This window comes from Flavobacterium sp. ASW18X, assembly GCF_005144745.1.
GTDB lineage: Bacteria > Bacteroidota > Bacteroidia > Flavobacteriales > Flavobacteriaceae > Croceivirga.
On the sequence record NZ_SWKK01000003.1, the window covers coordinates 57,672 to 173,014 of the forward strand.

General features: G+C 36.5%; 109 protein-coding genes and 3 tRNA genes (2 of these 112 cut by a window edge). 81 read left to right on the forward strand and 31 right to left on the reverse strand.

Going from position 1 to position 115,343, the window contains the following annotated elements; all coding sequences use genetic code 11:
* The 3 genes in view from FBT53_RS01240 to FBT53_RS01250 are tightly spaced (at most 1 nt apart) and all read left to right on the forward strand, a layout consistent with a single transcriptional unit that may run on beyond the window.
* On the forward strand, positions 1–386 hold the final stretch of the coding sequence (locus FBT53_RS01240; RefSeq protein WP_136949357.1) for a M4 family metallopeptidase. 3,592 nt of this gene lie to the left of the window's left edge; 386 of the gene's 3,978 nt are visible here — the last part of the coding sequence; its start codon lies off the left edge, out of view; it ends in the stop codon at positions 384–386.
* Positions 383–1,096: an Ig-like domain-containing protein gene (locus FBT53_RS01245; protein WP_136949358.1), complete on the forward strand. Its 714-nt coding sequence runs from the start codon at positions 383–385 to the stop codon at positions 1,094–1,096. The genes FBT53_RS01240 and FBT53_RS01245 overlap by 4 nt, the downstream gene beginning before the upstream one ends.
* A gap of 1 nt (position 1,097) precedes the next feature.
* Complete coding sequence (locus FBT53_RS01250; protein WP_136949359.1) at positions 1,098–2,381, forward strand: PQQ-like beta-propeller repeat protein; 1,284 nt, start codon at positions 1,098–1,100, stop codon at positions 2,379–2,381.
* A gap of 70 nt (positions 2,382–2,451) precedes the next feature.
* Here FBT53_RS01250 and FBT53_RS01255 read toward each other — a convergent pair whose 3' ends face one another.
* From FBT53_RS01255 to FBT53_RS01270, 4 genes are read right to left on the reverse strand one after another with little or no spacing between them, the layout of a single operon-like run.
* Positions 2,452–3,630, reverse strand: a complete 1,179-nt coding sequence (locus FBT53_RS01255) for an acyl-CoA dehydrogenase family protein (protein ID WP_136949360.1) — start codon at positions 3,628–3,630, stop codon at positions 2,452–2,454.
* A gap of 49 nt (positions 3,631–3,679) precedes the next feature.
* Positions 3,680–4,396: a tRNA1(Val) (adenine(37)-N6)-methyltransferase gene (locus FBT53_RS01260; RefSeq protein ID WP_136949361.1), complete on the reverse strand. Its 717-nt coding sequence runs from the start codon at positions 4,394–4,396 to the stop codon at positions 3,680–3,682.
* On the reverse strand, positions 4,396–4,926 hold the full coding sequence (rimM, locus tag FBT53_RS01265; protein ID WP_136949362.1) for a ribosome maturation factor RimM: 531 nt from the start codon (positions 4,924–4,926) through the stop codon (positions 4,396–4,398). The genes FBT53_RS01260 and rimM overlap by 1 nt, the downstream gene beginning before the upstream one ends.
* Positions 4,927–4,936: 10 nt before the next feature.
* Positions 4,937–5,521, reverse strand: coding sequence for a 30S ribosomal protein S16 (locus tag FBT53_RS01270; RefSeq protein WP_136949363.1), 585 nt, complete (start codon positions 5,519–5,521; stop codon positions 4,937–4,939).
* A 267-nt stretch (positions 5,522–5,788) separates the two neighbouring features.
* Here FBT53_RS01270 and FBT53_RS01275 point away from each other — a divergent pair, with 267 nt between their 5' ends.
* From FBT53_RS01275 to FBT53_RS01395, 25 genes are all read left to right on the forward strand, one after another.
* Positions 5,789–6,244 (forward strand): PA2169 family four-helix-bundle protein, encoded by a 456-nt coding sequence (locus FBT53_RS01275; RefSeq protein WP_136949364.1) that lies wholly within the window; start codon positions 5,789–5,791, stop codon positions 6,242–6,244.
* 140 nt (positions 6,245–6,384) lie between these two features.
* A complete protein-coding gene (gene dnaE, locus FBT53_RS01280) occupies positions 6,385–10,773 on the forward strand; it encodes a DNA polymerase III subunit alpha (RefSeq protein ID WP_136949365.1) in 4,389 nt (1,462 codons plus the stop codon).
* Positions 10,774–10,873: 100 nt separating this feature from the next.
* A complete protein-coding gene (gene trxA, locus FBT53_RS01285; protein ID WP_136949366.1) occupies positions 10,874–11,191 on the forward strand; it encodes a thioredoxin in 318 nt (105 codons plus the stop codon).
* 68 nt (positions 11,192–11,259) lie between these two features.
* Positions 11,260–12,189, forward strand: coding sequence for a DUF58 domain-containing protein (locus FBT53_RS01290; RefSeq protein ID WP_136949367.1), 930 nt, complete (start codon positions 11,260–11,262; stop codon positions 12,187–12,189).
* A gap of 123 nt (positions 12,190–12,312) precedes the next feature.
* Positions 12,313–12,386, forward strand: a tRNA-Asp gene (locus FBT53_RS01295).
* Between the two features lie 104 nt (positions 12,387–12,490).
* A complete protein-coding gene (locus FBT53_RS01300) occupies positions 12,491–13,216 on the forward strand; it encodes a hypothetical protein (RefSeq protein ID WP_136949368.1) in 726 nt (241 codons plus the stop codon).
* Positions 13,217–13,337: 121 nt separating this feature from the next.
* Positions 13,338–13,658, forward strand: a complete 321-nt coding sequence (locus FBT53_RS01305) for an AlpA family transcriptional regulator (RefSeq protein ID WP_136949369.1) — start codon at positions 13,338–13,340, stop codon at positions 13,656–13,658.
* A gap of 20 nt (positions 13,659–13,678) precedes the next feature.
* Positions 13,679–14,881 carry a primase-helicase family protein gene (locus FBT53_RS01310; RefSeq protein WP_136949370.1) on the forward strand — a complete coding sequence of 401 codons (1,203 nt, stop codon included), beginning with the start codon at positions 13,679–13,681 and terminating at the stop codon, positions 14,879–14,881.
* 208 nt (positions 14,882–15,089) lie between these two features.
* Entirely contained in the window at positions 15,090–15,947 is an 858-nt protein-coding gene (locus FBT53_RS01315; protein ID WP_169630299.1) for a toprim domain-containing protein, read from the forward strand.
* Complete coding sequence (gene mbpA, locus FBT53_RS01320) at positions 15,925–16,614, forward strand: mobilization protein MbpA (RefSeq protein ID WP_240729739.1); 690 nt, start codon at positions 15,925–15,927, stop codon at positions 16,612–16,614. Before FBT53_RS01315 ends, mbpA begins: the two co-directional genes overlap by 23 nt.
* The gene (locus tag FBT53_RS01325) at positions 16,611–17,471 is read left to right on the forward strand and encodes a relaxase/mobilization nuclease domain-containing protein (RefSeq protein WP_136949372.1); all 861 of its coding nucleotides are present in this window, start codon (positions 16,611–16,613) and stop codon (positions 17,469–17,471) included. Before mbpA ends, FBT53_RS01325 begins: the two co-directional genes overlap by 4 nt.
* 11 nt (positions 17,472–17,482) lie before the next feature.
* Positions 17,483–17,926, forward strand: a complete 444-nt coding sequence (locus FBT53_RS01330) for a DUF6730 family protein (protein WP_136949373.1) — start codon at positions 17,483–17,485, stop codon at positions 17,924–17,926.
* 137 nt (positions 17,927–18,063) lie between these two features.
* Complete coding sequence (locus tag FBT53_RS01335) at positions 18,064–18,861, forward strand: phospholipase D family protein (RefSeq protein ID WP_136949374.1); 798 nt, start codon at positions 18,064–18,066, stop codon at positions 18,859–18,861.
* A 277-nt stretch (positions 18,862–19,138) separates the two neighbouring features.
* On the forward strand, positions 19,139–20,617 hold the full coding sequence (locus FBT53_RS01340; RefSeq protein WP_136949375.1) for a class I SAM-dependent DNA methyltransferase: 1,479 nt from the start codon (positions 19,139–19,141) through the stop codon (positions 20,615–20,617).
* Positions 20,617–22,428, forward strand: a complete 1,812-nt coding sequence (locus tag FBT53_RS01345) for a DUF262 domain-containing protein (protein ID WP_136949376.1) — start codon at positions 20,617–20,619, stop codon at positions 22,426–22,428. Before FBT53_RS01340 ends, FBT53_RS01345 begins: the two co-directional genes overlap by 1 nt.
* Position 22,429: 1 nt before the next feature.
* Complete coding sequence (locus FBT53_RS01350; protein ID WP_136949377.1) at positions 22,430–23,890, forward strand: class I SAM-dependent DNA methyltransferase; 1,461 nt, start codon at positions 22,430–22,432, stop codon at positions 23,888–23,890.
* 1 nt (position 23,891) lies between these two features.
* Positions 23,892–25,094, forward strand: coding sequence for a restriction endonuclease subunit S (locus FBT53_RS01355; RefSeq protein WP_136949378.1), 1,203 nt, complete (start codon positions 23,892–23,894; stop codon positions 25,092–25,094).
* A gap of 3 nt (positions 25,095–25,097) precedes the next feature.
* Positions 25,098–26,822 (forward strand): hypothetical protein, encoded by a 1,725-nt coding sequence (locus FBT53_RS01360; protein WP_136949379.1) that lies wholly within the window; start codon positions 25,098–25,100, stop codon positions 26,820–26,822.
* A complete protein-coding gene (locus tag FBT53_RS01365) occupies positions 26,815–28,773 on the forward strand; it encodes a hypothetical protein (RefSeq protein ID WP_136949380.1) in 1,959 nt (652 codons plus the stop codon). Before FBT53_RS01360 ends, FBT53_RS01365 begins: the two co-directional genes overlap by 8 nt.
* 10 nt (positions 28,774–28,783) lie before the next feature.
* On the forward strand, positions 28,784–29,542 hold the full coding sequence (locus FBT53_RS01370; protein WP_136949381.1) for a GIY-YIG nuclease family protein: 759 nt from the start codon (positions 28,784–28,786) through the stop codon (positions 29,540–29,542).
* A 70-nt stretch (positions 29,543–29,612) separates the two neighbouring features.
* A complete protein-coding gene (locus FBT53_RS01375; protein WP_136949382.1) occupies positions 29,613–29,978 on the forward strand; it encodes a hypothetical protein in 366 nt (121 codons plus the stop codon).
* A gap of 32 nt (positions 29,979–30,010) precedes the next feature.
* Positions 30,011–30,964: a hypothetical protein gene (locus FBT53_RS01380; protein ID WP_136949383.1), complete on the forward strand. Its 954-nt coding sequence runs from the start codon at positions 30,011–30,013 to the stop codon at positions 30,962–30,964.
* A gap of 92 nt (positions 30,965–31,056) precedes the next feature.
* Positions 31,057–31,584, forward strand: coding sequence for a hypothetical protein (locus tag FBT53_RS01385; RefSeq protein WP_240729740.1), 528 nt, complete (start codon positions 31,057–31,059; stop codon positions 31,582–31,584).
* Positions 31,574–32,257, forward strand: a complete 684-nt coding sequence (locus FBT53_RS01390; protein ID WP_136949384.1) for a nucleotidyl transferase AbiEii/AbiGii toxin family protein — start codon at positions 31,574–31,576, stop codon at positions 32,255–32,257. Before FBT53_RS01385 ends, FBT53_RS01390 begins: the two co-directional genes overlap by 11 nt.
* A 2-nt stretch (positions 32,258–32,259) precedes the next feature.
* Positions 32,260–35,223, forward strand: coding sequence for a type I restriction endonuclease subunit R (locus FBT53_RS01395; RefSeq protein ID WP_136949385.1), 2,964 nt, complete (start codon positions 32,260–32,262; stop codon positions 35,221–35,223).
* A gap of 84 nt (positions 35,224–35,307) precedes the next feature.
* On the opposite strand, the gene FBT53_RS01400 is transcribed toward FBT53_RS01395, so the two are convergent.
* Both FBT53_RS01400 and FBT53_RS01405 read right to left on the reverse strand, forming a co-directional pair.
* Positions 35,308–36,516, reverse strand: coding sequence for a site-specific integrase (locus FBT53_RS01400; protein ID WP_136949386.1), 1,209 nt, complete (start codon positions 36,514–36,516; stop codon positions 35,308–35,310).
* Between the two features lie 247 nt (positions 36,517–36,763).
* Positions 36,764–37,759 carry an App1 family protein gene (locus tag FBT53_RS01405; protein ID WP_136949387.1) on the reverse strand — a complete coding sequence of 332 codons (996 nt, stop codon included), beginning with the start codon at positions 37,757–37,759 and terminating at the stop codon, positions 36,764–36,766.
* Positions 37,760–37,972: 213 nt separating this feature from the next.
* Here FBT53_RS01405 and FBT53_RS01410 point away from each other — a divergent pair, with 213 nt between their 5' ends.
* The 3 genes from FBT53_RS01410 to FBT53_RS01420 all read left to right on the forward strand — a co-directional run bounded on the left by FBT53_RS01410 (position 37,973) and on the right by FBT53_RS01420 (position 42,483).
* Positions 37,973–40,156, forward strand: a complete 2,184-nt coding sequence (locus FBT53_RS01410; RefSeq protein WP_136949388.1) for a PAS domain-containing sensor histidine kinase — start codon at positions 37,973–37,975, stop codon at positions 40,154–40,156.
* Positions 40,157–40,634: 478 nt separating this feature from the next.
* Positions 40,635–41,648 carry an ROK family protein gene (locus tag FBT53_RS01415; protein ID WP_240729741.1) on the forward strand — a complete coding sequence of 338 codons (1,014 nt, stop codon included), beginning with the start codon at positions 40,635–40,637 and terminating at the stop codon, positions 41,646–41,648.
* A gap of 277 nt (positions 41,649–41,925) precedes the next feature.
* Positions 41,926–42,483 carry a nitroreductase gene (locus FBT53_RS01420; protein ID WP_136949389.1) on the forward strand — a complete coding sequence of 186 codons (558 nt, stop codon included), beginning with the start codon at positions 41,926–41,928 and terminating at the stop codon, positions 42,481–42,483.
* On the opposite strand, the gene FBT53_RS01425 is transcribed toward FBT53_RS01420, so the two are convergent.
* On the reverse strand, positions 42,480–42,995 hold the full coding sequence (locus tag FBT53_RS01425; protein WP_136949390.1) for a DUF456 domain-containing protein: 516 nt from the start codon (positions 42,993–42,995) through the stop codon (positions 42,480–42,482). The genes FBT53_RS01420 and FBT53_RS01425 overlap by 4 nt on opposite strands.
* Positions 42,996–43,095: 100 nt before the next feature.
* Here FBT53_RS01425 and FBT53_RS01430 point away from each other — a divergent pair, with 100 nt between their 5' ends.
* From FBT53_RS01430 to FBT53_RS01530, 22 genes are all read left to right on the forward strand, one after another.
* A complete protein-coding gene (locus FBT53_RS01430; RefSeq protein ID WP_136949391.1) occupies positions 43,096–43,542 on the forward strand; it encodes a hypothetical protein in 447 nt (148 codons plus the stop codon).
* A gap of 100 nt (positions 43,543–43,642) precedes the next feature.
* Complete coding sequence (locus FBT53_RS01435) at positions 43,643–45,868, forward strand: TonB-dependent receptor plug domain-containing protein (RefSeq protein ID WP_136949392.1); 2,226 nt, start codon at positions 43,643–43,645, stop codon at positions 45,866–45,868.
* 191 nt (positions 45,869–46,059) lie between these two features.
* On the forward strand, positions 46,060–46,419 hold the full coding sequence (locus FBT53_RS01440) for a BlaI/MecI/CopY family transcriptional regulator (RefSeq protein WP_010518648.1): 360 nt from the start codon (positions 46,060–46,062) through the stop codon (positions 46,417–46,419).
* Between the two features lie 39 nt (positions 46,420–46,458).
* Positions 46,459–46,941: a hypothetical protein gene (locus FBT53_RS16240; protein WP_240729742.1), complete on the forward strand. Its 483-nt coding sequence runs from the start codon at positions 46,459–46,461 to the stop codon at positions 46,939–46,941.
* Between the two features lie 6 nt (positions 46,942–46,947).
* On the forward strand, positions 46,948–48,138 hold the full coding sequence (locus FBT53_RS01445) for a M56 family metallopeptidase (protein ID WP_240729743.1): 1,191 nt from the start codon (positions 46,948–46,950) through the stop codon (positions 48,136–48,138).
* Positions 48,139–48,293: 155 nt separating this feature from the next.
* A complete protein-coding gene (locus FBT53_RS01450; RefSeq protein WP_136949393.1) occupies positions 48,294–48,515 on the forward strand; it encodes a hypothetical protein in 222 nt (73 codons plus the stop codon).
* A 42-nt stretch (positions 48,516–48,557) separates the two neighbouring features.
* The gene (locus tag FBT53_RS01455; protein WP_136949394.1) at positions 48,558–49,037 is read left to right on the forward strand and encodes a hypothetical protein; all 480 of its coding nucleotides are present in this window, start codon (positions 48,558–48,560) and stop codon (positions 49,035–49,037) included.
* Entirely contained in the window at positions 49,038–49,601 is a 564-nt protein-coding gene (ruvC, locus tag FBT53_RS01460) for a crossover junction endodeoxyribonuclease RuvC (RefSeq protein WP_136949395.1), read from the forward strand.
* A 1-nt stretch (position 49,602) separates the two neighbouring features.
* On the forward strand, positions 49,603–50,733 hold the full coding sequence (hemW, locus tag FBT53_RS01465; protein ID WP_136949396.1) for a radical SAM family heme chaperone HemW: 1,131 nt from the start codon (positions 49,603–49,605) through the stop codon (positions 50,731–50,733).
* 2 nt (positions 50,734–50,735) lie between these two features.
* Positions 50,736–51,485 carry a cyclase family protein gene (locus FBT53_RS01470; protein ID WP_136949397.1) on the forward strand — a complete coding sequence of 250 codons (750 nt, stop codon included), beginning with the start codon at positions 50,736–50,738 and terminating at the stop codon, positions 51,483–51,485.
* 17 nt (positions 51,486–51,502) lie between these two features.
* Positions 51,503–52,126, forward strand: a complete 624-nt coding sequence (locus FBT53_RS01475) for a DUF4230 domain-containing protein (RefSeq protein WP_136949398.1) — start codon at positions 51,503–51,505, stop codon at positions 52,124–52,126.
* 12 nt (positions 52,127–52,138) lie between these two features.
* The gene (locus FBT53_RS01480; RefSeq protein ID WP_136949399.1) at positions 52,139–52,537 is read left to right on the forward strand and encodes a Dabb family protein; all 399 of its coding nucleotides are present in this window, start codon (positions 52,139–52,141) and stop codon (positions 52,535–52,537) included.
* Positions 52,537–52,896, forward strand: a complete 360-nt coding sequence (locus FBT53_RS01485; protein ID WP_136949400.1) for an MmcQ/YjbR family DNA-binding protein — start codon at positions 52,537–52,539, stop codon at positions 52,894–52,896. The genes FBT53_RS01480 and FBT53_RS01485 overlap by 1 nt, the downstream gene beginning before the upstream one ends.
* A 147-nt stretch (positions 52,897–53,043) precedes the next feature.
* Positions 53,044–53,442 carry a response regulator gene (locus FBT53_RS01490; RefSeq protein WP_136949401.1) on the forward strand — a complete coding sequence of 133 codons (399 nt, stop codon included), beginning with the start codon at positions 53,044–53,046 and terminating at the stop codon, positions 53,440–53,442.
* Between the two features lie 78 nt (positions 53,443–53,520).
* Positions 53,521–54,063: a heme NO-binding domain-containing protein gene (locus tag FBT53_RS01495; RefSeq protein ID WP_136949402.1), complete on the forward strand. Its 543-nt coding sequence runs from the start codon at positions 53,521–53,523 to the stop codon at positions 54,061–54,063.
* Positions 54,056–56,398: a PAS domain-containing sensor histidine kinase gene (locus tag FBT53_RS01500; protein WP_136949403.1), complete on the forward strand. Its 2,343-nt coding sequence runs from the start codon at positions 54,056–54,058 to the stop codon at positions 56,396–56,398. The genes FBT53_RS01495 and FBT53_RS01500 overlap by 8 nt, the downstream gene beginning before the upstream one ends.
* A gap of 1 nt (position 56,399) precedes the next feature.
* Entirely contained in the window at positions 56,400–57,527 is a 1,128-nt protein-coding gene (locus FBT53_RS01505) for an FIST signal transduction protein (RefSeq protein WP_136949404.1), read from the forward strand.
* 1 nt (position 57,528) lies between these two features.
* Complete coding sequence (locus FBT53_RS01510) at positions 57,529–58,572, forward strand: ATP-binding protein (RefSeq protein WP_136949405.1); 1,044 nt, start codon at positions 57,529–57,531, stop codon at positions 58,570–58,572.
* 8 nt (positions 58,573–58,580) lie between these two features.
* Complete coding sequence (locus FBT53_RS01515; RefSeq protein WP_136949406.1) at positions 58,581–58,907, forward strand: Hpt domain-containing protein; 327 nt, start codon at positions 58,581–58,583, stop codon at positions 58,905–58,907.
* A 1-nt stretch (position 58,908) separates the two neighbouring features.
* Positions 58,909–59,631, forward strand: a complete 723-nt coding sequence (locus FBT53_RS01520) for a LytTR family DNA-binding domain-containing protein (RefSeq protein ID WP_136949407.1) — start codon at positions 58,909–58,911, stop codon at positions 59,629–59,631.
* A 61-nt stretch (positions 59,632–59,692) separates the two neighbouring features.
* Positions 59,693–59,995: an STAS domain-containing protein gene (locus FBT53_RS01525; RefSeq protein ID WP_136949408.1), complete on the forward strand. Its 303-nt coding sequence runs from the start codon at positions 59,693–59,695 to the stop codon at positions 59,993–59,995.
* Between the two features lie 30 nt (positions 59,996–60,025).
* The gene (locus FBT53_RS01530) at positions 60,026–60,343 is read left to right on the forward strand and encodes an Hpt domain-containing protein (protein WP_136949409.1); all 318 of its coding nucleotides are present in this window, start codon (positions 60,026–60,028) and stop codon (positions 60,341–60,343) included.
* A 55-nt stretch (positions 60,344–60,398) separates the two neighbouring features.
* Here FBT53_RS01530 and FBT53_RS01535 read toward each other — a convergent pair whose 3' ends face one another.
* Positions 60,399–62,489, reverse strand: coding sequence for a tetratricopeptide repeat protein (locus FBT53_RS01535; protein ID WP_136949410.1), 2,091 nt, complete (start codon positions 62,487–62,489; stop codon positions 60,399–60,401).
* 396 nt (positions 62,490–62,885) lie between these two features.
* On the opposite strand from FBT53_RS01535, the gene FBT53_RS01540 reads away from it, so the two are divergent.
* From FBT53_RS01540 to rfbD, 5 genes are all read left to right on the forward strand, one after another.
* On the forward strand, positions 62,886–63,158 hold the full coding sequence (locus FBT53_RS01540) for a hypothetical protein (protein WP_136949411.1): 273 nt from the start codon (positions 62,886–62,888) through the stop codon (positions 63,156–63,158).
* Between the two features lie 3 nt (positions 63,159–63,161).
* Entirely contained in the window at positions 63,162–64,415 is a 1,254-nt protein-coding gene (locus tag FBT53_RS01545) for a sugar isomerase (protein WP_136949412.1), read from the forward strand.
* Between the two features lies 1 nt (position 64,416).
* Positions 64,417–65,649 (forward strand): glycosyltransferase, encoded by a 1,233-nt coding sequence (locus FBT53_RS01550; RefSeq protein WP_136949413.1) that lies wholly within the window; start codon positions 64,417–64,419, stop codon positions 65,647–65,649.
* A gap of 49 nt (positions 65,650–65,698) precedes the next feature.
* Positions 65,699–66,916 carry a response regulator gene (locus FBT53_RS01555; RefSeq protein ID WP_136949414.1) on the forward strand — a complete coding sequence of 406 codons (1,218 nt, stop codon included), beginning with the start codon at positions 65,699–65,701 and terminating at the stop codon, positions 66,914–66,916.
* A gap of 76 nt (positions 66,917–66,992) precedes the next feature.
* A complete protein-coding gene (gene rfbD, locus FBT53_RS01560) occupies positions 66,993–67,856 on the forward strand; it encodes a dTDP-4-dehydrorhamnose reductase (RefSeq protein WP_136949415.1) in 864 nt (287 codons plus the stop codon).
* On the opposite strand, the gene FBT53_RS01565 is transcribed toward rfbD, so the two are convergent.
* Complete coding sequence (locus tag FBT53_RS01565) at positions 67,853–68,953, reverse strand: DUF4407 domain-containing protein (protein ID WP_136949416.1); 1,101 nt, start codon at positions 68,951–68,953, stop codon at positions 67,853–67,855. The genes rfbD and FBT53_RS01565 overlap by 4 nt on opposite strands.
* 270 nt (positions 68,954–69,223) lie before the next feature.
* On the opposite strand from FBT53_RS01565, the gene FBT53_RS16030 reads away from it, so the two are divergent.
* Positions 69,224–69,373, forward strand: a complete 150-nt coding sequence (locus FBT53_RS16030) for a hypothetical protein (protein WP_169630300.1) — start codon at positions 69,224–69,226, stop codon at positions 69,371–69,373.
* Between the two features lie 170 nt (positions 69,374–69,543).
* Here the strand turns inward: FBT53_RS16030 and FBT53_RS01570 are convergent, their stop codons facing one another.
* Positions 69,544–70,935, reverse strand: a complete 1,392-nt coding sequence (locus FBT53_RS01570) for a dipeptidase (RefSeq protein ID WP_136949417.1) — start codon at positions 70,933–70,935, stop codon at positions 69,544–69,546.
* 100 nt (positions 70,936–71,035) lie between these two features.
* On the opposite strand from FBT53_RS01570, the gene FBT53_RS01575 reads away from it, so the two are divergent.
* Positions 71,036–71,117: transfer RNA gene (locus tag FBT53_RS01575), tRNA-Leu, on the forward strand.
* Between the two features lie 45 nt (positions 71,118–71,162).
* Here the strand turns inward: FBT53_RS01575 and FBT53_RS01580 are convergent.
* Together FBT53_RS01580 and FBT53_RS01585 are read right to left on the reverse strand one after the other, a co-directional pair.
* Positions 71,163–71,657, reverse strand: a complete 495-nt coding sequence (locus tag FBT53_RS01580; RefSeq protein ID WP_136949418.1) for a GyrI-like domain-containing protein — start codon at positions 71,655–71,657, stop codon at positions 71,163–71,165.
* A gap of 135 nt (positions 71,658–71,792) precedes the next feature.
* Positions 71,793–72,305: a VOC family protein gene (locus FBT53_RS01585; RefSeq protein ID WP_136949419.1), complete on the reverse strand. Its 513-nt coding sequence runs from the start codon at positions 72,303–72,305 to the stop codon at positions 71,793–71,795.
* Positions 72,306–72,458: 153 nt separating this feature from the next.
* Between FBT53_RS01585 and FBT53_RS01590 the strand changes: the two genes are divergently transcribed.
* Together FBT53_RS01590 and FBT53_RS16035 are read left to right on the forward strand one after the other, a co-directional pair.
* Positions 72,459–72,734, forward strand: a complete 276-nt coding sequence (locus FBT53_RS01590) for a helix-turn-helix domain-containing protein (RefSeq protein WP_136949420.1) — start codon at positions 72,459–72,461, stop codon at positions 72,732–72,734.
* A gap of 104 nt (positions 72,735–72,838) precedes the next feature.
* A complete protein-coding gene (locus FBT53_RS16035; RefSeq protein ID WP_169630301.1) occupies positions 72,839–72,985 on the forward strand; it encodes a hypothetical protein in 147 nt (48 codons plus the stop codon).
* 84 nt (positions 72,986–73,069) lie between these two features.
* Here the strand turns inward: FBT53_RS16035 and FBT53_RS01595 are convergent, their stop codons facing one another.
* On the reverse strand, positions 73,070–74,449 hold the full coding sequence (locus tag FBT53_RS01595) for a sugar porter family MFS transporter (protein WP_136949421.1): 1,380 nt from the start codon (positions 74,447–74,449) through the stop codon (positions 73,070–73,072).
* Between the two features lie 34 nt (positions 74,450–74,483).
* Positions 74,484–75,719 (reverse strand): 3-deoxy-D-manno-octulosonic acid transferase, encoded by a 1,236-nt coding sequence (locus FBT53_RS01600; protein WP_136949422.1) that lies wholly within the window; start codon positions 75,717–75,719, stop codon positions 74,484–74,486.
* Positions 75,720–75,810: 91 nt separating this feature from the next.
* On the opposite strand from FBT53_RS01600, the gene FBT53_RS01605 reads away from it, so the two are divergent.
* The 6 genes from FBT53_RS01605 to odhB all read left to right on the forward strand — a co-directional run bounded on the left by FBT53_RS01605 (position 75,811) and on the right by odhB (position 83,901).
* A complete protein-coding gene (locus tag FBT53_RS01605) occupies positions 75,811–76,968 on the forward strand; it encodes a DegT/DnrJ/EryC1/StrS aminotransferase family protein (RefSeq protein WP_136949423.1) in 1,158 nt (385 codons plus the stop codon).
* A complete protein-coding gene (galE, locus tag FBT53_RS01610) occupies positions 76,968–77,990 on the forward strand; it encodes a UDP-glucose 4-epimerase GalE (RefSeq protein ID WP_136949424.1) in 1,023 nt (340 codons plus the stop codon). The genes FBT53_RS01605 and galE overlap by 1 nt, the downstream gene beginning before the upstream one ends.
* Positions 77,991–78,080: 90 nt before the next feature.
* Complete coding sequence (locus FBT53_RS01615) at positions 78,081–79,364, forward strand: amidohydrolase family protein (protein WP_136949425.1); 1,284 nt, start codon at positions 78,081–78,083, stop codon at positions 79,362–79,364.
* 21 nt (positions 79,365–79,385) lie between these two features.
* Positions 79,386–79,742 carry a hypothetical protein gene (locus tag FBT53_RS01620; protein ID WP_136949426.1) on the forward strand — a complete coding sequence of 119 codons (357 nt, stop codon included), beginning with the start codon at positions 79,386–79,388 and terminating at the stop codon, positions 79,740–79,742.
* Positions 79,743–79,861: 119 nt separating this feature from the next.
* Complete coding sequence (locus FBT53_RS01625; protein WP_136949427.1) at positions 79,862–82,657, forward strand: 2-oxoglutarate dehydrogenase E1 component; 2,796 nt, start codon at positions 79,862–79,864, stop codon at positions 82,655–82,657.
* Between the two features lie 26 nt (positions 82,658–82,683).
* Entirely contained in the window at positions 82,684–83,901 is a 1,218-nt protein-coding gene (odhB, locus tag FBT53_RS01630; protein ID WP_136949428.1) for a 2-oxoglutarate dehydrogenase complex dihydrolipoyllysine-residue succinyltransferase, read from the forward strand.
* Position 83,902: 1 nt separating this feature from the next.
* On the opposite strand, the gene FBT53_RS01635 is transcribed toward odhB, so the two are convergent.
* On the reverse strand, positions 83,903–84,346 hold the full coding sequence (locus tag FBT53_RS01635) for a retropepsin-like aspartic protease (RefSeq protein ID WP_136949429.1): 444 nt from the start codon (positions 84,344–84,346) through the stop codon (positions 83,903–83,905).
* A gap of 39 nt (positions 84,347–84,385) precedes the next feature.
* Here FBT53_RS01635 and FBT53_RS01640 point away from each other — a divergent pair, with 39 nt between their 5' ends.
* From FBT53_RS01640 to FBT53_RS01675, 8 genes are all read left to right on the forward strand, one after another.
* Complete coding sequence (locus tag FBT53_RS01640; RefSeq protein WP_136949430.1) at positions 84,386–85,153, forward strand: TatD family hydrolase; 768 nt, start codon at positions 84,386–84,388, stop codon at positions 85,151–85,153.
* A complete protein-coding gene (locus tag FBT53_RS01645; protein ID WP_136949431.1) occupies positions 85,153–86,187 on the forward strand; it encodes an asparaginase in 1,035 nt (344 codons plus the stop codon). Before FBT53_RS01640 ends, FBT53_RS01645 begins: the two co-directional genes overlap by 1 nt.
* Before the next feature lie 62 nt (positions 86,188–86,249).
* Positions 86,250–86,337, forward strand: a tRNA-Ser gene (locus FBT53_RS01650).
* Positions 86,338–86,415: 78 nt separating this feature from the next.
* Complete coding sequence (locus FBT53_RS01655; RefSeq protein WP_136949432.1) at positions 86,416–87,150, forward strand: MotA/TolQ/ExbB proton channel family protein; 735 nt, start codon at positions 86,416–86,418, stop codon at positions 87,148–87,150.
* A 30-nt stretch (positions 87,151–87,180) separates the two neighbouring features.
* Positions 87,181–87,627: a hypothetical protein gene (locus FBT53_RS01660; protein ID WP_136949433.1), complete on the forward strand. Its 447-nt coding sequence runs from the start codon at positions 87,181–87,183 to the stop codon at positions 87,625–87,627.
* A 12-nt stretch (positions 87,628–87,639) separates the two neighbouring features.
* Complete coding sequence (locus tag FBT53_RS01665) at positions 87,640–88,245, forward strand: biopolymer transporter ExbD (protein WP_136949434.1); 606 nt, start codon at positions 87,640–87,642, stop codon at positions 88,243–88,245.
* Positions 88,246–88,259: 14 nt separating this feature from the next.
* Positions 88,260–88,742: a biopolymer transporter ExbD gene (locus tag FBT53_RS01670; RefSeq protein WP_136949435.1), complete on the forward strand. Its 483-nt coding sequence runs from the start codon at positions 88,260–88,262 to the stop codon at positions 88,740–88,742.
* 329 nt (positions 88,743–89,071) lie between these two features.
* On the forward strand, positions 89,072–89,758 hold the full coding sequence (locus tag FBT53_RS01675) for a porin family protein (protein ID WP_136949436.1): 687 nt from the start codon (positions 89,072–89,074) through the stop codon (positions 89,756–89,758).
* Here the strand turns inward: FBT53_RS01675 and FBT53_RS01680 are convergent.
* The 10 genes from FBT53_RS01680 to rplM all read right to left on the reverse strand — a co-directional run bounded on the left by FBT53_RS01680 (position 89,753) and on the right by rplM (position 100,242).
* A complete protein-coding gene (locus FBT53_RS01680; protein ID WP_136949437.1) occupies positions 89,753–90,358 on the reverse strand; it encodes a hypothetical protein in 606 nt (201 codons plus the stop codon). The two genes, FBT53_RS01675 and FBT53_RS01680, sit on opposite strands and share 6 nt — an antisense overlap.
* Positions 90,359–91,816 (reverse strand): RNA polymerase factor sigma-54, encoded by a 1,458-nt coding sequence (gene rpoN / locus FBT53_RS01685; RefSeq protein ID WP_136949438.1) that lies wholly within the window; start codon positions 91,814–91,816, stop codon positions 90,359–90,361.
* A gap of 40 nt (positions 91,817–91,856) precedes the next feature.
* The gene (asnS, locus tag FBT53_RS01690; RefSeq protein ID WP_136949439.1) at positions 91,857–93,290 is read right to left on the reverse strand and encodes an asparagine--tRNA ligase; all 1,434 of its coding nucleotides are present in this window, start codon (positions 93,288–93,290) and stop codon (positions 91,857–91,859) included.
* A 71-nt stretch (positions 93,291–93,361) separates the two neighbouring features.
* Positions 93,362–95,758: an RND family transporter gene (locus tag FBT53_RS01695; RefSeq protein ID WP_136949440.1), complete on the reverse strand. Its 2,397-nt coding sequence runs from the start codon at positions 95,756–95,758 to the stop codon at positions 93,362–93,364.
* A 74-nt stretch (positions 95,759–95,832) separates the two neighbouring features.
* Positions 95,833–96,387 carry a ribosome recycling factor gene (frr, locus tag FBT53_RS01700; RefSeq protein ID WP_136949441.1) on the reverse strand — a complete coding sequence of 185 codons (555 nt, stop codon included), beginning with the start codon at positions 96,385–96,387 and terminating at the stop codon, positions 95,833–95,835.
* Positions 96,388–96,429: 42 nt separating this feature from the next.
* The gene (gene pyrH, locus FBT53_RS01705) at positions 96,430–97,137 is read right to left on the reverse strand and encodes a UMP kinase (RefSeq protein ID WP_136949442.1); all 708 of its coding nucleotides are present in this window, start codon (positions 97,135–97,137) and stop codon (positions 96,430–96,432) included.
* 122 nt (positions 97,138–97,259) lie between these two features.
* Complete coding sequence (gene tsf / locus FBT53_RS01710; protein WP_136949443.1) at positions 97,260–98,084, reverse strand: translation elongation factor Ts; 825 nt, start codon at positions 98,082–98,084, stop codon at positions 97,260–97,262.
* A gap of 71 nt (positions 98,085–98,155) precedes the next feature.
* A complete protein-coding gene (rpsB, locus tag FBT53_RS01715; protein WP_136949444.1) occupies positions 98,156–99,178 on the reverse strand; it encodes a 30S ribosomal protein S2 in 1,023 nt (340 codons plus the stop codon).
* A gap of 222 nt (positions 99,179–99,400) precedes the next feature.
* A complete protein-coding gene (gene rpsI / locus FBT53_RS01720; protein WP_136949445.1) occupies positions 99,401–99,787 on the reverse strand; it encodes a 30S ribosomal protein S9 in 387 nt (128 codons plus the stop codon).
* Entirely contained in the window at positions 99,787–100,242 is a 456-nt protein-coding gene (gene rplM, locus FBT53_RS01725; protein WP_136949446.1) for a 50S ribosomal protein L13, read from the reverse strand. The genes rpsI and rplM overlap by 1 nt, the downstream gene beginning before the upstream one ends.
* Before the next feature lie 237 nt (positions 100,243–100,479).
* Here rplM and FBT53_RS01730 point away from each other — a divergent pair, with 237 nt between their 5' ends.
* Both FBT53_RS01730 and FBT53_RS01735 read left to right on the forward strand, forming a co-directional pair.
* Positions 100,480–103,155, forward strand: a complete 2,676-nt coding sequence (locus tag FBT53_RS01730; protein WP_370323661.1) for a DUF5916 domain-containing protein — start codon at positions 100,480–100,482, stop codon at positions 103,153–103,155.
* A 60-nt stretch (positions 103,156–103,215) separates the two neighbouring features.
* Positions 103,216–103,713: a lipocalin family protein gene (locus FBT53_RS01735; protein WP_136949448.1), complete on the forward strand. Its 498-nt coding sequence runs from the start codon at positions 103,216–103,218 to the stop codon at positions 103,711–103,713.
* Positions 103,714–103,749: 36 nt separating this feature from the next.
* Here FBT53_RS01735 and hisC read toward each other — a convergent pair whose 3' ends face one another.
* From hisC to hppD, 5 genes are all read right to left on the reverse strand, one after another.
* Positions 103,750–104,853, reverse strand: a complete 1,104-nt coding sequence (gene hisC, locus FBT53_RS01740) for a histidinol-phosphate transaminase (protein ID WP_136949449.1) — start codon at positions 104,851–104,853, stop codon at positions 103,750–103,752.
* A gap of 1 nt (position 104,854) precedes the next feature.
* A complete protein-coding gene (locus FBT53_RS01745; protein WP_136949450.1) occupies positions 104,855–105,730 on the reverse strand; it encodes a flavin reductase family protein in 876 nt (291 codons plus the stop codon).
* A 6-nt stretch (positions 105,731–105,736) separates the two neighbouring features.
* Positions 105,737–106,957 (reverse strand): fumarylacetoacetase, encoded by a 1,221-nt coding sequence (gene fahA / locus FBT53_RS01750; protein WP_136949451.1) that lies wholly within the window; start codon positions 106,955–106,957, stop codon positions 105,737–105,739.
* Positions 106,958–107,034: 77 nt separating this feature from the next.
* Positions 107,035–108,192, reverse strand: a complete 1,158-nt coding sequence (locus tag FBT53_RS01755) for a homogentisate 1,2-dioxygenase (RefSeq protein ID WP_136949452.1) — start codon at positions 108,190–108,192, stop codon at positions 107,035–107,037.
* An 83-nt stretch (positions 108,193–108,275) separates the two neighbouring features.
* Positions 108,276–109,406 carry a 4-hydroxyphenylpyruvate dioxygenase gene (gene hppD / locus FBT53_RS01760; protein ID WP_136949453.1) on the reverse strand — a complete coding sequence of 377 codons (1,131 nt, stop codon included), beginning with the start codon at positions 109,404–109,406 and terminating at the stop codon, positions 108,276–108,278.
* Between the two features lie 117 nt (positions 109,407–109,523).
* On the opposite strand from hppD, the gene FBT53_RS01765 reads away from it, so the two are divergent.
* From FBT53_RS01765 to FBT53_RS01775, 3 genes are all read left to right on the forward strand, one after another.
* The gene (locus tag FBT53_RS01765; protein ID WP_136949454.1) at positions 109,524–109,970 is read left to right on the forward strand and encodes a MarR family winged helix-turn-helix transcriptional regulator; all 447 of its coding nucleotides are present in this window, start codon (positions 109,524–109,526) and stop codon (positions 109,968–109,970) included.
* 194 nt (positions 109,971–110,164) lie between these two features.
* Positions 110,165–112,264 (forward strand): phosphate acetyltransferase, encoded by a 2,100-nt coding sequence (gene pta / locus FBT53_RS01770; protein ID WP_136949455.1) that lies wholly within the window; start codon positions 110,165–110,167, stop codon positions 112,262–112,264.
* 25 nt (positions 112,265–112,289) lie between these two features.
* Positions 112,290–113,468, forward strand: coding sequence for an acetate/propionate family kinase (locus FBT53_RS01775; RefSeq protein ID WP_136949456.1), 1,179 nt, complete (start codon positions 112,290–112,292; stop codon positions 113,466–113,468).
* Positions 113,469–113,525: 57 nt separating this feature from the next.
* Here the strand turns inward: FBT53_RS01775 and polA are convergent, their stop codons facing one another.
* Positions 113,526–115,343, reverse strand: the 3' portion of a protein-coding gene (gene polA / locus FBT53_RS01780) for a DNA polymerase I (protein ID WP_136949457.1). Its footprint extends 1,017 nt past the window's final position; only the last 1,818 of its 2,835 coding nucleotides appear in the window; its start codon lies beyond the right edge, outside the window — the gene reads right to left on this strand; its stop codon occupies positions 113,526–113,528.

The following is a 115,343-nucleotide window of genomic DNA, read 5'->3' on the forward strand; positions in this document are numbered from 1 at the left end:
ATTTCATTCAACTTAACAATCAAATTTTTGAAACAGCTGAAAATTCAATTACACTACCGCTGAATAAAGATAAAAATACGTTAACTGTATCCACCGAAAAAGACTGCCAAGGTTCTTATGAAGAACTTATTGTTTTGGATACCGGCTTTGTTTACCCTAACCCAGTAGCAGGTGAAGAGCTTTTTATAGCATTTCCTTACACCAATCAAGATGAACCACTAACCTTAACAGTTTTTGCAGTTAACGGTGAACTAGTTAAAAGAGAGCTAATTAGTACAATAGGTGGAAAAGCTCAAACAAATATTTCTGATTTAAGTAAAGGAACTTACATCATAAAAATGGAGTCAAAAAATATTACTATCACCAAAAAAATTATAAGAAAATGAAAAAGATAATTTATGCCTTTGCATTACCTCTTGTTTTCATGTTTTCTTGTTCAACCTCAGAAGAGCCGACAGATGACACTGATGATAATAACAACAATAACGGTACAGTTCCAGGTGTAGCCACTCTAGTTTTTCCAGAAAACAATAAACTTTGTACTCAAGGAACTATAATTAATGATTTAGAGAATACTATTACTTTTCAATGGCAAGAAGCTTCTGACACCGACTCATACGAAGTTAATGTAAGTTATGTTGAAAGTGGGGTTACCGTTAAACAAACCAGTACAACAACAGAAGCAACAATTACACTAGAAAGAGGTAAAAGTTATAGTTGGTTTGTAGTATCCAAATCTAACGATACCAACGATGATACCAGAAGTGAAACCTGGCGATTTTTTAATGAAGGTGTTGGAGAAACGCACTATGCACCTTTTCCTGCATTAATAACGCAACCTGTAAACGGAGCAACAATTAGCAATACCACTTCTGTAAACTTACAATGGAATGGTAGCGATGCTGATAATGATATTGTTGAATACCAAGTGTATTTAGACACCAATGAAACACCATCCAATAGTTTAGGCACTACAACTCAAAATTCAGTAAATGTAACGGTACAAACAGGTCAAACGTATTATTGGAAGGTAAAAACTATTGATGCCAAGAATAATACGTCAGAATCAGAGGTCTTTAATTTTTCAGTAGAATAAGATGAGGTATTTAAGTAAATCTATACTATATATTATTCTTCTTCTCGTTTTACTAGTAATAGCTTCTTGTAGTAGTGAAACAAATGAAGAGTCTCTATTTGAGGATATTAAAACCAATAATCCAAATGACCTTTTTAATGCAGACCCTAGCCTGAATAATTTTGTAATTACTAGATGGGATGAAAGCGTTGTAATTGTAAATCCAGAAACTGGCTCGGAAGAAATAGTATATACTTTTGATGATTTTATATATCCAGAAGGAGTTGCCAATTATTACAATGGGGTCATTTATGTTAGTACGGATGATAATGCTATAAATGCAATAAATCCGGAAACCAAAACCTTACTTTGGGATGTTCCAATGTTAGAATATGATTTCAGCAGTTTAGGGTTTACTAGCATCAATATTAATGATGGTATTTGTTATGCTTCTGGTAGTTTTGGTGTAATGGTTGCGGTTGATGCAATTTCCGGTGAATTGTTATGGTATTATTCTTCAAATATTAATGGTGAATTAGATAATCTTCTTACAGAAAATAGAATTCCGATAGTACACAAAGATAAAGTGTACCTATTTTCAGAAATACCTTTTGCATCAAGTATACCACCTTACATGCATATTTTAGATAAAAATACAGGTAAGTTAATTAACAAGATTGAATTGCCCTATGAAACAACAGGGGAACCCGTAATTTGCAATGATATAATATACTTGCCAGCAAAAAACATGTATGCTATTGACCTCAACTCTTTAGAAGTTATATGGAGCTTTGCAGCAGATGCTGTAAGTACACCACAAATAAGTGCTGATAAGATTGTGTTTCATGGAATCCCTGTTGATGATACTATTTATTCCAGACTCTATTGTTTGGATGTGAATACAGGCACCCCCTCATGGATAATAGAGACCGGCTTTGATACTATGTGGACACCAACAATTGTTAATGATGTTGTCTTTGGTGTGTATGAAAAAGCAAGCAGCTTTGCCTTTGCAAGAAATGGTAGACCATTTGCCGTAAATCTAAATGATGGGAGTCAAATTTGGTACAAAGAAGATATTTCAATCGATACCAGTCCAGTCTACGCAAACGGAAGATTATTTTTTCATGGTCATAATATCACCGGAACTGCGGATATAGATGAAAACGTCGGCTTTTTTAGCATGAATGCCAGCACAGGAGAAATTTTATGGCTAAACAACACCTTTAGATATGATTATATAAGTACCCCAATAGTAGTTGCCCAAAACGGAATTTTTGGGCCTGGTTATTTTCAAGGTAATTAATATGCAACCTTTAAAAGAAAGTTTGAGTTAGTTTATTTTAGTTGGTTGAGCCCCATTAAAGGGGCTTTTTTTATTTAAAAGCCTGTATACCAGTAATATCAGCCCCTGTAATTAAAAGATGAATATCATGTGTGCCTTCGTAAGTAACAACGCTTTCTAAATTCATCATATGGCGCATGATGCTAAACTCCCCAGAAATCCCCATAGCACCGAGTATTTGTCTGGATTCCCTAGCTACTTGCAATGCCATGGCAACGTTATTTCGTTTGGCCATAGAAATCATGGCAGTGCTCGCTTTACCTTCATTCTTTAATTGTCCTAACCGATGTGCTACCAATTGCGCTTTGGTGATTTCCGTGACCATTTCGGCTAACTTTTTTTGTTGTAATTGAAAAGCGGCAATAGGTTTTCCAAACTGCATACGTTCCTTGGCATAGCGTAGAGCGGTATCATAACAATCCATTGCGGCTCCTATTGCGCCCCAAGAAATGCCGTACCGTGCAGAATCTAAGCAATGTAGAGGGGCAGATAGCCCACTTTTACCGGGTAACAGATTTTCCTTTGGAACTTTTACATTGTCAAAATGAAGTTCTCCCGTGGCAGATGCGCGTAGCGACCATTTATTGTAGGTTTCTGGTGTGGTAAAGCCTTCCATGCCTCGTTCTACCAAAAGACCATGGATTCTACCATTTTCATCCTTGGCCCATACCACGGCCACGTCTGCAAATGGGGCATTGGAAATCCACATTTTGGCCCCGTTTAATAAATAATGGTCTCCTTGGTCTTTGAACTTGGTTTCCATGCCTCCGGGATTAGAACCATGGTTGGGTTCCGTTAGTCCAAAGGCGCCCATAAATTCCCCAGATGCCAGTTTGGGTAAAAAATGTTGTTTTTGCGTTTCGGTACCATAAGCATAAATGGGGTACATGACCAAAGAAGATTGTACGGAAGCGGTAGAGCGGATTCCGCTATCGCCACGTTCAATTTCTTGCATTAACAAACCGTAGCTGATGTAATCTAAACCAGCGCCGCCATAATCCTCTGGTATCATTGGGCCAAAAGCGCCAATTTCTGCCAAGCCTCCTATTACTTGTTTGGGAAAAGTAGCGTTTTGGGCATACTCATCAATAATAGGGATAATAGCTTTGTTTACCCATGAACGCGCAGCATCACGGACCATTTTATGTTCGCTACTCAAAACATCGTCTAATAAATAATAATCGGGTGCAGAAAAATCCTTTGGGTCCATATGCTTCAGTTTAGTCTCTCTTCAAAGATAAGAAGCACTTGGGAGGTCTTTACATTTTTAAATAAAAATCCTTGGTAAGGTTAATGTAATCTTCGGTGTATTGGTGGCGCTCTTTTTCTATTACCAAGTCGTTCACCATGGGCTGCTTTTCTTCAAAAGTTAAATACAGTAAACTGCGTTTTATGGGGGCGGTATCGTGGCCTTTTACGTGGGTTATATTGGTAACATAAAGGCCATAAGTTCTTGCTGTGGCCAAAAAAGATTTTTCTTCGCTAAACGGAATAATGCAAGCGAACCCGCCTTCTGAAGTCAAAAGTTTGGCAACGCCTTCCAATAAATTTGGAAAGGGTAATGAAGATTCTTGCCGGGCTGCATCTCTTTCTAAAGAACCGCTGTTTACCTGTTCCGTATAAAAAGGAGGATTGGCAACAATTAGGTCGTACTCCTCTGCATCCATTTCGGTTACAAATTCGGAGAATTCTGCGTGGTAGCAAAATAAGCGGTCTGCCCAATCCGATGCTTCAAAATTGGAAACGCATTGTTCATAAGCGGCATCGTCTAACTCCAAAGCGTCTATAAGTTCTGCGGAACTACGTTGGGCCAATTGCAGAGCAATTACCCCCGTTCCGGTGCCCACGTCTAAAATGGAATCGGGTTGGTTGTGCAAGGGTGCCCAAGCGCCAAGTAGTACGGCATCTGTGCCTATTTTCATAGCACAGCGGTCTTGTTGCACCGTAAATTGTTTAAAGGTAAAAGTTTCTGCCATTATTCGCCTAAATACAGTTCTACCAATCCATCAGGGGTGGATACATGTATTTCCTTTTGTTGGCGGTCTAGTTTGGTGATGATATCGTCGTTCAAGGGAATCAATAACTCTTTGCCTTCTTTTTCTACCTCAAACAAAACTTGACTAGCACTGTCGTTAATGGATACAACGGCACCTATATCGCCATGAACGGCATCTATCATTCTAAATCCTATGACCTCATGATAGTAGAACTGGTCGCCACTAAGTTTGGGTAAAAAGGAAAGTGGTAAATATAGTTCACTTCCCATAATACGGTCTGCGGCAGCTTCGTCTTTTACGTCTTCAAAATCTATACGGAGTAGGGTCGATTTATGTAAGCGGCACTTTTCAATAAAAAATGGAACCAGATTTCGCCCTAAAAGGACAAATACTGATTCCATGTTTTCGTAGATTTCGGGTTCATCTGTATCTAGTTTTACTAGAACTTCACCCTTGAAGCTATATTTTGAAACGATTTTGCCTAGGTAGAAACAATCTTCCTTGCGCATCGTCTACAAATTATTCTTTATCAGCTTCGCCTTCTTTCATTTCTGGAGCTGCAGGAGCCTCTTCTGGCATCTCTGGTGCAGCTTCAACAGCTTCTACTTCTGCAGATGCATCACCAGCTACTTCAGTTTCTGGAGTTTCTTCTACAACAGGTTGCTGTGCAGCGATACGCGCTTCGTTAACTTCTTTTTCTGCTGCTAATGCTTTGGCTTTAGCATCTTCTTTTGCTTGGTCTAGACCTTCTACCTTAGCTTGTACAGCTTTTTCTTTCTCTTCTAACCATGCATTAAAACGCTTTTCCGCTTCTTCCTCAGAAAAAGCACCTTTTCTTACACCGCCTAATAAGTGATGCTTTAAAAGTGCACCTTTGTAAGAAAGGATAGCTCTAGCAGTATCAGTTGGTTGCGCTCCATTGTTCAACCATTTTACAGCGCCATCAACATCTAAGTCAATACTAGCAGGATTGGTATTAGGATTGTAAGTACCTAATTTTTCTAAAAATTTACCATCTCTTTTAGAGCGGCTATCCGCTGCTACTACCCAATAGAATGGTTTTCCTTTTTTACCGTGGCGTTGTAATCTAATTTTTACTGGCATATCACATTAATTTGTTGGGTGCCCGACCCTTGATTATTAATTCATTTTTTGCTTTTACCCGAAAAGCGGGTGCAAATATAGCCTTATTTTCCCATATGTCAATTATTTAGGGTTAAAAAAGTTAAATCTCTTAACAGCTGGTTCAGTAGCTGTTAAATCGCTTATAAACCCTGTTAAATACTTGATATTGGGAGTTATTCTTTTAAATTATAGAGTGTTGTTGATAGTCAATAACGTATAATGTTGAATTTAAAATGATAAGAGATTATGGAATATTCCGTAGAAATGAGTAATAAGTTGAATGAATTGTTAACCCGTACATACGATGCGGAGAAAGGTTTTAAAGAAGCTGCAGAACATGTAGACAATCCAATTTTTGAAGAGTTTTTTATGACTCGCGCTAAGCAACGTTATGAGTTTGGCCATGAGTTGAAAAGTGAAATAAAAACCTTTGGGCAAGATCCAGATAAAGGAGGGAGCGCCATGGGAACACTACATAGAAATTGGATGAACTTAAAATCCTACTTCAATTCTAATAATGATGAAGCTATGTTGAGCGAGGTGGAGCGCGGTGAAAAGGAAGCTGTGAACACCTATGATGATATTTTGAATGATAAAGATTTTGTACTGCCCCCTTCTACAGAATCGATATTAATGAGGCAGCGTAATGCCATAAAGAAGACTTTGGATACGGCAAAGATTTATGAAAGAGCCGTTTCCTAATTTAGGTTCAACATAGTTTTTAGAAAAGCCAAGTGTTCGCTTGGCTTTTTTTATGGTTCATAACTACTGAAAAATTGGGTCCCCTTGGTTTTAATAAACCAGCATCTTTAGCTAATTTTGGGGGTTACAATTTTCTGCTTATGTACTTGATTTTTGATACAGAAACAACGGGTTTACCTAAACGTTGGGACGCTCCTATTTCTGATACTGATAACTGGCCACGATGTATACAGATTGCATGGCAATTGCATGATGAGATGGGTAGGCTTATTGAAAGTCAGGATTATTTGGTAAGGCCAGCAGGCTTTAATATTCCTTATGAGGCAGAACAGATTCACGGAATATCCACCGCCTTGGCAGAAGCAGAAGGTGTGCCGCTAAAGGAGGTGTTAGAGAAGTTTAATGCCGCAATGGCCAAAACAAAATTCATTGTTGGGCAAAACGTGGGTTTTGATGTTAACGTTATGGGCTCCGAATTTTACAGGGAATCCGTGGCCAATCCATTACAAGAACTCCCTGTATTGGATACTTGTACGGAACATACGGCAGAACTATGCCAAATTCCTGGAGGTAGAGGGGGTAAATTTAAATTGCCCACGTTAACAGAATTACATCAATATTTGTTTGGCGAACCTTTTGCAGAGGCACATAATGCAACTGCAGATGTGGAAGCAACCACGCGTTGCTTTTTAGAACTGGTACGTAAAAAACAATATACGCTAGAGCAATTAGACGTTGCGCCAGATTATTTTGAGCGCTTTTCAGAGGCTAATCCGCAAGAAATACAGCTAATTGGTCTAAAACACATCAACCTAAAGGCAGCTTCTAAAAAGATTGCAGATGCACTTTGGGAAAAAGATACAGGGGGTGTAAGTGATAAGGAACTTAAGCAAAATGCAGCCGAATTAGCAGCGGTAGATTTTGTGCACTTGCACAACCATACCCAGTATTCCATTTTGCAATCTACCATGAGTACTAAAGAATTGGTCTCACAAGCGGCAAAGGCTAAAATGCCTGCGGTAGCCATAACGGACCATGCAAATATGATGGGGGCTTTTCACTTTGTAAAAGAAGTAAAAGGGCATAACAAAGCCGCTAAGGATAAAAATGAAGAGCTCATTGCCAATGGCGAACAACCTACCGAGGTAGAAATAACACCAATCATAGGTTGTGAGTTTCAGGTTTGTGAAGACCACACCAATAAATCCGTTAAAGACAACGGTTACCAAATCGTATTTTTAGCAAAGAACAAGGCTGGGTATCAAAACCTAATCAAAATGGCTTCTTTGGCCTATACTGACGGATTTTATTACGTGCCAAGGATAGACCGCAAAATTGTAGCCCAATACAAGGAAAATGTCATGGTGCTCTCCGGTAATTTGTATGGTGAAATACCGAATAAAATACTAAACGTTGGTCAAAACCAAGCGGAAGAAGCCTTACTATGGTGGAAAGAGCAGTTTGGGGACGATTTTTACCTGGAAATAATGCGTCATGGCCAAGAAGACGAAGACCGTGTAAACATGGTGTTGTTAGAGTTGGCCAAAAAGCATGATGTAAAGTTGGTGGCCACCAATAATACTTACTACGGCAAAAAAGAGGATGCAGAAGCGCATGATATTTTATTATGTGTTAAAGATGGAGAAAAGGTAACAACACCTATTGGTCGTGGTCGTGGCTACCGTTATGGATTGCCCAATCAAGAATATTATTTTAAATCGTCCGAAGAAATGCGTGAGCTTTTCACGGATTTGCCAGAGGCGATACAAAACTTGCAGGAGATTGTTGCCAAAGTAGAGCCGTATGATTTAGCGCGAGACGTACTACTTCCTAAATTTGATATACCAGACGAGTTTAAAGTAGCGGAGGACGAGGTTGACGGTGGTAAACGGGGAGAGAATGCGTATCTAAGGCATATTACCTACGAGGGTGCTAAAGTACGTTATGGCGAAATTACCCCAGAAATTACAGAGCGGATAGATTTTGAGCTCGCTACAATAGAAAATTCTGGTTATCCGGGTTATTTTTTGATTGTAGAAGACTTTATCCGTGAGGCCCGTAACATGGGTGTTTCCGTAGGTCCTGGTAGAGGTTCCGCCGCAGGTTCTGTGGTGGCTTATTGCTTAACCATTACCAATATAGATCCTATTAAGTACGATTTACTTTTTGAGCGTTTCCTAAATCCGGATAGGGTGTCCATGCCCGATATTGATATTGACTTTGATGATGAGGGTCGTGGGCGTGTAATGGATTATGTAATCAAAAAATATGGTGCCAATCAAGTAGCGCAAATTATCACCTATGGTACCATGGCGGCCAAATCGTCTATTCGTGATACGGCTAGGGTTTTAGATTTACCGCTTAGTGATGCCGACCGTATTGCCAAGCTTATTCCGCAAATGAGTAAGCTAGGTAAAATATTTGGGGTAGACGAGGCTACCTTAAAAAAGAAGTTTAGAGCAGAAGATTTAGAGAAAATCAACGAGCTGTTGAATATCTCTGAAACAGACGATTTGGAAGGCCGTACCGTAAACATGGCGCGTATTTTAGAAGGTTCTGTGCGTAATACCGGTATACATGCTTGTGGGGTAATCATTACTCCAGATGATATTACCAAGTTTGTACCCGTTTCTACCGCAAAGGATTCCGATTTGTATGTAACCCAGTTTGATAACTCTGTGGTAGAAAGTGCGGGGTTGCTAAAAATGGATTTCTTGGGGTTAAAAACGCTAACCCTTATTAAGGATACGGTAAAAATTGTAAAAGCAAGAACGGGGGTAGAATTGATTCCAGATGATTTTCCGTTGGATGACGAAAAGACATATGAGCTTTTTCAACGCGGAGAAACCATTGGGGTGTTCCAGTACGAATCGCCTGGGATGCAAAAACACATGAAGAGTCTTAAGCCTACGGTTTTTGACGATTTAATTGCCATGAACGCTTTGTACCGTCCGGGGCCAATGGAATACATACCAAGTTTTATTGCCCGTAAACATGGCGATGAAGAAATTACGTACGATTTGCCAGAGATGGAAGAGTACCTGCAAGATACCTACGGTATTACGGTGTATCAAGAGCAGGTGATGCGGTTGTCTCAGAAACTGGCGAGCTTTTCTAAGGGTGATGCCGATGTGTTGCGGAAGGCTATGGGTAAAAAGATTTTTGCCCTACTAGAAAAGTTAAAACCACAGTTCTTAGATGGGGGCGAAAAAAATGGTCATCCTAGAGACGTCTTAGCAAAGATTTGGAAAGACTGGGAAGCTTTTGCATCCTATGCCTTTAATAAAAGTCACTCTACCTGCTATGCATACATTGCTTACCAAACGGCCTATTTAAAAGCACACTATCCGGCAGAATATATGGCTGCGGTTCTGTCCAATAACATGAACGACATTAAGCAAGTTACCTTTTTTATGGAAGAGTGTAAGCGGATGGGCTTGCAGGTATTGGGACCAGATGTAAACGAATCGTTCTACAAATTTGCGGTTAATAAGGATTATGCAGTTCGTTTTGGATTGGGAGCGATTAAGGGGGTTGGTAGGGCAGCCGTAGAGGCTATCGTAAAGGAGCGTACGGAAAATGGCGCTTACAAATCCGTCTTTGATATGGCCAAGCGTATAGACCTTCGCGCAGCAAACAAAAAAGCATTTGAAAATTTAGCTTTAGCGGGTGGGTTCGATTCTTTTGGGAGTGCTCACCGCGCACAATATTTTCATCAAGAAGGGGATGGTATTGTATTTCTAGAAAAAGTAATAAAATACGGAGCTAAATTTCAAGAAAACGAAAACTCTTCTCAAGTCAGTTTATTTGGTGATGCTAGTGAAGTGCAAATTCCTGAACCCATTGTACCACCTTGTGACGATTGGGGTACCATGGAAAAATTACGTAGAGAAAGAGACGTAGTAGGTATCTATTTATCTGGCCACCCTTTAGACGACTTTAAAAAAGAAATTGGGGCATTTTGTAATGCAGACCTCTCTTACTTTAATGGTGATTTAAATCAGGTTGTAAATAGGGAATTATCTTTTGCGGGTGTTATCACAGATGTGCAGCACAGGGTGTCTAAAAATGGAAAAGGTTGGGCGCTATTTACGGTGGAGGATTACAATGAATCCTACGAGTTTAGAATGTTTGGTGAGGAATACTTAAAATACCGTCACTTTTTAATGATAAACAGTTTTATCTACATAAAAGTATTCATCAAAGAAGGTTGGATTAATAAAGATACTGGTAAAAAAGGTGATCCTAGAATGCAGTTTAATGAGTTTAAACAGTTGCAAGATGTAATGGAGAGCTATGCTAAAAAACTTACCATAAAATTAGATGTAGCAGCGCTTCAGGAGCAACGTATAAAGAATTTAAAAGAAGCAATACTAGAGCATGCTGGGAGCCATACGTTAAATTTTGTGGTGTATGAGCAAGAAGAAAAAATAAAACTTAATCTATCCAGTAGAAAACAAAAAGTAAACATTACCACAGCACTATTAAATACACTAGAAGCGCAAGAGGTGCATTATAAACTTAATTAGTATAGTTTTTCTCAATTGCCTGATAATGAAAACAAATACAATAAGAGTAAGGAATGCGAGTTATATTTGACTAACTTTGCGTTAATATAAATAAATACACATGGCACTAGAGATAACAGATGCAACGTTTGAAGAAGTTGTTTTAAAAAGTGATAAGCCAGTAATGGTAGATTTTTGGGCTGCATGGTGCGGACCTTGTAGAATGGTAGGCCCTATAATAGAAGAGGTAAGCCAAGAATACGACGGTAAAGCTGTAGTTGGTAAGGTAGATGTAGATGCTAACCAAGAATTTGCTGCTAAATATGGGGTAAGAAACATCCCAACCGTATTAGTATTTAAAGATGGTGAAATTGTAAATAGACAAGTAGGTGTTTCTCCTAAAAAAGTATACACAGATGCTATTGATGGTTTGTTATAAAACAAAGCAATAAGATTTTTAAAGAGGCCTGGTGTAAACCGGGCCTTTTCTTTTTATCTTGGGGTTAAATGGATATTAAAAATCAATTACAAGGCGCAAAATTATTTAAAAACTTAGAGCTACTTGCCAAGCATGTGGTAGAAGGGTTTATAAATGGCATGCACAAAAGTCCGTTTCACGGCTTTTCTTCCGAGTTTGCAGAGCATAAAATTTATAATAATGGCGAAAGTACCAAGCATATAGATTGGAAGCTGTTTGCACGTACAGATAAGCTGTACACCAAGCGCTATGAGGAAGAGACCAACTTACGTTGTCATATGATTTTAGACAACTCAGCCTCTATGTATTTTCCAGAATTAAAGCAACAACAGATAGGAAATTTAAATAAGATGGGATTTTCGGTGTTGGCTATTGCAGCACTAATGAACTTGCTTAAAAAACAGCGTGATGCAGTAGGCTTAAGTATATATGGCCAAGGTTATAATTATTATGCTCCAGAAAAAAGCAGTGAACGACATATGCAGATGCTTTTAGACCAATTGAATACCGTAGTTAGTACCATAGAAGGGGATAGAGAAACGCAGACCTATATTTATCTGCATCAAATTGCCGAAAAACTACATCGTAGAAGTTTAGTTTTTTTGTTTACAGATATGTTGCAGACCCAGGTAACGCAAGAAAAATTATTTGAGGGCTTAAGACATTTAAAATATAATAAACATGATGTGGTTTTATTCCACGTATTAAATAAAAAGTTAGAACAGCAATTTGATTTTGAAGATGGACCAAAGCAATTTGTTGATGTTGAAACTGGGCAAAAAATAGATGTGTATGCAGAAGGAGTCAAAGAAAATTACAAAAAAGAAATTGCTGCCTATACGGAAGCGATAAAGTTAAAATGTATGCAGTATAAGATTAAGTATGTGGCAGTTGACGTGGATTCAGATTTTGCAACCGTGTTAAATACATTTTTAGTAGAGCGAAGAAATTTTGTTTAAATGAAAAAAAATTTTGTGTAATTAAAAACAGCGTGTATATTTGCACTCGCTTTTGAAAAGCAAATGTAACAAGATTTGAATCCCGCTGATGCAGGAGTCTTAGTGAAATAAGATAAAATTCTTGGTCTGGTAGTTCAGTTGGTTAGAATACCTGCCTGTCACGCAGGGGGTCGCGGGTTCGAGTCCCGTCCAGACCGCAAGCAAAGATAAGCCTTTTGAGAAATCAAAAGGCTTTTTTTATTTCTCGGGTACAACATAGGTACAACAATTTCAAATTTCTAAAGTTTTCTTAAATTTAGAAATGAAGAATCTCTTATATTGTTTCTTGGATAAGCTTCTTTCTCTGGAAACTGTAATTGTGGGAAGGAAAAAATGGATTTTACGTTTCTTTGAAAATGAATCTACTCAGTTAATAACAATATTGATTTATTATACAATCATATTTGCGCTGACTATTTATGGCTTATCAAAAATTCAAGTTTCCAATTATGCGTACTCATTTCTGATAATAGCTTTTATTCTTATTGTTTTGAAGACCTTAATGATTTGGAGGGCAAGGCAAAAATCAGTTATAGTTGTCAATATCAAAAAGAAGCAAAACATAAAGAATTTTAATTTAAGTATTTCTAATACTATTCTTAAAAGGCTCTATTTTAATTTTTGTAAGTATAATGTTTTAGATGAACTGGTTGTTAAAGAGTCTTCTTTTCTTAAAATATTTTGTGAGGATTTCAATAGTAATTCTGAAGTTATTGATTTTCAACTTGAACTTGCTCAAATAAAATATCTATTTGAGAAAATAATTAAGACAGATTCCCTGATAAAAAGTAATCGATATATAAATGGTTTTGGATTTTTAAAGTATTCTGACTTTGAAAAAGCAAAAAAATTTAAACATAGAGGAGAGTATATTACGAGTAAGAAACTTTCGGATAACTACTATAAAGCCAAAAACGATAATCCTACTAAGCTTTTAGAATTTCAAGAATTAATCGATAATATTTTTAAGGAGTCCCTCGATATTTAAAAATACAGACTCGATAAGTCGACTTCAAGCTCTTCATCTATAGATATTTGCCTACTTTGGACTTCGAATTCAAAACTGTAAAAGGCCTTTTACTCATCATTAATTTCTAAAACATGAAAAAATGGATGAGCAAATCAAAACAGGTTCACACACAAATGTGGACACACCCGTACTTCAAATACTAAAGGATATTAAAAGCCTTATGGCCTTTAATAAAAAGGTCATGAATGTAGAAGATTTGGTTTTATATACCGGTTTGTCAGAAAGTACAATTTATAAGCTCTCGAGGAACGATATGATTCCAAAGGGAGAGAATAAATCACTTCGGAAATTATTCTTCGACAAAGAAAGGATTGATGCTTGGTTATTGGGTCTTCCTGATATTTCTGATGCCTATTTCGAGCAACAGTTCAATGAGAGTTTATTGAAAAATAGAAGGTAAGAACCATTTAAGTAAAAGTAATGGATACTATACCTTATGTACGAGTGGGCACTACCTTTTACAAATTGGTAAAGTCTCCCACCATTTCGGGTCATTTTAATGAACAGTTGGTTTCATGGAGCGAGTATACAATTAAGCAAGACCATGGGAAAGACTATATTGCCAAGGTTCCTAAATATGATGGTTTTACTTGTATTCCCAACCACATTAACTTTAAACAAGAATATCATGGATTCTATAATATTTATTCTCCACTAAGTTTTAAACCAAAGGAAGGCTCCATTGAAATAACACTTGGTTTTATTGAGCACATCTTTGGAACACAAAAGGAGCTTGGATTGGATTATTTACAATTGTTATATCAAAAACCGATTCAAATTCTTCCTATTCTTTGTCTGGTGTCAACCGAAAGGAGTACGGGAAAAAGCTCATTTTTAAAGTGGCTTAAAGAAGTATTTGAGAACAACCTCACTTATTTGACGAATGATAGCTTCGGCAGTCAATTTAATGCCGATTGGGCCAACAAGCTTTTAATATGTGTCGATGAAGTATTATTTAATAAAGAAGAACTTACAGAACGTTTAAAATACCTAAGCACTACTAACCGAAATAAGTTAGAAGCAAAAGGAAAGGATAAACGGGAAGTTGAATTCTTTGGTAAGTTTATTCTCTGTAGCAATAATGAAGATAACTTTATTAAAATTGATGCAAACGAAACCCGTTTTTGGGTAAGGAGAATTCCGTCTATTAAACATGAAGAAACAAATTTCTTGGATAAGTTAAAATCCGAAATACCTGCTTTTCTATACTATTTGTCAAATCGAAAATTTAGCACTATTCAAACCACTAGAATGTGGTTTAACTCAAAGGAAATTTACACGCCTGCTCTTAAGAGATTAATTAGCAATAATCGAAACCGAGTGGAAAAAGAGCTAGCAAGCCTATTGTTGAGCGCTATGGACAAATTTGAATGGGACTCTATACAATTATGTCCTATGGATGCAGTCAATATGTTAAATAAAACGAGGATAAAGACAGATTCTACCCAAATAAGAAGACTGTTAAAGAGGGACTGGAAGCTAGAAAATCAAAAAAACTCCCATGCATATCAAAAGGTAATTATATGGACAAATGGGGAAATGAGTATTCTGGAGGAAAAAGGTAGGTATTTCACTGTTGACAAGGATTTTTTACTAAAAAAATTTGATGAAAATGATGAATAAGCCAAACAAAGCAAAGAATTGGGGTTATCTGCCCATCATCACTTTGTCATCATACTGTCATCAAAACACGAAATGATGATTCGTCAGAATTCTTAGAATTATGAAATGATGAATTGATGCAAAAGTGATGAGTCAGACAAACCCTGCGAACATAGTTGTTGAGAGGGAGAATTCATCAAATCATCAAAACTTTATAAAATATAAACTCATGAAAGAAAAATATAATTATGAAAGAGCACGTAATGTTAGCATAGTGCAAGCACTAGCTAAATTAGGGCACTTTCCTCAAAAGGAATCGGACAAAGAAGCTTGGTTTCTAAGTCCTTTTAGGTCAGAAACCCAAGCCTCTTTAAAGGTTTCTAAAACGCTTAATAAATGGTACGACCATGGTGAAGGAATTGGTGGCAATTGTATAGATATTGTTGCAAAGATTACGACTTGGCCTATAAAAGAGGTTGTACAGCTTTTGAATGGTGAGATAATAGTAACCTCATTTCGTGAATATGTTGAGGAAGAGTCTAAGAATGCTTTGCGTGTCAGAGAATGTAGAACAATTCAGCATGCAGCTTTAAAACAGTATTTAGCATATAGGAGAATCCCCTTGACTATTGCTCATACGCAATTGAAAGAAATTGTATTTCAACTCAAACAAAAAGAATACTTTGCTCTTGGATTTGAAAACGATAGAGGGGGATGGGAATTACGGAATAAATATCAAAAGCTAGCAACATCTCCAAAAACAGTTACTTATCATAAAAATAATTCGGATAAATTAATTGTAACGGAGGGTGCATTTGATTATTTGTCACTTCTTACCCTAAAGCCCAAATGGATTACCAATTCAGATTTTTTAATTCTCAATTCATTGGCATTTGTTAAGCATCAATTAGAGCAAATCAAAATGTACAAAGAGCTAATTCTTTTGCTAGATAATGACGATGCGGGTTCTCGATTTACGAAGCTCATCTTGGAAGAAATACCTAACGGCATAGATGGCCGGGAATATTTTAAAGGTTACAAAGATTTAAACGAAAAACTTCAAGATGAATTTGGGATACGGAAATAATGATTCTAGAAAGCGCGAAATACCAGGACGCGATTTGAAACTAAAAAGGGAACTAGAGCTTAAGCATAATAGAGAGCGGAAGAATTTAGACCTTCTTGCGCCCAGTCAAAAATTGCAAAGAGTTCTCGAGTTAGATGAATTTTTAAATTCAGACGCTAGGATTGCCCACGATGACGTACGGCAACCAGACGGTCTTAAAATGGGTTTAAGTAGGAGTGTAACATCCAATAGTTATAATGCTATTATTAAAGAAGATTCAAATGTAACCAAAGAGGAAAAAAATAATTCTGTTAAGAATTCGAGATGTGTGTCTGTGGACACAATCTCGCCTACTCCCGAAGGTCGCAGGAAAAAAAAGTGTGGTTTAAGCGGAAAGCAAGAACTAATTAAATTCAGGTGTTCCCTAATGGAGAAACGGATACTTCAGGAGAAAGCCAAAAAGTGTGATTTATCTTTAAGTGAATTCATACGCCGTTGTGCTTTAGAACAAGTAACAGTTGAACGTTTGTCTGATGATGAAATAGAACTTTATAAGATGCTGATTAAATACCATAACAATTTTAAAGCGATTGGCAACTTAATGCGTGGGAGGAACCAGGGTTTGACTCTGATGGTGTATGATACGGCGAAGGAAATTAAGTTGCACTTAAAAAAGTTCAGCAAATGATAGGCAAGGGAAAATCAATTTCTCATACTCAGGCTTCAATGGCATATGGTTGGAACCAAGAAAAAGATGCAGAAGTAGTGTACATAAAACTTTTAGTAGGGGATAATCCAAAAGAGATAACCCAAGAGTTCAAACTAATACAGGATTTAAATCATACATGTAAACGGAATACATTGTCCTTCGTTATTAGCCCCACAATAACAGATGGTAAAAAGCTGTCAGTAAAGGACCTTAAAAAAATCACCAATGAGTTTATAATTCAAATGAAGCTGGAGAATAGGCAAGCTATTGCATTTGTACACAGAAATAAAGCCCATACACACATTCATCTTTATGTTAATAGAATTGATTTAAAGGGAAAAGCTTTTAACGATAGTTTTATTGGGAAAGTATCACAGCGTGCAGCTCATGTTACAGCGGAAAAATTAGGTCTTACAACTGTTGCCCAAGTACAATTTGAGAATAAATGGCATTCCCAAGAAATTAGAAATGAAATTAAAAGAAGGCACGACCTGACCATTAATTACCAGAAACCGGAAGACCTTACTAAATATACAGAAGGGATGCGTAGTAACGGAGTTGTGGTTAATCCCGTAGTTAACAAATCAGGACAATTACAAGGCTTTCATTTTTTCTTCAATGGCCAGCAATTTAAAGGTAGTGCGGTCCACAGGAAAATGGGTGTTAGCTATCTGTTAAAATCAATTGCCTTGAATAACAAAAGTCAAGATTTAGTAAGCCCTAGTAATACCATTAAGTTATTTGATAAGCTAGTACCGATACCTCAAAAATTAGCATTGACATTAAGTCAGCAGAACTTAAGGGAAAAGAGTATGAATAAAGGAATAGGAATTTAAAATATATAGTTATGAGTAAACTTGAAATAATAAGTGACATTATAGTAAATGACTTAAATCGGTTTGAGAAAAATCGTCAAAAATTTGCAGATGACTTGGAACGGTTAGAAAAAACGCAAATAAAATTTGAAACCGAAAAAGCACGTAAATTATTAACAGATATGGAAGTGGTTTTTCTTAAAGAGGAACACAAGAGAAACGATTTTCTAAACAGATTGAATAATACTTTAGAAAGGGCAAAAATATACCCTAATTGGGCCATTAAAACCTTTGTTATTATGGTAGTGGTACTCGTAATTTCTTTGGGTTTTTCTATTTATTTTGGAATGGCTTTAGAGGGTGTACGTAAAAAGGGGTATAATGAAGGTATGCAAGTCTACGGAGAATACATGAATTCCTTTTTTGAGGAGAATCCTAAAAGTTTTGAGGTTTACCAAAAATGGAAAGAAGACTAAAAGGATTGTACCTTTAAAAATTATCGTATGATAGGTGATTTATAATATGTTATTATTATAATCGTATATTTAGTCTTTAAAGCATTACTCCCCCCCAAGCTTTAAATTGACCAATATAAAAACCAAACAGACCATAAATGGCAGAATTTTTTGAAGGTAATCAGCTTGTTGTTGAATTACAGAATATTTTTGAAGAGGCAGAAAGAACACTTATTCTTATTTCTCCATTCATAAAATTACATACTCGCTTAAAAAGCATTTTAGAACAAAAAAAGGACAACTATAAACTAGAAATTATTATCGTATTTGGTAAGAATGAAGGTAAAGAGTATAGGAGTTTTGGTCCAGAAGAATTTGAATTTTTTAAGCAATTTCCAAATATAAAAATATGTTATAACCCAAATTTACACGCTAAGTATTATGCTAATGAGTATAGTGCACTTCTTAGTTCAATGAATCTATATGATTATTCCCTAAATAATAACATAGAATTTGGTGTCAAGACAAAGACCAAAGATATGCTTGTAGATATGCTTGGTATTGGGCATGATTTAGATGAAAAGGCTCATCAATTTTTTATGGGAGTAATCAAACAAAGTGACAGTGTAATTAAGTATCATAAAATACCTCAGTTTGAAAAGAAAACCTTAGGATTGGCCAAAAAATTTATTGATTCTAGTGTAATCATAGATGAATTGACTGATAGTTATATTGAAACCGTTGCCAAGCGTAGAAAGGTAAAAGAGGTTGTTGAAAAAGGTTTCTGTATTAGAACTGGGGAGACAATACCGTATAACCCAAAACAACCCATGTCCAAAACAGCTTACGATATTTGGAAAAAATTTAGCAATCAAGATTATCCAGAAAAGTATTGTCATAAAACAGGAAATGAGTCTAATGGAAAAACTAGTATGCGGAACCCAGTATTAGCCTAAAACTTTTTATCTAATCAGTATTTGATTGTGGCTTTATTTCATAAATCTGTTCTCAATAAGTACTTAAAAGGCCTAGATTGTAGAACTTTAAGTTTGGCATATGCAAAGTATACCAAACACTTTCATAATTTAACCATTCAAGAAAACATTCGAAACCCGAAAGAGTAATAATATCAAGCTTAATTTCTGATACGTCCATTTTATAGCAAAAATTTAACCTGTATTTTGCAGTTGAAAATATCATTTAATTATCCGCCTTTTATATAGTTATAATTGTATGGAAAGTAAAATAACAATATCCCAATTAGAGCAATACTTATCTAAAGCAGCTTGGATTTTAAAAGGTCCGGTAGACGCATCGGATTTTAAGGTATATATATTTCCCTTGCTGTTTTTTAAGCGCATTTCTGATGTTTATGACGAAGAATATCAACTGGCGCTAGAGGAATCTGACGGCGATGCCGATTATGCCAACCTTCCGGAATTGCACCGTTTTAGCATACCTGATAATTGTCATTGGGAAGATGTTCGTAGTACAACTAGCAATGTGGGCTTAGCTATAGAAGAAGCCTTGCGCGGTATTGAACAGGCCAATCAAAACTATCTCTATGGTATTTTTGGAGACGCTCAATGGAGCAATAAAAATAAACTTTCTGACCGTCTACTTATAGACCTGGTAGAGCACTTTTCACAGTATAATTTAAGTAATAGTAACGTAGATTCTGATTTATTGGGTAATGCGTATGAATATTTGATTAAGCATTTTGCTGATTTGACCAATAAAAAAGCGGGTGAGTTTTATACCCCAAGATCCGTGGTGCATTTATTGGGTTTGATTTTGGACCCACATGAAGGAGAAACCATCTACGACCCGGCTTGTGGAACGGGTGGCATGTTGCTGGAATGTGTGGACCACCTAAAGGATAACCAACAAGACTACCGTACGTTAAAACTCTACGGTCAAGAAAAGAACCTGACTTCTAGTGCTATTGCCCGTATGAATATGTTTTTGCATGGCATAGAAGATTTTCAAATTGCGCGAGGCGATACCTTACGTAGCCCGGCTTTTTTTAAGGCTGATGGCTTACAAACTTTTGATTGTGTTATAGCTAATCCGCCATTTTCTTTAAAAGGTTGGGGTGCAGAAAATTGGGCGAACGACCCTTATGGTAGAAATATTGCCGGAGTACCTCCTAAAGGAAATGGGGACATGGCTTGGGTGCAGCACATGATAAAATCTATGAACGGTAACGGTCGTATGACCGTGGTTTTACCTCATGGTGCTTTATTTAGAAAAGGCGCAGAAGGTAAAATTAGAAAAGCTTTGCTAGAGCAAGATTTATTAGAGGCTGTTATAGGCCTAGGACCCAACATTTTTTATGGTACCCAGTTAGCTGCCTGCGTGATGGTCTTTAAACAAAAGAAGGAAGCACATAAAAAGAATAAAGTACTCTTTATCGATGCTTCAGACCAGGTGCGCGTGGGCCGAGCACAAAACTTTTTGGAGCCAGAACATGTACAACAAATTCATAAATGGAATTTACAATATAAAGATGTAGAAAACCATGTAAAAGTGGCTACGCTGGAAGACTTGGTAGAGAATGACTTTAATCTTAATATTCCATTATATGTAGAGAAGGTTATAGAAGATAATCTACCCAGTGTTGAAGAAGCCTTGGCCGATTTAAAACAAGCTTGGAATCAAAGTTTAGAGGCGGAGGAAAAGTTTAAGAATATATTGAAAAACTTTATTTGATGGCATACGAAAAACCTATAACCATAAAAGAAGCTATCTCTTCTATAAGTGAGCAAGAGTTCATTCTTCCTGCTATACAAAGAGAATTTGTTTGGAACACGAGACAAATTGAAATGCTCTTTGATTCCATTATGAGAGACTATCCTATTAGTACTTTTTTGTTTTGGCATGTTAAAGCAGAACATGTGAACAGATTTAAGTTTTATAGATTTTTGCCTTATTTCCACCAAAGAGATAAACGCCATAATGACCCTGCAGAATTGAGTGTCACAAAAGATCGCAGAGCGGTTTTGGATGGCCAACAACGCTTAACATCACTTTATCTTGGCTTAAAAGGGAGTTATGCTTATAAACTCAATAGGTACAATTGGAAGAGTGATCACGCCTTTCCTAAACGACACCTTTATATAAACCTGCTTTCTGCTGCTGAGGACAATGAAATGCTTTACGATTTCAGATTTCTTTCTGTAGTAGAATTAAATCATTTCAATACTAACTTTAGTACTAAATACCACTGGTTCAAAGTTGGTGATATCCTAGATTACACAGGGCTTATTCAGTTAATGAATTATATCAGCAAAAACTCATTAGCAGATTCCTCTAAATATTCCACTCAGCAGATAGACTTCGCCTCCAACACGCTTTCTAATTTATATGAAAAATTTAACGACAAAGAGCTGATAAACTTCTATTTAGAAAAATCGGAAGAATTAGATAAAGTCCTTCACATTTTTATTCGTGTTAACAGCGGTGGAACTAAATTGAGCTACTCCGATTTGCTCTTGTCCATTGCCACAGCACAATGGAAGGATAAAGATGCTCGTGAGGTTATTCATAAGTTTGTTGATTCTGTAAACAGTATTGACCCTGGATTCAATATCAATAAAGATTTAGTGTTAAAATCCTGTCTGGTGCTCGCGGATTTAGATGTAAAGTTCAAAGTAGATAACTTTTCAACCGAAAACATGCAGCTAATTGAAAAACAATGGGACTCTATTTCAATAGCAGTCAATATTTCCTTTCAGCTTATAGCTTCATTTGGTTTTGACAGCAAAACATTAACTGCATATAATGCTGTAATACCGATAGCCTACTTCCTAAAAAAGAATGGAATTGGTGAGGAAGTTTTGCATAGCAATCGGCATCAACAAAATAGAGCCAACATTAAAGAATGGCTAATTAGAGCATTGCTTAGAAAAGTTTTTGGTGGTACTCCAGATAACCTGTATCCAACTTACAGAAAAATCATTACGGATAACCTGGGAACCTTCCCGCTTAAAGAATTAATCGACAAATACAAAGGTTCAAATAAATCCTTGTCTTTTGATGAGGACACAATTGATAATTTATTAAACACACAATATGGCAGCCCTTTTGCCTATATGGTTTTAAGTTTATTATACCCATTAAATCACTATTATAAGTTTCATCAAGACCATATGCATCCAAAGAAGTTCTTTACACAAAAGGCTTTGAAAAAATTGGGATATGATGATGCAAAAGTTGAAGATTACATGACGAGGTTCAATAGACTTAGTAACCTTCAATTGATACAGGAAACACAGAACCTAGAGAAAAATGCAACACCATTAAACAAGTGGCTTTCAAGCACCTTTATTGGGGAAGAATTAAGTAACTACAAGCAACTACACTACATACCATTGCAAAATGATTTGGAGATGGATAGCTTCATAGACTTTTATGAAAATCGTAAAGAAATACTAAAAAACAGGCTGATGCAATTGCTCAAAGTGGAGAAAAATCAATTAGTAAAAGTAGCAACTGAACCTTACGAGGAAGAATTAAATTAAAATGACCCAAAAAGAACTCGAAAAATACCTTTGGGCCGCTGCTACGCAACTACGAGGCACTATAGACGCTGGCGATTACAAACAATACATATTTCCGTTGCTGTTCTTTAAGCGCATTTGCGATGTGTACGACGAAGAATTTGAAAATGCCCTGGCTGAGAGTGATGGCGATTTAGAGTATGCCGCCTTTGCGGAACACCACCACTTTCAGGTGCCTGAAGGCGCCCATTGGCAAAACGTACGTGAAACTACCACTAATGTAGGCAGCGCCATACAAGAAGCCATGCGTAGCATTGAAAAGGCCAACCCAGATACGCTGTACGGTATTTTTGGCGATGCCAGCTGGACGAACAAAAACCGACTCAGCGATGAAACCCTCACCAACCTTATAGAACATTTCTCTGCCCACAAACTAAGCCTTAGCAATGTGGCCGACGATAAACTGGGCAACGCTTATGAGTACCTGATAAAAGAATTTGCAGACGATAGTGGCCATACGGCTGCCGAATTCTACACCAACCGTACCGTGGTAAAGCTCATGACCAAGATTATGGATCCACAACCGGGGGAGAGCGTGTACGACCCAACCTGTGGTTCTGGTGGTTTATTGCTAAACTGCGCCCTGCATTTAAAAGAGGAAGGTAAAGAATACCGTACCCTAAAATTATATGGCCAAGAGATTAACCTGATTACTAGTGCCATTGCCCGTATGAACATGTTTATGCATGGTATAGAAGAGTTTAGCATTGTACGCGGCGATACCCTGGCCCGCCCCGCTTTTTTACATAATGATGCCTTAAAAACCTTTAATGTAATACTGGCCAACCCGCCCTATAGCATAAAAGCGTGGGACCGTAGCGGTTTTGAAAACGACCCTTATGGCCGTAACCTTTGGGGCACCCCTCCACAAAGTTGTGCCGATTATGCTTTTCAGCAACACATACAGAAGAGTTTAGATGTGCATAATGGCCGCTCCATATCGCTTTGGCCACATGGTATTTTGTTTCGTGAATTTGAAGCGGATATGCGCAAACAAATGGTAGAACAAGATCTGGTGGAATGTGTGATTGGTTTAGGCCCAAACCTTTTCTATAACTCGCCTATGGAAGCTTGCTTATTGATTACAAAAACCAATAAAGAGGCTGAAAAGAAAGGTAAAGTCTTAATTATAAACGCAGTTAAAGAAGTTAGGCAAGATAAAAATATGGCGTTTTTAGACAGTAGCCATATCAACAAAATATATAAAGCCTACTCCAACTTTAAAGATGAAGAAGGATTTGCCAAGGTAATTGAGAATAAAGAAATTCTTGATAATAAGGCAAGTTTGAATATTGCTCAATATGTAAGCAATGTGGATTCGAACACGGAACAAATTAGCATAGACAAGGCGTTATCGGATTGGGAAGACCAATCTGAAAAATTGAAAAAAAGCATGAATGAACTTTTTCAAATCTTAAACTAAGATGGAAGCAATGTTGGAAAAGATAGATTTGAAGAATTTGGACAAAAGTGATTGGCTAACTTTTAAGTTTGAAGAAATTGCCCAAAAGATTTCAAAAACGGTTAAACCCGAAGAAGCCAATGTAGACTTATATGTTGGCCTGGAACATTTGGATGCAGAGGATATTCACATAAGAAGAAAAGGTGTGCCATCCGATGTTAAGGGTGGTAAATTGAGGTGTTATCCTGGTGACATTATTTTTGGCAAACGCCGTGCTTACCAACGTAAAGCCGCTATTGTAGATTTCGATGGCATCTGCTCTGCACACGCTTTTGTATTTAGAGCTAATCCAGTGATAATAGAGCCAAAACTCTTTCCTTTCTTTTTGCATTCTGACCAATTTATGCACCGTATGGTAGATATTTCGGTAGGAGGGCTTTCACCGACCATCAATTGGGGTGACCTAAAAAACCAAGAGTTCCTCCTACCCCCAAAAGACCAACAAGCCCAACTAGCCAAATTACTTTGGGCTATGGATGATGTGATTGAAAAACAGCTAGAAAATAAAATAAAATACGAATTGTTTTATAAACGTTTTTTGTTTGATTCAGTTTCCGGGAAATTGTCTAATCAATTCAAAAATTGGAATGAGCATCTCTTTGGAGAGTTGGGAGAATCTTTCGGAGGATTAAATGGTAAAACCAAAAAGGATTTTGGGGAGGGAAGTCCATACGTTACTTACATGAATGTTTTTTCAAACTCAAAAATAGATCCATCTAAGGTGGACTATGTGAAAATTAAAAACGGTGAGAAACAAAATGAACTAAGGTATGGGGATATTTTAATTACTGGATCATCGGAAACACCACAAGAATTGGGAATGTCATCAGTAGTTTTAGATGATTTAAAGGGATATTTCCTCAACTCATTTTGTTTTGGATTTAGGCTAAATGACTTTAAAACATTACTTCCAGAATATGCCAGATTTTTGATGAGAGGAGAGGAAGTACGAAAGTTTATGTTTAAAAGAGCTCAAGGCTCTACTAGATTTAATTTATCTAAAACAACAGTTAAAGAGAAATTGAAAATTGTTCTGCCAAAAATTGATGAGCAAAAACAGATTGCGGATAAATTAGAGTTCATGGAAAATAATATTTCGTCTTTTGAATCCAAAATCAATAGTTCCAAAGCCTTACAAAAGAGTTTAATTAATCAAGTGTTTTAGGGGATGGGGTATAAAATATTCTATTCATATCAATCTGATATTTCAAAAAAGCTTAATCAATTTTTTATTAGGGAGGCCATAAACGCTGCTATTGATAGGATTAAAGACTATGAAATGGAACCTTTAATTGAAGGTTTTTATGGTGTAGGTGGGAATCCACCGTTAGCTGAAACTATGCTGAAGCAATCCTTTGAATCTGATATCTTTATAGGAGATGTCACTTTTACCTCTTCAAAAATATGGCAATCTAAATGTGTTGCATTTAAAGAAGATGCTAATTCTTATCTGATTGAAATTGAAAAGCCTGTAGATTTAAAACCAGCTCCAAATCCGAATGTGTTAATTGAAACAGGTTATTCTTGGGCATTAAAAACATATGAACGAACAATTTTAGTCATGAACACGGCTTTTGACGACCCTTCTAAATTGCCGGTAGATATGAAAAATATACGATGGCCCATTACATATAATCTTTCGGAGGAAAGATTTGCAAAGCCATCGAAATATAGAAAGGAATTTGAAAATCTTACTAATGCTCTCGAAGAGGCCATAAGAGATGCTATTAATTCAAGTATTAAATATCGAGAAAAAATCTTAAGTCCTTTACAAACTTATCACTCTTGGGCATTACAGCAACGCATTCCGTTCATTTTGACAAGTAAAAACAAGAAAATAATAACTGAACTAAGGGCTCGGGTATCTAAGGATAATCAACCTATTCGAGTTATAGCGCCATCGAGAAGTGGATTGTCCCGATTGTTATTTGAACTTTTTAGAAAGAATGGTGATTTAGAAGAAAAATTGGAGTATTTAAACCGAATTATTTATCACGACTATAACGGAGCTTTTGATGGAGACATATCTAGAAATCTAGCTTTTATAAAAAAACAAAACCTTGACAGTGTATTAATTTTAGATAATTGTCCAGAGCAAAAAATAGAAAAACTAGAAGAACAGTTCTTTGATTCCAAAATAAGACTAATAACCAAAAGTAGAAAAAGTCAAAATGCGTCTAACGAATATGTGATTTCTGAAAGCGATGTATTGGAAATGTGTGTAGAAATATTGGAAACAAAGTTTTCTTACAATAAGGCGGTTGAATTGGCCAATGAACTCAAAGGCAATTTAAAAAAAGTAATTTTAAATCTTAGTGAAAAAGTATCATCCGAAGGTCAAACATCTTCATTGGAATTAATTAAACAGGAAATTGGACAGGGTAACGTTGACAACGGTGCAATAGAGTTATTGACCAATATTTCGCTCTTCAAATATTTAGGGTTTCGACATGGACATGAACATGAATTGCATGCCTTCAGCACACTCTTTTACCCAGGAGAAAACATGGAAGAGGTAAAGTCCATAATTCAAATTTTACTAGAACATAATTTAGTTATCCAGAAAGGAGATTTTGTACATGTACAGATAGATGAAGAGGAATTAGTTTACGAATGGTGGAAGAATATAGATGCAGCAAAAATAGACATTATACATAGTTTAGAAAACAATATATTACTATATCGATTTTTAGAGCAATTACTTAAAACACACAAAAGTAACCTAATACCTTCTCTTGAACACAACTTGTTTGGAACTAACAAATTCCTCGCCAAAAACAATTTTTATACTACTCGGATGGGGCAAAAGTTCCTAAATGATTTGGCTCCCATATACCCAGAAAAAGTTCTTGAATTTTCTGAATCAATAGTAAAAAGTTTACTGAATGGATGAAGATATAATTACCATACTTAATAAGTTATGTAGACGAAAAGTTACTGCTGCAAAAGCCATCTCTTTATTGTATAGATTGTCTATAACGGAAAATGGTTTTAAGGATGATGCGCTAACGTGTATTAGAAACAAGTTTTTTACGCATTCATCCAATAACGCTTTAAATTTTGACAAACGAATTGAGGTTTTAGAAAGATTAAAGAACGAATATGGAATTACAGAATCACTAATTCACATTTATGGTTCTATGTTGAAAACAGATAGATTCTATGGCTCTATTTCAACTGCTTCTGATGAGGATAATTCCCAAGATTTTGACATTCAAGATTCAAAAGAAATTAGTGAATATTATGATTATGCCCTTAAAGGAATCAGTGAAGCCATCGAAAAGGACGAGTCTAATTTTCTAGAATTGATAGAAGAAAAATTAAACGAAAGATTAAGTGAGCAATATAGGTGCGGAAACTCTGTACGCATACTTGAAATAATAAAGCAGCTTGCAATCAAAAAAGGTAAACTTCCCATAAAATTAAGAAGCAATATAGATGGCCTGATACTATCTACTCCAAAACTAAGTGAAAAAGATATTAAGAGTCTTAATGTATTCTTAGAGGAATTTAAAGTACAAACCACAGAAGAAAAACTTACAACAATTGTTATAGAAGCTCCTTATCTAAGTGAGCGCAATGAGCAAGGAGGGTATATTGATATTTCTAAAAAGAGGGCACAAGACCTAGCTAAAAAGTATATTGAAGAGAAGATTGATTGGGAAACCTTTTTACCAAGTCTATTAATTAACGAACAAAAGCAAACATTTCATTTTGCAGAAAAAATTGGTCAAATAGATTATCCTCATGAAGCTTTACTTGAAAAGGCTCTAGATTTTTTGAAAACAATAGATGAGAAAAACCATAATACTTTATTTATTAATGGTTTGGTTCTTGGTGTAGGTAAAAACGAATTTACTAGAAAAGCAATTGAACAATCTTTAAACCATATAAACACAATTGGTCTTGGCGTACATTTAACAAGGTTTTTAAAACCAATTTTGTTTAGTGATATTGATAAAATCAGGCCTTACTTAATACAAAAACCTGATTATTTAAGATTGCTGGAATATATAGATCTTACTAGCTTAAATAACGATGAATTAAAAGAAATAACCTCTTGGTTGAAGACTATTAACTATTCATTTTCATTGGAAGTTATACATGATGTTTTAAGAAAAGAACCAGAGCGCTGGAATGAACTTGAAAATCATATTGAGCTGCTATTATTTATCAAGGGGATACTACGTTATTCGAGTTTTATTAATAGTACGATACATATTGAAGAATTAATAAAACTGTTGATTAATAGCAAACCAGAACAAAATAAAATCGAATTTATTTTAAATGAAATAATCGAATGTTATCAAGATTTCCATTTCCACAATGATACATTATTAAATTCCTTGATTTATTTTCTCCTTGAAAATTACTGGGAAATTTCTTGGACTTATTTAGGAGAGTATATTGGAGATAATAAAAAAATACCTTCAAAACTCAGTTACGTTTTAAATGCATTCAATTTTAATAACTCTAAGCTTTTTGCTTGGGTTAAGGAAAAACCTGGTACCCGGGCAGAAGTGGCTATGGGGTTCATGAACATTTTTAAGAAAACTGATGATACCACTGATAAATTAGAATTTACTCCAAGTGTATTAGAATTGATTGATCAATATGGTAATAATAAAAAAATGTTGAATCGCTTAGACAACTCTTTGACATCATATAGGATTCATTCAATTAGTGGGGAAAAGCTTTATTTAAAAAGAAAAGAATTGGTCCAAACCCTAAACAATCATTCCTTAGAAGAAGTAAGGGAATTCTCTTCAAGAATGTCGGCTAAATTAGATTTGTTGATTGAACAAGAGAAAAACTTTGAGGCCAATTACAACATTGGACACTAATAATTAAGAAATGACCTTACACGAAGCCATACAACAGGTGTTAAAGGAAAAAGCAAGCCCACTATCCGCATCTGAAATTGCAAAGGTTTTAAATGAAAATGGGTTGTATCGTAAGGGCGATGGTTCTTTAATTAAAGGAGGTCAAATCAGTGCTCGTGTAAATAATTATCCACATTTATTAAACAAATTAAATTGTATTGTTTCCCAAAGGAGTGTAACTGGAATACCAGCAATCAAAAAAAGAAAAACAATCAGGAATAGCATATTCGTTAAGACTAACGATAAAACCTCTATCCTGATGGAAACACTAATGAAGCCCAAGAGCTTTAAAGCAATACCAAAAGTTGAGAATAAGGTTCCCGATCGGCCCGGTCTATATTGTATGCGCATAGTAGACCCAACATCATTAATACCTTTATTTGCAGATGTCCTACGGCAAAGAAACCATAACATCATTTATATAGGTTTAGCATCTAAAAGTTTAAAAAAACGTTTTTTAGGGCAAGAACTACGAGCCAAAGGTCATGGCACCTTTTTCAGAAGTTTAGGAGCCGTGTTAGGTTTTACTCCAGAAAAAGGGTCATTGGTTGGAAAGAAAAACCAAAAAAATTACAAATTTTCTTATAAGGATCAAGCAGCAATCATTGACTCTATCAATGAAAACTTCATTGTAAATTGGGTAGAGGTCGATGGCAACATTGACGCTATTGAAAATGAGCTGCTAAAAACATATTTACCCTTGTTGAATTTGGCAGGTAATCCTGGTTAACTAATAGAAGTAACACAATTACGAAATGAATGTAAACGGATAGCGAAAAGTAGCTATTAAAATAAATCGTATGAACTCTAAAAAGGAATTTATTCAATTCATTAATACGATGGAGAAGGCATCGTTAACCAATTTAAATACAAGTTATTCTAAAATAAATGTATCAAAAGAGGTATGGTGGTTGAATGTGGCTACACATAAGTTTGAAAATGATGTTCATTTGCTTTTGAAGAATTATGATGAAATTATCTGGATTTATCTTCCCAAAGACTTTGTAAAAAATCTGAGCTCTTGTTTTAAAATAAGACCGGATAGGGATGCCATAGATTTGGAGATTTCAGCGGACAAAAACTTTATGTATTTACGGGACATCAAATCGGGAGGCAGCGGATTTGACTTTACCCCCTATATTCAAAGAGCAATTTCTATAGAATAGAGGTTTAATTGAATTGATATTTTAGAAAAGAAATGGAGTGGTATCAACCAGATGATAGATGGGAAATATGGGGTATTAACTCAAAAGAAACTTTTGTAGAAAAGTTTGTGGTACCCGGCAAGTTCCATGATAAAGTACCTAAAGATGTGGTAGACGCCTTTAAAACGGTTACCTATCTAATGGCCCATGCGTATTTTTATTACCCAATTTATGATGAAGCTATGAGCAAGGCTTTGCTCATTATGGAGATGGCTGTAAAATTAAAGGCTAAAGATTTAGGTATATCATTAAAAAAACCGGCCAATAAAAAAGGCGTTGTTTATGATAAAAAGCTATTCAAAATCATTGAAGAAGTTTGTGAGCATCCACATTTAGTTTTTTTAAAGCCTGAATTTGATAGAGCAAAAAAAATAAGAAATAGGAAAATGCACCCGAAATCCCATTCGGTTTACGGTGCCCTTGGTTTTACAAATGGCAACACAATGCTTTTTATAAATATCATCAATAAACTTTTCTTAGAAAAAAATCGCTTGCTTCACATATTAAATAGACAAGAAGAACTAAAAAAAGAAATACAACGCTTTAGAGATGGGCGCTATATTTTAACTTTCAATGAACTCAAAATTTTAGTTTGGAAAATTTATGATATAAAATATTTTAAATATCAAGATAAAGAGTTCTTTTATATTTATGTAGGTGTAGTTAGCCAAAATATTGAACAAGACATAGTGCAAAATCGAATTAATCCCTTGGTTATTTCTTTAAGAGAATTGACTATTTCAGAGACAGGGTTTAAAGGATTAGATGTAGATGGATGCCCAGTTAAGCTAACTAAAAATATAGACCTTAGAAATATTCTTTCATACCAGAAATACCATACAGCCAAGTTACAGTTGCCGTTTGATAACTTAAGGTTTTATTTGGAACAAAACGAACGTTTGGTACTCTGGCATTATGAGGAATTAATGTATGAACATTGCTGGTAATGCAAATTCCGTATTCGAATATGGAATATATAGATGTAATAAATTGATAATAAAATAGATATTGATTAATATTGTGTATTCGAATATGGAATATGAATGCATTTAAACAACAAACAATGACGCCTTTAGATTTGGTAATCTTACTTAAGATAGCCAGTTATAAAGATGTATCCTGGTTTCAACAAGATTTGGCCAGTGAATTAGGTATAAGCCAATCTGAAGTAAGCAAGTCGCTCAACCGCTCAAAATATGCAGGGTTATTGCTGCCCAATGGCAAAAACATTTTACCAATGGCCTTCTTAGAATTTTTGCGCTATGGGTTACCTTACGTTTTTCCAGTTAAGCCGGGACCCGTAGTTCGTGGTTTGCCTACTTCGCACTCTGCTAAACCGCTATCTGATGATATTCAAAGTTCAGAAGCTTATGTATGGCCTTATGGTAAAGGTACAGTTCGAGGTCATAGTATTGTGCCCTTATACCCAACTGTACCAGAGGCTGCTTTAAAAGATGAAAACTTGTATGAACTGTTGGCATTGGTAGATGCACTCCGTGTAGGGAGAGCTAGAGAAAAGGAACTTGCTATAAAGGCATTAAAACACCACTTAGCTCTTGGAGAATAGAGTTATAAATATAGCCGTGGTGGCCGAGATAGCAGCAGCACTTAAAGATATTAAGGAAGAAATGGTGTTTGTTGGAGGTGCCGTGGTTAGTTTATATACAGATGACCCTGCCGCTGACGAAATAAGACCTACTCAAGATATTGATTTGACCATCAATATTATCAATTTAAACCACTGGGAAAAGGTACAAGAAAAATTAAGTGCTCTAGGCTTTTACCCAGACCCTTATGGCCATGCTATTTGCAGTTATAAATACAAGGATATACCCGTAGATATTATGGCCGCTGAAGATGGCCCTTTAGGACCAGCAAATAGATGGTACAAAATAGGATTCAAAAATTTATGGTCAGCCACGGCTAAAGACCAAGACATAAAAATCCTTTCTGCACCCTGTTATCTAGCTACCAAATTTGAAGCTTTTAATGACCGCGGAACAGATTATAGAACGAGCCATGATGTAGAAGACATTGTTAATGTGTTGGATAACCGAATTAATATTGTACAAGAAATAAAAGAGGACAATCCAAGCGTTCAGGCATTCATTATACAACAGTTGAAAGTAATAATCGAAAAAGGATTGCTTCAAGAAACACTAGTGTCTCATATTCATCCTTTAGTTATTACCGAAAGGTTACCAATTGTAAACGAAAAAATAACTCAAATACTTGATTAAAAATGGGGTTTAACGAACTAAACAGTGTAGAACACTATATTATACATCAATTAAGTGGGGTTAATTTAAACGATAAAGTTTCCGAACCACAATCGGCCTATGGAGCTACTTGGCAATACCAATCTGCCTCGTCGTTAAGCCGAAACACCACAGAAGTTTTGGTAGAAACCGAAGTTAAAAAAGCATTAGTTCGTTTAAATCCGGAAATAAAAGCTAATCCCAATTTAGCAGATGAAGTAATTTACAAGCTACGGGCCATATTATTAATGGTAAACCAAGTTGGTTTGGTTAAAGCCAATGAGGCGTTTTTTGAATGGCTAAGTGGTGATAAAAGTATGCCCTTTGGTGAGAACAACCGCTATGTTCCTGTACGCCTAATAGATTTTGACGACCTTAGTAATAATAGCTATATGGTCACCAATCAATATCACGTACGGCATAGAGAAACTAAAATTCCAGACATTGTTTTATTAATTAACGGTATACCGGTAGTGGTGGGTGAGGCTAAGACACCCATACGTTCCAGTATTAGTTGGGCAGATGGTGCCCATGAAATACATGAGGTTTATGAAAATACCATTCCACAGTTGTTCGTTCCCAACATCTTATCTTTTGCCACAGCAGGTAAAGAGTTGTATTACGGTGCCATACGCTGCCCCTTAAATTACTGGGCGCCATGGCGGTTAGAGAATGATGAAGATGCTATAGCCAAACGTCTAGGATTAGGGGAAGTAGGCAAAGAATTGTCAGATTTATTGAGTCCGGCAAGGCTGTTAGACATATTGCGGCATTTTAGTCTCTTCTCAACGGACAAACGTAAACGAAGATTAAAAATCATTCCTCGTTTTCAACAATATGAGGGTGCCAACAAAATTGTAGAACGCGTAAAAGATGGCCGTATTAAGAAAGGCCTAATATGGCACTTTCAAGGTTCAGGTAAATCTTTTTTAATGGTTTTTGCTGCCCAGAAACTCCGTAAAACGGCGGAGCTTAAAAGTCCTACGGTTATCATTTTAGTAGACCGTACCGATTTGGATACCCAGATTTCGGGAACCTTTAATGCTGCGGATATCGCCAATGTAGAAACTACAGATAGTATTAAAGAATTGCAAACTTTATTGGAGCGTGATACTCGTAAGATTATTGTTTCCATGATTTTCAAATTCCGGGATGCCAAGCCCAACATGAACACCCGGGATAATATTATTGTTCTAGTCGATGAGGCACACCGCACTCAAGAGGGCGATTTAGGCCGACAAATGCGTGCGGCATTGCCCAATGCGTTTTTATTTGGCCTTACAGGAACTCCTGTAAATAAAGCTGATAAAAATACCTTTTGGGCCTTTGGAAGTAGTGAGGACGATGGTGGTTATATGTCCAGGTATACCTTTCAAGATTCTATTAGGGATGACGCTACACTACCACTACATTTTGAACCCAGATTAGTTGATGTACATGTAGACAAGGAAAATATTGACAGAGCCTTTGAAGAGTTTAAAGAAAGTGCGGCCCTAACGGATGAAGAGGCAGATGCCCTAAATAAAAAGTCGGCTAAAATGGCTGCTTTTCTAAAATCACCAGAACGGGTGACAAAAATTGTAAAGGATATAGCCACACATTTTACAGAAAAGGTGGAGCCACACGGATTTAAAGCCATGATAGTTACGCCAGACCGCTATGCTTGTGTGCAATACAAAGAAGAACTAGATACTTATTTTTCTAAGGAAGCCTCAAAAGTTATTATTTCAACATCGACAAATGATAAACTGGAATTCAAACAAAAGTGGGGCGTTGATACGAGTACGCAAGAAAAAATTATAGAAATATTCAATGACCCATCTTCCGAATTAAAGTTTATCATCGTTACTGCCAAACTATTGACTGGGTTTGATGCACCCATCCTACAGACCATGTATTTAGACAAATCATTAAAAGACCATACGCTGTTACAGGCTATTTGTAGAACCAATAGGTTATATCCAAACAAGAACTTTGGGAGGATTGTAGATTATTTTGGAGTTTTTGATGATGCGGCAAAAGCACTTCAATTTGATGAAGAAAGTGTAAAAACCATCATATCCAATCTTTCAGAATTACGGGAAAAGTTTCCTGAGGCTATTCGGGATGCCCTTAGTCACTTTGAAGGAGTAGATAGATCACTAGATGGTTTTGAAGGATTGGAAGCTGCTCAAAACGCCATAAAAACGGATGAGGCAAAAGATGCCTTTGCAAAGGACTTTAAATATGTTTCTAAGTTGTGGGAGTCCCTTTCTCCAGATGCTATTTTGGATAGTTATGCAGAGGATTACAAATGGTTGTCCCAGGTATTTGAATCGGTTAAACCACCCGTAGAAAATATGGGTAAATTGCTTTGGTTTACATTGGGAGCCCAAACCACAAAATTAATACATGAGAACATACATGTGGGGGAAGTACATCAATTGGATGAGTTTATCTTAGACGCTGATGTAATTGAGGAAATCTTTAATAATCCCGACCCAAAAAACGCCAAAAAGCTAGAGAAAATCTTAATCAAGCGTTTTAAAAAGCATGCTGGTAACCCCAAGTTTAAATCGCTAAGTGAACGTTTAGAAGCGCTTCGGGATAAAGCAGAACAGGGATTGATTACCTCCATTGAATTTGTAAAGGAACTTTGCAAATTAGCAAAGGAAACGGTACAAGCAGAAAAGGAATTGGATGCCTTTATTCAAGAAAAAACACCCAAAGCTGCCCTAACGGAACTATTTTTGGAATTGAAGACAGAGCAAACACCAGCAGTTGTAGAGCGTATTGTCAATGATATAGATGCCCATGTAAGAATGGTTAGCTTTGATGGATGGCAACAGACTAGCAACGGAGAACGTGAGGTTCAAAAATCCTTACGTAAAATTCTCTGGGCCAAATACAAAATTAAAGACCAACTCTTATTTGACAGGGCTTACGCATATATTAAAGAATACTATTAAATTTTAATGGAATAAATATAAATGTGTTTAACAGAAGGAGTATCTTGTTGCTATTTAGGTGGCAATTTAAAATAGAATGGAAGGCTAAAGCAATAATGCCGCTGCTTCATCCAAAACGGAATTTCCCAATTCTTTTAAATAAACTTGGGTAGTAGTTAGGTCTTTATGTCCTAAAGATTCACCAATAATATCTGTTGCCACACCTTTTTGTTTTAAGCAATTGGCAAAACTATGTCTAGCAACGTAGCTAGAAAGGGGTTTATTAATTTGGCAGAGATTAGCAATTTCCTTAAGGTCTCTATTATATTTAGCCAATGTCTTTTTCTTGCGGTGTTCAATTTGGTTAGGCTTTAAGCCATTTTTCAATAAAATCGGGAAAACATAATCTGTAGGTAGGGCATGTTCTTTGTAATAGCTTAAAATTTCTTGGACAGGTGGTAGTATGGTTATTACAAAACGACCTTTAGTTTTATTACGAATATAGGTAATGGTTTGCCCGTCAATGTCGCTCCACTTTAGAACCATCATGTCTGCGAAATTCATGCCTCTAGTATAAAAGCTGAAAACAAAGTAATTACGTGCATCAAAAAGATGTAAATGTTTGGTAGTATCTAGGGATATAATTCTACAGACTTGTTCGTAATTAAGTGCTTTCTTTATTCCTTTTCCTTTCAATCTAGATATTTTATATGTGGTAAAGGGATGTTTATCTACTTTAAAGAGATTACGTTCAAGGCCTTTATTGTAAACAGCTCTAATAGTTCTCATTTTTATGCTAATACCACCGTCAGTGCCACCTCTTGACCTTAACCATGCCTCATATTTATTTAATAAGGCATTTGTGATATCCAAGAAATTAACTTTACTGGAAGGATTAAATTTTCTAAACGATTTCATTGTTTCTTCATACATTCTCGCATTGCCAACCCTACCTGCAAGGTTCATTTCTTCTATTACTTCTTCCCAAAAAGGAAACATTAAACTATTAGCGGGGTTGGATTCCTGTCTAAAGTGCTTTTCAAATTCCTCAAGACTAAAATAGTCTTTCGTTTTAGCTAATTCTGTATAGGTGTCAATTGCTCTATCTTTAATTTTCAAAAGAAGTTGATTTTGTTTCATGTAGCCTTTACGGTTTTTATTGAAACATCCAGAACCAGAATCCCATTCGTTCTCAGTGCTATTGAATGGGGTATTAAAATATTTAGTTTTTCTATCTTTCGTAATTCTTAAGCAAATAGGAAAAGTTCCATCAGAAAGCTGTTTTTTTCTTAAAACGATTTTAATACTAGACATAGGCTAACTCTTTTAGGTACAACATGGGTACAACATGGGTACAACAAATTGGACATTTAACAACTATTTAATGACAGCTAAAGCAAATTTAAAAAATGCAACTAACTGTAAATCAATATAAATGAAAGTTAATGACATTAAATGAAACCTGTTTATTAACGACTGTCACGCAGGGGGTCGCGGGTTCGAGTCCCGTCCAGACCGCAAAAAGCCTCAACTTACGTTGAGGCTTTTTTGTTTCTGTATGTTATCTAACAAATCCGTTTGCTCTGGCATGCACTACAGCTTCGTCTGTGTGGCTAATCAGCTGAATATTAATATCGGTGGTTGCTTCTATTCGCTTTTTAATGTCTTTCATCTTATTTTGGTCCGTGACGGTGCGTATGTAAATGGCTTTAATGCGGTTAGGAAATTGTTTTGCGATGGCCATGTAAATATCATGATCAATATCTGCTGCATCCCCAATCAAAACAAAAGGCAGATTGGGATAGGTTTCTAATAGGTGTACTATTTTTATATACTTATTTTCTTCCTTAAAACTGGTTTTCTTCTTGTTTTCCAACCCCATGTCTCTTAACAAGAGTACACCTTTAGGAAATTTCTGATAGTTTAAAAACTCTGCAAGATATTCATATAAATTCCAAGGGCTGTTAGATAGGTAAAAGAAGGGGTTGTCATCTTGTCCACTTATACCCTTGCGCAACATTTGATAAAATTCTTGAGCGCCCTCTAAAGGCATTCGCTGGTTTGTGTGGGTAAAAAAGGAGTTAACAATAACTTTCCATTTAAATGCCGAAGATATGCCCGTACGTATTACGGTGTCATCCATATCAGAAATAATACCGTATTGTGCAGAAGCTAGAGGTTTAAGAATTTCGTCTTTTATGGTAAAGGGTTTGCCTGCGTAAGTTAATGAATAGTGTATGGGATGCCACTCCTTGTCAAGAGAATTTGTTTTAAATGCTTCGTCTAAATATACATAGCCTTCTGCATCTGATGTAAGACTAGTATTAAAGTCATTAGCGGTTACCGTAACTACAACGCCTTCTTTCTCATCGCTTTCAAAACGTTTATAGCTGTTATATAAATTCTTTAAAAAGCCATCGTCTTCTTCGTGCGTAATACCTTCGTCCTCTAAAACTCTAGCCTGACCATAAATTCTATCATTATTAGCGTAACCTCCAAATGGGATAATGATTACTGGATCTGGGTCGTCTGTGAGGCGAGAGATAAACTGAAACATATTTTTTATTGCAATTTAGCTGTAATGATAAGGCATGAGTAACGGTATTCCATTTAAAACGGATGCTATTGTATTGGATTGTTTTTTAGACATTAAAAATAGCTTTTTATGTAGGAAAATATTGTTCTTTTTAAGAATAAACTTACGGCAAAACTTAATATATTGTATATTGTAGGTTAAAATATTGCTACACATCCTATAACGTCCCACACCATGGTTCAAAGTCTATCGATTTTCACCAAACTATCTATACCTATTCTTTTATTAGATGAAAATTTTGTGATACAAGGATTTTCGGATGGTTTTCTTAAAGAATTTAGTGCCAAGGCCGCAATTTTAGGATTGTCATTAAAAAATCTATCTTCTAATCTACCAGAAAAATTAATTAAGGATGTAGAGGGGGCGCTATGGTCTAAGAATGTAATATATGGTGAAGGAAAAATAGTATCTAAGGAAGGTAAATTGCAATGGTATAAATGGGAAATTACTACCGTAAAGGAAGAAGATATTACCCTATTGATTACTATAGAGAACCATACTAAATCTAAAATTGCAGAGGAACTCTATAAAACTTCTGAACAAGTATCACGTACAGGTAGCTGGGAAGCAGATTTGATTAACAATACCTTGTATTGGTCAGACATGACCAAGATTATTCATGAAGTTCCACTAGATTATGTTCCTAGCTTAGAAACTGGAATTAATTTTTATAAAGCCGGGCGTAGTAGAGATGTCATTACTCAATGTGTTGAAGAAGGTATTTTAACAGGTAAACCATGGGATGTAGAACTGCAAATTGTTACGCAAAAAGGTAGAGTTTTATGGGTGCATGCAAAAGGTGATGCAGAAAGGGAAAACGGTAGATGTGTACGTTTGTTTGGTACTTTTCAAGATATAGATGCACAAAAGAGAGCCGAATTAGAATATCAAAAAATGGCCAATAGATTAACGTTGGCAACTGCTAAAACAGGTATTGGCATTTGGGAGTTCGATTTAAAATCTCAAGAAGTTTTTTGGGATGAAACGCTTTGCAAAATATTTGGTTATCAAAAGCAACATCATGTTAATATTTTTGAATATTGGAAAAAAAATATTTCTAAAAACGAATTAAAAAAAATATATCAAGCAGTAGACAAGGCCACTCCAGAAAATAATAAATACAATGCAACCTATAAGTTTGACAAGCCTGGTGAAGGTATTAGATGGATTAAAGCGGTAGGGACTATTCTATTTAATTCTCTAGGAGAGAAAATAAAAGTAATTGGCGTTTCTGAAGACATTACTGAAATTAGGCGTACGCAATTAAAGTTGAGTACCGTAGAAAAAAGTATGGAATCTACTTTTTATAATTCTACAGTAGGTATGGCTTTAGTAGAAACGGAAGGTGTTATAAAACAAGTAAATACTGCATTTTGTAAGAGCTTTGGTTATATAGAAAACTATCTAATAGGTAAAAACATTAGAACTTTTGTACATCCGGATGAATATTTAGAAAGAAGAGAAAGCATTAAGCAAGTTGTAAATGGTCGCCTAGATAACTATCAAGAAGAAACAAGGTTTTTAAATAAAGAGGGGGGTACCATTAATGTAATTTTAAATGTAACTCCCTATAAAAATTTTAATGACAATGTAACCCATCTAGTGGTACAACTAGTAGACATAACCAATCTAAAAGAAACAAAGAAAAAATTAGAAGGTCTTTTAGATATTAGTTCTAAACAGAATGAAAGTTTACTCAATTTCGCTCATATTGTATCGCACAATTTACGTTCTCATGCCTCTAATTTAATGATGATTACCAGTTTAATGTTGGACGATGATATTGAGGAAGAAGAACGTATGCAAACTATAAAAATGTTGCAAGAAGCTTCTGACGGGCTAAATGACACCATAGTCCATTTAAACGAAGTGGTGCAAGTAAAAACAAATGCCAATATAGACTTAAAACCCATACAACTACAAGCTCAGATTAATGCCGTTGTTCAAAACTTAGCTGCTCTTATAGAAAAAAGCGGAGTAAGCATTACCATATGTTGTAATCAAACCATTAAAGTAGCTGGTGTAACAGCCTACGTAGAAAGCATTATTCATAACCTTATTACCAATGCCATAAAATATAGGGACAGTAGCAAAAAAGCTTTTATAAAAATAAATGTAAGTACCACAGCTAAAAAAGTGAAGTTGACAGTAGAAGACAATGGTCTAGGCATAGATTTAAAAAAACATAGGAGTAAGCTTTTTGGTATGTATAAAACCTTTCATAATCATCCGGAAGCAAAAGGAGTTGGGCTCTATATCGTTAAAAATCAAGTAGAAGCAATGGGTGGAAAGATCACAGTGAAAAGTGAGTTGAAAAAAGGTTCAACGTTTACTGTGGAACTAAACATGGCTAATTGATTTTTTTAGTGATTCAACGGTATTGGCTTTTTTAACATACATCCTTATCAATTGTGGGTAAATAGTAGACTATTTGAATTTTGTCAATTTTGAGTGGGTGCACAAATTAGTTCTTGTAAATAGTAACCCCATAGAATTTATACAATACAATAGAATTGTGTTGAATGATATGTGTATAGCAATAAAATAGAGGTGTAAACCTAATGTGTTTTCTTGTTTGGGTATGGGGCGGGTACCTAGTTTATCTACAGTATAAGTCCATTCGTCTACACTAACAACCACTTAGCGGCAATATAAGGATTTTCGCTAGTTCCTTACACTATTTTTGGAGTGTCAAATAAGCAATAAAATTGTTTTAAAGACACTAAGTTACTATCAAAATGGGGATAGTAACATGGGTTTATCTATTTTAGGGTAGATATTTTGGGAGCTGATGAAAACACCTTCGATTACCGAAGGTGTTTTTGCATTTTAAGCTATGCCACGTACAGCAGTTGCATTAACTTTAAGGCAACAGATTTTAATACTTATGGACTTAGTAATAGGGATAGATATAGGTGGTACAAAAACCAAGATAGGATTAGTAAATAAAGAAGGTGTTTGCCTAGAAAAAACATTCTTTAGAACAAGAGAATTCACAGATTTAGATGATTTTCAATTTAAAATTAAGCAAGAGGTAACCCAACTTTTAGAAAAGGTTACAGGAGCTCCTAAAATTTTGGGCTGCGGCATCGGAGCGCCAAACGCTTCTAGTAAAAGGGGAACCATAGAGAACGCTGCAAATTTACAATGGAAAGGCAGCGTGCCATTTATAGAAAAGATGCAGGAGAAAATGCCAATGCCTATGCGCTTAATGAATGATGCCAGTGCAGCTGCCTTGGGCGAATTACTCTTTGGTAACGGCAAAAAAATGCAAGATTTTATTGCAATAACCTTGGGTACTGGCTTTGGTGCAGGTATTGTTGCAAATGGCAGACTGATAGATGGTTTTGATGGCTTTGCTGGAGAATTGGGTCATGTAGATATGACTATTGGTGACGGCAGACTCACGGGTTTAGGGGTGCCTGGCGGATTAGAAGCTTACGTGTCTGCTACAGGTTTAAAACGTACTATCATGTACATGCAAAGTAAGTATATGGAAGAAAGTAGGTTTAGGAGTATTGCTTATAAAGATTTGCATGGAGAAGATATCACCAAAGCAGCAGAAGAAGGGGATACTTTAGCACTAAAAGCGTTTGATTATACAGCTAAAATTATGGCAAAGGCGCTCGCCAATTTTACAGCCTTTACCCAACCAGAAGCATTTATTTTAATGGGCGGATTGGTTAATAGTGGTAAATGGATTTTAGAACCCTTAGATCGCTACTTAAATACATACCTTTTAGAGGTCTATCGGGGTAAAGTAAAATTACTCACCTCTGGTATGGAGGGTAAAACAGCTGCCATATGTGGTGCAGCTGCATTAATTTGGGAAAATCATCAAACCCAATAAAACTTTTTTATCTTTGCAATGTTGTGTTGTGTTCCGATGTGATATCGGGACCGGTGTGCATCCAAAAAAAGATGTAAACCAATGAAAGGCTTTCCGTGTGGGAGGCTTTTTTTGTTTGATATAAATTCTCTTTTAAAATAATAGACTTCTTTAATTTTTTGATGTTTATGGCTTCTAAAATACAAAGCAGAAAACGCGCATAATTGCAAGGTGTTGATCTGTTGTTAAGAAACTAGAAGGGCTTATAGCATTTCTTATTTTTGAAAAAAACTAATAGATGATATTTGATTTAATAGCAAATAGACGTTCGGTCTTTCCTCCGCAATTCATAGATAAACCTATCGCCAAAGAAACCTTAGAGAAAATTTTGGAGGCGGCTAATTGGGCGCCTACCCACAAAAAAACTGAACCCTGGCGGTTTAAAGTGCTTACTTCTGCCGAAAAGAAAGCAGAACTAGGAAAATTCTTGTCGGATAAATACCAAGAAGTAGACCCAAAACCAAAACAGATTACCATTAAAAAATTACAGGATAACCCAGAACGTTCAGCAGCCGTGATTGCCATTTGTATGCAACGCGATCCAAAAGAAAGTTTACCGGAGTGGGAAGAAGTAGCAGCTGTTGGTATGGCCGTGCAAAACATGTGGCTGTGTTGTACAGAATTAGGTATTGGAGCTTACTGGAGTTCTCCTGGCCTAATCAAGTTTATGGGCGAGTATTTTGATTTTAACGAAGGCGAAAAATGTCTAGGCTTTTTCTACATGGGCTATTTTGAGGGCGATTTACAACAAGGACAACGTAGCCCAATTAAAGACAAAGTAATTTGGTTAGATTAACTGCCAAAACTGAATAGCTCAGGGCCGTACTCTATGGCTTTCCATACAAATAAACCAAAATAGATAACGGTTACTATAAACTTTAAAAACGTTCCCGTTAAAAAACCAATAAAAGAACCAAAAGCCGCTTTAAGAGCGCGTTTTTGGTCTTTATTATGGATTAGCTCACCCACCATAGCGCCAATAAATGGCCAGATAATAATACCGAATGGGCCAAAAACAGGTACAAATATGGCCAATAATAGTCCTATTATGCTACCCCACATGCCGTATTTACTACCGCCAAATTTTTTGGTACCTGCCGCAGGTATAACATAGTCTAGAATGGTAATGGTCAGCGCAATAATTAATAGTACAATAAGATATACCCAATTGTCTGGTACTGGTTTAGTCATATGCAAAAGCATAATGCCAACCCAGCTAATCGGTGGTCCAGGCAATACTGGTAAAAAACTACCCAATATCCCAATTAGGGTACACAAAAATCCAATAATCAATAATACTATATCCATATCGGTTTATAAGACTAAATTTACGACATAATGTTACAATTTAGTTTTTAATAAAACCTTGATAAACTTTTTTTCGTACGTAATTATAATAGAATAAACAATGCAAAAACAATTTCAAAAATATAGAGCTTATAAGGGTCTTTTGCCCTTGCTGGTCTGTTTTTATTTGTTAGCATTGTTGCAATTACCAGTTTTAGAATTGGGACATATGGTATCTCACAGTATTAATGGTAGTGAGGCCAAAGGTCATAGTCATATGTTTTTTAGAAGTCACCAAAAGGAGAATAGCCTAAAGTCTTTAGAAGCCATGGCGGGGCACGACCATAATATGTTAGAGACTTTAAAACTAGTTTTGGAGATAGAAAACCAAACTACACCTAAAGATGAGGTTAAGGTTAGTTTTAAACTAGATAAGCACATACCGCAACAATCTTGGGACGGTAATGACAACGGGCAAGGTATTTATACAAATGTTTTTAGATTTTTACTTCCTAGTATTTCTTCGCCTATTATAGGGCAAGAAATACCACCGCCAGAGCTTAGTTAAGTTTTTTAGTCCATAGTAATCTTATAAGTCGTCTTTATTCTGGTAGCACGGCTAGATTACCTATACACAGCAATAATACTTAACAAAGAAATCAATTAGAATGAAATATTTTATTTGGATAGGCATCTTATTAGGTGCCCTGTCCATCAATGCACAACAATTAAAAGGCACCCTTAAAAGTGCTGCTGGCGTTCCTTTAGAAGATGCTGGAATTTTTAATAAAACCAACGGTAAACACAATCACACTAATGCTTTGGGCGAATTTGTATTGGAGGATACCCAAATTAACGATGAGGTTTCGTTTTCTAGATTAGGCTATGCTTCTAAAACCACCACAATTACCCAAGCTCATATCCAAAACGGCCTAAACCTAGTTTTAGAAGAAAGTAGCATTAATCTGGACCAAATTGTACTTACGTCAGATAAAAAAGTGCTAACGCAATTGGTAGATGTAGACCTAAAGCAACAACCCGTAAAATCGTCTCAAGAAATTTTAAGAAAAGTACCTGGTTTAATCATAGGTCAGCATGCCGGTGGTGGTAAGGCAGAGCAAATTTTTCTACGTGGGTTTGATGTAGACCACGGAACAGATGTGGCCATAACCGTAGATGGCATGCCTGTGAATATGGTGAGCCATGCGCACGGACAAGGCTATGCAGATTTACATTTTGTGATACCAGAAACTATAGAAAATGTAGATTTTGGTAAAGGCCCTTTTTATGCCCAACAAGGAAATTTTAATACGGCAGGGTATGTAGATTTAGGACTTAAAAAACGCTTGAATACTAACCTGATTAGCTTAGAAGCAGGCCAGTTTGATACCCGTAGGCTTTTGGGTATGTTTAATGTATTGGATGGGCAAAAGCAAGCTGCATATTTAGCGTCTGAGGTATATTTAACCAACGGCCCCGTAGAATCTCCACAGCATTTTAATCGTATAAATATTTTAGGGCGATACAACACGCAATTGGCCGCAGACGCTGACTTAACCCTAACGGTATCGCATTTTCAAAGCAAGTGGGATGCATCCGGTCAAATTCCACAACGTGCCGTAGACCAAGGTTTAATATCTAGGTTTGGCGCTATAGACGACACCGAAGGTGGGGAAACATCGCGCAGCAATATCATGTTGCGTCATAAAAAGTTTTTGGGTAATGGTAAGAGTTGGCAGACCGATGCTTATGTATCTAAGTACGATTTTAAACTGTTTTCTAACTTCACCTTTTTCTTAGAAGACCCAGAGAATGGCGATCAAATAATGCAAGAAGAAGATAGAAGTTTGCTTGGGGCAAGTACGGTTTTTAAAAACAGCATGGCAACCTTAGGTAACAGCACTTTTGAATATGAAGCAGGTCTTGGGTTTAGGTATGATAACGTAGATGATGTAGCCCTTTCACGCACGTTAAACCGAAAGGAAATTCTAGAACGTTTGGCCTATGGTGATGTAGACGAAACCAATGCCAATGCATTTGTAGCTGCAACTTTCACCAGTGGTAAGTTTAGTTTTGAACCGGCGTTGCGCTTGGATTATTTTAAGTTCGATTATGTGAACAAGCTTACCGAAACCTACGATAATAAAGGTCAAGAAAAGCTTGCTTTTAGTCCTAAATTCAATACTATTTTCAATGCAACGGAGAACACCCAGTTGTTTGTTAAAACAGGAATAGGATTCCATAGTAACGATGCAAGGGTAGTGGTAGCCAATAGCGGAGAAGCTATTTTACCAGCAGCTTACGGGGTAGATTTTGGTGTAATTACCAAACCTGCCAAGAATTTGGTTTTAAACGCTACGTTGTGGAGTTTGTTTCTAGACCAGGAGTTTGTATATGTGGGTGATGCGGGTATTGTAGAACCAAGTGGTAAAACAAGGAGAATGGGTGTTGAGCTTGGTGCCCGCTACCAACCTACAGATTGGTTTTATGTGTATACCGATGCCAATTACACGCATGCCAGAAGTACAGAAGAAGCAGATGGCGAAGATTACATTCCACTAGCGCCAGATTTTACGGCAGTAGGCGGTTTAAGCCTTGGTAGGGAACAAGGATTCTCTGGCGGATTAAACTACCGTTATATAGATGATAGGGCGGCCAATGAAGACAATAGTATTGTTGCAGAAGGCTATTTTGTTACCGATGCTACATTAAACTACAGCACCCAACAATGGACTTTTGGTCTCATTGTAGAAAACTTATTTGATACCGAATGGAACGAAACGCAATTTGCAACAGAAAGCCGATTGTTTAATGAAAACAACCCGGTAGAAGAAATACATTTTACACCGGGAACACCATTTTATTTAAGAGGTAAAATTACGTATCAGTTTTAGAAATAAAAGACAAAAACCTGCTAAAACGTTCATTAGCAGGTTTTTTTACACCATTTTTTAACTAAAAAATTAGTTTAAAATAAATATTTAGTTATATTTGAATCATATTTAACTAAAAACTTAGTTGAATATATATCACAAAGTACTGTAGTACGGATAAATAAATATGGATAAAACAATACGCAAATAGCATGAAACAACTTACTAAAGCAGAAGAAGAAGTTATGCAAGTGCTCTGGCAACTACAAAAAGCTAACGTAGCTGCCATAATAGAGGAATTTAGCGCGCCAAAACCTGCTTACAATACGGTTTCTACCATTGTACGCATATTAGAAGACAAAGGTTTTGTGAACCATGAAAAAGTAGGAAAGGGGCATGTGTATTATCCGATTGTAAAAAAATCGGATTACAGCAACCAGAGCATCAACAAATTATTGAACGGTTACTTTCAAGGTTCGTTCAGTAGTATGGTTTCGTTTTTTATGAAAAAGAACGACATCAACCTTAAAGAATTAGAAGAAATTCTAGACCAAATTAAGGAAGAAGAATAGCCTTAGAAAAATTGGCAGACCACATTAAAAATACACCTTATGCTTACTTATATTCTAGAATGCGTAGCATTTCAACTTATTTGCTTACTGGTTTACGATTTATTCCTGAAAAAGGAAACTTTTTTCCAATGGAATCGAGCCTTTTTGATAGTAAGCTACCTACTATCGCTAGTGTTACCATGGGTTAAAATAGAGGCCTTAAAAACAACGGTAAGCAAAGAGGCGGTATATTATCCGGCCAATTGGTTTGTACAAATGGAAGGGGTAGTGGTAGAAGAAAACCCCACAGCAATCAGTTTTTTGGAGCAATTATCGGCTTGGGAATGGGCCTACATCTTTGGGGTTTTAGGCATGGCCGTGTGGTTGAGTACTAAGTTGTACAGGATTAAAAAGTTACACCGTGAAGGCTTTAAAAAATACTACCCAGAGTATACGCGGGTTACCGTACAAAAGAGCAACGTGGCCTTTTCTTTCTTTAAATCCATTTTTATGGGCGATGCGTTGCCAAAAAACAAGGAATAACAAATATTGGAACACGAGCTGGTGCACATAAAGCAATGGCACTCTCTGGATTTATTCTTTTTTGAGCTAATGCGTATTGCTTTCTGGTTTAATCCGCTAGTATACGTATATCAAAATAGGGTATCAGAATTACATGAGTTTATTGCAGATGCCAAGGTGGCTAAGCATCATAAAAAACAGCAGTATGCCATACTGTTGTCCCAAGCTTTTAAGACGGAAAATATCAGTTTTATCAATCAATTTTTCACACAATCATTAATCAAAAAACGAATAGTTATGTTATCAAAACAAAAGTCAAAGCGCATTTTTCAATTAAAGTACATCTTGTTGATGCCTTTAGTGTTAGGTATGTTGGTGTATACTTCTTGTGAGCAAAGTATAGATAATCAAGAAGAGAAAATAGAGCCGGTTAGTATTAACAAAGTTCTTACAAAAACAGACTCCATTATTACTACTACCGCAGTTCCTTTTAGTGTTATAGACCAAGTACCCGTATTTCCTGGTTGTGAAAGTGCAGCAGATAAAAGGGCCTGTTTTCAAGAAAATATTCAAAACCACATTCGCAAACACTTTAATTACCCCTTAGAAGCACAGGAGCAAAATATTCAGGGCAGGGTTGCTATAATGTTTACCATACAAGAAGATGGTACCATAGGTAACATTGAAAAACGTGGCCCGCACGCGCTTTTGGAAAACGAAGCAGTACGGATTATAGAACGGTTACCAAAAATGGAACCAGGGAAACACAAAGGCAAAGTAGTAAGCGTACCTTTTTCTATACCCATTACCTTTAGGTTACAAGAAGAGCATGGTATAGATAACGCTATTGCACAATTTTCTAAAAGAGATGCCAATTGGATACCGTTTATGGAGATAGAGAACCCACCCGTATTTCCTGGGTGCGAAGACGCTGCGGATGCCAGGGCATGTTTTAATGAAAACATAATTAATCACATTAAAAAGCATTTTAATTATCCGCAAGAAGCAAAAGAAAAGGGCATACAAGGTAGGGTGGCCATTAGGTTTGTAATTAACACCAAAGGTGAGATTATAGATATACAAAAACGAGGACCAAGCCCAATTTTAGAGGCAGAGGCAGAGCGAATTATTAAACGTTTGCCTAAAATGCAACCAGCCAGCAATAACGGTGAATTGGCAGATGTAGCTTACTCTATACCCATTACTTTTAAGCTTTAAGATGAAGTCTTTTTTTCGCTACTGCTTATATTGTTAATGGCAAAAGCTGGAGCTCAAGGTCCGGCCTTTGCCGTGGCAGATAGCCTTTATACAATTGGCAATTATACCGCTGCCATAAATACTTATGCAGGTTTAGAAGGGTAAGAGATCAAGCCTTGAACTACTATACCCTAGCATGGGAAGAAGATACGACCAATCCTTATTTTTATTATCAAATCTGTACCTTGGCAGATGCTTATTATAAAGACCCCAAAACCAAACTGGGTTATTATGAACGTTTGTTAGAATACTATCCAGAACTGGTGCCCTATATAAAGGAAAGGGCAAAAATTAGGATTACAGAACTAAAAGAGGAAATACACTTTGCTGGGGAGTAGTTTCTTTAAATTATCGTAATTTCATCCCCAAGATTAGGGAGTATGTTACGCTATGTGTTCTTATCTTTTAGCCTGTTGTTTGTTTCTTGCGAATTTTTATCGTCTAAAGAGGCGCTAACAGAGCGTAGGGTAACAGAAAAATTATCAGCAATAGATTGGGATAGTGTAGATGAGTACCCTATGTTTGATGATTGCTTACTTACACAAACTAAGGAAGAACAAAGACAATGCTTCCAAGCCACCATGCTTAAAAAGTTTTCTAAAGCTTTAGAAGAATTAGAGCTAAAAGTAGATAGTGGTCTTAATGACACCGTGAATGTAAATTTAGTGATAGACGAGCACGGTTTTATGGCAGTAAAAGATATAGAAGAGAATGGTAAAGTCATGCAACTTTTACCCAACTTTGAGCGAGAAGTTACAGATAAACTGAACGATTTGGTTACGGTAAAACCAGCCATTAAAAGAGGGGTTTTTGTTAAAGTTTCGGTAAGATTACCCTTAATCCTAAAAACAGAGGAATAGTTGGCTAAGGAGAAGATTATTTTAGGAATAGACCCAGGAACCACCATTATGGGGTTTGGTATTATTAAGGTGGTAAACAAAAAGATGGAATTTGTACAAATGAATGAGCTTTTACTGCATAAGTACACAGACCCATATATAAAACTTAAACTTATTTTTGAACGTACGGTTGAGCTGATAGATACCTACCACCCAGATGAAATTGCTATAGAAGCACCTTTTTATGGCAAGAATGTACAGTCTATGCTTAAACTAGGTAGAGCACAAGGAGTAGCGATGGCAGCAGGGTTATCTAGAGAGGTGCCAATTACGGAATACTTTCCTAAGAAAATTAAAATGGCAATAACGGGCAATGGTAATGCCAGTAAAGAGCAAGTAGCTAAAATGCTTAAAGGTCTTTTGGGCCTAAAAACACTGCCTAAAAATCTGGATAGTACAGATGGTTTGGCAGCAGCGGTATGTCATTTCTATAATGAAGGTCGCGTAGAGTTGGGTACTCAGTACAGTGGTTGGGAAGCCTTTGTTAAAGCTAATGCCAACAAAGTAAAAGGTGCAAAAAAATAGTATGGCGGGTATATACATACACATTCCTTTTTGTAAACAAGCTTGCCATTATTGCGATTTCCATTTTTCCACCAGTTTAAAGCACAAAGATGGCATGCTCCAAGCTTTGGCAAAAGAACTACAACTGCGAAAGTCAGAATTAGAAGGCAAAATAATAGAAACCATTTATTTCGGCGGGGGTACTCCTAGTGTATTGAGTAATGCAGAAATTGAGCTTTTAATAGCTGCGGTTTACGCTAATTTTAAAGTGATAGAAAACCCAGAAATCACATTAGAAGCCAATCCGGATGATTTAAGTGTAGATAGAATTGTTGCGTTAGCTGCTACACCCATAAATAGATTAAGTATAGGAGTACAATCTTTTTTAGATAAGGACCTAAAACTTATGAATAGGGCACACGATGCAAAAGAAGCGATGCACGTGCTCACTACAGCTGTACAGTATTTTCCAAATACCAGTTTAGATTTAATCTACGGTATTCCCAACCAAACCGATGCGGAATGGCAACAAAACATAAAGCAAGCATTAGATTTTGGAGTGCCCCATATATCTAGCTACGCACTAACGGTAGAACCCAAAACAGCACTTAAAAAATTTATAGCAAAAGGGGTAGTACCAGCAGTGGATGATGAACAAGCACAACGCCAATTTATGTTGTTGGTAGATGCATTAGAAGCACATAACTTTATAAATTACGAGATTTCTAATTTTGGTAAAAAAGACTACTTTTCTAAAAATAATACGGCGTATTGGTTAGGGAAAAGCTATCTAGGAATAGGTCCTTCTGCGCATTCTTTTAATGGTGTTAACAGGGGTTGGAATGTTAGAAACAACCAAAAATATATAAAGGCAATACAGGAGGCGCAATTGCCTATAGAAATAGAAACCTTAACCACTAGAGACCGCTATAACGAATATATTATGACTGGCTTACGTACTATTTGGGGGGTGTCTTTAATACGATTAAAAGAAGAGTTTGGAGAGAGGTATAAGAAGTATGCCTTACAACAAGCCCAAAAATATGTAGCGGAGCATTTACTCTTTTTAGAAGATAATGTGTTAAGAACTACTAAAAAAGGAAAGTTTTTAGCCGATGGAATTGCATCTGATTTATTTATGATTAATTTATAAGGATGATTGCAACACTAAAATATAACTCCAAAAATTACAAAATAGATTTAGCAGCACCTTTAGATTTATCTATTGCTATGAAAGGCGATAAGACCGATGTAAATGCATGGTATTTACCTCCCGCTACTATAAAACCGCATAAGGAAGACGGGTTTGTGGGTAGCGTAGCTGAAGGTGCATCTATAAATTTTAATACAATAACATTTAATCCACATGCACATATTACCCATACAGAAACTGTTGGGCATATTACAGAAAAATTAGTAGATGTAAATAAGGCGTTTAAAAGATATTTTTTCTTAGCAGAGGTAATCACAGTTGCGCCAGAGAAAATAAATGAAGATTGGGTAGTTTCTAAAAAGCAATTAAGTTATGCTTTAGGGAATAAAAAAAGAGAGGCTGTGGTAATCCGTACATTACCCAACACCAAGGCTAAAAAGTCTAGACAGTACGCACATACTAATCCTCCGTATTTAGAAGAAGCTGCGGCAGCGTTTTTAAAGAAAAAAGGAATACAGCATTTACTTGTAGATTTACCATCTGTAGATAAAGAGAAGGACGATGGCTTACTCTTATGCCATAATGCTTTCTGGAATACCAAAGGTAAGCTCAGAGAAAAGGCCACAATAACAGAATTTATTTATGTACCCAATAAAGTTAAAGATGGCACCTATTTTTTAAATATTCAAATGGCACCCATGGTAAATGATGCAACCCCTAGCAGACCAATACTTTATGCCATCCTTGACTGAAAAATGTATATTTGAGTATGAATAGCGTAGTAGTAGCGTTTATAGGTTTGCTCTTTGGTGCAGGAATCATGTACTGGGCCTATACAGTTTTAAACAAGAAAAAACGAAAAGAACTCGTTGAGCATCAATCTACAGTGATTCTAGACCGGATAAAAACGGTTTGTAAGTTGGTAACGGTAGAGGGAGAATTTGCAGAAATATATAAATACGAAAACACTAAAGAAGGTTGGCTAAACTTACTTACAAGTAAGAAAAAGGCATTAGTCGTTATAAATGCAAAGGCACAAGTAGGGTACGATTTAAAGAAGCTTAAATTAAAAGCAGATACAGAACGTAAAAGAATTTTATTGTCTGAATTTCCAGAACCAGAAGTCCTATCCATTGAACCCGATTTGCAGTTTTATGATATCAAGAATGGTATATTTAATTCGTTTTCTCCTAATGACCTGACCGATTTAAATACCAATGCCAAAGAACACATTAGAGAAAAGATACCAGAAAGTGGATTATTAGATTCTGCAAAATCAGAAGCCTTGCAAGCTGTTTTGCTAATAGAAAAAATAGTAGAAACCATTGGTTGGAAATTAGACTATTCTGCCTTAGAAATATCGAACAGAGACAAACAATACTTAGAACAATAAACAGCACCAGCAATGAAAAAGTTGGTATTACCTTTACTTCTTATATTTAGTGTAACAATTGCCTTAGCACAAAAAAAAGAAACCATGCAAGAATTTGATTCGCATTTTGCACACGTAGTATATTTTTGGTTTAAAGAACCAGATAATACAATAGAAAAAGCCAAGTTTGAAGCCTCGCTTAAAAAATTTATGGCGAATTCTAAGTATGCCAAAACCCAATACATTGGTACGGCTCCCAAAGCCGTTAGAGATGTAGTCGATGATAGTTTTACTTATAATTTAATAGCTACTTTCGCATCTGCAGAAGACCAACAAAAGTACCAAGAAGAACCTGCCCATTTGGTATTTATTGAAGAGTGCAAACACATGTGGGAAAAGGTAATTGTGTACGATTCTAATGGTATTAACTAATGCATGTTGAAGCCTTTAGAACGTACTGTTTGGCCAAAAAAGGCGTAACGGAACACTTTCCGTTCGATGAAAAAACGTTGGTGTTTAAGGTCATGGATAAAATGTTTGCTTTAGCACCGCTAGAACGTGTGCCGGCGCAAGTAAACTTAAAGTGCGACCCAGAAAGAGCAATAGCTTTAAGAGAAGAATTAGAAGACGTAGTGTTACCAGGGTACCACATGAATAAAAAACACTGGAATACCGTGTTGTTAGCGCAGCAACCCCAGTCTTTTTATGAAGAGCTTATTGATCATTCTTATGATTTGGTGGTATCTAAATTGACTAAAAAAGCCAGAGCAATACTAGCAGAAATAAAATAAAGACTACAAATGGGTTTGTAGGAAAATATTTATTAACTTCATCGAAGCTTTTCTGCAATTCGTCGATAGTAAATGACGGTTTAAAGGGGGTGATTAAAAAAACGAGAAAGTTTAAATCAACTTTGTGATAGAACCAATAGACTAGACATGAAAGTATTATTCATCGAGGATGACATGATTGAGTGCATGAAGATGCAGCGAGCTGTTTCCAAACTCACCAATAAACACAACATTATTGAGGCAAAAAATGGAGAAGAGGCATTGAACGTCCTTAAAGGAGGGGATTTGCCAGATGTGATCTTTTTAGATTTGAATATGCCTAGAATGAATGGTATTGAGTTTTTAACCATTCTCAAAAAAGATGAAAAACTAAGATACTTACCTACAGTAATTCTTACAACATCAGAGAATCGTGCAGACCTGCTGGAATGTTTTAAAATTGGTATTGCCGGTTACATTATAAAGCCCTTAAAATATGAAGACTACGAAGAGAAAATTAAAAGGGCATTCCAGTATTGGGAAATTAACGAGTTAATAAAGGGCTAATTACGGCTTTTTCTACTTTTTACTGCACATAATAAGTAATCCAATTCTTACGTTAAAGAACTATTAATACAACTTATTATGAAAGGAATCGTATTTACAGAATTTTTAGAAATGGTAGAAGAGACCTTTGGTCTAGAAACTGTGGATAATATTATAGAAAATTCTGAGCTACCATCTGGAGCGGCATATACAGCTGTCGGCACCTATGATTTTAATGAGATGGTACAATTGCTTACCAACCTAAGTGAAGAGACCAAAATACCAGCCAACGACTTGCTATTTACTTTTGGCACCTATCTTTTTAATGGGCTCGCTAAAACGCATCCAGAAGTAGTAGAAGGTTACACAAAACCTTTAAATTTACTGTATTCTATAGAGGACCACATACATGTACATGTAAAAAAATTATATCCAGACGCGGAACTCCCTACCTTTAAAATCTTGGAAAAAACCGATGAAAAGTTGAGTATGATTTACAGCTCATCTAGAGGACTATATGCCTTAGCTCACGGTCTTATTACCAAGACTTTTGAGCACTTTGAAAAAAGTGTAGAAGTTGCATATAAATTGTTAAATGAACAAGGTACAGAAGTTGAGTTTACGATAGTCCAGAATGGATAACAAAGAAATACAATTACTTAAAAGAGCATTAGATAGGGAAAAACGGTCCAGAAAGGCCGCAGAATCCTTATTGGAACAAAAATCCAAAGAATTATATGATGCTTCTAGGCATTTGCGAGAGGTAAATGGAAAGCTAGAAGCTATGTTAACAGACAATGGCGCACATTGGGATGGCGCTTTTGTAAATATTATTGATCCATACATTGTCATAGATTTAAAAGGAAACGTGCTTAACATGAACCAAAGTGCCAAAGATTTTATGGGCTTTGACCATGAGAAGGACCGTATTAATCTGGCTTCTTTAGTACATAAAGATTATGTGCAATACACCAAAGAATCTTTTAAATCCCTAGCACATACAGGGCTCATTAAAAACTATAATGCCAAAATAAATACCCTAGCGCACGGAGAGCGTTTTATTAATATCAATGCAAGTTTAATCTACAATCAAGAGGGTTTGCCAGTGGCAGCCCAAGGGGTAGTCAGAGATATTACCAGAGAAATAGAAATTAAAGAGTTACTGGAAGACCAGCGTAAACAGCAAGATATTATTGTAGAAAATTCATCTTTAGGAATTTTATTAACCGTAAAAGATGTAATCGTTAAAGCAAATAAAACCTTTGTAGATTTATTAGGGTATACTGCTATAGAATTGGCTAATACCCAATTAAATGATATTTCTTCTATAGAAGATTTAGAGGAATATCAACGGATTAAAAATAGTGATGACTCAGCTTTGCAAGACAAATACTCGGTAGTTCGCAAGTTTAAAAAGAAAAATGGCGAGTATTTGTATGGTAAAACATCAGTAAACACCGTACGCAATCAAGCAGGTGCCATAGACTATCAAGTGGTAATGATAGAAGATATTACCCAGGATCGAATTTCAGAAGAAAGGTTAAAAACATCGGAACAACGAATGTCTACGCTAATAACCAATTTGCAGACAGGTGTATTGCTAGAAGATGTAGACAGAAAGGTAGTTCTAACCAATAAAAAGTTTTGTGACCTGTTCCATGTTACCGTGAATCCAGAAGTACTAGTAGGGGTAGATTGCAAGGCGTATTTAGAACGTTCTAAAACTATTTTTCAATCTCCGGAGGAAGAAATCAACAGAATCAATGCCATTTTAGAGAAGAAAGAATTGGTAGTTTCTGATGAAATTGAATTGGCAGATGGTAGAACCTTAGAAAGAGACTATATACCATTATACGTAGACAATGTATATAGCGGCCATTTATGGACGTATAATGATGTAACCATAAAAAAGAATTACAGGCGCAATCTAGAAGCAGAAAAACTAAAATATGGTAACATTGTTGCCAACATGAATTTAGGTTTAGTAGAGGTAGATACTAAAGGTCATATTTTAATGACAAATAACCGTTTTTCAGAAATGGTAGGCGTTGAGCTCCAAAATTTGGTAGGAGAAAACGTTTTAAACCTGATAGATATGGATGCGGATACCAGAGAACGAATCAAGCAACAATTTGCAAAAAGACAAGAACATGTCTCTGATTCTTATGAAATTGAAGTGCGCGATAAAAATGGAATTCTACGTAATTGGTTGGTTTCTGCAGCACCAAGTTATGATGAATCTGGCCATGTAGTAGGTTCCATAGGGGTGCATTTAGACATTACCGAACAAAAACAATTAGAGAAAGAACTAGAACAAAGCAATAAAGGCTTACAAGAATATGCGCATATTGTTTCTCATGATTTAAAATCGCCGCTACGTAGCGTAACTGCGTTAATAACTTGGTTGCAAGAGGACTATAAAGAGGTGTTGGATGAAAACGGGCAACATACCCTTAAAATGATTACCGATAAGATAGAAGGAATGGATAGGCTCATCGGTGGTATCTTAAAATACTCTACAGTAAATAGTGATACTTTAGATAACACCAATGTAGATGTAAATGAAGTTATAAAAGAGATTACAGAGATTATCTACATACCGGATCATGTTTCCGTGCAAATAGTAGGTAAGCTACCCACCATTAAGGCAGATAAAACTAAGATTCATCAATTGTTTCAGAATTTCTTAAGCAATGCCGTGGTTAACATTGATAAAGAAGTGGGGGTAGTAGCAGTTGCTAGTAAAGAAACCCCTACACATTGGGAATTTAGTGTAAAAGATAACGGCGTCGGTATTCCTAAAGAATATCACGAGAAGATTTTCAAGATTTTTCAGTCTATTGGAAATAATGAAAGGTCTACAGGTATAGGATTGTCCATTGTTAAAAAAATTATAGATAGGTATGATGGTAAAGTCTGGTTAGATAGTGAAATAGGGGTAGGGACTACATTCTATTTTACATTAAAAAAGATGTAGTATGAAGGTAAATCAAGCAATACGCGGGGCAGGAGAAAACCAATGGACGTTTACTAAAACAGGCACTCTAAAAAAGCCTTTAGTTTTAATTTTTGGCGATAGATTTTTATTAGAGTCGCACACGGTTTTAGATGAAGTAAGAGCCTTATATCCTGATGGAGACCTAATCTTTGGTACAACGTCTGGCGAAATATTAGGGCCACACGTGTTTGAAGAATCCATCACACTTACGGCAATAGAATTAGAAAAAACCACCTATAAGATTGTTAGAGCTAATGTAAAGGAATATGCAGCCGTAGAGACGCTGGGTAATGCACTTGCCCAACAGTTACCAAAGAAAAATCTAAAGCATATTTTCATTGTATCAGAAGGGAGTTTTGTAAACGGAAGCGGATTAATTAATGGCTTCAATCAAATACAAGATAGTACCACTCCTATAACGGGTGGTTTGTGCGGAGATGGTGCTCGTTTTGAGCGCACCTTGGCGTCTTATAATGAAAACCCTAAAGAGGGAGAGGTTATTGCGGTTGGTTTTTATGGCGATACTTTAGAAGTTAGTTATGCTAATTTTGGTGGTTGGCATTCTTTTGGTCCCCAACGCAGCATCACAAAATCTGAAGGTAATATTCTTTTTGAAATTGATGGAAAACCTGCCCTGGATTTATACAAAATGTACTTGGGAGATAAGGCAGACCAATTACCACAAGCAGCTTTGCTTTATCCGCTTTCTGTGCAAACAGGCGCAGAAGAGCCGTTAACCCGTACAATTTTGAATATTGATGAAGATACAAATTCAATGATATTGGCGGGTGATGTGCCAGAAGGTGCAAAAGTGCAATTAATGATGTCTAGTACTAACGATATTGCAGAAGCAGCCCACAAGGCAGCCACTTTGGCAATGCGTAATAGAAAAAAAGCACCAGAATTAGCTTTGTTGGTAAGTTGTGTAGGTAGAAAATTAGTTTTAGCTGGTAGAACAGAAGAAGAGATAGAAGAGGTTCTAGATGTGGTAGGAGAGCAGGCCGCAATTAGTGGTTTTTATTCATATGGAGAAATGGCTCCCTTCTCTGGCAAGAATAATTGCCTTTTACACAATCAAACCATGACGCTAACTTTAATAAGCGAGTAATATGCATTCTTTACTTAAAAGACAGATACGCAAGTTTTTGCCAGAGCAGTTTAAGGATGCTAAAGAATTAGAGGCTTTTTTGGCAGCAATAGCATCTTCTTATGAGGATTATGATGATAAGTTGGCGATGATACAGCGTGCTACAGCCTTGAGCTCAAAAGAATTGTATGTAGCTAACCAACGTTTAAATAAAGAAACAGATAGGCAGCAATCCATATTAGATGCGCTAAGTAAGGTTATAAAAGAAATGGACCAGAATACGACTCAGTTGTTAGATGAAGATGTGTTTGATCCACAAAAATTAGCAGAAAACATAGAAAAACAAACCAAGCGTATAATTGAAATAAGTGGAGAGAAAGCTATTTTGTTAGAGAATCTGGAGCGTAAAAATGAGAGTTTAAATAATTACGCCCATATGGTATCTCATGATCTAAAGTCACCTATACGCAATGTACATTCTTTGGTAGGGTGGATTTACGATGATGCAAGCCAAGAAACCAAAGCTAGTTTTGGACCAAGCTTCGATTTAATATTTCAGAATCTAACCAAAATGGATGGTTTAATAGATGGCATTTTAAAACATGCAACCATAGATTCGTCAGAGGAACATGTTAGAGATATCAATCTAAATAAGCTTCTTTTTGAAATTAAACAGACTATTTATGTTCCCGATAACGTTACCATTACTATAGCGCCAGATTTGCCAGTTTTAAAGGCTGATACTTACAGATTAGAGCAATTGTTCAAAAATTTATTTACCAATGCTATAGCGGCTTTAGAGGGTGAGGTTAATGGTCTTATTGCGGTTTCTGCAGAAGAATTACCTGCACATTATAAATTTACAGTAAGTGACAATGGTAAAGGCATCCCAGAGCATTTGCAAGAGGGAATCTTTACTATGTTTAAAAAATTAGAGAACGATGCAACAGCCACAGGAATAGGACTGGCATTGGTTAAAAAAATAATTAATTATTACAAAGGAGAAATTTGGTTGTCTTCTAATGAAGGTGAAGGAACTCAATTTTATTTTACCTTGGCAAAATAAGTGCATTAATGGCAGAGGAAACACCCAATTTAAAGTATTTAGAAAATTTATCTGCGGGCAATGAAGTAATGATGCAGCGTTTGTGGAACGTTGTGAAAGAAGAGTTTCCTGTAGAAAAAAAGGCCTACGAAAACGCCATGAAACAAGCTGCGTTTAAAGAAGCGGCAGAATTAGTACATAAAATAAAAAATAAAATAGGTATTTTAGGATTAAATACCAGTTATACCACCGCCAAAGCGTATGAAGAGGGGTTAAAGATTGGAGATTTCACCAATCAAAAGGATTTTGAGCAAGCACTATTGGTACTAACAGATTTTATAAAAAAAACTGAGTAGCATGAACTGTATTATAATAGATGACGAATTGCTTTCCCAAGAAATCATGGCGCAATTGATTGAGGGGCAAACAGAAATGGAATTGGCTCAAAAGTTTCCTAGTTGCATTGCAGCTTTAAAATTTTTGGGGGATAATGAAGTAGACATCATTTTTCTAGATTTACACATGAAGGATTTTTCTGGAATCGATTTTTTAAAAACGATAAAACAAAATCAAAAGGTGGTGTTAACCACCTCTGACCCTTCCTTTGCTTCTGCTTCTTATGAGTACGATAACATAATAGATTACTTAGTAAAACCTATAACTCCAGAACGTTTCGCAAAGACAGTAGAACGTATTAATAATGCAGTAGCATTACCAGAGTCTAAAACGATAAACTATGGAGGAGCTAAAAAAGAAGGACAAAAAGGGGGGGAACTATTTATCAATATAGACAGGCGTTTAATAAAAATTAAGTATCAAGATATTCTTTTTGTAGAAGCAAAAGGGGATTACATAAATGTTAGAACAGTGAAAGAAGATTTTAGGGTACATTCTACCTTAAAAAAGATTACGGAAAAGCTGCCAGAATCGCTGTTTATGCAGATTCACCGTTCTTATGTAATCAACTTTACTAAGATAATAGATATACAAGATAATAGTGTTTTAATAGAAAAAAGCGTAATTCCTATTAGCCGCTCTCAGCGACCTAATCTTATGAAAAGATTAAATCTTTTACAATAAAAGTAAGAAAATACGTTATTATATAGCATTTATTGATAAAGTAATAACGTAAACTGAAATTATGGCAATAGAAGTACTAGAACGTGGAGACCTGTATGAAGTAAGAGGTAGTTTAAACAAAGAGAATGTAGGTTCTGCAAGAGCGTACTTTAATTCATTATTAGAAACTAAGGAGGTTTTACTCATTAGTTTAGAGTATTTAGAAGAGTTAGACCAAGAAGCGGCTTTGTTTCTAGAAAATTTTTACAGGGCAGCAGCAAGTCAAAATAAAGTGGCTTTGTTTTTTGGTTCTCATAATGATGCTGTAATGGCTACTATGAAAGCTTGTAAAACGGCTTATATTTTAAGTGCAGATAGATATTAAGAATTAAAAACTTTACCATCATTCTTGGCTATGGAACAACCAAACATTAAATATATAGAAGACGTTGCGGGATCAGATGCTGATTTTAAAGCCAACTTTATTCAGATTTTAAAGATGGAATTCCCAGATGAGTTTGTGCATTATAAGAACATGTATGCAGCTAAAAACCATATAGAGACGGCTGCAATTGTACATAAGCTTAAACATAAGCTTAATATAGTTGGCTTACAAGATGGCTATAGAATGGCGGTTACCTATGAAGAAGAATTAAAGAAGGGTAAAGACGCTATGCATACAGATTTTCTACCCATTTTAGAAGTTGCTGGAGCCTTTATTTCTACTTTGTAAATTGTTGTTTTAAAGCATAAAAAAAGCGCATCTTTTAAGATGCGCTTTTTTTGTTTTATTCCGTTTTTTCTAGAAGTGCCATTTGATCATTAAATAAGCTCTTGAAAAATAAGGGCTTTTCTGTAATGTTCCATTTTAATCGTAAGCCCATTTCTGTAAACTGAAATCCTGCACCAATAGCTGAGGCAATATTACTGTATTTACCGTAGGCCGTTAGGTTAAGTCTCTTACTAAAGTTATGGGTAATTCCTGCTTCTGCTCGGTATATTACGGTTAAATCGTCTTGTTCCACTTTTTGTAAACCACCTGCTGCACTTACATAACCCTTAGTGTCTACCGTTAGGTTGCCTCTTAAATCACCGAATAGTTCCAAATTTTTATAACTAGATGGACTAAAGTAGATTGTTGGTACTTGGTCTTTAAAAGAAAGGTATTGAAAATTTATACCAACCTTTAGGGCTGGCTTTTTCATAAGGTTATAATACAAAGATGTAAATAGTAACTGTCTAACATTATCATCTGTTTGGGTGGTGTAAATGGCCTGGGTATACCAACCTAAATTAAAGTTGGTGCCTAAATTATAAGTTAAACCATAATGGTTCATTACTATTTGCCTCTTAATAAGTTCTGCGTTAAAAGCCTGTACTTCTCTTTTATAATTCAACTCAAGGCTATTAAGTTTAAAAGGCTTTGTTTGTAATTTGGCTTCTAGTATAGAAGACACATATGTACTATCAGAAAAATTGGCCGCATACACCCCAGCATTACCAAGTAAATCTACGTTGGGCATTAGTTTATATCTAGCACCTACAGTGAAGGTATGCGAACTTGCTTTGTTTACAGTAACTTCATTTTCACTGGTACGGTATTGGTAACTAGCACTTGTTTTTACTTTGGGTGTAAACGGGATGTTTACAGAGGTAGTACTTGCCCAGGCAATGTTGTTGCCGTTATCAAAGGTGTATTGTAACCATTCTTCTGCCATAGGAGAATTTTGATTGTTTAAACGTTCTATAAAACCAATAGCATCTTTTTGGTTCTCGTATATTTTTAAGGTGTTAAAAGCATTTTCATAAGCAGGAATTAAATTATCAGAGGCAAACATAGCGTTGGCCATACCCATATTTCCGTCAAAAGAAGTACTGTCTTTTTCTAAAATAACATCATAGTTATTAATACTGGATTTAAAATCACCAGTATACATACCTAAAGTAGAGCGTAAAAGTATTAACCATTGTTCGTTAGGGAATTCTTTTTCTAATGCCTCTATAGTATTCCTAGCTACTACATATTTCTGATTCCAGATTAAAGCTTGTACATATCTATTGTGTGTTGCGGTAACTTCATTTTTTTCTGTTTCTGGTCTTAAGGTAGCCATCGCTTTTTCAGCGGTGGCAAGTGCCTCCTTGTCTTCTTCTTTTAAATGTTGTGCTAGAGCAATGCCGTTAAGAGCAATAATACTATCCTTATTAGTAGTAGCCATTTTTTTATAGGTAGCTATTTGCTTATCATGCTCTTTGGTCATTAAGTAAAGATTAGCTAAGTTTTGTAGCGCTTGCTTATCGTCTGGGTAATCAACAAAAACTTTTTTCAATAATTGCTCAGAATTTTTGTATTCTTCCTTTTTAGATAGTTGATAGGCGTACCCTAGATAGATATACTTACGCGATATTTTTGCACTTTCGTTTTCTGGATTTAAGGCAATAGCTTTGTTTACCCATTCTAAAGCATCTGTATATTCTTGTAAGTTAGAAAGGGTGTTGGCCATGCCTAATACTGCACCATATTTATTTGGGTGGTCTTGATTCAATTTTAAAAAGAGTGGCTTTGCAGCCTTAAAATCTTTTGCCCACAGATAAGCTTCGCAATAATTAGAAGCTATTTCAAAATCTCCAGGATAATCTTTCAATAATCCTTCAAAATAAGTAATTGCCTCTTTGGGAGCACCACTTAGTCCTAAAGCTCTACCATAGCATAAGCGGGCAGTTTTATTATTGGGGTCTTCTTTTAAATAGTCTGCAAAGAAATCTTTGCCTGCTGCAAAGTCTCCTTTTTCTAGTAAGGCAAAACCTTTGGTAATGTCTATTTGGGCAAAAACAGACATATACGTACTTAAGGTAATTAGCAAAATAATACTTTGTTTCATAAAAAGTAGGGTTAATACTACAAAAAATAACGACGCTTTTTCAATTTTATTAGCATTGTTTGGTATTAATAAAGTTAATTATAGGATAATCCTTTTCAATAGACAGTTATTTTACACTCATCTATAGTTAATGGTTATTGGTCTTTGTTGCTGATGCATAATGGCTTATAATGGAAATATTTGTAGAACCTGCTAAGCAATAAGTTTACTATTTATTGTAAGGTAGGTGAACCTTTCCTTTTTAGAAAAGTATGTACATGCCGTAGGATTTTGGAATAGAGCACACGTTTTTCATCGAAAAGTAAGTAAAAGATTACAATAATATTAAGATAAAACGTTATCTAGGTATTATGCCTGTGTTTGGCAAACCCAAATTAAACTTAAAACCTAAAAAAAATGGCATTACAAATTAAAGAAACAAACAATATCATCTTTATAGAGGGTAGCCTATCTACCTCTAACTTAATTAGTCTGCGTAGCTATCTAATGCCGCTCCTAGAATCTGGAGCACAACTTACATTGAACATGGATGGCGTAGTAGAAATTAATAATGAAGTGGTTAAAGAAATGCACGCACTTAAAAGATTTGCATTTGAGGTTAACGCAGGAATAAACTACGTTTCTACCACACAGAAAGATTTGTATAAATATAAAATTGCCAAGGCATAAGTTATGGAAGCTATCCGTTCCATATCTAGAAAATTAAGTCCCGAGCAAGTATTTATGCTTAGTGTCATTGTCGTAAACGGTGGTAACTATTTGTATAATTTGTTGTTGGGTAGAGTTTTAGGTCCTGTAGCTTTTGCAGAAGCAGCTCTTTTAATTACCCTACTGTTAGTGTTGTCTTTTGTTGGGATGACCTTTCAATTGACAGCGGCCAAATTTGCTGTAGAATTTTCAGGAGATTCTTGGTTGGGCTTTAAAAACAAAACGCTTAAATGGGTACTTATTTTTGGTGCTTTAATTGCTTTAGCCGTTGCGTTAAGTTCAGGATATTTAAAGGCCTTATTCCACACCAATAGTGGTCTAATGTTTATTGTTTTTGCCTTGGGCATACCTGTTTACTTTTTTATGAGTCTTAATCGTGGTATTTATCAAGGAAGACAAAATTATAGGCCGCTATCCACAACTTATCAAACAGAGATGTGGAGCCGATTAATACTTACTCTGGTACTTGTATATGTATTACCATGGGAGCCCGGATTATTAGTAGCTATTGGTATTTTGGTAAGTTTCTTTTTCGGTTTGTTTCCTTCAGAAATAAAATCATTAAAAATTGATTCTGAACAGAAACTGACTTCAGAGGAGCAAAAACACGTTTTACGCTTTATGCTACTAACCGCTAGTTATGAGTTAACGCAAATCATCATAAATAATAGTGATATACTTTTAGTAAAGCATTTTTTTGAGGCCAAACCAGCAGGTCTTTATGCCTCCTTAGCTTTAATTGGTAGGGTAGTTTATTTTGCTGCATGGATGTTTGTAATGTTATTGTTGCCTACCGTAATTAAAAATAGAAAAGAAGGTATACCTACAGCCCCAGTATTGTTTAAATACGTAAGTTACATCGGTGCTATGGCCATAGTTATAGTAAGTGTTTGTGCAATAATGCCGGAAACAGTGGTAAATGTAATGTTTGGTAAAGAATATTTAGAAGTTGCTCATTTACTATGGAAATATGCTCTTGCCACTTCATTATTTGCCTTAAGTAATATCTTTGCGTATTATTTTTTGTCTTTAGATCAATATGTGCCTGTAATCCTATCTGGAATATTAGGTATGTCTCAAATACTACTTATCATTTTCTTTCATGATAGTCTTAACACTGTTATCATTATGCAAATCATTGCTATGGCAGTGCTGTTGTTTGTTCAATTAGGCTATTTCTTAAGAAAGGAAGTGTTCTTAACCCCCAAAACAAAGTAACATGAAGCTAGCTATTGTAACAGCTTATCCACCCAGCAAGGTAACCTTAACAGAATATGCCTATTACCTTGTTAAACATTTTAGAATGCAAGACCGCGTAGAAGAATTGATTTTACTATGCGACAAAACTGAAGGTGACAAACAACTAGACTTTACAGAGGCCGGTTGCCGTATTGTGGTAAAAGAATGTTGGAGCTTTAATAGTTATACCAACATTTTAAGTGTTGCCAAAGCAATAAGAGTCACTAGACCAGATGCGGTATTGTATAACCTACAATTTATGAAGTTTGGCGATAAAAAAGTGCCAGCTGCACTTGGTTTGCTATTGCCTTTTGTTTCTAAAAATATGGGCGTGCCTACCATTTCCTTATTACATAATATAATGGAAACAGTAGACCTTAAGGATGCAGGTTTTACCAATAACAAATTGCTGGCGTCAATTTACAATTTTATTGGTACTACGTTAACTCGGTTCGTTTTAGCATCAGATGAGGTGGCAGTTACTATTAGTAAATATGTAACTACGCTTAAAGGCAAATACAAAAAAGAGAATATAAAATTGATTCCGCACGGTACGTTTGAGTTGCCTCCGCTACCAAAATTTAGTTTGCCAGAAGGTCCTAAACAAGTAATGGCGTTTGGTAAGTTCGGCACCTATAAAAAGGTAGAGGTAATGATAGAAGCTGTAGAACAAATTAGACAACGTACCCAAGAAAATATAGAGATTGTAATTGCAGGTACAGATAGTCCTAACACGCCAGGTTATCTACAGGCGGTTGCAGAAAAATATAAACATGTACCACAGATAAGATTTACAGGTTACGTACCAGAAGAAGATGTACAACGCATTTTTGAAGAAAGTGCAGTAGCTGTATTTCCATATACTTCTACAACAGGTAGCTCGGGTGTTTTGCACCAAGCGGGTAGTTATGGTAAGGCCGTGGTATTGCCAGATTTAGGGGATTTAGGTATTCTAATTCGTGAAGAAGGATATACTGGTGAGTTTTTTGAGGCAGATAATCCTTCATCTTTAGCCAATGCCATAGAAAAGATTTTGGTGGATGATGCTTATCGCATAAGCCTAGGGGAAACTAATTACAAGGCTGCTACATCGCTACCCATGTCTAAAATAGCAGAAATGTATTTAGATCTGTTTGATGTCATCAGAAAAAGAAGGGGTAAAATTAAGTCCACACAAACAATTACAGATAAACAAAAAAAGGTATTGGCCTAATACATAATCCAATATTAACTGGGGATAACCCGCTACTAAAAAAAATACTATGAAAATATTAGCAATAGATGATCAGCAGTTAATCTTATTGTCTTTACAAAAAAGACTACAAGAGATTGGCTATACCGTAGAAATTGCAGACAACGGTATTACTGGTAAGGAGAAGTTTGAAAGCTTTAATCCAGATTTGGTAATTGTAGATATTAACATGCCACAGGTTAATGGCCTAGAAGTAGTAAAATACATAAGGAATACAAAAGAATCTGCGATACCAATTATGGTCCTTTCTGGAAATACCGATGAAGAAACCATTTTGGATGGCTATGATTTAGGTATTAGCGATTATATGAAAAAGCCCGTGAGTTTAAATGAGGTGGCTGCTCGTGTTAAAAATTTAATTGGTCTTCCAGAAAAAGCAATGGAAACTAAAAGAAATAGCAATGACACCCAAATGTTGCAGGAGTATGTTGTGGGGGTTGTCATTCCTTGTTATAATGAGGAAGAGCGCTTGCTGAGTGATGAGTTTCAATCCTTTGTAAAACAAAACTTAGGCTATCATTTGTGCTTTGTAAATGACGGTAGTAAGGATAATACATTAGAAGTTTTACATAAACTAAGAAAAGGGCACGAAGACCATATAAGTGTGTATGATTGTCCGCAAAATGGAGGTAAAGCAGAAGCGGTTCGTCTGGGGACACTGCACTTAGCACAAGACCCACAACTAGATTATATTGGCTATTTAGATGCCGATTTATCTACGGATTTTAAAGACTTTGACGATTTGGTGCAGACCATTAAAAAGTCCGATTACAAAATTGTAAGTGGTTCTAGAATGGCAAGAATGGGCGCAGATATCAATAAGGAATCTGCAAGAGCTATTATTAGTAAAACCATTAATTTTTTAATTAGATCTATTCTTAGAATGCCGTTTAATGATACCCAGTGTGGCGCTAAGATTATGGATAAGGAAATTGCACAGCTGGTTTTCAGTAAGCCATTTTTAACACGTTGGTTGTTTGATGTTGAGATATTTAAGCGCATGAGCAATACATATGGCAGAAAAGAAGCAGTTGCTATGATTTGTGAACAACCATTAAATAGATGGATACATGCAGATGGTTCTAAACTGTCCTTTAAAGATTCTTTAAAGATTGTTTTTCAACTGGGGCAGATTGCTATGCATTACAATATAGGTAAAGGCAAAAAAAAAGCATCTAAACCTGTAAACACGGTAAGCAAACCTACCACAGTTACACCAGTTTCTTAGATGGTGCTATACTAATTAGACAACCCTTATCGTTAATAACAAACAAAGTAATTTGATAAAAAACTACTCTTAGCATATGAGAATTTTAGTTACAGGAGCGTCCGGGCAATTAGGGCAGACCATTAAAACAATGGCTGAGAATTATCCAAGTTTTGATTTTGATTTTAAGTCATCTAAACAGTTGGATATTACCAATGAGGCTGCTGTGGCAGAACAACTGCAAAAGGGTAAATACGATTACTGCATAAATTGTGCAGCATATACACACGTAGATAAAGCGGAACAAGATAACGTGCAAGCTAGAAATGTAAATAGTAATGGACCTAAATACTTGGCTATTTATTGTGCGCAAAATAAGACTACACTTTTTCATGTTTCTACAGATTTTGTTTTTGATGGATTCTTAAATGAGCCTTACAGAGAGCAAGATATTGCTAGACCTATTGGTTTCTACGGAGATACCAAGTACAAAGGAGAACGTCATATTGTAGAGAATCTAAAAGAACATTTTATTTTTAGAACATCTTGGTTATACTCAGAACATGGTCACAATTTTCTAAAAACCATGATGAAGTTAGGTAAGGAGAAAGAAGAACTAGCTATAGTGTATGATCAAGTAGGTACACCTACGTATACGGCAGACCTAGTAGAGGTAATGCTACATATTATGGAATTAGGTAGTGATGCTTACGGAATATACCATTATAGCAATGAAGGTATTGCTAGCTGGTATGATTTTGCTAAGGAAATTTTTGAGCTGAATAATATGGCTATACGTGTTAAGCCAATATTATCTGCTGCCTACCCAACCCCTGCCAAAAGACCTAAATATAGTGTTTTAGATAAGGCAAAGGTTAAAGGCACTTTTGGTATCACTATTCCGTATTGGAAAGACAGTTTAAAAAAAGCAGTAGCTGCTGCACAAGCAGCCAGTGTTTAAAGTCCTTTAGTCTGTACTTTATGAAAAGAATCGGCTTGCAATTTCAATAATTCCTCTGCCTTTTTCTTTTTGTATTCGTATACTTCTTTTTCTGATTTTAAATCGTTATAAATTTCTTTGTTTAATTCTTGGTCTGTGGATAATACCAGTTGTCTTTGCGTAACTTTTTGATTAATCCAACTGCTTACTACAGTCTCATTTTCCTCTAGTCTAAAGTCGTACTCTCCTTTAGAAGCTATTAATTTATTAATAATTGGTGCTGTTTCTATGGTCAAGAAGAGTAGAAAGATAAAGAAAGAAGGTATCCAAGGTAATTGTTTCATTGCATCTATGCGAGCCATCAATCCATCAAAACGGTCAATAATGGGTTGGGCATTTTCAACAGCGGAATTATACTCCAATTTTAACGCCGCTATTTGAGCATCTAATGTTTCAATTTTTTCTCGATTATTAGTTTTAAGTTGTTGTAATTCCGCTAAAGCAGCATCATGTTTATCTCGTTTTTCTTGATAAACAGGGCCTTTACCCAGTAAACCTGTGCCAGCTTTACCTTCTGCTTCTGCAATGTAAGTAGCATACAATGCGTTGGTTTCTTCCTCTTTTGTTATTATTTCATTTTTTAATTGCTGTACGTCTTGTTCTAAAGCTTCAACCTCAGGAGTGTACTGTAAGGCAAGTTGTTCTTGGTTGGCAAGTGTGAGCGTATTTTTTTCTTGTAAGAGAACTTGGTCTATTTCTTTCTCAAAAATCTTTAATTCTAATGGTTTAGAAATGACTATGGCTATGATTACTGCTAAAACAATTCTAGGTAAGGCTTGCCAGAATTGATGTGCAGTGCTACCACTTTTTTTAATGGTAGATACAATGTATCTGTCCAAATTAAAAATGAGGAGCCCCCATACAAGTCCAAAGAGTAATGCAATGTAAATAGAATCAAAAACAGTATATAGTGCGTAGCTACTAGCTATAAAAGCCATTAGTGCGGTGAAAAATACAGTAGCCCCAATACCAGCGTATTTAGTACGCTCTCCTTGTGAGCATTGAGAAAGTATATCCGTATCTGCCCCAGAGCAGCGGATAAAAAATTGATTTAACATAATAGTGTTCGTTTTTTGATGATTTCTATTAGAACGGAATCCGTAGGGCTTTGTTACAAACTACGTCTTAAATAAAAGCTAAAGTTGTAGTTGTAATGCAAGGAAGTCCGATTAAAGTATACTGATACTTAGGAGATTATTTTTTTCAAAATAGGCTAAACTATACTAAACTACCGTTTGTCGATAGTAAATGGAATTCTGCACTTCATCGAAAAAAATACTTTTAGCCTTGCAATACATTTGGAATATCAATTACAAACAAGAGTACAGATGAGAGCTATTAAAACTACAAATACCGGAAATAAAAAGTACAGTGGAATGGTCATATTTAAAGCAAACGAAAAAGAATTTAGTATTTGCGATGTAGAGTTGACAGATTCCGAATTGTTAATAAACGTATATAAGCCTATTGCATGCTAAGCATTTGAGAGTGGTACATTCCCCCAAGTCTGTTCCCCCAAGTCTTTAAAAGTACCATTAACAGTGGAGGCCATTAGATAAGTCATTTTCTTAGAGTTTTTTGGTGTAGTGTTTCTAAGAAAGTGGATGTAAAACATCTAGACTTATTCCAATGGCCTCTTTATGTTTACTTAGCCTTGAGCAAGTTCTGTGTAATACTTATAGAAATATGGTATGGTTTCTATTCCTTTTAAGTAATTCCAAATACCAAAATGTTCGTTAGGGGAGTGTATTGCATCTGAGTCAAGCCCAAAACCCATCAAAATAATTTTACTTTCTAATATTTGCTCAAACAAGGCTACAATTGGTATACTACCACCGCCACGTTCTGGAATTGCAGTTTTGCCAAATGTAGTCTCATAAGCCTTAGCAGCAGCTTGGTAGCCAATATTATCTATGGGTGTTACATAAGGTAAACCACCATGGTGCGGGCTAACTTTTACCTTAACACCTTTAGGAGCAATTTTGGTAAAATGGTCCATGAACAATTGGGTGATCTCATCGGGGTCCTGGTCTGGTACTAAACGCATACTTATTTTAGCATAAGCTTTGCTCGCAATAACGGTTTTTGCACCTTCTCCTGTATAACCACCCCAAATGCCGTTAACATCTAATGTTGGTCTAATAGAATAGCGTTCTGCCGTTGAGTACCCTTTTTCTCCATAAACATCTTCTATATCTAATGCTTTTTTATAAGCGTCTAAATCAAAAGGAGCTTCTGCCATTAGAGCACGGTCAGCATCAGATAGTTCTTCTACTTTATCATAAAAGCCTGGTATGGTTATATGATTGTTTTCATCATGTAAAGACGCAATCATTTTGGCTAGAATGTTGATAGGGTTGGGCACAGCACCACCATAAATGCCAGAATGTAAGTCTCTATTGGGTCCTGTGACTTCTACTTCTACATAGCTTAATCCACGTAACCCGGTAGTTATAGATGGCACATCGTTAGCTATCATTCCGGTGTCAGAGATAAGAATAACATCGTTTTTAAGTTTGTCCCTATTCTCTTTTAAAAAATCCTCTAAACTATCACTTCCTACTTCTTCCTCGCCTTCTATCATAAATTTTACGTTGCAAGGCAGAACATTCTCTTTAATCATAAATTCTACAGCCTTAACATGCATGTACATCTGTCCTTTGTCATCACATGCGCCACGGGCAAATATGGCTCCATCTGGGTGCAATTCCGTTTTTTTAATGACAGGTTCAAAAGGCGGGGAATCCCAAAGGTTCATTGGGTCTGGTGGCTGAACATCATAATGCCCGTAAACCAAAACTGTAGGTAATTTAGGGTCTATAATTTTTTCACCGTATACCACAGGGTATCCTTTGGTTTCGCAAATTTCTGTGGTAGTACAACCAGCTTCTTTTAATGATTTTTCTACCAGTTTAGCAGTTTCTATAACATCTTGAGAAAAAGCAGTGTCTGCACTTATAGATGGTATTTTTAGTAAATCTACAAGCTCTGTAACGAATCTTTCTTTATTAGATTCAATGTAGTTTTTAATCTGTTCCATGTATCAATTAATCTTAGCTAAAAGTACTAAAAAGAACTTTTTCTTGCTCTAATGTTTCACAATTGAAATTTTGAAGTATATTTGCATCCCAATTTGAACTGCGGATGTGGTGGAATTGGTAGACACGCTAGACTTAGGATCTAGTGCCGCAAGGCGTGGGGGTTCGACTCCCTTCATCCGCACTTAGTAAAAACCCTTCAATATTTTGAAGGGTTTTTTTGTGGCTATTATTTTAGTTTAACAGGGATGTAAATCTTTTCTTCAGAGTTATCATCGTTGTTTTTATAGTTTTCTCCCAATACCTCAAAATGAGGTCTGTGGTCCAATATGTAAGGTGATTTTGGCAACCATTCTGTAAAAATATATTGAAATATAGACGAATTAGTGCTAGCCCCTTTATATTGAAACATTGCGTACAGTCCTTCTGAAATAGTGTAGCTTTCTAACCCTTCTGATACATCTGCAATATTGTAGACTGGAATAAGCGCCCATTTGGTAAAAACACTATTAGGATTAAATTGTTTAAAATAATGTATTGGATATTCTTGTAAGGAGATTTTATAATTGGCAGATATATTTTTGATTTCTTTTATTCTAGGGCCAAGAGTAGCCCATAATAATCCTGTGGTATTGTTTGCAACACTCATTTCCATATGGAGACCTACCAGCAGTTGTTCAGGAAAAGTTTCTATTGTAGGATTTGGATAAGAAGTTGTGTTCATTTTCTAGTATAAGATGCAAATATTGAAAATTAATCGGTGTTAATAGTATAAAATAATAAGAGCGACAAATATTTGCCGCTCTTATGTAAGGTATTTAATAACACGTATTTATTTAGGTTGTATTTTTTTACAAGATTAACCCGTATACGCACCAGAAGAGTACGTAAGTTCATAACTATGGGTATAAATTTCAAAAACAACACCAAATGGGTCTTCTACATAACACATTTTATAGGGTTTGTCATTTGGATAATACTCCCTAATGGGCATGCGTTGTCTACCGCCATACGCAACAATTTTTGCAATTAAGGCTTCAATGTTTGGGTCCTGCACACAAAAATGAAACAAGCCTGGGTTAAAAGGATTAAACACAGGTTTAGTGGATGGCGTTTCAGGAAATGAAAATAATTCAATCCCGATGCCGTCAGAGGTGGCTAAATGAGCTATCTCAAAAGAATTCCAATCCTCTCCAAATACATCTATACACATTTTACCAATTGCAGTTTCTTTTTCTTTTTTAACCTCGCTCGGTGGCATAATTACATACCAGCCCATTACTTCTTGGTAAAATTCAACTGCAGCAGAAATATCGGGTACAGTAATACCTATATGGGAAAAAGTACGCGGATATGTTTTTTGTTCTTTCATCTTGTCTAATTTTGCAACAAAGTTCTTAATTAGTAGCTTGTTAAACAATAACTTACTTTTTTAGTTGTTAAGTTACTAAAAGAGTAAATAGCATAAAATCAAATAGATATAATTTTGCCTTTAGATAAAATTTATTGTCCTCTTAACAAAACAATGGAAGTTATTGGAACAAAGTGGAAACCTTTACTGCTTTTTCATTTATTAGAGAATCCGTTGCGTTCTGGTATTTTACAATCTAAAATACCTGCTATTTCTAACAAAATGTTTACTCAAAGTTTACGGGAGCTAGAACGAGATAACATGGTATACAGAAAGGTTTTTCCAGAAGTTCCTCCCCGAGTGGAGTATGGATTAACTAAAAAAGGGCAAACCCTTAAGAGCATACTTTTGGCTTTAGATGCTTGGGGGAAAACTATGCATGAAGAGTGAATGTAAGAATAGTAGTGCATTAAAAAGCCTCCATTTTGGAGGCTTGTTTTGTCATTTAGTAGTTAGCTCAAAAGTGTAACCCCAAGGCATCAAAAACGCCAAAGATGTCGCATACTATGCAAACGGGGATGGCTATTAAAATACCAATTAATGTAAAAACCATTAATCGGAGAAAGCCAGATAAAAAGCTAAATCCTACAGTTGTGTTCTCTGCCATAATGCTGATTATTTCCTTTCAAGATAGCATATAATGCATCAAAAAGGCCTTAAAATCAATCAAATACTCGACAAAAAGAGCATTTTTAGACGCGAAGAGCATAATTTTTAGACACTATTTATTTTTTATGCCTTAACCGTTGTGCCAGTTCTTCTAAAGAAACTCCTTTGGTTTCTGGCATCAAAAAAGCCGTAAAAATCAATTGTAAAATCATCATACCTGCAAAAAAGTAAAAGATGGGATAGGGATTGTCTTTAAATATACCAATTTCACTGTCTAAGAAAGAGGGAGTAAGTAATGTAATTAGCGCTGCAAAGACCCAATGTGTACCTGTGCCCCAAGACTGTCCGTAAGAACGAACACTATTGGGGAAAATTTCTGATATAAAAACCCAAATAACGGCTCCTTGACCCACCGCGTGAGAAGCGATAAAAACTAATATAAATACAAGAAGGAGTTCTGAACTTAGTGCAGCCTTAAAACAATAGCCTACCATGGCCAGACTAATAATGTAGCCTATAGAGCCAATGTACATTAATTGTTTGCGTCCTAATTTGTCTATAAGGGCTAAGCCTACAAAAGTGAATAAAAGATTAATGATGCCAATAGAAATGGAACTAAATAAAGAAGTTTCTGAGGCTAGGCCAGCTTTTTCTAAAATTTCTGGAGCATAATACAAGACAAAGTTAATCCCGGATAATTGATTAAAAAATGCAATTAAGAATGCTAAGAGTAAAGGTTTATTGTATTTGCCAGAAAACAATTTGTCTTTTTGTTGTAGTGTAGTTTGTGCCTTAGCAGTCTTAATCTCAACAATCTTTGTTTCTGCTTCTAAAGGATGTACACCAAGTGATGCTAAGCTTTTTGCCACCATTGTGTGAGAATGATTTTTAAGTAAAAGCCACCTTGGGCTATTGGGTATTTTAGCAACCATGATTGTGTAGATTAAGGCAGGTAGTCCTTCTATGCCTAGCATCCATCTCCATGCTGTGCTTTCGTTAAAAAAGGTGCCGATAAGATAATTGCTGATAAAAGCGATGAGAATACCAAAAACGATATTAAATTGATACATAGCAGTTAATCTACCACGATTATTAGCGGAAGATATTTCAGAAATATAGATGGGTGCAGCCACAGAAGAAGCACCTACCCCGACACCACCGATAAACCTGAAAAAAGAAAAACTATAGGCTTCTGGTGCAAATGCGGAACCTACGGCCGATAAAAAATAAAGAATGCCAATCCAGAATAATGTTTTTTTACGTCCCAGACGGTCTGTGGGGATACCACCAAAGAGAGATCCTAAAACGGTACCCCATAATGCCATGGACATGATAAAAATGCCATGAAATGTAAATATAGAATCGCCTAAAAACCAATTGGTGTTCCAGAGTTCTTTTATAGGCTGGTTGGCACCGCTAATAACAACGGTATCAAAGCCAAAAAGAAAACCAGCCAAGGCGGCAGTCATAGAAATGCGCAGAATTTTTTTGTCCATCAGTTTAGTTAGTTTGTTTTAAAACTACTAAAATTTACAACAGTCCTTTAAGATGGTTCATTACTTTTTCTGTAGCGCCTTTTTGATTTTGAATGTAAGATGCATTGAGCTTGCCTAAACGTTTTTGCTCTTGTTTTTGTGTTTGTAGTTGACTCAATTTATCATTTAATTCTCCTTGGTTGTTAATAGATAAAATACCTCCTTTTTTAACTAAAGCTTTGGCTTCTATAAAATCTATGTAATCAGGCCCAATTAGGACTGGAATTCCAAATACAGCAGGTTCTAATGTATTGTGTAGACCCGTGCCAAAAGCACCGCCAACATAGGCAATCGTGGCATAACTATACACTTTGGTAAGTAGTCCAATAGTGTCTAAGATTATAACTTTGGCTTTGGATACATCCGTATTTTTAAGATTAGAATATCTTACGGTCGGTACCTTTAGTTGCGCCTCAATTTTAGAAATATGTGCAGGCTTTAATGTGTGTGGAGCTAAAACATATTTGTAATCAGAAATATCTTTATTTATAAATGTTGTTAGTAGTTCTTCATCTGGTGGCCAGGTGCTACCTGCTACAATACAAGGGTGGTCTTGCAAAAAGGCATCCATAAAAGAAAGTGTTGTGTCGCTTTCTAATATCTGGGTTACTCTATCAAATCTAGAATCTCCACCAACGGTAACATTAGTGATGCCGATAGACGCCAATAGGTTTTTAGAATTTTCGTCTTGTACGTAGTAATAGTCAAACTTTTTTAAGGCATTTTTTAAAAATCCGCCATACCATTTAAAGTATACTTGGCGTTCAGAAAAAATGCCAGAGACCAGTAAAGTGGGTATGTCAGATTTTTTAAGTGCGGTCATTAAACTAGGCCATACTTCATACTTTACAAAAAGAACGGCTTTTGGTTGAATTAGCCGAAGTATTTTTCTTGCATTGGCTCTTGTGTCTAAGGGTAAATAGGCAACAACATCTGCTGGGGTCTTGTCTTTTTTTACTTCATAACCAGATGGGGAAAAAAAGGTGAGTAATATTTTGTAATTGGGATATGTTTTTTTTAGAGCTTCTAAAATGGGGAGCCCCTGTTCGTATTCGCCCAAAGATGCAGCATGCATCCACAACACATCATCGTTCTTATTTAGACCTGCCTTAATGCGATTAAAACTTTCCTTTCTTCCAGCTACAAACAGTTTTATTTTAGGATTGAAAAGTGCAATAAGCTTTAAAAGAAAGCCGATGACAATTAAGATGCCGTTATAAACTATACTCACTTATTTTAGTTTGTGCTAAAATACATTTCTTTACAGCAATTGCTGTGTGTACCACACTTAATTTGCTACTTTTGAACCATAATTCAGCAACATGCGTAAAATACAAATGGTAGACCTGCAGGGTCAGTATGAAGGGATTAAGGGGCAGGTAAATAGCGCAATAGAAGAGGTATTGCAAACATCTGCCTATATCAATGGACCTCAGGTTCATGCGTTTCAAAAAGAGTTAGAAGAATATTTAGGGGTAAAGCATGTAATACCATGTGCGAATGGTACAGACGCCTTGCAAATTGCTATGATGGGTCTTGGTCTTAGGCCTGGTGATGAGGTTATTACTGCAGATTTTACCTTTGCAGCCACCGTAGAGGTTATTGCGCTTTTGGGTTTAACACCTGTTTTGGTAGATGTTGAGCCAGATTCCTTTAACATAGACCCTAATGCTATTAGAAAAGTGATTACACCAAAAACTAAAGCTATAGTTCCTGTGCATTTGTTTGGCCAGTGTGCTAATATGGAAGAGATTATGGCTATTGCAGCGGAGCATGATTTGTTTGTGATAGAAGATAATGCCCAAGCTATTGGTGCTAATTATTTTTATGAGGATGGTCGCAAGGCAAAAAGTGGCACTATTGGTCATGTAGCTTCCACCTCTTTCTTTCCATCTAAGAATTTAGGTTGTTATGGTGATGGAGGTGCTATATTTACGAATGATGACCAGCTGGCGCATACACTAAGGGGTGTGGTAAACCATGGAATGTATCAACGTTATCATCATGATGTAGTAGGGGTTAATTCTAGATTAGATTCTATACAAGCTGGGGTTTTGCGCGCTAAGTTGCCTAATTTAGATACATACAATAGAAAAAGACAGGTTGCTGCAGCTAAATATGATGCCGCTTTTGCAGGGCAAGAGCATATAATAACGCCTTATAAAAAGACCAATTGCAGTGGTGCTTGTGAGCAATGTACCTGCCATGTATTTCATCAATATACATTAAAGATTACCAATGGTAAAAGAGATGCATTGGTGCAACATTTAAATGAAAATAGCGTTCCTTGTGGAGTGTATTATCCTATTCCATTGCATCAGCAAAAAGCATACGTGGATAGTAGGTTTCAAGAAGAAGATTTTGTGGTGACGAACCAATTGGTTCAAGAAGTGATTTCCCTACCCATGCATACGGAACTGGATGATGAGCAAATAAATTTTATTACAGATTTAGTCATCAACTTTGTAAATAAACAATAATGGGTAAAAGAATTTTGGTAACCGGGGGTTTAGGCTTCATCGGTTCCCACACCGTAGTAGAACTACAAAATGAAGGTTTTGAGGTGGTTATCGTAGATAACCTTTCTAATTCTTCGGAAAAAGTACTAGAAGGTATCACGGCAATTACAGGAAAAGAGCCAGCTTTTGAAAAATTTGACCTTCGCGATAAAGAAAAAGTACAAGAATTTTTTCAAAAATATGACGATGTCAATGGGGTTATCCATTTTGCAGCGTCTAAGGCAGTAGGGGAGAGTGTAGAACTTCCTCTGTTATATTATGAGAATAATTTGGGTGTACTCACTTATATACTTCAAGAATTGACTAAAAAAGGAGCTGCAAATTTTATTTTTAGTTCTTCTTGTACTGTTTATGGGCAAGCAGATGTTATGCCAATTACAGAATCTGCTCCCGTAAAAACTGCAGAATCACCATACGGTAACACTAAGCAAGTTGGGGAGGAAATTATTAGAGATACATGTAAAGTAAATCCGCAACTAAATGCTATCGCTTTGCGCTATTTTAATCCTATTGGGGCCCATCCGTCTGTAGAAATAGGAGAATTGCCTTTAGGAGTGCCGCAAAATTTAGTGCCGTTTATTACACAGACGGGTATTGGTATGCGTGAGCAGCTATCCGTTTTTGGGGACGATTACCCTACACCAGATGGTACTTGTATTAGGGATTACATTCATGTAGTAGATCTAGCAAAAGCACATGTGGCTGCTTTACAGCGTTTGGTAGATGAAAAAAATGATAGCAATTACGAAGTATTTAACCTAGGAACAGGTACCGGTAGCTCTGTATTAGAGGTAATACAAAGTTTTGAACGTGTTTCTGGGGAAAAATTGAATTACAGAATTGCTCCGCGTAGAGAGGGCGATGTAATCCAAGCTTACGCAGATACCAAAAAAGCTAATGAAGTTTTGGGTTGGTCTGCAAAGTCTACCCTAGATGATGCTATGAAATCTGCATGGGAATGGGAGAAAAAAGTACGGTCTTAGTGCTTTTAAGACTTAAATGATAGTAAAAGAGGGCATAGCCCTCTTTTTTTGTACCTTTTTGCCATTAAATAACTAACTAGACTAATTAAAATGAAACAAACTACTTTTTTCAGTATCGCCCTATTCATGCTAATATTTCAAGGAGTTTGGGCGCAAGATACCTACCTGCATTGTGGAACGATTATGGATGTGGAAACCGGTAAGTTTTTAAAAGAAAAGACAATAGTTGTTTCTGGTGATAAGATTAAATCCATAGTAGACGGATACGTGCAAGGAGAAGTTGCGGATCAAGTCATCAATCTAAAAACTAAAACTGTAATGCCTGGGTTCATAGATATGCACGTGCATATAGAAAGCGAGTCTAGCCCTACTACGTATATAGATAGATATACAAAGAACGATGTGGATGTGGCGTTTCAATCCACAGTATACGCAAAGAAAACCTTGATGGCAGGTTTTACAACAGTCCGCGATTTAGGCGGTAGTGGGGTGAATATCGCTTTAAGAAAAGCAATTGATAAAGGACTTGTAGTAGGGCCTAGAATTTTTACTGCAGGTAAGGCAATTGCTACTACAGGTGGGCACGCAGACCCAACTAATGGTATGAAATGGGACCAAATGGGCGACCCAGGACCTAAAGAAGGCGTGGTAAACTCACCAGATGAAGGTAAAAAGGCAGTGAGGCAGCGCTACAAAGAGGGGGCGGATGTAATTAAAATTACAGCAACTGGGGGAGTCTTAAGTGTTGCTAAGAGTGGGCAGAATCCGCAGTTTATGATAGACGAGATTAAAGCAATTACAGATACGGCCAAAGATTATGGGATGCTCACAGCGGCACATGCGCATGGAGATGAAGGAATGCAACGCGCCATTCTAGGTGGAATCAAGACCATTGAGCATGGCACTTTAATGAGTGAGGAAACTATGGAGCTAATGAAAAAATATGATACCTACTTGGTGCCAACTATAACCGCGGGAAAAGAAGTTACGGAGAACGCAAAAAAGCCTGGTTATTTTCCGCCGGTTGTAGCTAAAAAGGCGAGTGAAATCGGACCTAAAATTCAAGCCATGTTTGCCAAGGCCTACAAAAAGGGAGTGCCTATTGCTTTTGGTACAGATGCAGGGGTTTTTAATCATGGTGAAAATGCGAGGGAATTTGTTTACATGGTAGAAGCTGGTATGCCGGTAACAAAAGCTATTCATGCTGCTACAGTAACTAACGCAATTTTGTTAGGTAAGGCAACAGAATTAGGGCAATTAAAAGAAGGTTTTATTGCAGATATTGTGGCAACAGATAAAAATCCGATAGACCAAGTAGAGACGTTAAAGTCGGTTTCTTTTGTGATGAAAAACGGAAAAGTTTATAAAAACTAAGGCTACTCTAGCGCTTATTTTGTGGACATAGAAGGGAAAAGTGGGGTAGAGGTGTTGCAGCTAGCAAGAGGCAAAGGATGGTATCCTGCTTTGGTGCAGCAACTGCAAAAAGATTTTGGGTTGGCTAGAATTGATTTTAAGGCGAACGAAGAAATTTCTGTGAAAGCATTAAAAAGATTGGTAAAGGAAAAAGTCTATTTTTTATTAATGGAAGATTACCCTTCATTACTCAATTTATTATACGTTATGGATATAGAGGAGCGTAAGTTGAAGGAAATCAGGGCGCAAGGCGTGGTAGAAGTTGCGGATGAAATTTCTGATGTGTTGTTAAGGCGAATTTTTAAAAAGATTTGGCTACGAAAAAAATATTCAACATAATGATGGTTTTTTGATATTTATGAAAAAATTAAAATAACCGCAGCGGTAATCGTGTGTTAGGTTTGCCAATTATTGTATTTTTGTCATAATTTTTACGAAAGAACTCGGGAAATCTCAAAATGGACAAATATTCCTTTTTAAATGCTGCGCATACTGCTTTTTTTGCGGAGCTTTACGATAAATACGTTTCCAATCCAGATAGTGTAGAGCCAAGTTGGCGAGCCTTTTTTCAAGGCTTCGATTTTGGTATGGAAAGTGCACTAGAAGATTTGGATATACAAACAAGTACAGATGGGGCTTCTGCTATTGTTAATGGCAGAACCATGCAAGTGCCTAAATCGCTTCAGAAAGAATTTCAAGTTATTCGCCTCATAGACGGTTACCGTTCTCGTGGTCACTTGTTTACAAAAACTAATCCGGTTAGGGAAAGAAGAAAATACGAGCCTACTCTGGCATTAGAAAACTTTGGGTTGTCTAATGCAGACTTAGATACGGTTTTTGATGCCGGTAGCATCTTAGGTATTGGTCCAAGTGCTTTAAAAGATATTGTTGGGCACTTAGAGCGTATCTACTGTGATGCTATTGGTGTGGAATACATGTACATCCGTACACCAGAACGTATACAGTGGATACAAGATTGGTTAAATGTAAATGACAATCATCCTAAATTCTCTGCAGATCAAAAGAAAAGTATTCTTAGAAAGCTGAATCAGGCAATATCTTTTGAGAATTTTTTACATACTAAATATGTGGGCCAGAAACGTTTTTCTCTAGAAGGTGGAGAATCGTTAATACCTGCTTTGGATGTCATTATAGAAAAAGCTGCAGACGCAGGTGTTAAGCAGTTTGTAATGGGTATGGCTCACCGTGGTAGATTAAATGTGTTGACCAATATTTTTGGTAAGTCGCCAAAGGATATTTTTAGTGAGTTTGATGGCAAAGATTATGAAGAAGCCATTTTTGACGGTGATGTAAAATACCACTTGGGTTGGACTTCTAGAAGGGAGACAGATACCGGTAAGGTGGTAAATATGAATATTGCTCCAAACCCATCACACTTAGAGACAGTGAACAGCGTAGTAGAGGGAATTACTAGAGCAAAACAAGACAAAGACCATAAAGAAAATGCCTCAGAAGTGTTGCCAATTTTGGTGCATGGTGATGCGGCTTTCGCAGGTCAAGGTGTGGTGTATGAAACCATACAAATGGCAAAATTAGATGGGTATGCTACCGCAGGTACCATTCATATTGTGGTGAACAATCAAATAGGTTTTACTACAAATTATTTAGATGCTCGTTCATCTACCTATTGTACAGATGTTGCTAAAGTAACATTGTCGCCAGTATTGCATGTTAATGCAGATGATGTAGAGGCTGTGGTGCATGCAGCTACGTTTGCCTTGGAATATCGTATGCGTTACAAAAGAGATATTTTCTTAGACTTGTTAGGATATAGAAAATATGGACATAATGAAGGCGATGAGCCTAAATTTACGCAACCATTATTGTATAAAGCAATATCTAAGCACGACAATCCTAGAGATATTTATGCTGCTAAATTATTGGCAGAGGGTGTTATAGACAAGGACTATGTTAAGGGCTTAGAAGAAGAATATAAAAAGAGTCTAGAAGAAGACTTATTAGATTCTCGTAAAATAGAGAAAACTGTAATCACTCCTTTTATGCAAGATGAGTGGGAAGGTTTTCAACGTGTAACTGAGAATGAAATGCTTTCCAAGTACGATACTACGTATAGTTTGGAAAAGATGGATGCTTTGGCAACGGTAATTACACAACTGCCCACAGATAAAAAGTTCTTGCGTAAGATTGTGAGATTAATAGAAGGTCGCAAGAAAATGTACTTTGAAGATAATAAGTTAGACTGGGCCATGGGAGAACTTTTGGCTTATGCTTCCTTATTAGAAGAAGGGTACGATGTGCGGATGACCGGTCAAGATGTAGAAAGGGGTACTTTTTCTCACAGGCATGCGGTTGTTAAAACAGAAATGCACGAAGAAGAAGTGGTCTTGTTGAATGAGCTAGGAGAGCATCAAAACGGACATCTAGACATATATAATTCCCTATTATCAGAATATGCAGTGATGGGCTTTGATTATGGTTACGCCATGGCAAGTCCAAAAACTTTGACCATTTGGGAGGCGCAGTTTGGAGACTTTAGTAATGGTGCTCAAATTGTTATTGATCAGTATTTATCTGCTGCAGAAGACAAATGGAAAATGCAAAACGGATTGGTTTTGTTATTGCCGCACGGTTACGAGGGGCAAGGAGCAGAGCATTCTTCTGCACGTATGGAAAGGTACTTGCAATTATGTGCTAAGGATAATATGTATGTGGCAGATGTTACCACGCCAGCTAACCTGTTTCATCTGTTTAGAAGACAAATGAAGGTAGGGTTTAGAAAGCCATTAGTTGTATTTACCCCAAAAAGTTTGTTAAGGCATCCTAAGGTGGTTTCTACTAAGGAAGAATTAGCAAACGGAACGTTCCAAGAATTGATAGATGATCAAGAGGTGCAGGCTAAAAACGTTAAGTCTCTAGTGTTCTGTACGGGTAAATTCTATTATGATTTGTTAGCTAAGCGCGAAGAGTTAGGTAGAACTGATGTCGCATTAGTGAGATTAGAGCAATTATTCCCATTGCCAGCTACACAAATTCGTGAAGTCTTAGCAAAATATAAAGATGCAGAAGAAGTGGTTTGGGCACAAGAAGAACCAAGAAACATGGGGGCTTGGGGTCATTTATTGATGCATTTAGATGAAGCTAAATCATTCAGAGTAGCTTCTAGAAGGTTCTATGGTGCCCCCGCAGCAGGTAGTTCTGTACGCTCGCACAGAAGACATGCAGAGGTGATAGACTACGTGTTCGATAAAACAAAAGATAATTTCAATAGGTAGAAAAGACAATATAAAGTAGCATAATTATGATTCTAGAAATGAAAGTTCCGTCTCCTGGAGAGTCCATTACAGAGGTAGAAATTGCCGAGTGGTTGGTAGAAGACGGAGATTATGTGGAAAAAGACCAAGCTATAGCAGAAGTGGATTCTGATAAGGCAACCTTAGAATTGCCAGCAGAAGAAAGTGGTATTATTACCCTTAAAGCAGAGGTTGGTGATGCTGTAGCGGTAGGAGAAGTAGTATGTTTAATAGATACTAGTGCAGCCAAGCCAGAAGGTGGCGATGCAGCTCCTAAAAAAGAAGAGAAAAAAGAAGAAGCTCCAAAGGCCGAAGCGCCTAAAAAAGAAGAACCAAAGCAAGAAACCTATGCTACGGGCACTGCTTCTCCTGCGGCAAAGAAAATTTTGAACGAAAAAGGCATTGCTGCTAATGAAATTAAAGGTTCTGGAAGAGATGGTAGAATTACCAAAGAAGATGCTCTGAATGCAAAGCCTTCTATGGGTACACCTTCTGGTGGCAGTAGAGGAGAAACCCGTTCTAAACTTTCTATGTTAAGAAGAAAAGTAGCAGAACGTTTGGTTTCCGTGAAGAACGAAACGGCTATGCTGACTACTTTTAACGAAGTAGATATGACTCCAATTTTTGACTTGCGTAAGCAATACAAAGAGGAGTTCAAGAGCAAGCACGGCGTAGGTTTAGGATTTATGTCTTTCTTTACCTTAGCTTGTGTGCGTGCACTTAAAATGTATCCGGCAGTAAATTCTATGATAGATGGTAAGGAAATGATTTCTTATGATTTCTGTGATGTAAGTATTGCGGTTTCTGGTCCAAAAGGCTTAATGGTGCCTGTAATCCGTAATGCAGAGAACTTAACTTTTAGAGGAGTAGAATCAGAAGTTAAACGCTTAGCAATACGTGCAAGAGAAGGAGAGATTACTGTAGATGAAATGACTGGTGGTACGTTTACAATTACAAATGGGGGAGTGTTTGGTTCCATGCTATCTACACCAATAATTAATCCACCTCAAAGTGCCATCTTAGGGATGCATAATATTGTAGAAAGACCTATTGTTAGAGATGGCGGTATTGCAATTGCTCCAATTATGTATGTGGCACTATCTTACGACCATAGAATTATAGATGGTAAAGAATCTGTTGGTTTCTTAGTAGCTGTTAAAGAAGCATTAGAAAATCCTGCAGAACTATTAATGGATAATAATGTGAAAAAAGCGTTAGAGTTATAAGTTACTTTCGTTTTTTTAGATAAAGACATTTTTTGTCATAATCTATAATTGCCCTTCCCTTTTTTAGGATGTCTGCACCAATAATGCCATCCACGGGAAGGGCATTATGGTTTAAAAGCGCTTGGTTAACGTGGCTCATATCAAAAAGTACGAAGTCTTGTTTTTTATAGGTCCATTTGCCAATTACTATCGTGTTTTTTGTACTTTTTAACGTTTCCATGTCTGTGCTGCCAGCGCCAGCGGCCTTTATATCACTTTCTTCAGATATTAGTTTAAAATATTCCGCCTTGGCAATACCGAGACAGGTATTAGAAGCACCTGTGTCTAAAATAAATCGACCAGTAATACCATTGATTTCCGCAGCAAGTGCAAAATGATTGGTTTCGGTAAATGAAAGGGGAATACGAACGTAGTTTTTCGCCTTTAAAAATTTTTTCAAGCTCATCCTTTATAAAAGGTATAAAGATAAGGCTATTTTTGCCCCATGATTTTAACAGATACCCATACTCATTTATATAGTGAAGCTTTTGATGAAGATAGAGCTGAAATGATGCAACGTGCTATGGAAGCTGGAGTAGAACGCTTTTTTATACCCGCAATAGATGCTTCTTATACAGATGCTATGTATAAGTTAGAGCAATCGTATCCAGAACATATTTTTTTAATGGCAGGTTTACACCCTACACATGTAAAAGAAAATTATTTGGAGGAGTTGGCACATGTGGAGCAGCAATTAATAGATAGAAAGTTTTATGCTATAGGGGAAATTGGTATTGATTTGTATTGGGACAAAACTTTTTTGAAAGAACAACAAAATGCATTTAGGCAACAGATACAGTTAGCGAAAAAGTACCAACTCCCTATTGTTATCCACTGCAGAGATGCTTTTGACGAGGTTTTTGAAATTTTAGAGGAAGAGAAAGGAGAAAATCTGTTTGGAATATTTCATTGTTTTACGGGTACAAAGGCACAAGCAGAAAAAGCAATTGGTTATGGATTAAAACTAGGCATAGGTGGAGTTGTGACTTTTAAAAATGGTAAAATAGATCAATTTCTAGCAGATATAGATTTAAAACATATTGTTTTAGAAACAGATGCTCCCTATTTGGCGCCTACACCTTATAGAGGTAAAAGAAATGAAAGTGCCTATTTGCTTAAGGTAGCAGAAAAATTAGCAGACCTCTATAATATAAATGTTTTAGAGATAGCAAATGCCACTACAGCAAACTCAAAAGAGATATTTGGCGTATAATGGGAAAAAGAGCAAGGATATTACTGATTTACACTGGCGGTACTATTGGTATGGTTAAAGATTATGAAACAGGTGCGCTAAAGGCATTTAATTTTGATCAGCTCTTACAACGCATACCAGAATTAAATCAGATTGATTGCCAAATTAATTCGGTTTCTTTTGAAAAGCCCATCGACTCTTCTAATATGAATCCCGCATATTGGGTAAACATTGCAACTATTATAGAAGAAGGGTACAACGAGCATGATGGTTTTGTGGTGTTGCATGGGAGTGACACAATGAGTTATACAGCTTCGGCATTAAGCTTTATGCTAGAGCATTTGGCAAAGCCAGTAATATTAACAGGTTCGCAATTACCTATAGGAGATTTACGTACGGATGCAAAGGAGAATCTTATAACTGCGATACAAATTGCATCATTATGGCAAGACGGTGAACCATTGATACAAGAAGTGAGTTTGTATTTTGAATATAAATTATATAGAGGTAACAGAACCATAAAAATGAATGCAGAACATTTTGAAGCATTCACGTCACCTAACTATCCTCCTTTAATGGAGTCAGGAGTGCACCTAAAGGCTCAATCTTCTTTTCTTTACAGACCAAAATCTAAGCGAAAAATTAAAGTGCATAAGCAATTAGATAGAAATGTAGCTGTGCTAAAAATTTTTCCAGGAATTACAAAAAGTTTATTTGAAGCAATAATACATACCGATGGATTACGGGTTTTAATTTTAGAAACCTATGGTGCGGGGAATGCGATGACGGACGATTGGTTTATAAAAGTGTTAAAAAATGCTAAGAAACTCGGTTTACATATTATTAATGTAACACAGTGTGCTGGTGGCGGCGTGGTCATGGGTCAATATGAGACGAGTGAATCTTTAAAACAATTACAACTAATTAGCGGTAAGGATATTACTACGGAGTCTGCAATTGCTAAGGCAATGTACTTGCTTGGGCAAAATGTAGATAAAGATTTGTTTAAATCAATTTTTGAGACGCCAATACGGGGTGAGATGTCCCAAAATTAACTCGACAAATTTTAGTAGTTAATAAATTTTTCGTTTATTGGTCGCCCTAAATAAGGGACTATAGAGAGGTGGCCGAGTGGTCGAAGGCGCACGCCTGGAAAGTGTGTATACACCAAAAGTGTATCGAGGGTTCGAATCCCTTCCTCTCTGCTGGGTAATTAAATTTTTTAATTACGAAATTTTTATATCTTTAACATTATTAACTAACTAAATTTAAGTTTGGACACAATGAAAAAAATATCCTTTTCTCTGGCTACTGCTGGAATGTTTATTTTAAGTACAACAACAGCTTCAGCAGCGTTGTTGCAAGATGAGGCAGCTGCAGAGGCTAGCAAACCTTTTACCCAAGTGTTGAAAGAGCAGTTCATTCAAGGTGGGCCAGTTTTTATGGGTATCGTATTATTATGTTTAATATTAGGTTTAGCGGTAGCTATTGAGCGTATCATTTACTTAAACCTAGCTACCACAAACTCGGCTAAATTAAAGCAACAAGTGGAAGATGCATTAGCTTCTGGCGGTGTAGAGGCTGCAAAAGAAGTTTGTCGTAACACAAAAGGACCTGTTGCTTCTATTTACTACCAAGGTTTAGATAGAGTTGGTGAAGGTTTAGAATCTGCAGAGAAAGCGGTGGTTGCTTACGGTGGTGTACAAATGGGTCAATTAGAGAAAAACGTTTCTTGGTTGTCTTTATTTATCGCTATTGCTCCTATGCTTGGGTTCATGGGTACCGTAATTGGTATGATTCAAGCATTCCAGAAAATTGCTGCAGTAGGTAACTTAAGTGCATCGTTAATTGCTGGGGACATCCAGGTAGCACTTTTAACTACAGTATTCGGTTTGATTACTGCAATTATCCTTCAAATTTTCTACAACTACATCATTGCTAAAATCGATAGCATTGTAAATGACATGGAAGACTCTTCAATCTCTTTGATTGATATGTTGGCTGCCCATAAAAAGTAATCATTAACAATAATTAATTTATCGAGAGTTATGCATAAAATAATAAAATACGTATTGATTGTCATCGGTGTGGTAGCGGCAATAGCTAGCTTCTTCATGATGCCAGATCCAGCGGATCCAGAGGCAATCAATAGTGCAGGTATAAGCTTAATGTTTGCTCTTACATGGTTATTGCTAGCTGTTGCTACTGTTCTAGCTGTGTTTTGGGGACTTAAGAAAATGGTGACCACACCAGGTGGTCTTAAAAAGGTACTTTTCTCTATTGGTGGTTTGGCTGTATTATTCATCATTGGCTACGCCTTGTCTAGCGGTGATGAAGCGCAAGCGGTGGTAGAGACTTTTAAAGGAAAAGAAATTGAGCCTACAGCGGGTACGGTTAAAACTATTGGTATGTTATTAAACGTATTCTTTAGTATGACTGCTGTTGCTGTATTGCTTATGATTATTCCTGGGGTAAAGAAGTTAATCGGAAGATAAAAAAGTAATATTATGCCAAGAAGAAAAGGAGCACCAGAGGTTAATGCCGGTTCCATGGCGGATATTGCATTCTTACTACTTATCTTTTTCTTAGTAACTACTACTATAGAAACGGATGCAGGTTTAGATAGAATGTTGCCGCCAATTGATCCGCCAGATACTGATGTGGTGATAAAGCAGAAGAATATCTTTACCGTAAGTGTAAATAAGAACGGTCAAATGTTGGTAGAAGACAATTTGATGGAACTTAAAGATTTACGTGAAGCTGCAATTGCCTTTTTGGAGAATGGCGGAGATGGATCTTGCAATTACTGTAAAGGTAAGAAAGACCCAACCTCTTCTGATAATCCAACAAAAGCAATTATTTCTCTAAAGAATGATCGTGAAACAAAGTACAGCACGTATATAACAGTTCAGAATGAATTGGTAGGAGCTTACAACGATTTGCGAAATAGAGAGGCACAGCGCTTATTCGGTAGAGATTTTACAGATATGGAATCTGAGTTTTTGAATCCAGAAACTCCTGAATCTGTAAAAGATGACCTTAAGGAAAAGGTGACCCGTATCCAGGATTTGTTTCCACAGAAATTGTCCGAGGCAGAGACATCTAGTAACTAATAAAATTATTGTAAATGTCTAAGTTTGCTAAGAAAAAAGATGGTGATGTACCAGCGGTTTCTACCGCTTCTTTACCAGATATCGTTTTTATGTTGTTATTCTTCTTTATGACGGTAACAACAATGAAGGACAGCTCTTTGTTGGTACAAAATACCTTACCTAACGCATCAGAGATTAAAAAGTTAGAAAAAAAGGATCGTATTATATACATTTTTGTGGGTAAGCCAACACAGGAATACCAAAGTGTTTACGGTACGGAGCCTAAAATTCAGCTTAATGATAAGTTTGCGAATGTAAATGAGGTTGGGGACTATATTCTAGCTGAGCGTGCAAAAAAGCCACAAGAATTACAGAATGTACTAACTACTGCTTTAAAGGTAGATAAGGAAGCCAATATGGGGCTTATCTCTGATATAAAGCAGGAGCTTAGAAAAGTGAATGCACTTAAAGTGAATTACACTACTTATGAAGGAGACGCCTTCAATAATTTAAATTAATAAGTAGTTAAGTTAATATAAAAAGCATCCCAAGTGGGATGCTTTTTTGTTTGGTATAAAACGCTTTATAAATTGTGCTTGTATTAACATTCAGTGATTTTTTTCATACAAATTAAGTTTCTAAAGATAATGCAGTAAGGGTTTACATGATATAATAAAAGTTTTGTTAGTGAAGTATTAGGTCTATGTTTGTGGAGGTATTAGTGCTGAGTTTCCTTTTAAAATAATGATACCAATAAAGAAGAGTTCTCATATAAATTAAAATCACTGTCCTAGGGTTATTATATATTGTAGCTATTCTTCTGTACTTTTATGTCATATTAAATGGTATGTATAGAATTACTAGTTTTTTAATTTTAATGTTTACGGTAGTTGGGTTAGAGGCTCAAATTGCAAATGAAGCTGTAGCTGATACTAAATATCGAGAGGATCAATTTAACGTTGCAGTATGGTATAATTTACTTCAAGATAAACCCTCTGGCGTGGTACAGTCTAACCTTTCCTATGGGGTTCAAATGGCTTTTATTAGAGATTTACCTTTAAATTATAGACGTAATTTTGGGTTTGGTCTGGGTGCTGGTATAAGTACCAATTCGTATTATAGCACCATTGTAGCTGTTGATAATGGAAATAATTTTATTACCTATTCAATTGATGCAACAGACAATTTAAAACGCAGTAAATTGGAAACTTACGGTGTTGAATTTCCATTGGAACTTAGATGGCGCTCTTCCACAGCTACGGAATACAAGTTTTGGCGTGTCTATACGGGTATTAAAGCAAGTTATTTATTTGCTACGCGGTCAAAAGCGGTTTTTGAAGAAAGTAAGAGCGTCTTTTATAATCCTAATGTTAGGCAATGGCAATATGGTTTAAATTTAAACTTTGGTTATAATACATGGAATCTACACGTGTATTATGCGTTAAGTAATTTGTTAGATGGTAATGCCATCTTAGAAGGCCAGCCAATTACTGTAAAACCTTTAAGGGTCGGGCTTTCGTTTTATATTTTATAACCAATATTTATAGGTAAAAAGCTGGGCACAGCTGCCCAACAAAAAACCCAGTATAAGTTCTGTAGGTGTATGGGCCTTCATATACAATCTAGAAGTTGCCACCATTCCGCAAAATAAGGTTAGTAAAGAGATGGCTAAGGTAATATTTATTTCAAAGTGTATGCTTAAGCCAATAAGGTAGGCTAAAATACTTCCCATACCGAGCATATGTATACTAGACTTTACTTTAAAAAATAACATAATTAAAGTAGCAAAAGACCCGATAAGAAGCCCTACAAAAAAATAATATAGCTCGTTTATATAATTAAGAGGTATTACCTTATATAAAATCATTAGGTAAATTATCATGCTCAAATACAACGGATATTTGCGCTCGGCTAAGGTGTCTGCAAAAATGGTTTTAATGAGTCCCATATTTCTAAGAATAAAGTAGAAAATTATGGGTATAATAACAGTGAGAATAAAAATGGGCAAAATATTACCGCTTTGTAACTCTAGTGAATTGAACTTAGGAGTTACTAAGAAATAGGCCACTGTGCCACCTATTGGTATAAATAAAGGATGAAAAAGGTAAGAAATAAAGCGGAGTAAAACCTGCATCTAAATTTCCTTTCTAAGTCTTGCCACAGGTAATCCTAACTGTTCTCTGTATTTAGCTACGGTACGTCTAGCTATGGGATAGCCTTTTTCTTTGAGTATTTTGGCTAGTTTGTCATCGGTCAATGGTTTCTTTTTGTCTTCTTCTTTTATAACCGTCTCTAATATTTTTTTGATTTCTTTGGTTGATACATCTTCTCCTTGTTCATTTTTCATGGACTCAGAAAAGAATTCTTTAATTAATTTGGTGCCGTAAGGTGTATCTACATATTTGCTATTGGCAACTCTAGAAACGGTAGAGACATCCATTTCTATTTCATCTGCAATATCTTTTAAAATCATGGGTCTAAGTTTCCTTTCGTCCCCAGTAATAAAATATTCTTGCTGGTAATTCATTATGGCACTCATCGTCACAAAAAGCGTTTGTTGCCTTTGTTTTATAGCGTCTATAAACCATTTAGCAGCATCCAGTTTTTGCTTAATAAAAAGCACTGTGTCTTTTTGACTTTTACTTTTTTCTTTCGCATTTTTATAGCCTTCTAGCATATGGGTGTATTCTTTGGAAACATGCAGTTCTGGGGCGTTTCTACCATTTAAACTTAGTTCCAATTCACCATCTACTATTCTTATACTAAAATCTGGTACAACATGCTCAACTATACGAGTGTTGCCTGCGTAAGAACCGCCGGGCTTTGGATTCAGGCGTTCAATTTCACTGATAGCTTCTTTAAGTTCTTCTTCGGTTACGCTATGCTTAGTGATTAACTTTTTATAATGCTTCTTAGAAAACTGCTCAAAAGATTTTTCTATTATGGATATGGCTAGTTGTACGTCTGGTGTCTGTTCTTTTCGTTTCAATTGTAAAACCAAACATTCGTCCAATGATCTTGCTGCGACTCCAGGAGGGTCTAAGGACTGTACTGTTTTCAAAACATTTTCTACCGTAGCTTCGTCCGTATAAATGTTTTGAGTAAAGGCTAAATCGTCAATAATATCCGTGAGTGGTCTGCGAATGTATCCGCTCTCATCCACGCTACCTACTAAAAATTCGGCAATGGCCCATTCTTGGTCGTTTAAATATACGGTGCTTAACTGATTTAAAAGGTATTGGGTAAAAGATGTGCCTGCTGCATAAGGTATGCTTTTCTCATCATCATCTGCGCTATAATTACTGGTTTGGGTGCGGTAATCTGGTACTTCATCATCACTTAAGTAGTCATCTATATTAATGTCTTCAGCAGCAATGGTTTCACTATCTTGGGTGTCATCATAACTATCTTCGAACCCATCAGAAAGCTCGCCACTTTCTTCCTTGCCACTTTCTAAGGCAGGATTTTCTTCTAGCTCTTGTTTTAACCGTTGTTCAAAAGCTTGCGTGGGCAATTGTATCAGTTTCATTAACTGAATTTGCTGTGGAGATAGCTTCTGAGAAAGTTTAAACTGTAGATGCTGTTTTAACATAAATATGCGTTCCTTTACTTATAAAAATAAAGAATTAGACTTAAAATTCAGCATTTTGTGGAGTCCTAGGAAAAGGAATCACGTCTCTTATGTTCCCCATACCGGTAACAAATAATACTAAACGTTCAAATCCAAGACCAAAACCACTGTGGATGGCGGTGCCAAATTTACGTAACTCTAAATACCACCATAGCTCTTCTTCTTCAATACCTAGTTTAGCCATTTTTTCTTTTAGTACGTCTAAACGCTCTTCTCTTTGCGCACCACCTACTATTTCACCGATGCCTGGGAATAAAACATCCATAGCTCTAACCGTTTTACCATCTTCATTTAAACGCATGTAAAAAGCTTTGATATTTGCAGGATAATCAAACAAAATTACGGGGCATTTAAAGTGTTTTTCTACCAAATACCTTTCGTGCTCACTTTGCAAGTCAGCACCCCATTCTTCAATGATATAATCGAATTTTTTCTTTTTGTTAGGTTTGCTGTTTCTAAGAATATCTATGGCTTCTGTGTAAGAAACTCGTTTAAAATTATTCTCCGCAACAAACTTTAGTTTTTCTATTAAAGCCATTTCGCTGCGCTCTGCTTGTGGCTTACTCTTTTCTTCGTCTAATAAACGTTGTTCTAAGAATTTTAAGTCGTCTTCACAGTTTTCTAAAACATAGCTGATAACCCATTTAATAAAGTCCTCGGCTAAGTCCATGTTGGCATCTAAATCGTAAAATGCCATTTCTGGCTCTATCATCCAAAACTCTGCTAGGTGTCTAGAAGTATTGGAGTTTTCTGCACGGAATGTAGGTCCAAAAGTATAAACCTTACCAAGACCCATTGCGTATGCTTCTGCTTCTAATTGACCGGATACGGTTAGGTTGGTTTCTTTTCCAAAAAAGTCTTCTTTGTAATCCACATTGCCCTCTTCTGTTAATGGTGGATTTTTGGCGTCTAAAGTAGTTACACGGAACATCTCTCCCGCACCTTCTGCATCAGAACCTGTGATAATAGGGGAGTGCATGTAGTAAAAACCATTTTGCTGAAAATAGCTATGTATGGCAAAAGACAAGGCAGAGCGTAAACGCATTACAGCAGAAAAAGTGTTGGTGCGCACACGTAAATGAGCCTTTTCTCTTAAAAATTCTAGAGAATGTTTTTTAGGTTGAATGGGATAGGTTTCAGGATCTGCAGAACCGTGTACAAAGATATCTTTTACTTGAATTTCTACTCTTTGTCCTCTACCTTGACTCTCTACAAGTGCTCCTTTTACCCTTACCGCAGAGCCTGTGGTAATAGATTTTATCAGTTCTTCATCAAAATTTTCGAAATCTACCACACACTGTATATTGTTAATGGTAGAACCATCATTTAGTGCTATAAACCTATTGCTTCTAAAAGTTCTTACCCATCCTTCAATTTGTACATCTTGTGATGCAGGTTCTGTGTTCAATAGTTCACGTACTGATAATCGAGCCATAATCCTAAATTAATTTAAGCTTCAAAGATAGTTTTTTAGTAAAATTCAAAAGGAGAAAAGCCTAGAAAATTCTAAGCTTGTTCATTCTCATCGTCTGGTAACGGTAGCACCCTAATTTGCGGTTTCTTTAAGGTCTTTTTATTGGCAATGTTACGCTCCAAACTCAATAGCAAAGAAGGTAATAAGATTAAATTAGCCAGCATTGCAAAAAGTAAGGTGGCAGACACTAAGCCGCCCATGGCCTGTGTACCTCCAAAACTAGAAATGATAAAGACTGAAAACCCAAAGAATAAAACAATAGAAGTGTAAAACATGCTTACGCCGGTTTCTCTTAAGGCGTTGTACACAGATTTCTTTATTTGCCATTTATTGGCGACTAATTCTTGCCTATACTTGGCCAGAAAGTGGATGGTGTCATCCACGGAAATACCAAAGGCAATACTAAAAATTAAGATAGTAGAAGGTTTTATGGGAATGCCTAAATATCCCATTAGTCCTGCTGTAATTACCAAGGGCAGCAAGTTAGGAACTAGCGAAATCAATATCATTCTAAACGAGCGGAATAAATACGCCATAAAAATGGAAATTAAACCAATGGCTAAGGCTAGGGAAATAAGTAGGTTTTTAATAAGATATTTAGTGCCCTTTAAAAACAGAATTGCTTTTCCTGTAATGTACACATTAAAACGCTCTGAAGGGAATATTTTGGCTATGGATTGGAGCAAGTCTTGCTCAATTTCTTCCATGCGTGGCGTCTTAACATCGCGCATAAAAGTGGTCATCCTAGCTACTTGCCCGGTACTATCTACAAAGCTTTCTAACAAATTTGCATTTCCAGAAGAGTTTTTGGCCATGTCTAGAATAAAGGTGTTTTCTTGGGAAGTTGGCAGTTGATAGTATTTTGGTATACCATTGTAAAAAGCTTGTTTGGAATACTTGGCTAAGTTGACCACAGAAACTGGAGTAGATAATTCTGGAATTTCTTCTATTTCATTAGCAATCTTATCCATACGGCGCAGGTTGGCCAGTTTTAGTACGCCGTTCTTCTTTTTGGTGTCGACCACCACTTCTACTGGCATTACACCTTTAAATTCTTGTTCAAAAAACCGAATGTCTTTGAAAAAATTAGCTTCTTTGGGTAAATCTTCTATTCTACTTCCTGTAATTTCTATTTGATAAATACCGATAATGCTTATCACTAAAACAGCTACAGCGGTAAAGTAAACTGCTATTCTATGGTGGCGCACCACTTTTTCCATCCAACCTACAAATTTATCTATCCACTTTTTATTTAAGTGTTTTAAATGTTTCTCTTGCGGTATAGCCATAAAGCTATAAATGATTGGAATAATCATCAACGAAAGCAAAAAGATAGAAATGATATTTATAGAAGCCACGATACCAAACTCTTTAAGTAAATCGCTATCTAAAATGATGAACGTGGCAAAACCAAGTGCCGTAGTGACATTGGTCATTAGGGTGGCATTACCAATTTTAGAGATAACACGTTGTAACGATTTAGCTTGATTGCCGTGCTTTTTTACCTCTTGTTGGTATTTATTAATTAAAAATATACAGTTGGGGATACCAATTACAATAATTAGTGGGGGAATCAGTGCGGTTAGTATGGTAATTTCATACTTTAACAGACCAAGAATACCAAAAGCCCACATAACCCCAATCACAACCACGCACATAGATATAAAAGTGGCGCGGAAGCTTCTAAAAAAGAAAAAGAAAATAATAGAGGTAACTAATAACGCAGCAAGAATAAAATTACCAATTTCATCTATAATTATTTTGGAATTCCATGTTTTAATATAAGGCATCCCAGAGACTTTAATGTCCATTCCCGTCTCATTCTCAAAATTGGTTACTAAATTTTCTAAATCGGTTAGGATAAACTCATTACGGACATTTGTATTTAGAATTTCTTTGTCCAAATAAATAACGGAGCGTACGGTGCCAGTTTCCTTGTTAAAAAGAAGGTTTTGATAAAAAGGCATTTGTTCAAATAAATGCGTTTTTATACGGTCTACTTCCTTTTGAGTTTTAGGTGGATTTTTAAATAAAGGTTTTAGCGTAAACTGAGAAGTAGTAGTGTCCTTTACTAATTCTTGTAAATTTTGTGTGGAAACTACTGAGCTAACTTCCGGAATGGCTTGAAATTGTTTACTTAATTTATTCCACCTATTAAAAAAAGTGGGAGTAAACAGGGCTGAATCTTGAACCGCAACTACGATGGCATTATCTTCTTGGCCAAAAATAGAAACAAACTCGTTATATTGTAATGTCTCTGGATGGTCGTCTGGTAAAACGCTGGCTTCTGTATTAGAAAACCGCATATTTTTCCATTGCGTACCAAGAAAAATGGTTGTCCCAACTATAGCAATTAAAATTAAAATTCTATTACGAAGTATTAATCTTGCTACTGCGGACCAAAATCCTTCCGTTATCCTTTTTACCATGCTTTTCTAAATCAGCGGCAAAGGTAGAAAATAGTAATGTAAGCTGCCTATAGAAGTAAAGGTTTTAACCTAAGTTAAACCTTCATTATTTCTGCCTCTTTAACGGTTAATATACCTTCTATTTTTTTTATGTATGTATCGGTGAGTTCTTGAACGTCTACCTCTGCATTGGCTAAAAAGTCTTCAGAAATATCTAGCTTTTTTAATTCTTTATTGGCCTCTTGTCTAGCGCTTCGTATACCAACTTTGGCGTCTTCTGCTTCTGCCTTAGCTTGTTTTGCCAATTCTTTTCTACGCTCTTCCGTTAAAGGAGGTACATTTATAATAATATTTTCACCATTATTCATAGGGTTAAAACCAAGGTTGGCATTCATAATGGCTTTCTCAATTTCTCCCAATAGGTTTTTTTCCCATGGCTGTACAGAAATGGTTCTACCATCCGGGGTGTTTACGTTAGAAACTTGAGATAATGGAGTCATAGATCCATAATATTCTACCATAACAGAAGAAAGCATTGCTGGGCTTGCTTTGCCAGCTCTAATTTTTACTAATGATTTTTCTAAGTGTGCTATAGCAGCATCCATACCTTCCTTAGTGCTGTCTAGAATAAATGTAATCTCCTCGTTCATATTTATATATTTTAGCAAGTGGCTTGCAACTTTAATACCAAATTAGTTATTTACTACGGTGCCAATATTTTCTCCGGAAACAATTTTCATTAAATTTCCTCTCGTGTTCATATCAAAAACTACAATAGGTAGTTCATTTTCTTGGCTTAATGTAAAAGCGGTAGTGTCCATTACCTTAAGTCCTTTGGCAAGAACCTCGTTAAAAGAAAGTGTATCAAATTTAGTAGCGGTTTTATCTTTTTCTGGATCGGCGGTATATATGCCATCTACTCTTGTTCCTTTTAGAATCACATCGGCCTTTATTTCAATAGCTCTAAGAACTGCGGCAGAATCGGTGGTAAAATAAGGATTGCCAGTACCTCCGCCAAAAATAACGACACGACCTTTTTCTAAGTGTCTCATGGCTCTTCTGCGAATGAAAGGTTCGGCAACTTCATTAATTTTTACGGCAGATTGTAACCGAGTTTCTACACCGGCAATTTCTAAAGCGCTTTGTAGAGCAAGACCATTAATTACAGTGGCAAGCATACCCATGTGGTCTCCTTGAACGCGATCCATCCCTTCACTTGCACCTTTAAGGCCTCTAAAAATGTTGCCTCCGCCAATTACAATTGCAACTTCTACGCCTTTAGCTATAACAGCTTTTATGTCCTCTGCATACTCTTTTAAGCGTTTAGCATCTATTCCATAGTTCTGCTCTCCCATGAGGGCTTCACCGCTTAACTTTAATAAAATTCTTTTGTATTGCATGGACAGGTTTTTAAAATCCGAACAAAAATAATCAAAATTATTATTGTGTTTCGCCTAGAATTTAGGTCAAAAAAAAGCCTTGGAACAATCCAAGGCTTTTTTACGTGTTTTATAGGTAATTATTAACCTAAAGCAACTCTTTTAAAGTCGGTAACGGTTAAGTCTGCATCTACAGATTTTACGTAATCTGCAACGCTCTGCTTGTTGTCTTTAATGAATGCTTGGTTAACCAAGGTGTTGTCTTTAAAGAAACGATTTAATTTACCTTTAGCGATATTGTCTAACATTGCTTCGGGTTTCCCTTCTTGACGCAACTGGTCTTTAGCAATTTCTATTTCTTTGTCTATGATAGATTGATCAACACCATCTTCATTTAAGGCAACCGGATTCATTGCAGCAGCTTGCATAGCTACATCTTTAGCTGCTTCTTCCGCACCATCTACATTTTTAGACAAGCCAACTAAAGTAGCAATTTTGTTCCCAGCATGGATGTAAGAACCTACAAAGGCAGCGTCTAATTTCTCAAAACTACCGATTTCTATTTTCTCACCAATAACACCTGTTTGCTCAGTTAATTTATCTGCAACGCTTGTACCGTTAAAATCTGCTGCAAGGAAAGCATCTTTAGAATCGTAACCTAATGCCAATTCTGCCAATTGGTTAGCTAAGTCTACGAAACCATCGTTTTTAGCAACGAAATCAGTTTCACAGTTCAAAGAGATAACAACACCACTTGTTTTTGCATCATTAACTTTTGCAATGGCAGCACCTTCAGAAGATTCTCTGTCTGCTCTTTTGGCAGCAACTTTTTGCCCTTTTTTTCTAAGGATTTCTATTGCTTTGTCAAAATCACCTTCTGCTTCTACTAATGCCTTTTTGCAGTCCATCATGCCTGCACCTGTGGCTTTTCTTAATTTATTTACTTCAGCGGCTGTAATCTTTGCCATGTGTTTCGTTTTTGAATATTATGTGTAAAGTAAAACACAAACTTTGTGTTTTGTTTTAGGACAATGTTAAATTACTCTTCTGAGTCTTCTATACCTCCAGATACGCTATCTTGCCATGCCTTAAGCTCGTCCCACTTTCCATCTGCAGCCATTTGCGCTTGTTTAGGCCAAGAAGCTGGCTCTAAATGAGCTAATCTTGGGCTTGCATCTGTAAGGATGGTTTTAATTTTAGCAGGTTCAGCTTTTGCCAAATCAGCATAAGTAGCTATGCCAGCAGCAACTAAAGCTTCTGCAGCTTTAGGACCTACACCTTCTACTTTAGTTAAATCGTCACCAGCAGCTTTTGTAGCTTTAGCTTTTTTTCCTTCTTTAGCAGGAGCATCTTCTTTTGTGGTTTGCTTTTCTGCTTTGCGCTCAGCTAAACCTTCTGCGATAGATTTTGTTACTTCTGATAAAATGATTTCAATAGATTTACCAGCATCGTCATTAGCAGGGATGATGTAATCAATTGGTCTTGGGTCAGAGTTCGTATCAACCATTGCAAAGATTGGAATGTTCAATTTCAAAGCTTCTTTAACGGCGATGTGCTCACGCATTGTATCTACGATAAAAATAGCCCCAGGTAAACGAGTCATGTCAGAAATAGAACCTAAGTTCTTGTCTAATTTTGCTCTTAAACGGTCTACTTGTAAACGTTCTTTTTTAGATAAAGTGTTGAAAGTACCATCCTTCTTCATTCTATCAATAGAAGCCATTTTCTTAACAGCTTTACGAATAGTAACAAAGTTGGTTAACATACCACCTGGCCATCTTTCTGTGATGTATGGCATGTTTACAGCAGATACTTTGTCTGCAACAATGTCTTTTGCTTGTTTTTTAGTCGCTACAAAAAGAATCTTACGGCCAGAAGCAGCTATTTTCTTTAGAGCTTCTTGCGCCTCATCTAATTTAGCAGCAGTTTTGTAAAGATTGATAACGTGGATACCGTTACGCTCCATGTAGATGTAAGGAGCCATGTTTGGATTCCACTTTCTTGTAAGGTGTCCAAAATGTACACCTGCCTCTAAAAGGTCTTTTACTTCAATGTTTGCCATTTTTTGTTTTCTTAGTTTACGTTCCGTTGAGATAGCAATGTTTAGGTGGTCTGTATTTATACTTCGCCCTACACATTTAGATGCTAAACTAATTTCCAAAAAGCTGTTTTTCCTTTTGGAACAACGACAACTTTTGTTTTTGATAAAATAATACCCAAAGGGTAAGCCTCGGGATTTTCAATGAACGGTATATAAAAAGCACGGTTTCCCGTGCTTGAAATATTAACGTTTAGAGAACTGGAATTTCTTACGAGCTTTCTTCTGACCAAATTTCTTACGCTCTACCATTCTTGGGTCACGAGTTAGTAAGCCTTCTGGTTTTAGAACTGTACGATTTTCTTCATTGATTTCGCACATAGCTCTAGACAAAGCTAATCTAATAGCTTCTGCTTGTCCAGTAATACCACCGCCGTATACGTTAACTTTAACATCGTAAGTATCTACGGTTTCAGTTAAAGTAAATGGCTGCTTTACTTTATACTGCAATGGAGCAGTAGTAAAGTATTCTTCTAAAGATTTTTTGTTTACTGTGATGTCGCCCTTACCCTCAGAAAGGTAAACACGTGCAACAGCAGTCTTTCTTCTTCCTATTTTATGAATTACTTCCATTAGTTGAATTCATTTAAATTAATTGCTCTTGGCTTTTGTGCTTCTTGGTTGTGCTCAGCACCTGCATATACTTTTAGGTTACGGAATAACTCTGCACCTAATTTGTTTTTTGGTAGCATCCCTTTTACAGATTTCTCAATCAAACGCTCAGGGTATTTCTCTAACAACTCGCTAGCACTGGTAGAGCGTTGTCCGCCAGGGTAGCCTGTGTAACGTAAGTAAGTTTTTTCAGCCCACTTGTTTCCTGTTAATTGTATCTTTTCAGCATTAACAACAATAACATTATCTCCACAGTCCACATGGGGAGTAAAGTTGGTCTTATGCTTTCCTCTAAGGATTTTGGCAACTTTAGAGGCCAACCTTCCCAAGGTTTCTCCTTCTGCATCTACCAGTAACCACTCCTTATTAACTGTGGCCTTATTGGCAGATATTGTTTTGTAACTTAATGTATCCACTTCTATGAAATCGTATTAGTTTTCAATTCCTTCCCAAATAACGGGCTGCAAATGTACAATTATTAGATTGAATTACAAATGCTTGTAGGTAATTATTTTTTAAGCGCACAAAACTAAGCTTTTTAGTTTGATATAATTGTTCTAACGTTAAATAAAACTTAAAGAATTACAAATGCTGTAACAATCAAAAACAGAACGGGTCTTTGGTGGTACATCAATCAAAAAACGAACAACGTGATAAATTACTTCAAAAGTGCTGTATTGGCAGCACTTGTTTGCAGTCATGCTTTTGCGCAGCAACAAGAAGAAGCACCAATAAGCAGGAAAGACAGTTTGCAACAGGCTGTAGTTACAAAAAAAATATATGTTACTAAACCAATAGAATCCCCACCTAATATAGATGGTGTTTTAGATGAGGGCATCTGGGGTGTTGTAGAATGGGCTACGGATTATATCGAAAATCAACCAGATGAAAATACACCGCCAAGCCACCAAACCAAGTTTAAGATTATTTACGATGCCAAATACCTTTATATTGGTGTTCGCTGTTTAGACGATGAGCCCAATAAAATTGTAAAACGCTTGTCTAGACGAGATGGTTTTGATGGAGACTGGGTAGAGTTTAATATAGATAGTTACTATGATAAACGTACCGCTTTTTCCTTTACTGTAACCGCTGCAGGGGTAAAGGGGGACGAATTTATTTCGAATAATGGGAATAATTGGGATGCGAGTTGGAATCCTATTTGGTACACCAAAACCAACGTAGATGATGAAGGTTGGACCGCAGAAATAAAAATACCTTTGAGTCAACTTAAATTTGGAGATGCACCAGATCAGGTATGGGGCCTCCAATCTACAAGGCGTTATTTTAGGAGAGAAGAACGTTCTTTATGGCAACGAAAACCTGTGGACCAGCCGGGTTGGGTAAGTGAGTTTGGCGAACTTCATGGTTTAAAAAATCTTGAGCCTCAAAAACAGCTAGAAATACAGCCTTACACCGTTGCAAAAGGTGAAACCTACGAAGCAGAAGAGGGGAATCCGTTTAGAGATGGAGACGATACCAATATTACCGTTGGTCTAGATGCTAAAATTGGGGTTACTAACGATTTAACATTGGATTTAACCGTAAATCCAGATTTTGGTCAAGTAGAAGCAGACCCATCTGCCATTGCTTTAGACGGTTTTCAGATATTCTTTCAAGAACAGCGTCCGTTTTTTGTAGAAAACAAGAACATCTTTGACTTTCGGGTTTCCAATTCTGAGGCAGGTAATACTTTTGGTTCTGATAACGTTTTTTACTCTAGACGTATTGGTAGAACACCACATGGTTTTCCAGATGTAGGAGATGGTGAATTTGCTAATGTACCAGATAAAACACCTATTATAGGTGCGGCCAAATTTAGTGGTAAAACAAAAGATGGTTGGGCTATTGGTGTTTTGGAAAGCGTAACGGCAAAAAGATTTGCAACAGTAGATGCGAATGGGGATAGAAGAAAGGAAATAGTAGAGCCACTTACCAATTATTTTGTAGGGCGTTTACAAAAAGATTTTAACGAGCGCAATTCTTATGTGGGTGGTATTTTTACCGCTACCAACCGTGCAGATTTACCAGAAAGTTTAAACTTTTTGCACACTTCGGCATATACGGGAGCATTAGATTTTAAACATCAATGGAATAATAGGGATTGGTATGTTGGCGGTAATGTAGTTTTTAGCCATGTAAAAGGAAGCGAGGAAGCCATTCTCAATACGCAACAAACCATTAGGCATTTGTTTCAGCGTGTTGGTGCAGACCATTTAGAGGTAGATGAAAATAGAACATCATTAACCGGAACCGCGGGGAATATTCAGTTAGGGAAAGTAGGTAATGGCCATTGGAAATTTGAAACCGGCGGTACGTGGCGTTCCCCTGAATTGGAATTAAATGATATTGGGTTTCAAAGAGAATCAGACGATATTAGGCATTACACGTGGATTGGTTATCAAACGTTAAAACCAGATAGTACTTTTAGGCGTGTGGGTATCAATTACAACCATTGGTCTGCTTGGGATTTTGGGGGCAATCATAATTATTTGCAGTTCAATACCAATAGTTGGCAAAACTGGAAAGGGAATTGGTTTTCAAACGTAGGTTTTAACTATGCTCCCATACAGTATTCTAACTTTGCTCTTAGAGGTGGTCCAAGGTTAAAACGTTCTCCATGGATGAGTTTCTGGAATGGTATAAATACGGATAACAGAAAAAAAATTCGTTTCAACGTATTTCATAATGGACGCAAAGCGTTCGATAATTCAATTAATACCTATTACGTAGAAGCGGGCTTTACCTATCAACCTATAAATGCTTTACGTATTTCCGCTTATCCTTCTTACCAAATAAATAATGATAAATTACAGTTTGTAGATAATTTAGAAGTGGGGGGCGAAACAGTATATCTAAATGGGGCAATAGAACAACGAACTTTAAGCATGTCTTTTCGTTTAAATTATACTATTAACCCTAACTTAACCATACAATATTGGGGACAACCTTTTATTTCTAGAGGACGATATGCAAGTTTTAAAAATGTTACCAATCCTGTTGCCGATACTTTTGAAAATAGATTTGAAGCTTACACACCGCAGCAAATTAATTTGGTAGATGATACCTACCAAGTGGATACGGATTTAGACGGTACTACTGATTTTAGTTTTGGTAATCCTGATTTTTCTTTTGTACAATTTAGGTCTAATTTGGTATTACGCTGGGAGTATATTCCTGGTTCCGAGATTTTCTTAGTTTGGTCTCAAGATGTATCTAGGTCTGGTGACCCAATGGCTGGTCTACTAGACGACTTAGACAACAATGTTTTTGGACAAACGCCCCAAAATATCTTTTTGTTAAAAGCAACGTATCGTTTTGTTTTTTAATAGTTAAGCACTTTTTCTTAGATTTTTTCGTTCTTAGAGCAATTCATAAATTAATTTAAGATGAAAAAGAACTTCTTTTTGAGTGCTTTTGCGGCTTTGGTATTATTCTCTTGTTCTAATGATGAAGACGATTCTGGCATGGACAGCCTGGCTGTAAGTCCTATTGTTGGTACTTGGTTAATGACCGATGTGCAGATAGAGGAAGAAAATTCTACACAATTGAATTTATTTGAGGAAATCGTGGATGCATTGAATGCAGAAAGCTGTGCGTTGTTGACTTTTGAATTTGATGCTGAAGGTTCCGTTACAGCTACTGATAAGATATCTTTTTTAGAGGTAAATTCTGGTCCTACAGGCTTAGATGTTCCTTGCCCTACACAAAGCGATACGGAAACTTCTGTTTGGCGTTTAGAAGGAGACCAGCTTACCTTTATAAATGAAGATTTAGAAGAAGAAACAATCACAGTGCAAATAGATGGGGATACAATGGTTGTGGCCGGTAATGAATTTGACGATGAAAATTTAACTGAGGCTACGATAATTTTTACAAAGCAATAGGTAAAACCTATCTAAATTGAAAAAGTAAAACCCGAGCTAGTCTCGGGTTTTTATATTTTCAAGTGCCTTGATCAAGGCTAAATTAGCCTCTTTATTGCCAACACTTATACGTACTTTGCCTGGAGCGCCAAACTGTGTTACGGGTCTTACCATGATTCCTTCTTGCATCATTTTATCTGTAAATTCCATTTCTGGGAATGGTGGTTCTATGATAAAAAAGTTCGCTTGGCTAGGCCAATATTTTATGTTGAGTTCCTCAAATGCGTCTGCAATCATTTTTCTACCTTCTTTAACCGTTTTTACCGTCTCGGAAATAAATTCGTGGTCATGTAAAGCGCCAATAGCCGCTTCTATGGATGTTATGGGCAATAAAAACGGTTTGTGAATTAATCGCAGGTAATTAGCAATAGTTGCCGTGGTATACCCATAGCCAATGCGTAAGCCTGCCAATCCATAGGTTTTAGAAAAACTATTTAGCCCAATTACGCTGTATCCTTGTTTTACATAGTGCAATGCGGTAACATAATCTTCTGCATCTGCAAAATGCCGGTATACTTCATCTATAACCACTAAAATGCTTTTCGGTACGCGTTTAAAGAATTCATCCAAAACCAACTTTGGAATATATGTTCCCGTGGGGTTGTTGGGTGTGGTCAAAAAGATAACCTTGGTTTTGGCCGTAATGGCATTTAAGATGCCTTCTACATCTAACTCGTAATTAGGTGCTTTCAAGGGTACATCTATTTGCTTGCTACCGTACCACCTAGAAAAAACAGCATACGGTAAGAAGCAGGGGTTAGAAAAAATTACCTCATCACCCTCCCGAACAAATGCCCGTAAAAGCATATCTATAACCTCGGAGCCACTATTTCCTGTGATAAATTGGTCCGCTGTAATTTCATTGTTAAAATCTGCTGTAAGTGCTTCCCGTAAGCGTATATCCGTTTGATCTGGATAAAGGTCTACTTTGTCTAGTATTGCTTTAGCGGCTCTAACGGCTTTTGGGGATGCCCCAAGCGGATTCTCATTGGAAGAGAGCTTGTATATTTTTTTGTTGCTAGGCGGTATATTTTTGCCGCCTTTATATACCTCCTTGGGTTGTAAAAACGGTTTAAAACTGCTCGTAATATCGTTACTCATTTCAGTTGTTTAGCGTTTCGGCATATAGTAATAAAGCCATCGCTTTGATGGTGTCGCCGTCATCTAGAATGGATTTTGCTAGTTGGTGAATTTCCATTTTGGTAGCTGGCAGGTCCATTTCTTTAACTATGGAATTTATCAAATCTGCAGTAGGCAAAGCTTCCATATTGCCCAATCGTCCTAAATTATTTCCTGTTAATACACTACTATTACGTATACCTTCTGGCAATGCATCTACGCCAATGCCAAGTGTCCGTATGGGTTTTGGTATCTCAAAAAGGGCCTCGCCATTGGCATGTACATAATGGCTGCCTCCCATACGCCCAACCAAATCTAATTTTGTAGTATCTAATTGCCCATCGGTAAGATAATCTTCGTTTAGGTGCACATTTACTACTTTGGCAATGACCAAATTTCCTGCTCCTGGCGTTTGTGCTAGCTCTATAACTTCTTGTACGGTACATTCCAAGGCAACGGGGGCTTCCGCAACTCGGGGTGGTCTTATTTTTTCTGAAGGAGATTGGGTAAAGCCAGCTTTTTCAAATTCATTTACACCTTTGGCATATGCTGTACTGGCGAGCGACATTTGCTCCACCATTGCGTGATTAACAATATTGATAGTTACTTCTGGTACCTCAACTACATTCTCGTGTGTGTGTTTAAGACTGTTGTCTCTTCCAGAACGTGCTGGAGAAAATATAAGAATAGGCGGATTGGAACTAAACACGTTAAAAAAGCTAAACGGACTTAAATTTACCTTGCCTTCTTTGTCTACCGTACTAGCAAAGCAAATAGGTCTAGGTGCAACTGCTGTTAAAAGTATATTATGTAGCTCTGGTTGCGATATGCTGTTTGGGTCAATAGTTTTTATAGCCATAACTCTTTATTTTGTAGATAAAACCTTTGTACTAACTTTGCCAAAACCAACACGTTTCCCCTCTTTTTCTGCATACCCACGCATGGTTACCGTATCGCCATCATGTATAAATTTACGTTCCGTACCATCTTTAAGTTGTACAGGTTTGGTACCCATCCAAGCTAGTTCTAACATGGATCCGTAGCTATTTTCATCTTTTCCAGAAATGGTTCCAGATGCCATCATGTCCCCAACATGTACGTTGCAGCCGTTAACTGTATGGTGAGCCAGTTGTTGGGTCATGTTCCAATACATGTATTTAAAATTACTTTGACAGATAGTAGTTTCTTCTCCATTTTCGGGAGTTAAAGAAACCTCTAAGTTAATGTCATAATTTTTGGAGCCCTCATATTCTAAATACGGAAGTACTTTGGGTTCTTGTGTTGGACCTTGAACTCTAAATTGGTCCAATGCTTCTAAAGTGACAATCCATGGAGAAATGGAAGAGGCAAAATTTTTGGCCAAAAAGGGTCCTAATGGTACATATTCCCATTTTTGAATGTCACGAGCGGACCAGTCATTGAATAATACCAGTCCAAAAATATAGTCTTCTGCCTCACTGGTTGTAATTGTATCGCCCATTTGTGTGTTCTTGCCGACAATAAAGCCCATTTCCAACTCAAAATCTAACCGCTGCGTAGGCCCAAACACCGGCTGAGTAGCATCTTTCGGTAGGGTTTGTCCTTTAGGTCTGTGTATGGGTTGCCCACTTACTACAATAGAACTAGCTCTACCGTGATACCCTACGGGAATATGTTTCCAGTTGGGCAAAAGCGCATTTTCTGGGTCCCGAAACATCTTACCAACATTAGTGGCATGCTCAATGCTAGAGTAGAAATCGGTATAATCCCCAACGCAAACCGGCATGTGCATTTGAGCTTCTGTTTGGAGCACAAAAAGCTCAGGCTTATTCGCCAAAACAGAATTGTCGTCCTGCAACCAAGCTTGAATATCGGTTCTAACTTTAGAAGTGATTTCTTTTCCAAGAGCAATGAAATCATTTAGGTCTGACCGTTCTAAAACCGCTGTATTAAAATTGAATACATCTAATTCGGCAACAGCTGCTAAGTCTAGAATATGGTCGCCAATGGCAACGCCCGCTCTAGGGCTTCTATCTTTAGTAGAAAAAATGCCAAAAGGAATATTATGAATGCTAAAATCTGAATTAGCGGGTATGTTTATTATCATAGTTTTATATTCATTTCTGCTGTTGCAGAAAACATTACTTAATTTAAGCGTGTTTGTGGTATTGTTGGAAAACTTAATTATTCCACCCAAGACTTGTAGTATGCCCCATCATCTATCTTTAAGGCATTTTCTGTAACCATTAAGGGTTTAAACGTATCTATCATAACGGCTAATTCTTCAGTACCTTTTTTGCCAATGCTTGCTTCGTACGTGCCGGGGTGTGGTCCATGGGGTATACCAGCTGGATGCAGGGAAATATAACCTGGTCCAATACCTGTTCTACTCATAAAATCTCCATCTACATAATATAAAACCTCATCAGAATCTATATTGGAATGATTGTAAGGTGCGGGTATGGCCTTTGGATGATAATCGTACAAACGTGGACAAAAAGAGCAGACCACAAAAGCGTTGGTTTCAAAGGTTTGGTGTACTGGAGGTGGTTGGTGAACACGGCCCGTAATGGGCTCAAAATTGTGTATACTAAACCCGTAAGGAAAATTATAACCATCCCAGCCCACAACATCAAAAGGGTGTGTAGCGTAGACTAAGCTATGCAACATGCCTTGTTTTTTAATTTTAAGCGTGAAGGCTCCCTTCTCATCAAAACTTTGTAAATCTCGTGGCAATTTATAATCGCGCTCACAAAAAGGAGAATGCTCTAACAATTGCCCAAACCAATTACGATATCTTTTAGGGGTGTAAATAGGCGAAAAGGATTCCGCATAAAGAATTCTATTGTCTTCCGTATCAAAATCTATTTGGTAAATCATTCCTCTGGGAATGATCAAATAATCCCCATATTCAAAAGGAATGTTACCTAAAAAAGTACGTAACGTTCCAGAACCTTTATGAATAAAAAGCATTTCGTCTGCATCTGCATTTTTATAGAAATACTCCGTTAACGATTTTTTAGGGGCTGCCAAGCCTACATGCACATCACTATTTACCAATAAAGGTTCACGAGCTTCTAGATAATCGTCCTTGGGAGCAACATCAAATCCAATAAATTTACGAGAGGTAATGTTTTTGGCTACTGCTATTTTTGGAGCTACATCTACAGCTTTACCAATTTCTTTTACTTGGGTAGGCCGGTGAATGTGATAGGATAGGGAACTCATACCATCAAACCCAATGGTGCCAAACAGTTGCTCATAATACAAGCTGCCATCTGGTTTGGTAAACTGGGTATGGCGTTTAGGAGGTAATTTTCCAAGTTTGTGATAGATAGGCATATGTTTTTAGTTAAAAGGTTTTGTTGGGCAATTGGCATTAAGTTACGGAAAACTAGAACGCCAATTGCGCAATTGTAACCAAATTAATGTAAGGTTCCTCTTAGTTCTTGCTCACGCTCAATAGCTTCAAACAAGGCTTTAAAATTACCTTTGCCAAAAGATTGTGCGCCTTTACGCTGTATAATCTCAAAAAACATGGTAGGTCTTGGTTCTACTGGTTTTGTAAAGATTTGTAGCAAGTAGCCTTCATCATCACGGTCTACCAAAATGCCTAATTCTTTTAACGGAGCAATATCCTCATCAATCTCACCTACACGGTCAGTTACCACATCATAATACGTGTCTGGCACTCGTAAAAATTCTACGCCTCTAGAACGTAAATCACGTACCGTTTTAATAATATCATCGGTAGCAACCGCAATATGCTGTACGCCTTCACCCTCATAAAAATCTAAATATTCTTCTACTTGAGATTTTTTCTTCCCTTCTGCAGGTTCGTTTATCGGGAATTTAATTCGGCCGTTACCATTACTCATTACTTTGCTCATTAGGGCTGTATACTCGGTAGAAATGTCATTATCATCAAAAGAAAGAATGTTTTTGAATCCCATCACCTGCTCGTAGAAATTTACCCAGTGATTCATTTTATTCCACCCTACATTACCCACCATGTGGTCTACATATTTTAAACCAGTTGGGGCTGGGTTGTAATCTGGTGTTTCCCACTTGGTAAAGCCCGGTAAAAAAGTGCCGTTGTAATCTTTGCGCTCTACGAACATGTGCACGGTTTCACCATACGTGTAAATGCCCGCACGCACTACTTTGCCATTGGCATCTTCTTCTGTAATGGGTTCTTGATAGGACCTTGCGCCTTTTTCCATGGCGGTATTGTACGCTTGTGTAGCATCTTCTACCCATAGGGCAACCACCTTGACGCCATCGCCATGTTGGTCTATGTGTTTGCCAATGGTAGTACCACTTTTTAAGGGAGATGTAAGTACCAATCTAATTTTATCTTGTACCACAACATAACTTTCGCGGTCTTTTAAGCCAGTAGCCAAGCCCGCGTGGGCTAAGGATTGAAAACCAAATGCGGTTTTGTAGTAGTGTGCAGCTTGTAAGGAATTACCAACATAAAGTTCTACGTAATCCGTTCCGTTAATAGGCATAAAGTCCTGTTCCGTATGCTGTTTTTCTAGTGTATTTGCTTCCATATTGCAGTAGTTTTAGCTTAATACTATCAATTAATTGTTGTTGATGCAACAAAAATATAAGAAAAATTGAATCATGCTAGGATTTTGTAGAAATTTTAGGTTAAATTTTGCGGTAGTATGTTGAACAAGATTGATGAAATTCACGGCATAGGCCTACACCTAGATTTGGTACTAAGAAAAATACAAGATGCTTATTTGCGGGCCTTTGATAATTTGGATGTACACATGACCATAGAACAATGGGTCATAATGCACCAGGTATATAACATGGGCGAAGAGGCCTCCCAAAGTGAACTAACCCAGCTTAATTTTAGAAATAGAGCCACAATTTCTAGGGTTATTGGAGGTTTAGAACGAAAAGGGTGGATAAAAAAAACGCGTTTTGAAGGGGATTTAAAACGATTTAAATTAGAGCTTACTACTGTAGGGACAGAAATTGTAGACAAGGTATTGCCAGAAGCTTTACGTTTGCGTAGGCTGGCCGTAAAAGATTTGAATCCTACTGAATTTGCAAACTTTTTAAAGGTCCTGGATACGTTGGGTGCTAATTATGAAGCCAGTTGATAACTTTCCTGTCGCTTCGGTATAAACCTGACAATCGTCATAGTTAACTTCTGCAATTTACTAGAATTTTGAAATGGTATTTTCTTTAGATTATGGGTTAATCACTTATAGTCTAATCAAGAATGCAAGAAAAACTGGGAAGTACAGGGTAATTTATACTTCAATCCTTAATTTTAAAGAAATCAGAATAGTTAATGACAAAGTCAATTTATATATCCGGTTTAGAGGCAAATAGTGGCAAATCGTTAGTGTCTGTTGGCATCGTAGATACCTTGCTTAAACGTACGGGAACTGTTGGGTATTTTAAACCCATCATCCTAGATACACAAGAAAAAGATGATAACATTACCCTGGTATTGGGCATGGTAAATTCTAAACAAACGTATGACGAATCTTTCTCATTTCAAGCTAGTGAAATGAGCGATTTACTGGAGGAGGGCAAGTTTGAGCGTGTTATAGAAAGGATTATTGTGGATTATAAGAATCTGGAGAAAAAACACGATGTGGTTTTGATAGAAGGAACAGACTTTGTTGGAGAAAACAGTCATTTTGAATTTGAAATAAACGCGCGTATTGCCCAAAATATTGGTGCGCCGGTATTGCTTATAGGTAATGGTAAGGATAAGAAACCTAAAGAATTGGCCCGCCAACTACACATTGCTCTAGACCAGTTTGAAGAGTTTAATTGTGAAGTTATTGGTACTATAGTGAATAAGGTTAAAGAAGATGATACAGACGATTACCTGTCTATGCTACGTGAAAAGCTTGGTGGCACGGGTAAGAAGAAATTGTTTTCTGCCATTCCGCAAATTCCTACACTTTCTGCTCCTATGCTATCAGAGGTGGCAGAGACCTTAAAAGCCCAGGTTTTATTTGGAGAAGAAGAGTTGAACCAAAAACAAATGCATAGGGTGTCTATAGCAGCAATGCAATTAAAAAATTATCTAGAATTTATGAGCGAAGGCTGTGTAGTAGTTACACCGGCAGACCGTTTAGATATTATTTTAGGAACGTTGCAGGCCAACCAATCTAAAAACTACCCATCAATATCTGGCATCGTCTTAACGGGTATTCATGATGTAGATGCGGTGGTAATTAATCTACTAGAAGGCTTAAAACGGACAGTACCTATTTTAAAGGTGAAAACCAATACGTTTAATACCGCTTTAGCCCTAGATAGCATAGTTCCTAAGTTAAAATTAGAATATAGAACTAAGTTCAATGCGGCTATACGAGAATTTAATTCACATGTAGACGTGGATTACCTTATTAAAAAGTTTACCAATTTTAAAACCGATGTTTTAACGCCGAAGATGTTTCGTTACCGAATCATGGAGATGGCAACCGCAAATAAAAAACATATTGTTTTGCCAGAAGGTGAGGATGATCGTATTTTAAAAGCTACAGAAATATTAAGTAGGGATGGTGTAGTTAAAGTCACCTTATTGGGTAACTCCAAAACAATTACCGAAAAAATTATCAATAGTGGCTTGGCTATAGATTTGGAGAAAGTGGCCATAATTAATCCATCAGAATACGTAAAATTTGATCAGTACCTAGAAACGCTCTATGAGGCGCGTAAGCACAAAAACGTTACCCGTAAAATAGCGGAAGATTTAATGCGAGACGTTTCGTATTTTGGAACTATGATGGTCTTTTCAGGAGACGCAGATGGTATGGTTTCTGGAGCCGTACATACCACCCAGCATACCATAAGGCCTGCATTGCAGTTTGTAAAAACAAAACCCAATGTAAATGTAGTTTCTTCTGTTTTCTTTATGTGTTTGGAGCATAAAGTACTGGTGTATGGAGATTGTGCGGTTAACCCAAATCCTACAGCCGCTCAATTGGCAGAAATTGCTATTTCTTCTGCGCAAACGGCCAATAATTTTGGTTTGGAGCCAAAAGTGGCCATGTTATCGTATTCTTCAGGTGAATCTGGTAAGGGGGAAGAAGTAGAGAAAGTACGTGAGGCTACTAAATTGGTAAAAGCTAGTAATCCTAATTTGTTAATTGAAGGTCCAATACAATACGATGCCGCGGTTGATTTACAGGTTGGGCAAAAAAAGATGCCAAACTCTTTAGTTGCCGGGAAAGCCAATGTATTGATTTTTCCTGATTTAAATACAGGTAATAATACCTATAAGGCCGTGCAGCGAGAAACCGGAGCGTTGGCTATAGGACCTGTATTACAGGGGCTTAATAAGCCTATAAACGATTTAAGCAGGGGTTGCACGGTAGATGATATTGTAAACACGGTAATTATTACTGCGGTACAAGCCCAAGAAGATTAAAATATCCAACTAAACCCATACAACATTGAGAATCTTAGTTTTAAATTCGGGTAGTTCTTCCCTCAAATTTCAATTAATTCAATTACCAGAGCAGTCGGTTTTAGCTAAGGGCGCCATTGAAGAAATCGGAAAAGAAAAAAGCATTGTAACCTTTTCTTCGGATGCTAAGGAAGGAGTACAAAAAGAAATGGCTATACCTAATTTTGAAGTTGGTCTTACTGTGGTAGCCCAGTGGTTAATGGAAGGTACCATAAAGCTCATAGAACAACCGACGGACTTATTTGCCGTTGGTCACCGAGTAGTACATGGTGGAGAGATTTTAAAGAAAAGTATGTTGGCTACACCAGAGGTGAAGGCAGAGATTAAAAAACTTTTTGGTTTGGCACCGCTACACAATCCTGCCAATTTAAAAGGTATTGAAGTTGCCGAACAGATTTTTAAAGGTGTTAAACAATATGCTGTTTTTGATACTTCTTTTTATGCAGATTTACCTGCTAAGGCATATCGATATCCGGTACCTAAAGAGTGGTATACAGATTATGGGGTGCGGGTATATGGTTTTCACGGAACCTCCCATAAATACGTTGCAAATAAAGGTGTAGATTTTCTAGGTTTGGGAGAAAAGCATAAGATAATTTCTATCCATTTAGGAAATGGCTGTAGCATGGCGGCTATTAAGGATGGAGTTTGTATTGATACAACAATGGGGTTAGGCCCTTTACCAGGTTTAATGATGGGTACCCGAAGTGGAGATTTAGACCCTTCTGTTCTTTTCTATTTGCATGAGAAAGGTTTCACGGTTTCCGATTTAAAGGAAAGTGTTAACAAAAAGAGCGGATTGTTGGGTATTGCGGGTGATAACGATCTGCGGACGGTTTTACAAAAAAGAAAAGATGGGGATAAAGATGCAGCTTTAGCCTTGGCCATTTATACGTACCGTATTAAAAAATATATTGGAGCCTATATAGCGGCTTTAGGCGGAATTGATGCATTGATTTTTACAGCAGGGGTAGGAGAGAATAGTGACGAAGTACGATGGGAATCTTGTGAAGGCTTGGATTGTTTTAATATAAATTTGGATGCAGAATTAAACAATAAACGACTTGCTAACACGCGAAATATAGCTAAAGAAAGTTATGTGCCTGTTTTAATAGTGCCTACCAATGAAGAATTGGCAATAGCGCTAGAGGTAACAAATCTTTAAAAGAAAACCCTTAAGAAGAGAATTCTTGAGGGTTTTATTTTTTTCAATGATGTTATATTAATGTGCTTCTAACCAATTTTGCCCAATGCCTACTTCCACATCCAAAGGAACAGATAGTTTGTAGGCGTTTTCCATTTCGGATTGTATCAATTGCTTCATTTCTTCCAATTCGTCCTTATGACAATCAAACACCAATTCATCATGTACCTGCAATAACATTTTGGTTTTGTATTTGCCTTCTTCTAATTTTTTATGGATATTAATCATGGCAATTTTAATAATATCTGCTGCACTTCCTTGTATAGGAGCATTAACCGCATTACGTTCTGCTGCACCACGTACTACTTGATTTCCAGCATTAATATCCTTTAAATACCTACGTCTACCTAAAACGGTCTGTACATAACCATTATCGCGTGCAAAATCTACCTGCTCGCTCATATAGTTGCGTAATTTTGGGTAGGTTTTGTAATAGGTGTCAATCAATTCTTTGGCTTCTGAACGACTCAAATCAGTTTGGTTGCTAAGCCCAAATGCAGATACTCCATAGATAATACCAAAGTTTACTGTTTTGGCATTACTACGCTGTTCACGTGTAACCTCTTCCATAGGTACTCCAAAAACTTTAGATGCTGTAGCGGCGTGAATATCCATACCGTTTTTAAAAGCTTCTATCATGGTGTCTTCTTCACTTAATGCAGCTATAATACGTAGTTCTATCTGGGAGTAATCTGCGGCTAAAAGCACGTAGTTCTCATCTCTAGGTACAAAAGCTTTACGTACTTGTCTGCCGCGTTCTGTTCTAATTGGAATGTTTTGTAAGTTAGGATTATTACTGCTTAAACGGCCTGTGGCGGCTACGGTTTGCATATAATCCGTATGTACCCTACCTGTAGCTTCTTCCACTTGTTCTGGCAACGCATCTACATAAGTGCTTTTAAGTTTGGTGAGACCGCGGTAATCCAATACATCTTGTATAATTTTGTGCTCCTTGGCCAAGTAAGATAATACATCTTCTGAAGTAGAATATTGTCCTGTTTTAGTCTTCTTAGGCTTTTCTACCAATTTTAACTTCCCAAACAAAATCTCTCCTAATTGCTTTGGAGATCCAATGTTGAATTCTTCTCCTGCAGCTTCGTAAACTTCTTGTTCTAAGCTTTTAATGTCATTATCTAAATCTGTGGCTAGGGAGTTGAGAAATTCTTTATCTAAATTAATGCCTTCCGATTCCATATCTGCTAAGACACGCAACAAAGGAATTTCTATTTCTTCAAAAAGTTTTGTGGTTTTAGCTTCTTCTAGCTCTGGTTTAAAATGCTGTGCCAATTGAAAGGTTACATCTGCATCTTCTACGGCATACTCTGTCTGTTTATCTAGTGGAACCTGCCGCATGCTTAGTTGATTTTTTCCTTTTTTGCCAATCAATTCTGTTATTGAAATTGGCGTGTAATTAAGATATGTCTCTGAAAGCACGTCCATATTATGTCGCATATCTGGATTGATGAGGTAATGCGCCAACATAGTATCAAACAATTTACCTTTAACATCTACTCCATAGCGATGCATCACTTTAATATCGTATTTTAAATTCTGTCCTATTTTTTCGATTGAATCCGATTCAAAGAAAGGCCTTACCAGTTCAATTTTTTCTTTCGCTTCTTGCTGATTCTCAGGAAAGGGAATGTAAAATCCTTTACCAGCTTCCCAGCTAAAAGCGATACCAACCAATTCTGCTTCTAAAGGGTTTAAAGAAGTGGTTTCCGTATCAAAACATACTGAAGTCTGTGAAAGTAAGTTTTTCAGAAACATTTCAGTAGCAAAACCTTCTTCTACTAATTGGTAATGGTGGCTTACATCTTTTAAAGTTTTACGACT

What these genes read in the sequence shown, in the direction of transcription:
- FBT53_RS01245 (WP_136949358.1), top strand. Translation starts at nt 383, where the DNA reads ATGAAAAAGATAATTTATGCCTTTGCATTACCTCTTGTTTTCATGTTT.
- FBT53_RS01250 (WP_136949359.1), top strand. Translation starts at nt 1,098, where the DNA reads ATGAGGTATTTAAGTAAATCTATACTATATATTATTCTTCTTCTCGTT.
- FBT53_RS01255 (WP_136949360.1), bottom strand. Translation starts at nt 3,630, where the DNA reads ATGGACCCAAAGGATTTTTCTGCACCCGATTATTATTTATTAGACGAT.
- FBT53_RS01260 (WP_136949361.1), bottom strand. Translation starts at nt 4,396, where the DNA reads ATGGCAGAAACTTTTACCTTTAAACAATTTACGGTGCAACAAGACCGC.
- rimM (WP_136949362.1), bottom strand. Translation starts at nt 4,926, where the DNA reads ATGCGCAAGGAAGATTGTTTCTACCTAGGCAAAATCGTTTCAAAATAT.
- FBT53_RS01270 (WP_136949363.1), bottom strand. Translation starts at nt 5,521, where the DNA reads ATGCCAGTAAAAATTAGATTACAACGCCACGGTAAAAAAGGAAAACCA.
- FBT53_RS01275 (WP_136949364.1), top strand. Translation starts at nt 5,789, where the DNA reads ATGGAATATTCCGTAGAAATGAGTAATAAGTTGAATGAATTGTTAACC.
- dnaE (WP_136949365.1), top strand. Translation starts at nt 6,385, where the DNA reads ATGTACTTGATTTTTGATACAGAAACAACGGGTTTACCTAAACGTTGG.
- trxA (WP_136949366.1), top strand. Translation starts at nt 10,874, where the DNA reads ATGGCACTAGAGATAACAGATGCAACGTTTGAAGAAGTTGTTTTAAAA.
- FBT53_RS01290 (WP_136949367.1), top strand. Translation starts at nt 11,260, where the DNA reads ATGGATATTAAAAATCAATTACAAGGCGCAAAATTATTTAAAAACTTA.
- FBT53_RS01300 (WP_136949368.1), top strand. Translation starts at nt 12,491, where the DNA reads ATGAAGAATCTCTTATATTGTTTCTTGGATAAGCTTCTTTCTCTGGAA.
- FBT53_RS01305 (WP_136949369.1), top strand. Translation starts at nt 13,338, where the DNA reads ATGGATGAGCAAATCAAAACAGGTTCACACACAAATGTGGACACACCC.
- FBT53_RS01310 (WP_136949370.1), top strand. Translation starts at nt 13,679, where the DNA reads ATGGATACTATACCTTATGTACGAGTGGGCACTACCTTTTACAAATTG.
- FBT53_RS01315 (WP_169630299.1), top strand. Translation starts at nt 15,090, where the DNA reads ATGAAAGAAAAATATAATTATGAAAGAGCACGTAATGTTAGCATAGTG.
- mbpA (WP_240729739.1), top strand. Translation starts at nt 15,925, where the DNA reads ATGAATTTGGGATACGGAAATAATGATTCTAGAAAGCGCGAAATACCA.
- FBT53_RS01325 (WP_136949372.1), top strand. Translation starts at nt 16,611, where the DNA reads ATGATAGGCAAGGGAAAATCAATTTCTCATACTCAGGCTTCAATGGCA.
- FBT53_RS01330 (WP_136949373.1), top strand. Translation starts at nt 17,483, where the DNA reads ATGAGTAAACTTGAAATAATAAGTGACATTATAGTAAATGACTTAAAT.
- FBT53_RS01335 (WP_136949374.1), top strand. Translation starts at nt 18,064, where the DNA reads ATGGCAGAATTTTTTGAAGGTAATCAGCTTGTTGTTGAATTACAGAAT.
- FBT53_RS01340 (WP_136949375.1), top strand. Translation starts at nt 19,139, where the DNA reads ATGGAAAGTAAAATAACAATATCCCAATTAGAGCAATACTTATCTAAA.
- FBT53_RS01345 (WP_136949376.1), top strand. Translation starts at nt 20,617, where the DNA reads ATGGCATACGAAAAACCTATAACCATAAAAGAAGCTATCTCTTCTATA.
- FBT53_RS01350 (WP_136949377.1), top strand. Translation starts at nt 22,430, where the DNA reads ATGACCCAAAAAGAACTCGAAAAATACCTTTGGGCCGCTGCTACGCAA.
- FBT53_RS01355 (WP_136949378.1), top strand. Translation starts at nt 23,892, where the DNA reads ATGGAAGCAATGTTGGAAAAGATAGATTTGAAGAATTTGGACAAAAGT.
- FBT53_RS01360 (WP_136949379.1), top strand. Translation starts at nt 25,098, where the DNA reads ATGGGGTATAAAATATTCTATTCATATCAATCTGATATTTCAAAAAAG.
- FBT53_RS01365 (WP_136949380.1), top strand. Translation starts at nt 26,815, where the DNA reads ATGGATGAAGATATAATTACCATACTTAATAAGTTATGTAGACGAAAA.
- FBT53_RS01370 (WP_136949381.1), top strand. Translation starts at nt 28,784, where the DNA reads ATGACCTTACACGAAGCCATACAACAGGTGTTAAAGGAAAAAGCAAGC.
- FBT53_RS01375 (WP_136949382.1), top strand. Translation starts at nt 29,613, where the DNA reads ATGAACTCTAAAAAGGAATTTATTCAATTCATTAATACGATGGAGAAG.
- FBT53_RS01380 (WP_136949383.1), top strand. Translation starts at nt 30,011, where the DNA reads ATGGAGTGGTATCAACCAGATGATAGATGGGAAATATGGGGTATTAAC.
- FBT53_RS01385 (WP_240729740.1), top strand. Translation starts at nt 31,057, where the DNA reads ATGAATGCATTTAAACAACAAACAATGACGCCTTTAGATTTGGTAATC.
- FBT53_RS01395 (WP_136949385.1), top strand. Translation starts at nt 32,260, where the DNA reads ATGGGGTTTAACGAACTAAACAGTGTAGAACACTATATTATACATCAA.
- FBT53_RS01400 (WP_136949386.1), bottom strand. Translation starts at nt 36,516, where the DNA reads ATGTCTAGTATTAAAATCGTTTTAAGAAAAAAACAGCTTTCTGATGGA.
- FBT53_RS01405 (WP_136949387.1), bottom strand. Translation starts at nt 37,759, where the DNA reads ATGTTTCAGTTTATCTCTCGCCTCACAGACGACCCAGATCCAGTAATC.
- FBT53_RS01410 (WP_136949388.1), top strand. Translation starts at nt 37,973, where the DNA reads ATGGTTCAAAGTCTATCGATTTTCACCAAACTATCTATACCTATTCTT.
- FBT53_RS01415 (WP_240729741.1), top strand. Translation starts at nt 40,635, where the DNA reads ATGCCACGTACAGCAGTTGCATTAACTTTAAGGCAACAGATTTTAATA.
- FBT53_RS01420 (WP_136949389.1), top strand. Translation starts at nt 41,926, where the DNA reads ATGATATTTGATTTAATAGCAAATAGACGTTCGGTCTTTCCTCCGCAA.
- FBT53_RS01425 (WP_136949390.1), bottom strand. Translation starts at nt 42,995, where the DNA reads ATGGATATAGTATTATTGATTATTGGATTTTTGTGTACCCTAATTGGG.
- FBT53_RS01430 (WP_136949391.1), top strand. Translation starts at nt 43,096, where the DNA reads ATGCAAAAACAATTTCAAAAATATAGAGCTTATAAGGGTCTTTTGCCC.
- FBT53_RS01435 (WP_136949392.1), top strand. Translation starts at nt 43,643, where the DNA reads ATGAAATATTTTATTTGGATAGGCATCTTATTAGGTGCCCTGTCCATC.
- FBT53_RS01440 (WP_010518648.1), top strand. Translation starts at nt 46,060, where the DNA reads ATGAAACAACTTACTAAAGCAGAAGAAGAAGTTATGCAAGTGCTCTGG.
- FBT53_RS16240 (WP_240729742.1), top strand. Translation starts at nt 46,459, where the DNA reads ATGCTTACTTATATTCTAGAATGCGTAGCATTTCAACTTATTTGCTTA.
- FBT53_RS01455 (WP_136949394.1), top strand. Translation starts at nt 48,558, where the DNA reads ATGTTACGCTATGTGTTCTTATCTTTTAGCCTGTTGTTTGTTTCTTGC.
- hemW (WP_136949396.1), top strand. Translation starts at nt 49,603, where the DNA reads ATGGCGGGTATATACATACACATTCCTTTTTGTAAACAAGCTTGCCAT.
- FBT53_RS01470 (WP_136949397.1), top strand. Translation starts at nt 50,736, where the DNA reads ATGATTGCAACACTAAAATATAACTCCAAAAATTACAAAATAGATTTA.
- FBT53_RS01475 (WP_136949398.1), top strand. Translation starts at nt 51,503, where the DNA reads ATGAATAGCGTAGTAGTAGCGTTTATAGGTTTGCTCTTTGGTGCAGGA.
- FBT53_RS01480 (WP_136949399.1), top strand. Translation starts at nt 52,139, where the DNA reads ATGAAAAAGTTGGTATTACCTTTACTTCTTATATTTAGTGTAACAATT.
- FBT53_RS01485 (WP_136949400.1), top strand. Translation starts at nt 52,537, where the DNA reads ATGCATGTTGAAGCCTTTAGAACGTACTGTTTGGCCAAAAAAGGCGTA.
- FBT53_RS01490 (WP_136949401.1), top strand. Translation starts at nt 53,044, where the DNA reads ATGAAAGTATTATTCATCGAGGATGACATGATTGAGTGCATGAAGATG.
- FBT53_RS01495 (WP_136949402.1), top strand. Translation starts at nt 53,521, where the DNA reads ATGAAAGGAATCGTATTTACAGAATTTTTAGAAATGGTAGAAGAGACC.
- FBT53_RS01500 (WP_136949403.1), top strand. Translation starts at nt 54,056, where the DNA reads ATGGATAACAAAGAAATACAATTACTTAAAAGAGCATTAGATAGGGAA.
- FBT53_RS01505 (WP_136949404.1), top strand. Translation starts at nt 56,400, where the DNA reads ATGAAGGTAAATCAAGCAATACGCGGGGCAGGAGAAAACCAATGGACG.
- FBT53_RS01510 (WP_136949405.1), top strand. Translation starts at nt 57,529, where the DNA reads ATGCATTCTTTACTTAAAAGACAGATACGCAAGTTTTTGCCAGAGCAG.
- FBT53_RS01515 (WP_136949406.1), top strand. Translation starts at nt 58,581, where the DNA reads ATGGCAGAGGAAACACCCAATTTAAAGTATTTAGAAAATTTATCTGCG.
- FBT53_RS01520 (WP_136949407.1), top strand. Translation starts at nt 58,909, where the DNA reads ATGAACTGTATTATAATAGATGACGAATTGCTTTCCCAAGAAATCATG.
- FBT53_RS01525 (WP_136949408.1), top strand. Translation starts at nt 59,693, where the DNA reads ATGGCAATAGAAGTACTAGAACGTGGAGACCTGTATGAAGTAAGAGGT.
- FBT53_RS01530 (WP_136949409.1), top strand. Translation starts at nt 60,026, where the DNA reads ATGGAACAACCAAACATTAAATATATAGAAGACGTTGCGGGATCAGAT.
- FBT53_RS01535 (WP_136949410.1), bottom strand. Translation starts at nt 62,489, where the DNA reads ATGAAACAAAGTATTATTTTGCTAATTACCTTAAGTACGTATATGTCT.
- FBT53_RS01540 (WP_136949411.1), top strand. Translation starts at nt 62,886, where the DNA reads ATGGCATTACAAATTAAAGAAACAAACAATATCATCTTTATAGAGGGT.
- FBT53_RS01545 (WP_136949412.1), top strand. Translation starts at nt 63,162, where the DNA reads ATGGAAGCTATCCGTTCCATATCTAGAAAATTAAGTCCCGAGCAAGTA.
- FBT53_RS01550 (WP_136949413.1), top strand. Translation starts at nt 64,417, where the DNA reads ATGAAGCTAGCTATTGTAACAGCTTATCCACCCAGCAAGGTAACCTTA.
- FBT53_RS01555 (WP_136949414.1), top strand. Translation starts at nt 65,699, where the DNA reads ATGAAAATATTAGCAATAGATGATCAGCAGTTAATCTTATTGTCTTTA.
- rfbD (WP_136949415.1), top strand. Translation starts at nt 66,993, where the DNA reads ATGAGAATTTTAGTTACAGGAGCGTCCGGGCAATTAGGGCAGACCATT.
- FBT53_RS01565 (WP_136949416.1), bottom strand. Translation starts at nt 68,953, where the DNA reads ATGTTAAATCAATTTTTTATCCGCTGCTCTGGGGCAGATACGGATATA.
- FBT53_RS16030 (WP_169630300.1), top strand. Translation starts at nt 69,224, where the DNA reads ATGAGAGCTATTAAAACTACAAATACCGGAAATAAAAAGTACAGTGGA.
- FBT53_RS01570 (WP_136949417.1), bottom strand. Translation starts at nt 70,935, where the DNA reads ATGGAACAGATTAAAAACTACATTGAATCTAATAAAGAAAGATTCGTT.
- FBT53_RS01580 (WP_136949418.1), bottom strand. Translation starts at nt 71,657, where the DNA reads ATGAACACAACTTCTTATCCAAATCCTACAATAGAAACTTTTCCTGAA.
- FBT53_RS01585 (WP_136949419.1), bottom strand. Translation starts at nt 72,305, where the DNA reads ATGAAAGAACAAAAAACATATCCGCGTACTTTTTCCCATATAGGTATT.
- FBT53_RS01590 (WP_136949420.1), top strand. Translation starts at nt 72,459, where the DNA reads ATGGAAGTTATTGGAACAAAGTGGAAACCTTTACTGCTTTTTCATTTA.
- FBT53_RS16035 (WP_169630301.1), top strand. Translation starts at nt 72,839, where the DNA reads ATGTCGCATACTATGCAAACGGGGATGGCTATTAAAATACCAATTAAT.
- FBT53_RS01595 (WP_136949421.1), bottom strand. Translation starts at nt 74,449, where the DNA reads ATGGACAAAAAAATTCTGCGCATTTCTATGACTGCCGCCTTGGCTGGT.
- FBT53_RS01605 (WP_136949423.1), top strand. Translation starts at nt 75,811, where the DNA reads ATGCGTAAAATACAAATGGTAGACCTGCAGGGTCAGTATGAAGGGATT.
- galE (WP_136949424.1), top strand. Translation starts at nt 76,968, where the DNA reads ATGGGTAAAAGAATTTTGGTAACCGGGGGTTTAGGCTTCATCGGTTCC.
- FBT53_RS01615 (WP_136949425.1), top strand. Translation starts at nt 78,081, where the DNA reads ATGAAACAAACTACTTTTTTCAGTATCGCCCTATTCATGCTAATATTT.
- FBT53_RS01625 (WP_136949427.1), top strand. Translation starts at nt 79,862, where the DNA reads ATGGACAAATATTCCTTTTTAAATGCTGCGCATACTGCTTTTTTTGCG.
- odhB (WP_136949428.1), top strand. Translation starts at nt 82,684, where the DNA reads ATGATTCTAGAAATGAAAGTTCCGTCTCCTGGAGAGTCCATTACAGAG.
- FBT53_RS01635 (WP_136949429.1), bottom strand. Translation starts at nt 84,346, where the DNA reads ATGAGCTTGAAAAAATTTTTAAAGGCGAAAAACTACGTTCGTATTCCC.
- FBT53_RS01640 (WP_136949430.1), top strand. Translation starts at nt 84,386, where the DNA reads ATGATTTTAACAGATACCCATACTCATTTATATAGTGAAGCTTTTGAT.
- FBT53_RS01645 (WP_136949431.1), top strand. Translation starts at nt 85,153, where the DNA reads ATGGGAAAAAGAGCAAGGATATTACTGATTTACACTGGCGGTACTATT.
- FBT53_RS01655 (WP_136949432.1), top strand. Translation starts at nt 86,416, where the DNA reads ATGAAAAAAATATCCTTTTCTCTGGCTACTGCTGGAATGTTTATTTTA.
- FBT53_RS01660 (WP_136949433.1), top strand. Translation starts at nt 87,181, where the DNA reads ATGCATAAAATAATAAAATACGTATTGATTGTCATCGGTGTGGTAGCG.
- FBT53_RS01665 (WP_136949434.1), top strand. Translation starts at nt 87,640, where the DNA reads ATGCCAAGAAGAAAAGGAGCACCAGAGGTTAATGCCGGTTCCATGGCG.
- FBT53_RS01670 (WP_136949435.1), top strand. Translation starts at nt 88,260, where the DNA reads ATGTCTAAGTTTGCTAAGAAAAAAGATGGTGATGTACCAGCGGTTTCT.
- FBT53_RS01675 (WP_136949436.1), top strand. Translation starts at nt 89,072, where the DNA reads ATGTATAGAATTACTAGTTTTTTAATTTTAATGTTTACGGTAGTTGGG.
- FBT53_RS01680 (WP_136949437.1), bottom strand. Translation starts at nt 90,358, where the DNA reads ATGCAGGTTTTACTCCGCTTTATTTCTTACCTTTTTCATCCTTTATTT.
- rpoN (WP_136949438.1), bottom strand. Translation starts at nt 91,816, where the DNA reads ATGTTAAAACAGCATCTACAGTTTAAACTTTCTCAGAAGCTATCTCCA.
- asnS (WP_136949439.1), bottom strand. Translation starts at nt 93,290, where the DNA reads ATGGCTCGATTATCAGTACGTGAACTATTGAACACAGAACCTGCATCA.
- FBT53_RS01695 (WP_136949440.1), bottom strand. Translation starts at nt 95,758, where the DNA reads ATGGTAAAAAGGATAACGGAAGGATTTTGGTCCGCAGTAGCAAGATTA.
- frr (WP_136949441.1), bottom strand. Translation starts at nt 96,387, where the DNA reads ATGAACGAGGAGATTACATTTATTCTAGACAGCACTAAGGAAGGTATG.
- pyrH (WP_136949442.1), bottom strand. Translation starts at nt 97,137, where the DNA reads ATGCAATACAAAAGAATTTTATTAAAGTTAAGCGGTGAAGCCCTCATG.
- tsf (WP_136949443.1), bottom strand. Translation starts at nt 98,084, where the DNA reads ATGGCAAAGATTACAGCCGCTGAAGTAAATAAATTAAGAAAAGCCACA.
- rpsB (WP_136949444.1), bottom strand. Translation starts at nt 99,178, where the DNA reads ATGGCAAACATTGAAGTAAAAGACCTTTTAGAGGCAGGTGTACATTTT.
- rpsI (WP_136949445.1), bottom strand. Translation starts at nt 99,787, where the DNA reads ATGGAAGTAATTCATAAAATAGGAAGAAGAAAGACTGCTGTTGCACGT.
- FBT53_RS01735 (WP_136949448.1), top strand. Translation starts at nt 103,216, where the DNA reads ATGAAAAAGAACTTCTTTTTGAGTGCTTTTGCGGCTTTGGTATTATTC.
- hisC (WP_136949449.1), bottom strand. Translation starts at nt 104,853, where the DNA reads ATGAGTAACGATATTACGAGCAGTTTTAAACCGTTTTTACAACCCAAG.
- FBT53_RS01745 (WP_136949450.1), bottom strand. Translation starts at nt 105,730, where the DNA reads ATGGCTATAAAAACTATTGACCCAAACAGCATATCGCAACCAGAGCTA.
- fahA (WP_136949451.1), bottom strand. Translation starts at nt 106,957, where the DNA reads ATGATAATAAACATACCCGCTAATTCAGATTTTAGCATTCATAATATT.
- FBT53_RS01755 (WP_136949452.1), bottom strand. Translation starts at nt 108,192, where the DNA reads ATGCCTATCTATCACAAACTTGGAAAATTACCTCCTAAACGCCATACC.
- hppD (WP_136949453.1), bottom strand. Translation starts at nt 109,406, where the DNA reads ATGGAAGCAAATACACTAGAAAAACAGCATACGGAACAGGACTTTATG.
- FBT53_RS01765 (WP_136949454.1), top strand. Translation starts at nt 109,524, where the DNA reads ATGTTGAACAAGATTGATGAAATTCACGGCATAGGCCTACACCTAGAT.
- pta (WP_136949455.1), top strand. Translation starts at nt 110,165, where the DNA reads ATGACAAAGTCAATTTATATATCCGGTTTAGAGGCAAATAGTGGCAAA.